Source organism: Acidovorax sp. (assembly GCF_046341535.1).
Lineage (GTDB): Bacteria > Pseudomonadota > Gammaproteobacteria > Burkholderiales > Burkholderiaceae_C > Acidovorax.
Window position 1 is genome coordinate 1 of the sequence record NZ_JBKDRI010000177.1, and the last position, 111,533, is coordinate 111,533.

99 protein-coding genes are annotated in these 111,533 nt (G+C 60.7%); 45 read left to right on the top strand and 54 right to left on the bottom strand.

Translation table 11 applies throughout. The features are described 5' to 3' along the window. Nucleotides 1–348 precede the first annotated feature (348 nt). The 4 genes from ACK543_RS13090 (at nucleotide 349) to ACK543_RS13105 (ending at nucleotide 6,773) form a co-directional block, all read left to right on the top strand. The gene (locus ACK543_RS13090; protein ID WP_409943281.1) at nucleotides 349–639 is read left to right on the top strand and encodes a co-chaperone GroES; all 291 of its coding nucleotides are present in this window, start codon (nucleotides 349–351) and stop codon (nucleotides 637–639) included. Between the two features lie 97 nt (nucleotides 640–736). Then, on the top strand, nucleotides 737–2,389 hold the full coding sequence (groL, locus tag ACK543_RS13095; protein ID WP_409943282.1) for a chaperonin GroEL: 1,653 nt from the start codon (nucleotides 737–739) through the stop codon (nucleotides 2,387–2,389). Between the two features lie 472 nt (nucleotides 2,390–2,861). Further along, nucleotides 2,862–4,898: a tetratricopeptide repeat protein gene (locus tag ACK543_RS13100; protein WP_409943283.1), complete on the top strand. Its 2,037-nt coding sequence runs from the start codon at nucleotides 2,862–2,864 to the stop codon at nucleotides 4,896–4,898. A gap of 15 nt (nucleotides 4,899–4,913) precedes the next feature. After that, nucleotides 4,914–6,773: a glycosyltransferase gene (locus ACK543_RS13105; RefSeq protein WP_409943374.1), complete on the top strand. Its 1,860-nt coding sequence runs from the start codon at nucleotides 4,914–4,916 to the stop codon at nucleotides 6,771–6,773. Nucleotides 6,774–6,855: 82 nt separating this feature from the next. Here ACK543_RS13105 and ACK543_RS13110 read toward each other — a convergent pair whose 3' ends face one another. From ACK543_RS13110 to edd, 22 genes are all read right to left on the bottom strand, one after another. Then, complete coding sequence (locus ACK543_RS13110; RefSeq protein ID WP_409943284.1) at nucleotides 6,856–7,947, bottom strand: glycosyltransferase; 1,092 nt, start codon at nucleotides 7,945–7,947, stop codon at nucleotides 6,856–6,858. Continuing rightward, nucleotides 7,944–9,086 carry a glycosyltransferase gene (locus ACK543_RS13115; RefSeq protein WP_409943285.1) on the bottom strand — a complete coding sequence of 381 codons (1,143 nt, stop codon included), beginning with the start codon at nucleotides 9,084–9,086 and terminating at the stop codon, nucleotides 7,944–7,946. Before ACK543_RS13115 ends, ACK543_RS13110 begins: the two co-directional genes overlap by 4 nt. Before the next feature lie 4 nt (nucleotides 9,087–9,090). Further along, on the bottom strand, nucleotides 9,091–10,227 hold the full coding sequence (locus ACK543_RS13120) for a hypothetical protein (RefSeq protein ID WP_409943286.1): 1,137 nt from the start codon (nucleotides 10,225–10,227) through the stop codon (nucleotides 9,091–9,093). A gap of 24 nt (nucleotides 10,228–10,251) precedes the next feature. Further along, a complete protein-coding gene (asnB, locus tag ACK543_RS13125) occupies nucleotides 10,252–12,138 on the bottom strand; it encodes an asparagine synthase (glutamine-hydrolyzing) (RefSeq protein ID WP_409943375.1) in 1,887 nt (628 codons plus the stop codon). Between the two features lie 5 nt (nucleotides 12,139–12,143). Further along, nucleotides 12,144–13,400 carry a hypothetical protein gene (locus tag ACK543_RS13130; protein WP_409943287.1) on the bottom strand — a complete coding sequence of 419 codons (1,257 nt, stop codon included), beginning with the start codon at nucleotides 13,398–13,400 and terminating at the stop codon, nucleotides 12,144–12,146. Further along, a complete protein-coding gene (gene asnB / locus ACK543_RS13135) occupies nucleotides 13,397–15,289 on the bottom strand; it encodes an asparagine synthase (glutamine-hydrolyzing) (protein ID WP_409943288.1) in 1,893 nt (630 codons plus the stop codon). The genes ACK543_RS13130 and asnB (ACK543_RS13135) overlap by 4 nt, the downstream gene beginning before the upstream one ends. A 1-nt stretch (nucleotide 15,290) precedes the next feature. Beyond that, nucleotides 15,291–16,568: a hypothetical protein gene (locus ACK543_RS13140; RefSeq protein WP_409943289.1), complete on the bottom strand. Its 1,278-nt coding sequence runs from the start codon at nucleotides 16,566–16,568 to the stop codon at nucleotides 15,291–15,293. 1,195 nt (nucleotides 16,569–17,763) lie between these two features. Beyond that, complete coding sequence (locus ACK543_RS13145) at nucleotides 17,764–18,822, bottom strand: NAD-dependent epimerase/dehydratase family protein (protein WP_409943290.1); 1,059 nt, start codon at nucleotides 18,820–18,822, stop codon at nucleotides 17,764–17,766. Between the two features lie 3 nt (nucleotides 18,823–18,825). Then, nucleotides 18,826–19,758 carry an NAD-dependent epimerase/dehydratase family protein gene (locus tag ACK543_RS13150; protein WP_409943291.1) on the bottom strand — a complete coding sequence of 311 codons (933 nt, stop codon included), beginning with the start codon at nucleotides 19,756–19,758 and terminating at the stop codon, nucleotides 18,826–18,828. An 11-nt stretch (nucleotides 19,759–19,769) separates the two neighbouring features. After that, nucleotides 19,770–20,708, bottom strand: coding sequence for an NAD-dependent epimerase/dehydratase family protein (locus ACK543_RS13155; RefSeq protein WP_409943292.1), 939 nt, complete (start codon nucleotides 20,706–20,708; stop codon nucleotides 19,770–19,772). A gap of 22 nt (nucleotides 20,709–20,730) precedes the next feature. Next, nucleotides 20,731–21,822: a non-hydrolyzing UDP-N-acetylglucosamine 2-epimerase gene (gene wecB, locus ACK543_RS13160; RefSeq protein ID WP_409943293.1), complete on the bottom strand. Its 1,092-nt coding sequence runs from the start codon at nucleotides 21,820–21,822 to the stop codon at nucleotides 20,731–20,733. Further along, complete coding sequence (locus tag ACK543_RS13165; RefSeq protein WP_409943294.1) at nucleotides 21,819–22,907, bottom strand: DegT/DnrJ/EryC1/StrS family aminotransferase; 1,089 nt, start codon at nucleotides 22,905–22,907, stop codon at nucleotides 21,819–21,821. The genes wecB and ACK543_RS13165 overlap by 4 nt, the downstream gene beginning before the upstream one ends. 24 nt (nucleotides 22,908–22,931) lie before the next feature. Next, nucleotides 22,932–23,516, bottom strand: a complete 585-nt coding sequence (locus ACK543_RS13170; protein WP_409943295.1) for an acyltransferase — start codon at nucleotides 23,514–23,516, stop codon at nucleotides 22,932–22,934. 18 nt (nucleotides 23,517–23,534) lie between these two features. After that, nucleotides 23,535–24,284, bottom strand: coding sequence for an ABC transporter ATP-binding protein (locus ACK543_RS13175; RefSeq protein WP_409943296.1), 750 nt, complete (start codon nucleotides 24,282–24,284; stop codon nucleotides 23,535–23,537). A 2-nt stretch (nucleotides 24,285–24,286) separates the two neighbouring features. Then, complete coding sequence (locus ACK543_RS13180) at nucleotides 24,287–25,102, bottom strand: ABC transporter permease (RefSeq protein ID WP_409943297.1); 816 nt, start codon at nucleotides 25,100–25,102, stop codon at nucleotides 24,287–24,289. 4 nt (nucleotides 25,103–25,106) lie between these two features. Next, nucleotides 25,107–26,057: a Gfo/Idh/MocA family protein gene (locus ACK543_RS13185; RefSeq protein ID WP_409943298.1), complete on the bottom strand. Its 951-nt coding sequence runs from the start codon at nucleotides 26,055–26,057 to the stop codon at nucleotides 25,107–25,109. Nucleotides 26,058–26,075: 18 nt separating this feature from the next. Beyond that, nucleotides 26,076–27,371, bottom strand: coding sequence for a nucleotide sugar dehydrogenase (locus tag ACK543_RS13190; protein WP_409943299.1), 1,296 nt, complete (start codon nucleotides 27,369–27,371; stop codon nucleotides 26,076–26,078). A gap of 124 nt (nucleotides 27,372–27,495) precedes the next feature. Next, the gene (locus tag ACK543_RS13195; protein ID WP_409943300.1) at nucleotides 27,496–29,079 is read right to left on the bottom strand and encodes a mannose-1-phosphate guanylyltransferase/mannose-6-phosphate isomerase; all 1,584 of its coding nucleotides are present in this window, start codon (nucleotides 29,077–29,079) and stop codon (nucleotides 27,496–27,498) included. Nucleotides 29,080–29,098: 19 nt separating this feature from the next. Continuing rightward, complete coding sequence (locus ACK543_RS13200; protein ID WP_409943376.1) at nucleotides 29,099–29,467, bottom strand: DUF2304 domain-containing protein; 369 nt, start codon at nucleotides 29,465–29,467, stop codon at nucleotides 29,099–29,101. Between the two features lie 630 nt (nucleotides 29,468–30,097). Beyond that, a complete protein-coding gene (locus tag ACK543_RS13205; RefSeq protein WP_409943301.1) occupies nucleotides 30,098–30,397 on the bottom strand; it encodes a DUF805 domain-containing protein in 300 nt (99 codons plus the stop codon). 225 nt (nucleotides 30,398–30,622) lie between these two features. After that, the gene (gene eda / locus ACK543_RS13210) at nucleotides 30,623–31,252 is read right to left on the bottom strand and encodes a bifunctional 4-hydroxy-2-oxoglutarate aldolase/2-dehydro-3-deoxy-phosphogluconate aldolase (protein ID WP_409943302.1); all 630 of its coding nucleotides are present in this window, start codon (nucleotides 31,250–31,252) and stop codon (nucleotides 30,623–30,625) included. 125 nt (nucleotides 31,253–31,377) lie between these two features. After that, nucleotides 31,378–33,147 carry a phosphogluconate dehydratase gene (gene edd, locus ACK543_RS13215; protein WP_409943303.1) on the bottom strand — a complete coding sequence of 590 codons (1,770 nt, stop codon included), beginning with the start codon at nucleotides 33,145–33,147 and terminating at the stop codon, nucleotides 31,378–31,380. Nucleotides 33,148–33,237: 90 nt separating this feature from the next. Here edd and ACK543_RS13220 point away from each other — a divergent pair, with 90 nt between their 5' ends. Continuing rightward, nucleotides 33,238–34,143, top strand: coding sequence for an SMP-30/gluconolactonase/LRE family protein (locus ACK543_RS13220; protein ID WP_409943304.1), 906 nt, complete (start codon nucleotides 33,238–33,240; stop codon nucleotides 34,141–34,143). Between the two features lie 253 nt (nucleotides 34,144–34,396). Here ACK543_RS13220 and ACK543_RS13225 read toward each other — a convergent pair whose 3' ends face one another. After that, a complete protein-coding gene (locus tag ACK543_RS13225) occupies nucleotides 34,397–34,570 on the bottom strand; it encodes a hypothetical protein (protein WP_409943305.1) in 174 nt (57 codons plus the stop codon). A gap of 116 nt (nucleotides 34,571–34,686) precedes the next feature. On the opposite strand from ACK543_RS13225, the gene ACK543_RS13230 reads away from it, so the two are divergent. The 18 genes from ACK543_RS13230 to ACK543_RS13315 all read left to right on the top strand — a co-directional run bounded on the left by ACK543_RS13230 (nucleotide 34,687) and on the right by ACK543_RS13315 (nucleotide 51,018). Then, entirely contained in the window at nucleotides 34,687–35,601 is a 915-nt protein-coding gene (locus tag ACK543_RS13230; protein WP_409943306.1) for a polyprenyl synthetase family protein, read from the top strand. Between the two features lie 32 nt (nucleotides 35,602–35,633). Next, the gene (locus ACK543_RS13235) at nucleotides 35,634–36,875 is read left to right on the top strand and encodes a methyltransferase (RefSeq protein WP_409943307.1); all 1,242 of its coding nucleotides are present in this window, start codon (nucleotides 35,634–35,636) and stop codon (nucleotides 36,873–36,875) included. Between the two features lie 61 nt (nucleotides 36,876–36,936). Further along, nucleotides 36,937–37,890 carry a chlorophyll synthesis pathway protein BchC gene (bchC, locus tag ACK543_RS13240; protein WP_409943308.1) on the top strand — a complete coding sequence of 318 codons (954 nt, stop codon included), beginning with the start codon at nucleotides 36,937–36,939 and terminating at the stop codon, nucleotides 37,888–37,890. After that, a complete protein-coding gene (locus ACK543_RS13245) occupies nucleotides 37,887–38,903 on the top strand; it encodes a chlorophyllide a reductase iron protein subunit X (protein ID WP_409943309.1) in 1,017 nt (338 codons plus the stop codon). The genes bchC and ACK543_RS13245 overlap by 4 nt, the downstream gene beginning before the upstream one ends. A 33-nt stretch (nucleotides 38,904–38,936) precedes the next feature. After that, a complete protein-coding gene (gene bchY, locus ACK543_RS13250) occupies nucleotides 38,937–40,490 on the top strand; it encodes a chlorophyllide a reductase subunit Y (protein ID WP_409943310.1) in 1,554 nt (517 codons plus the stop codon). Further along, nucleotides 40,487–42,013, top strand: coding sequence for a chlorophyllide a reductase subunit Z (bchZ, locus tag ACK543_RS13255; protein WP_409943311.1), 1,527 nt, complete (start codon nucleotides 40,487–40,489; stop codon nucleotides 42,011–42,013). The genes bchY and bchZ overlap by 4 nt, the downstream gene beginning before the upstream one ends. A 143-nt stretch (nucleotides 42,014–42,156) precedes the next feature. Then, on the top strand, nucleotides 42,157–42,300 hold the full coding sequence (pufB, locus tag ACK543_RS13260) for a light-harvesting antenna LH1, beta subunit (protein ID WP_081499349.1): 144 nt from the start codon (nucleotides 42,157–42,159) through the stop codon (nucleotides 42,298–42,300). Between the two features lie 44 nt (nucleotides 42,301–42,344). Further along, on the top strand, nucleotides 42,345–42,569 hold the full coding sequence (locus tag ACK543_RS13265; RefSeq protein ID WP_409943312.1) for a hypothetical protein: 225 nt from the start codon (nucleotides 42,345–42,347) through the stop codon (nucleotides 42,567–42,569). 9 nt (nucleotides 42,570–42,578) lie between these two features. Beyond that, entirely contained in the window at nucleotides 42,579–42,788 is a 210-nt protein-coding gene (pufA, locus tag ACK543_RS13270; RefSeq protein ID WP_409943313.1) for a light-harvesting antenna LH1, alpha subunit, read from the top strand. Nucleotides 42,789–42,872: 84 nt separating this feature from the next. Then, nucleotides 42,873–43,709 carry a photosynthetic reaction center subunit L gene (gene pufL / locus ACK543_RS13275; protein ID WP_409943314.1) on the top strand — a complete coding sequence of 279 codons (837 nt, stop codon included), beginning with the start codon at nucleotides 42,873–42,875 and terminating at the stop codon, nucleotides 43,707–43,709. A 48-nt stretch (nucleotides 43,710–43,757) separates the two neighbouring features. Beyond that, nucleotides 43,758–44,735 (top strand): photosynthetic reaction center subunit M, encoded by a 978-nt coding sequence (gene pufM, locus ACK543_RS13280; protein ID WP_409943315.1) that lies wholly within the window; start codon nucleotides 43,758–43,760, stop codon nucleotides 44,733–44,735. Beyond that, nucleotides 44,732–45,799 carry a photosynthetic reaction center cytochrome PufC gene (gene pufC / locus ACK543_RS13285; RefSeq protein ID WP_409943316.1) on the top strand — a complete coding sequence of 356 codons (1,068 nt, stop codon included), beginning with the start codon at nucleotides 44,732–44,734 and terminating at the stop codon, nucleotides 45,797–45,799. Before pufM ends, pufC begins: the two co-directional genes overlap by 4 nt. A gap of 35 nt (nucleotides 45,800–45,834) precedes the next feature. Further along, nucleotides 45,835–46,707 carry a hypothetical protein gene (locus tag ACK543_RS13290; RefSeq protein WP_409943317.1) on the top strand — a complete coding sequence of 291 codons (873 nt, stop codon included), beginning with the start codon at nucleotides 45,835–45,837 and terminating at the stop codon, nucleotides 46,705–46,707. After that, nucleotides 46,700–48,244, top strand: a complete 1,545-nt coding sequence (gene crtD, locus ACK543_RS13295; RefSeq protein WP_409943318.1) for a 1-hydroxycarotenoid 3,4-desaturase CrtD — start codon at nucleotides 46,700–46,702, stop codon at nucleotides 48,242–48,244. The genes ACK543_RS13290 and crtD overlap by 8 nt, the downstream gene beginning before the upstream one ends. After that, the gene (locus ACK543_RS13300) at nucleotides 48,241–49,104 is read left to right on the top strand and encodes a carotenoid 1,2-hydratase (RefSeq protein ID WP_409943319.1); all 864 of its coding nucleotides are present in this window, start codon (nucleotides 48,241–48,243) and stop codon (nucleotides 49,102–49,104) included. Before crtD ends, ACK543_RS13300 begins: the two co-directional genes overlap by 4 nt. Before the next feature lie 104 nt (nucleotides 49,105–49,208). Beyond that, entirely contained in the window at nucleotides 49,209–49,361 is a 153-nt protein-coding gene (pufB, locus tag ACK543_RS13305; protein WP_409943320.1) for a light-harvesting antenna LH1, beta subunit, read from the top strand. 12 nt (nucleotides 49,362–49,373) lie between these two features. Beyond that, the gene (locus ACK543_RS13310) at nucleotides 49,374–49,571 is read left to right on the top strand and encodes a light-harvesting protein (protein WP_409943321.1); all 198 of its coding nucleotides are present in this window, start codon (nucleotides 49,374–49,376) and stop codon (nucleotides 49,569–49,571) included. A gap of 49 nt (nucleotides 49,572–49,620) precedes the next feature. After that, nucleotides 49,621–51,018, top strand: a complete 1,398-nt coding sequence (locus tag ACK543_RS13315) for a PucC family protein (protein WP_409943322.1) — start codon at nucleotides 49,621–49,623, stop codon at nucleotides 51,016–51,018. Nucleotides 51,019–51,481: 463 nt separating this feature from the next. On the opposite strand, the gene ACK543_RS13320 is transcribed toward ACK543_RS13315, so the two are convergent. From ACK543_RS13320 to bchF, 15 genes are read right to left on the bottom strand one after another with little or no spacing between them, the layout of a single operon-like run. Next, nucleotides 51,482–51,925 carry a BLUF domain-containing protein gene (locus tag ACK543_RS13320; protein WP_409943323.1) on the bottom strand — a complete coding sequence of 148 codons (444 nt, stop codon included), beginning with the start codon at nucleotides 51,923–51,925 and terminating at the stop codon, nucleotides 51,482–51,484. Between the two features lie 57 nt (nucleotides 51,926–51,982). Further along, nucleotides 51,983–53,137: a phytoene/squalene synthase family protein gene (locus tag ACK543_RS13325; RefSeq protein WP_409943324.1), complete on the bottom strand. Its 1,155-nt coding sequence runs from the start codon at nucleotides 53,135–53,137 to the stop codon at nucleotides 51,983–51,985. Then, complete coding sequence (locus ACK543_RS13330; RefSeq protein ID WP_409943325.1) at nucleotides 53,124–54,695, bottom strand: phytoene desaturase; 1,572 nt, start codon at nucleotides 54,693–54,695, stop codon at nucleotides 53,124–53,126. Before ACK543_RS13330 ends, ACK543_RS13325 begins: the two co-directional genes overlap by 14 nt. Nucleotides 54,696–54,704: 9 nt before the next feature. Next, nucleotides 54,705–55,490 carry a putative photosynthetic complex assembly protein PuhE gene (gene puhE, locus ACK543_RS13335; RefSeq protein WP_409943326.1) on the bottom strand — a complete coding sequence of 262 codons (786 nt, stop codon included), beginning with the start codon at nucleotides 55,488–55,490 and terminating at the stop codon, nucleotides 54,705–54,707. After that, on the bottom strand, nucleotides 55,484–56,566 hold the full coding sequence (gene acsF / locus ACK543_RS13340; RefSeq protein ID WP_409943327.1) for a magnesium-protoporphyrin IX monomethyl ester (oxidative) cyclase: 1,083 nt from the start codon (nucleotides 56,564–56,566) through the stop codon (nucleotides 55,484–55,486). The genes puhE and acsF overlap by 7 nt, the downstream gene beginning before the upstream one ends. 29 nt (nucleotides 56,567–56,595) lie before the next feature. Then, nucleotides 56,596–57,096: a photosynthetic complex assembly protein PuhC gene (puhC, locus tag ACK543_RS13345; protein WP_409943328.1), complete on the bottom strand. Its 501-nt coding sequence runs from the start codon at nucleotides 57,094–57,096 to the stop codon at nucleotides 56,596–56,598. Then, entirely contained in the window at nucleotides 57,093–57,746 is a 654-nt protein-coding gene (puhB, locus tag ACK543_RS13350; protein WP_409943329.1) for a photosynthetic complex putative assembly protein PuhB, read from the bottom strand. Before puhB ends, puhC begins: the two co-directional genes overlap by 4 nt. Continuing rightward, the gene (gene puhA, locus ACK543_RS13355) at nucleotides 57,743–58,507 is read right to left on the bottom strand and encodes a photosynthetic reaction center subunit H (RefSeq protein WP_409943330.1); all 765 of its coding nucleotides are present in this window, start codon (nucleotides 58,505–58,507) and stop codon (nucleotides 57,743–57,745) included. Before puhA ends, puhB begins: the two co-directional genes overlap by 4 nt. A 26-nt stretch (nucleotides 58,508–58,533) precedes the next feature. Beyond that, nucleotides 58,534–59,985 carry a BCD family MFS transporter gene (locus ACK543_RS13360; protein WP_409943331.1) on the bottom strand — a complete coding sequence of 484 codons (1,452 nt, stop codon included), beginning with the start codon at nucleotides 59,983–59,985 and terminating at the stop codon, nucleotides 58,534–58,536. Beyond that, nucleotides 59,982–60,689, bottom strand: a complete 708-nt coding sequence (gene bchM, locus ACK543_RS13365) for a magnesium protoporphyrin IX methyltransferase (RefSeq protein ID WP_409943332.1) — start codon at nucleotides 60,687–60,689, stop codon at nucleotides 59,982–59,984. Before bchM ends, ACK543_RS13360 begins: the two co-directional genes overlap by 4 nt. Nucleotides 60,690–60,722: 33 nt before the next feature. After that, on the bottom strand, nucleotides 60,723–61,634 hold the full coding sequence (gene bchL, locus ACK543_RS13370; RefSeq protein WP_409943333.1) for a ferredoxin:protochlorophyllide reductase (ATP-dependent) iron-sulfur ATP-binding protein: 912 nt from the start codon (nucleotides 61,632–61,634) through the stop codon (nucleotides 60,723–60,725). Continuing rightward, nucleotides 61,631–65,473: a magnesium chelatase subunit H gene (locus tag ACK543_RS13375; protein ID WP_409943334.1), complete on the bottom strand. Its 3,843-nt coding sequence runs from the start codon at nucleotides 65,471–65,473 to the stop codon at nucleotides 61,631–61,633. The genes bchL and ACK543_RS13375 overlap by 4 nt, the downstream gene beginning before the upstream one ends. Then, a complete protein-coding gene (gene bchB / locus ACK543_RS13380; protein WP_409943335.1) occupies nucleotides 65,448–67,085 on the bottom strand; it encodes a ferredoxin:protochlorophyllide reductase (ATP-dependent) subunit B in 1,638 nt (545 codons plus the stop codon). Before bchB ends, ACK543_RS13375 begins: the two co-directional genes overlap by 26 nt. An 18-nt stretch (nucleotides 67,086–67,103) precedes the next feature. Beyond that, entirely contained in the window at nucleotides 67,104–68,387 is a 1,284-nt protein-coding gene (locus ACK543_RS13385; protein WP_409943336.1) for a ferredoxin:protochlorophyllide reductase (ATP-dependent) subunit N, read from the bottom strand. Further along, complete coding sequence (bchF, locus tag ACK543_RS13390; RefSeq protein ID WP_409943337.1) at nucleotides 68,384–68,893, bottom strand: 2-vinyl bacteriochlorophyllide hydratase; 510 nt, start codon at nucleotides 68,891–68,893, stop codon at nucleotides 68,384–68,386. The genes ACK543_RS13385 and bchF overlap by 4 nt, the downstream gene beginning before the upstream one ends. A gap of 245 nt (nucleotides 68,894–69,138) precedes the next feature. Between bchF and ACK543_RS13395 the strand changes: the two genes are divergently transcribed. The 7 genes from ACK543_RS13395 to ACK543_RS13425 all read left to right on the top strand — a co-directional run bounded on the left by ACK543_RS13395 (nucleotide 69,139) and on the right by ACK543_RS13425 (nucleotide 76,664). Then, nucleotides 69,139–69,945, top strand: coding sequence for a B12-binding domain-containing protein (locus ACK543_RS13395; RefSeq protein WP_409943338.1), 807 nt, complete (start codon nucleotides 69,139–69,141; stop codon nucleotides 69,943–69,945). Between the two features lie 131 nt (nucleotides 69,946–70,076). Then, nucleotides 70,077–71,462: a transcriptional regulator PpsR gene (gene ppsR, locus ACK543_RS13400; RefSeq protein WP_409943339.1), complete on the top strand. Its 1,386-nt coding sequence runs from the start codon at nucleotides 70,077–70,079 to the stop codon at nucleotides 71,460–71,462. Nucleotides 71,463–71,535: 73 nt separating this feature from the next. Beyond that, complete coding sequence (gene chlG, locus ACK543_RS13405; RefSeq protein WP_409943340.1) at nucleotides 71,536–72,489, top strand: chlorophyll synthase ChlG; 954 nt, start codon at nucleotides 71,536–71,538, stop codon at nucleotides 72,487–72,489. After that, nucleotides 72,486–73,853: a BCD family MFS transporter gene (locus tag ACK543_RS13410; protein ID WP_409943341.1), complete on the top strand. Its 1,368-nt coding sequence runs from the start codon at nucleotides 72,486–72,488 to the stop codon at nucleotides 73,851–73,853. Before chlG ends, ACK543_RS13410 begins: the two co-directional genes overlap by 4 nt. Next, nucleotides 73,826–75,058: a geranylgeranyl diphosphate reductase gene (locus tag ACK543_RS13415; RefSeq protein ID WP_409943342.1), complete on the top strand. Its 1,233-nt coding sequence runs from the start codon at nucleotides 73,826–73,828 to the stop codon at nucleotides 75,056–75,058. The genes ACK543_RS13410 and ACK543_RS13415 overlap by 28 nt, the downstream gene beginning before the upstream one ends. Before the next feature lie 85 nt (nucleotides 75,059–75,143). Continuing rightward, entirely contained in the window at nucleotides 75,144–75,635 is a 492-nt protein-coding gene (locus ACK543_RS13420; protein WP_409943343.1) for a TspO/MBR family protein, read from the top strand. A 186-nt stretch (nucleotides 75,636–75,821) separates the two neighbouring features. Further along, nucleotides 75,822–76,664, top strand: coding sequence for a B12-binding domain-containing protein (locus ACK543_RS13425; RefSeq protein WP_409943344.1), 843 nt, complete (start codon nucleotides 75,822–75,824; stop codon nucleotides 76,662–76,664). Nucleotides 76,665–76,685: 21 nt separating this feature from the next. Here ACK543_RS13425 and bchO read toward each other — a convergent pair whose 3' ends face one another. The 5 genes from bchO to ACK543_RS13450 all read right to left on the bottom strand — a co-directional run bounded on the left by bchO (nucleotide 76,686) and on the right by ACK543_RS13450 (nucleotide 82,577). Then, nucleotides 76,686–77,573, bottom strand: a complete 888-nt coding sequence (gene bchO / locus ACK543_RS13430; protein WP_409943345.1) for an alpha/beta fold hydrolase BchO — start codon at nucleotides 77,571–77,573, stop codon at nucleotides 76,686–76,688. Between the two features lie 12 nt (nucleotides 77,574–77,585). Then, nucleotides 77,586–79,511: a magnesium chelatase subunit D gene (locus ACK543_RS13435; protein WP_409943346.1), complete on the bottom strand. Its 1,926-nt coding sequence runs from the start codon at nucleotides 79,509–79,511 to the stop codon at nucleotides 77,586–77,588. A gap of 13 nt (nucleotides 79,512–79,524) precedes the next feature. Next, the gene (gene bchI, locus ACK543_RS13440; RefSeq protein ID WP_409943347.1) at nucleotides 79,525–80,550 is read right to left on the bottom strand and encodes a magnesium chelatase ATPase subunit I; all 1,026 of its coding nucleotides are present in this window, start codon (nucleotides 80,548–80,550) and stop codon (nucleotides 79,525–79,527) included. Between the two features lie 66 nt (nucleotides 80,551–80,616). Beyond that, nucleotides 80,617–81,960, bottom strand: coding sequence for a Coenzyme F420 hydrogenase/dehydrogenase, beta subunit C-terminal domain (locus ACK543_RS13445; protein WP_409943348.1), 1,344 nt, complete (start codon nucleotides 81,958–81,960; stop codon nucleotides 80,617–80,619). Between the two features lie 26 nt (nucleotides 81,961–81,986). Beyond that, on the bottom strand, nucleotides 81,987–82,577 hold the full coding sequence (locus tag ACK543_RS13450; protein ID WP_409943349.1) for an NnrU family protein: 591 nt from the start codon (nucleotides 82,575–82,577) through the stop codon (nucleotides 81,987–81,989). Between the two features lie 204 nt (nucleotides 82,578–82,781). On the opposite strand from ACK543_RS13450, the gene ACK543_RS13455 reads away from it, so the two are divergent. From ACK543_RS13455 to ccmI, 10 genes are all read left to right on the top strand, one after another. After that, the gene (locus tag ACK543_RS13455) at nucleotides 82,782–83,108 is read left to right on the top strand and encodes a high-potential iron-sulfur protein (protein WP_409943350.1); all 327 of its coding nucleotides are present in this window, start codon (nucleotides 82,782–82,784) and stop codon (nucleotides 83,106–83,108) included. A gap of 213 nt (nucleotides 83,109–83,321) precedes the next feature. Continuing rightward, on the top strand, nucleotides 83,322–83,966 hold the full coding sequence (ccmA, locus tag ACK543_RS13460; protein ID WP_409943351.1) for a cytochrome c biogenesis heme-transporting ATPase CcmA: 645 nt from the start codon (nucleotides 83,322–83,324) through the stop codon (nucleotides 83,964–83,966). 17 nt (nucleotides 83,967–83,983) lie between these two features. Beyond that, complete coding sequence (ccmB, locus tag ACK543_RS13465; protein WP_409943377.1) at nucleotides 83,984–84,682, top strand: heme exporter protein CcmB; 699 nt, start codon at nucleotides 83,984–83,986, stop codon at nucleotides 84,680–84,682. A gap of 10 nt (nucleotides 84,683–84,692) precedes the next feature. Next, entirely contained in the window at nucleotides 84,693–85,469 is a 777-nt protein-coding gene (gene ccmC / locus ACK543_RS13470; RefSeq protein WP_409943352.1) for a heme ABC transporter permease CcmC, read from the top strand. Then, entirely contained in the window at nucleotides 85,466–85,720 is a 255-nt protein-coding gene (gene ccmD / locus ACK543_RS13475) for a heme exporter protein CcmD (protein WP_409943353.1), read from the top strand. The genes ccmC and ccmD overlap by 4 nt, the downstream gene beginning before the upstream one ends. After that, nucleotides 85,717–86,163: a cytochrome c maturation protein CcmE gene (gene ccmE, locus ACK543_RS13480; RefSeq protein WP_409943354.1), complete on the top strand. Its 447-nt coding sequence runs from the start codon at nucleotides 85,717–85,719 to the stop codon at nucleotides 86,161–86,163. The genes ccmD and ccmE overlap by 4 nt, the downstream gene beginning before the upstream one ends. Nucleotides 86,164–86,385: 222 nt before the next feature. Beyond that, entirely contained in the window at nucleotides 86,386–88,404 is a 2,019-nt protein-coding gene (locus ACK543_RS13485) for a heme lyase CcmF/NrfE family subunit (protein ID WP_409943355.1), read from the top strand. Next, nucleotides 88,401–89,021: a DsbE family thiol:disulfide interchange protein gene (locus ACK543_RS13490; RefSeq protein ID WP_409943356.1), complete on the top strand. Its 621-nt coding sequence runs from the start codon at nucleotides 88,401–88,403 to the stop codon at nucleotides 89,019–89,021. The genes ACK543_RS13485 and ACK543_RS13490 overlap by 4 nt, the downstream gene beginning before the upstream one ends. Beyond that, nucleotides 89,018–89,581, top strand: coding sequence for a cytochrome c-type biogenesis protein CcmH (locus ACK543_RS13495; RefSeq protein ID WP_409943357.1), 564 nt, complete (start codon nucleotides 89,018–89,020; stop codon nucleotides 89,579–89,581). Before ACK543_RS13490 ends, ACK543_RS13495 begins: the two co-directional genes overlap by 4 nt. Next, nucleotides 89,581–90,876, top strand: coding sequence for a c-type cytochrome biogenesis protein CcmI (ccmI, locus tag ACK543_RS13500; RefSeq protein WP_409943358.1), 1,296 nt, complete (start codon nucleotides 89,581–89,583; stop codon nucleotides 90,874–90,876). Before ACK543_RS13495 ends, ccmI begins: the two co-directional genes overlap by 1 nt. A gap of 44 nt (nucleotides 90,877–90,920) precedes the next feature. Here the strand turns inward: ccmI and hemE are convergent, their stop codons facing one another. Next, entirely contained in the window at nucleotides 90,921–92,057 is a 1,137-nt protein-coding gene (gene hemE / locus ACK543_RS13505; RefSeq protein ID WP_409943359.1) for a uroporphyrinogen decarboxylase, read from the bottom strand. Nucleotides 92,058–92,160: 103 nt separating this feature from the next. On the opposite strand from hemE, the gene dxs reads away from it, so the two are divergent. Next, entirely contained in the window at nucleotides 92,161–94,038 is a 1,878-nt protein-coding gene (gene dxs / locus ACK543_RS13510) for a 1-deoxy-D-xylulose-5-phosphate synthase (RefSeq protein WP_409943378.1), read from the top strand. Continuing rightward, a complete protein-coding gene (hemA, locus tag ACK543_RS13515; RefSeq protein WP_409943360.1) occupies nucleotides 94,039–95,292 on the top strand; it encodes a glutamyl-tRNA reductase in 1,254 nt (417 codons plus the stop codon). A 167-nt stretch (nucleotides 95,293–95,459) separates the two neighbouring features. On the opposite strand, the gene ACK543_RS13520 is transcribed toward hemA, so the two are convergent. The 3 genes from ACK543_RS13520 to pgi all read right to left on the bottom strand — a co-directional run bounded on the left by ACK543_RS13520 (nucleotide 95,460) and on the right by pgi (nucleotide 98,363). Beyond that, the gene (locus ACK543_RS13520) at nucleotides 95,460–95,963 is read right to left on the bottom strand and encodes a GNAT family N-acetyltransferase (RefSeq protein WP_409943361.1); all 504 of its coding nucleotides are present in this window, start codon (nucleotides 95,961–95,963) and stop codon (nucleotides 95,460–95,462) included. Nucleotides 95,964–96,219: 256 nt separating this feature from the next. Further along, nucleotides 96,220–96,399: a hypothetical protein gene (locus tag ACK543_RS13525; protein ID WP_409943362.1), complete on the bottom strand. Its 180-nt coding sequence runs from the start codon at nucleotides 96,397–96,399 to the stop codon at nucleotides 96,220–96,222. Nucleotides 96,400–96,803: 404 nt separating this feature from the next. After that, nucleotides 96,804–98,363 (bottom strand): glucose-6-phosphate isomerase, encoded by a 1,560-nt coding sequence (gene pgi / locus ACK543_RS13530; RefSeq protein WP_409943363.1) that lies wholly within the window; start codon nucleotides 98,361–98,363, stop codon nucleotides 96,804–96,806. A gap of 177 nt (nucleotides 98,364–98,540) precedes the next feature. On the opposite strand from pgi, the gene zwf reads away from it, so the two are divergent. Both zwf and ACK543_RS13540 read left to right on the top strand, forming a co-directional pair. Next, nucleotides 98,541–99,995, top strand: a complete 1,455-nt coding sequence (gene zwf, locus ACK543_RS13535) for a glucose-6-phosphate dehydrogenase (protein WP_409943364.1) — start codon at nucleotides 98,541–98,543, stop codon at nucleotides 99,993–99,995. Between the two features lie 236 nt (nucleotides 99,996–100,231). Further along, nucleotides 100,232–102,796 (top strand): cation-translocating P-type ATPase, encoded by a 2,565-nt coding sequence (locus ACK543_RS13540; protein WP_409943365.1) that lies wholly within the window; start codon nucleotides 100,232–100,234, stop codon nucleotides 102,794–102,796. On the opposite strand, the gene ACK543_RS13545 is transcribed toward ACK543_RS13540, so the two are convergent. The 7 genes from ACK543_RS13545 to ACK543_RS13575 all read right to left on the bottom strand — a co-directional run bounded on the left by ACK543_RS13545 (nucleotide 102,766) and on the right by ACK543_RS13575 (nucleotide 109,588). Beyond that, entirely contained in the window at nucleotides 102,766–103,665 is a 900-nt protein-coding gene (locus ACK543_RS13545) for a carbohydrate kinase family protein (protein ID WP_409943366.1), read from the bottom strand. The two genes, ACK543_RS13540 and ACK543_RS13545, sit on opposite strands and share 31 nt — an antisense overlap. A gap of 38 nt (nucleotides 103,666–103,703) precedes the next feature. Further along, nucleotides 103,704–105,209, bottom strand: a complete 1,506-nt coding sequence (locus tag ACK543_RS13550; protein ID WP_409943367.1) for a DUF3426 domain-containing protein — start codon at nucleotides 105,207–105,209, stop codon at nucleotides 103,704–103,706. Nucleotides 105,210–105,263: 54 nt separating this feature from the next. Then, nucleotides 105,264–106,163: a 50S ribosomal protein L11 methyltransferase gene (gene prmA, locus ACK543_RS13555; RefSeq protein WP_409943368.1), complete on the bottom strand. Its 900-nt coding sequence runs from the start codon at nucleotides 106,161–106,163 to the stop codon at nucleotides 105,264–105,266. Between the two features lie 87 nt (nucleotides 106,164–106,250). Beyond that, entirely contained in the window at nucleotides 106,251–107,600 is a 1,350-nt protein-coding gene (gene accC, locus ACK543_RS13560; protein ID WP_409943369.1) for an acetyl-CoA carboxylase biotin carboxylase subunit, read from the bottom strand. Between the two features lie 225 nt (nucleotides 107,601–107,825). After that, complete coding sequence (accB, locus tag ACK543_RS13565; RefSeq protein ID WP_409943370.1) at nucleotides 107,826–108,278, bottom strand: acetyl-CoA carboxylase biotin carboxyl carrier protein; 453 nt, start codon at nucleotides 108,276–108,278, stop codon at nucleotides 107,826–107,828. A gap of 135 nt (nucleotides 108,279–108,413) precedes the next feature. Next, nucleotides 108,414–108,992, bottom strand: coding sequence for a TlpA family protein disulfide reductase (locus ACK543_RS13570; RefSeq protein WP_409943371.1), 579 nt, complete (start codon nucleotides 108,990–108,992; stop codon nucleotides 108,414–108,416). After that, nucleotides 108,989–109,588: a hypothetical protein gene (locus ACK543_RS13575; protein ID WP_409943372.1), complete on the bottom strand. Its 600-nt coding sequence runs from the start codon at nucleotides 109,586–109,588 to the stop codon at nucleotides 108,989–108,991. Before ACK543_RS13575 ends, ACK543_RS13570 begins: the two co-directional genes overlap by 4 nt. A gap of 269 nt (nucleotides 109,589–109,857) precedes the next feature. Between ACK543_RS13575 and mpl the strand changes: the two genes are divergently transcribed. After that, on the top strand, nucleotides 109,858–111,282 hold the full coding sequence (mpl, locus tag ACK543_RS13580) for a UDP-N-acetylmuramate:L-alanyl-gamma-D-glutamyl-meso-diaminopimelate ligase (protein WP_409943373.1): 1,425 nt from the start codon (nucleotides 109,858–109,860) through the stop codon (nucleotides 111,280–111,282). Nucleotides 111,283–111,533 lie beyond the last annotated feature (251 nt).

The window sequence follows — 111,533 nt, forward strand, 5'->3', positions numbered from 1 at the left end:
GAAAAATGGAGCCCAAAAGCGCCCTGGAAGGGCCAAGACTAGCGGGAAACGCCGCAGAGTTGCCCAAAAAATAGGCAGCCTGAAAATCCTGCTCTGTTGCGCTTCATCATGCGTGGAAATCAGGGGTTTTTAGAGGTTCCCGAAAGTAGAGTGGCGTTCCGCAGTGACCGAGCGCCCGGTCGAACAGCCTCGCATCCAAACAGGTCTTGAAACCGTCGCAAATGCCCGTATCATTAGCACTCGCCAAGGATGAGTGCTAACAACACCGTCCGACGGGAGTTTGGAGCGGCCGGGTGCACCGGACGCCAATCCAGTTTGTGTGTTTTTTACTGAATCAGGAGCAATGCAATGAACCTTCGCCCTCTGCACGATCGCGTGATCGTCAAGCGTATCGAAAGCGAAACCACGACGGCCTCCGGCATCGTGATCCCCGAAAACGCCGCTGAAAAGCCCGATCAAGGTGAAGTGCTGGCCGTGGGCCCAGGCAAGAAGAACGACAAGGGCGAAGTGATCGCCCTGAACGTGAAGGTCGGCGACCGCGTTTTGTTTGGCAAGTACTCGGGCCAGACCGTCAAGGTCAAGGGCGACGAGTTGCTCGTCATGAAAGAAGACGATTTGTTTGCAGTGGTCGAGAAGTAATTCTCGCCCCTCTGGTTTACTCATCTTTTCATAGCTGTTAACGCTTTCAGGACAAGCGTAACCGGCTGATTTGAATCAAATTTTCAGGAGCTCCATCATGGCAGCAAAAGACGTAGTTTTCGGCGGCGAAGCCCGCGCACGCATGGTTGAAGGCGTGAACATTCTGGCCAATGCGGTCAAGGTAACCCTGGGCCCCAAGGGTCGCAATGTGGTGCTGGAGCGCTCGTTTGGCGCCCCCACCGTGACCAAGGACGGTGTGTCCGTGGCCAAGGAAATCGAACTGAAGGACAAGCTGCAAAACATGGGCGCGCAGCTCGTGAAGGAAGTGGCGTCCAAGACCAGCGACAACGCTGGTGACGGCACCACCACCGCCACCGTGCTGGCCCAGGCCATCGTGCGCGAAGGCTCCAAGTACGTGGCCGCTGGCCTGAACCCCATGGATCTCAAGCGCGGTATCGACAAAGCCGTTCTGGCCCTGACCGAAGAGCTGAGGAAGGCCTCCAAGCCCACCACCACCTCCAAGGAAATCGCCCAGGTCGGTTCGATCTCCGCCAACTCTGACGAATCCATCGGCAAGATCATTGCTGACGCGATGGACAAGGTCGGCAAGGAAGGCGTGATCACCGTGGAAGACGGCAAGTCGCTGCAAAACGAGCTGGATGTCGTGGAAGGGATGCAGTTTGATCGCGGCTACCTGTCGCCCTACTTCATCAACAACCCCGAAAAGCAAGCGGCTTTGCTGGACAACCCCTTCGTGCTGCTGTTCGACAAGAAAATCAGCAACATCCGCGACCTGCTGCCCACGCTGGAGCAAGTGGCCAAGGCTGGCCGTCCCCTGCTGATCATTGCCGAAGAAGTCGAGGGCGAAGCCCTGGCTACGCTGGTGGTCAACACCATCCGCGGCATCCTGAAGGTGGTGGCGGTGAAGGCTCCTGGCTTTGGCGACCGCCGCAAGGCCATGCTGGAAGACATCGCCATCCTGACGGGCGGCAAGGTCATCGCTGAAGAAGTGGGTCTGTCCCTGGAGAAGGTCACCCTGGCCGACCTGGGCCAAGCCAAGCGCATCGAAGTGGGCAAGGAAAACACCATCATCATCGACGGTGCCGGTGCCGCTGCCGACATCGAAGCCCGCGTCAAGCAAATCCGCATCCAGATCGAAGAAGCGACCAGCGACTACGACCGTGAAAAGCTGCAAGAGCGCGTGGCCAAGCTGGCCGGCGGTGTGGCCGTGATCAAGGTCGGTGCTGCCACCGAAGTCGAAATGAAGGAAAAGAAGGCCCGCGTGGAAGACGCCCTGCACGCTACCCGCGCTGCCGTGGAAGAAGGCATCGTGGCCGGTGGTGGCGTGGCTCTGCTGCGCGCACGCCAGGCGGCTGGCGAGATCAAGGGTGACAACGCTGACCAGGACGCAGGCGTGAAGCTGATCCTCAAGGCCATCGAAGCCCCCCTGCGCGAGATCGTCTACAACGCTGGCGGCGAGCCATCGGTGGTGGTCAACGCTGTGCTCAACGGCAAGGGCAACTACGGCTTCAACGCTGCCAACGACACCTACGGCGATATGATCGAAATGGGCATCCTGGACCCCACGAAGGTCACCCGTACGGCCCTGCAAAACGCCGCTTCCGTGGCCTCGCTGCTCCTGACGACCGAAGCCATGGTCGCCGAGGCTCCGAAGGACGAGGCTGGCGCGGGCGGCGCGGGCATGCCTGACATGGGTGGCATGGGCGGTATGGGCGGCATGGGCATGTAATGCCTTGACGGGCCCGAGAGGGCTCGATGCAGATAAGCCAAGGGCCGCGTATGCGGCCCTTTTTCGTTTGGTTATTCGTTTGCATGATGCCCAAACTGATCGGATCAAGAAGCTCTGTTTGACAACCTGTAGTGCGAGTACGGCAGACGCATCAGGGACACATTATTGAGTCGGCATCAACCAACTTGAATGCGTTGATGCGGTTCGAAGCTCTGCGCAAGGCTTCGACAGGCTCAGCCCGAACGGCTGGTTCAAGTTCAAAGGTGCCGACTCAATAATCCCAATGGTGTGGCCACATCGAAGCCGGGTGGTCGTTGACATTGAAACGAATCCGCAGCAAGCCCAGGTCATCATCAGCTCTTGCGAATGCGGCAGGCGCAGTGACAGCAAGATGCTGCAGCAAGAGGGCTGCTAGACTTCCTGCTGCTCTTCCGCCAGCGTGCCCAGTGGCTCCTCCCTCCCAATGACGCCCATGCTCTCCGATAAAAAGCCTGACACCCGGGCGCTGTACGTCTTTATTGCGCTTTTGCTGGCGGCCGTGCTGACCGTTTACCTGCCAGGCCTGGGACACGATCTTCTCTTTGACGATCAACGGCTCACGGACGGTAGCATCTTCGGACAATATGGCAGTCTGCTAACCATCAAGCAGCGCATGATCTCGTATGGAAGCTTCGTCTGGATCGACCAGTTGCTGGGTGCTGGTTGGTGGAAGCAACGTCTGGTCAACATCGCGCTGCATCTAGGCGTGGTAGCCGCTGTCTATGGACTGCTGCGGGCGCTTCTAGCCCACACGCGGTTTCCTCAAGACATCGAGGAGCAGGAACACTTCGAAGCATCCCGACGTGCCGCCCTGCGCATCGGGGTGGCGCTGTTTGCGCTCAGCCCAGTGGCAGTGTACGCGGTGGGTTACCTGATCCAGCGCTCCATCGTGATGGCGACCCTGTTCGCGTTGCTAGCGTGTTGGGCGTTTGTGCGTGCGCTTGAAACTCGGCGCTGGGCGTGGTACCTCGCGGCACTCGCTTGCTACGTACTGGCAGTGCTTTCCAAAGAGCATGCCGTCATGACTGCAGCCCTTGCTTTGCCGCTGTATGTATTTGTGCGACGACCTGATTTCAAGCGCGTGGCAATCGCAGGGGTGGTGGTACTTTTGCTCCTGTCAGGAGCCACGGCGGTGCTCCTGCACTTTTATGGGAGCGTGGTCGGACAGGTATTTGACGAACAATCGCTTGCTTTCGTGCAACAGCTGGAGGCCGTCCAACCAGGAATCAGTGGGCGGATGCTTCCACTGAGCATCTTGAATCAGGCGGGGCTGTTCTTCGGCTACGGGCTGTTATGGCTTGTGCCTTACGTTGGCTGGATGTCTGTTGACCTGCGGCCTGCCTTCCCTCTGGGATTTTTTGTCTCGTGGCATGCGCTAGGGGCTGCGGGCTATGTGGCTCTGATCTTGGGTGCAAGCTGGCTGCTGCTGCGTCGCTCCGGCGTGCTGGCGCTGCTTGGCCTGTTACTGCTCATGCCCGCGCTGTGGTTTGCCACCGAGTTCTCCACCGTGTGGGTTCAGGATCCTATGGTGCTCTATCGCAGCTACCTTTGGGCGGTGACGCTGCCAGGCCTGCTGGCCATAGCGCTGACCGGGTTTACACCGCGCACCATTTACTCTGCTGGCATCGTACTGGGCTTGCTGTTTGCAGTGCTCGCCCTGGAGCGTCACTTTTCTTTGCGCGATGATCTGAGCGCGTGGACAGACGCCAGCGAAAAAATTGACCTCAAGGCGCCGCCGAACGCCGTGGGTCGCAGCCGGGCTTTTGTAAACCTGGGCGCGTATTACCAAAGCCGCGGACTCGCAGAGCAGGCCGAACGGCCGCTTGCCACTGCTGCCGCATTGGGTGACCGTGGCGCGATTGGATCGAGCGCGATGTTCAACAACGGACTGCTCTTACGGTCTCTCAACAAGCACACAGAAGCGCTGAAAGCGTTTGCAGCCGCCGAAACTCTAGGCTACTCGGATGCGCGGCTCTACATCCAGCGAGGCAGGTCGCTCACAGCGCTGGGACAGCACGAACAGGCGTTCAGGAGCTACAGCCTAGCTGCAATTCGCGCCAAGTCCAATCCGCGCGATCACAGCCTGATGCCCGCAATCCTTATCTCGCGCGTCGAATCAGCCATGGCGGGGCAACTCTACGGGGAGGCCATTGTGTGCTTCGAGGAGTTACTCCTGGAAAGCCCCAGGGATCCCCGACTGCGGCTCGGTATGGGCATGGCGCTTGTCGGCAAGGGTGAAGCAAAAAAGGCGCTTGAATGGTTCAACACGCTGATTGCCGAAAAGCCGAGTGCAATGGCTTATTACGGCCGCGGCCTGGCTTACCACCAAATGGGGCAGCACTCGGCCAGCCTGCGCGATCTTGACGAGGCCCTTGGCATTGACCCGCGCAACCCGCAGTACCAAGCCATGCGCTCCACAGTGGCCGAAGCTGCTGGCACGGGTGGCAAAACCTCCCGCCGTACCAAGTAGCGCAGGTTGCAAACTGTGGCCTTGCGCGTACTCCATATTGGTAAGTTCTATCCCCCCTTTCGGGGTGGGATGGAGGTGTTTCTGGCCGACTTGATCACCGCGCAGCGCGCGGCCGGGATTGATGCCGCAGCGCTGGTGCACGGAGCACCGCTGCCCGATGACCCACCCTGGCTGACTCGCGTGCCCGTGCAGTTCCAGCTCATCTACGCTCCGATCGCCATCGGTTTCAGAGCAGCACTGGCCCGAGCCATCGCGCGGCATCAGCCCGATGTCTTGCATCTGCATATGCCGAATAACTCAGCCTTGTGGGCGCTGACTCTTCCACAGGCTGTTGCTATCCCATGGGTGGTGCACTGGCACTCCGATGTGGTCTCCTCTCAGATCCGCTTAGCCGTGGCAGTGGCGTACCGGCTGTACCGCCCTTTCGAGCAGGCAGTGCTTGAGCGGGCCGAGCGCATCATCGCCACATCGCCGCCCTACCTGGAGGCCAGCGAAGCGTTGCAACCGTGGCGCGCCAAGTGCGCCGTCATACCGTTAGGCCTGGGCCCAATGCCGCCCGCCTCCCCCCAATCGCAAACAGCCGCGCCATGGAGCGCGGGCGCGAAGTTGCGTCTGCTGTCGATAGGCCGTCTCACGTACTACAAAGGGTTCGAAACGCTTATCGAAGCCGTGTCGCGCCTGCAGGATGTAGAACTACTGATCGTGGGTGACGGGGATCTGCGCGGCAAACTGCAAGCCCTTATTGATGCCCGCGCCGCCGACGGAGCCCCCCCTCTAATACGCCTGCTGGGCAACGTAACGGATGCCGAGAAAGCCGGCCTGCTTGCAAGCTGCGACGTGTTTTGCCTGGCATCGCGCGAGCGCACTGAAGCGTTTGGCATGGTGTTGTTGGAGGCAATGCACCATGCCCGGCCGTGCGTTGTGTCTGCGCTGCCCGGCTCGGGCATGCCCTGGGTGCTAGCAACGGCGAAAGCAGGCCTACAAGCTTCCCCGGAAGACCCCGCCGACTGGGCCGAAAAGATCTTGCAGATGCAGGCTGATCCCGGCCGCCGAGCCCAATGGGGCGCTGCTGGGAATCGTGCCTTGCCTCAATATTTCTCTATCACCACGTGCACGCGAGCCTTGTCCGCACAATATTTACTAGCAGCCCCCCACGCCGACCATGCAATCCGTCCAGTCAGGGATATGCTGATAGTGATCCCCGCCCGAAACGAGGCGGCTACCATTGGAAGCCTTCTACAGCGCCTGAGCTCCGCGGGGTGGAGCAACGTGCTTGTTATCGATGACCAAAGCACCGACAACACCGGCGCCATAGCCAGTGCTGCAGGCGCGCAGGTGCTCAGGCCCGTGCTGGCCATGGGCGCATGGGGTGGCATGCAAGCAGGCATATCCTATGCACTGCGCCACGGGTATCAGGCAGTGATCACCATGGATGCCGACGGTCAACACGAAGTGGACGAAATTCCGGTGCTGCTTCAGTCGCGCGAATTGGCCGACCTGGTTGTCGGAGCCTTCCCGGAACGTGCGAGCCGCTTGCGGCAACTTGCGTGGAACTGGTTCAGAAAGCTGGCCGGCTTTGATCTGCGCGACCTGACTTCGGGATTTCGGCTTTACAACCGCGATGTGATGGAGATACTAGCGACACCCGAGGCAACCCTGCTCGACTACCAGGATCTGGGTGCGCTACTGCTTGTTCGGCGGGCCGGGCTTGGGATACGGGAAGTGCCGGTCTCGATGAATCTGCGCGCCGTCGGCCAGTCCCGCATTTTCAATTCATGGTTGAGCGTAGCGAAGTACATGGCAGCAACTACACTGTTGTGCATGGCGCAGTGGAATGTAACAGCGGGCCGAAATGCTGTTGGGAAGAAACATTGACGCCTTAGTGCGCTAGACACCGTTGGCGACATTACACAAATTCGCCCCTAAAAAATTTATCAGCCAGACGCAATACGATGGTTTATTGAGCAAGATGACCCATATGCCTCTTCATTAACTTAATGAACCGATCTTGACTGAACAAAGCCGCTCGGCGGCGACATGATTCTGAGATGCCAGGTCCCACGAGAGTTTCTATTTTCTGGACTGCATTTACAACTTCTTGAATCGTTGGGGAGGGGCTTATTAAAACGCCAGTCTCTGTCGGAACAATGGTTTCTAGCAGCCCTCCGTCAGCCACCCCGATTACCGGTTTACCCGCCGCCATGGCCTCGACGGGTGACATGCCAAAGTCCTCATCTACCGGCAGATAGATCACGCATCGGGCATTACCGACCCAGCGTCGCAGCGCCTCGTCGGGCTGCCAGCCAATGAACCGGATGTTGAGTGCATCTCCCGCGATTAACTTTAACCGTTCCAGCTCAGGGCCGCCGGAAAGTACCACCAGCGACTGATTTGGCATTTGCAGGAACGCCCGCACGATCAATTCGACCCGCTTGTTGGGCACCAGCCGCGCGGTAGAGAGGTAATAGCCCTGGTCGCCCAAGCATTGAAAGTGCTGCGTAGCCACCGGGGGATAGACCACTTCGGCGTCCAACCCTGTGTATCGATGAAGCCGGGCCCGCACGTTCTCCGAGTTCACGAAAATCCGGTCCATCCGGCCAATGGCAGCTTCATACTGTTTGCGAAACCACTGCACGAAGATTGCGTACAACGGCCGGAGCCAGAACGGGAAACCCGCCAGCGTGCTGTCGTAAAGATCGTAGGCAAAGCGAGGAATCGTATGACAGTAATAAAGGCGCTGGCCAGATCGCTGCTGGTAAACCGCCAAGGGGGCATAGAAGCCGCTGTAGAGCACGGTGTGTGCCTCTTGTAACCGCTGGGCCCGGAACCGAAAGCACCACATGCTCTCCAGGATTCGGGGAAGGCACGTGGACCAGCCACCCCGCAGTTCCTGAACGTTGGCCGAGGAACCATCCAGCAATGGTTGGGCATCGGGATAGCAACGGCTGACCAAGGCCTGAAAGTCCGGAAAGGCCTCAGCCAGCGTGAGCGTGACACGCTCTGCGCCCCCTGCCACCTGCATGAAATCGTACAGTAGGTAGTTTTTCATACCAGCAGCATCTCCAGACGGGTCAACATGGTTTCTGCACGCGCATTCCAGTCATGGGCTTGCACGAAGTCCTCCGCGAAGCTTGCAGTGCGTAACTGCGCCTGCGCTCCAGCCTGTACGACGGCATCCGCGAATGTTCGGGCATCGTTGCCATAGCAGGCCAGGGCACCCATTCCATGGCGCAGTGCACCCAGATCGGTGCTGGCCACTCCCAATCCGGCGGCGATGTACTCATAAAACTTCAACGGGCGCTCGACATAGCGCATGCGTCCATCCGCCTCGCGAAAAGGGATCAGCCCCACCTCATGGCTTTGCAGGACCGCCGGCAACTCTGCACGGCCTACACTGCCGCGCCACTGCAGGTTCGAAGGCCATGCGCGCTGTGCAGGCGCGCCGGGGGCATACACCGCGAAGGTCCAATCGGGCAGCAAGCGCGCGGCCTGGGCGAGCAAGCCGGTGTCAAGCCAAGCCGTGAGCCCGCCAACATAGACTGCGCTGCGCGGCTGTCGCACTACCGGACTTTGCGCGGCAGGCATCAAAAGCCGGGCCTCTACCCCATTCGGAATGTGCACCACCTCACCCTGCGGGTGCAGCGCACGGGCATATTCCGCCAGAGGGCCAGAGACGGCCCATACTTCGTCGAAGTCGGGGCCGCCCACCATGGATTCGAGCCCGTTGATGAGCACCGGATGCAGATCGCGTGCAAACCCCTGAGGCCAGTCGTTCAGGCGGCATACCTTGGCACGGGCCTTGATCTGGTGCATCAGCAACATATTGGGGGCCACATCGGCAATGCACGCGTCGAAAGTCACATCGCGCAGGGGCGCCGGACACCATTGCCCGTACGCCGGCAACTGCCAAGACCAGCGCAAAAAAAACCGATGCGCAGGGAACGGCGACTGAAGGCTCCATTCGGTAAGCCCCTGCGAAATGCGCACCGAACGCCGCCGCAGCCCACCTCCCCATGCCCTGCACAGCCGAGCATGGCGCTCGCGGCCCACCACGTCGATGGGCGATGAGAGCGTGGGCACGTAGTCGACCGCCCAACCCGCCGCGGCTAACGCCTGCGCCAGATGCTGCGAACCCACCTTGGTTCCACCATCAATGAACGACTGGGTGCCTAAAACCAGCGCACGCATGGTATCAGTGGCCGGTTTTGACACGGCTGGCCAGCAAGCTGCCCACCTCGTCACGAAGCCATTGACGGGTAACCGCCGCATTAAAGCGCTGGCAGGCAGAGTCCGAAGCGCGCTTCATGGCATCGATGTCCTGAGCGGTGAGCCGCGAGAGATGGGCGGCCAGGTCTGCCGCATCGAAGCTGCTGCTGACCACGCCACAGCCAAGCTCCGTCACCAGGGCCTGCATTTCTGGCGAAGGGCCGATGGCAATGGCCAGGCGCGCCTGCATGAATTCGAAGAACTTGTTAGGCAAAGCGTGCAGGTAATTGAAATTGGTAGGAGGCAGCAGAAACAAGCCTACGTCATAGCCGTTGATGTGAGCCGCTATATCTTGCATGGGCACGGGTGGAATGAACCGGATGCGCGCATGCCGGGCTGCCCGTTGCTTCAAGGTGGCAAGATACACGGGGTCTTGCTCCATCAGCATCAGATCAAGGCTGAAGCGATCGTCCAGATGGTCCATCAGATCGATCATCACCTCGATCTTGCGCGAGGCGATGGCTGCGCCATGGTGGATCAGCCGAATGCGGTCGGCACGCGTCGGCCGCACGGGCAAAGCCTGGGGCTCAGGACAATTGGGCATGACGGACACCGGCACGCCGTAGCACCGCTCGTACTCGCGTGCGATGCCCGCGCACACGGTACTCATGCGCGCAACCTGTGGCAGCGCATCTCGGCAGGTGACATCGAAGAAAGGCCCCAGCAATAAGCGCCACGCCCAAAGGTCCTCGAATTCTCGCGGCGCATACTCGTGCGCGTCGAGCCAAACGGGCGCATTGCCCGCCAACCGCAGCGCCATGGGCAGGGCCATGACATCGTTGGCCAATACCAGGTCGAAACCCGCTGGCACCTGCGCTGCGGCCTTCTCCAGCGCGCGGATCTGAGGGTGTTGCCAGTAATAGGCGTCGTAGCACCGGAAGGCCAGACGCAGCGCATTGCGCAAAACCCCTTTACGATCCGCACGCGGCTGCTCGACGGAGGTGAAATGCAGCATCCCGGGTGGGCATTCTCCGAACCCCAACACATGGATTTCATGCTCGTCCTTCAGCGCTTCGTACTGACGCATCACGCGGGGATCGGACGCGATGGGCGAAAGCGACATCAACAGCAAACGAGCCACAGCAACTCAACCCGCGAAATGCTGTGCGTGCCAACGCGTGAAGTTGATCCAGCGCCACACCTGCCAGCTGAACGGGCGTCGCCCCGCAACGACCTGATCGAAAGCCTTGAGCACTTCGTCCTGACGGAAGAACGGCAACTTCAGCGGATAACGCAACCACTCGCGCACTTGCGGCGCCATCTGCAAAAGCCAAGCTTGCTCGGGCGTGGCAAAGCCGATCTTGTCCCGGCGATCCAGAATCTCATCCGGCACCAGCCCTCGCATGGCGCGGCGCAGCAGGTGCTTGGTTTCGCCTTGGGGCGACACCAAATATTCCTCCGGCAGCGTCAGTAAAAAGTCTGCCAGTTCCGTCGTCAAAAAGGGCACCCGGCTTTCTACCGAGAAACGCATCGAATTGCGGTCACCGTGGCGAAGCAGGCCTGGCAGTCCAACGCCGTGCAGCGAGCGGGCCAACTCTGCCACCATGCGGCGACCTGGGGCCGTCTGAAGTGGCAATTCGCGTGGGAAACGCAGCACCACGCCAGCGTCGCCCAACACGCGTCCGTCCAACCAAGGCGGGCAGGCATCGGCACCGTTCATGCGGCGCAGCGCTTGGTAGGCCGCATCACTGGTGTATTCAGCTACGGCAGCCTTGAAGCCCTCTAGGCCCGCCCTGCCCGGCCAGCGCCCCCACTGGCGCAAGAAAGCGGCAGCACTTGCCCACCGGCCTTCGTCCAGCAGGCTACGCACACGCGGCCCTGGGTAGCCCACATAACCGCCGCACAGCTCATCAGCACCTTGACCATCGAGCGTTACGGTCACACCATGCTCTCGTGCTAGCTTGAAAACCCGATACTGAGCATAAATGCTGGTGCTGCCGAAGGGCTCACCCTGGGTGGCAATCATGTCATCCAGGTCGGCAGCCAACTCGCTTGGCTGGATGAAAACTTTGTGGGCCGTGGCACCTGTTTCAGTGTTCACCTGATCCACCCATTGCTCTTCAGAGACCGCGCTGTTCGCAGCGATAAAACTGAACGTGTGGATGGGCGCATCAGGCTCCAGATGCCGTATGCAGCCGACGATGGCGGAAGAGTCCACGCCCCCAGATAGAGCGGCCCCCAGCGGCACATCGCTGCGCAGATGCAGCCGCACGCTCTCGAGAAGCAGGTTTCTTAGAGTTTCCGCTGCGTCATCGAATGACAAACGCGGCGCGACTGCGATGGTGGCTCGCCACCATGAGCGAAGAGTCATTTGTCGCGACTCAACCGAATAGCGAAAACATTGGCCCGGAGGCAATGCCAAAACGTCGCGGAAAAAAGTCCGCTCACCCGTTTCGTAACGGCCATGGACTAAGTAGTCGTATGAAGTCTGCCAATCGAGCTCAGCTGGATGGGGTTGCATGGCTCGCAAAGCGGGCACTTCCGAGGCAAACGCCAGTCCTTCACTGTCTGCGCGGTAATACAGCGGCTTGATTCCAAAAGCATCGCGTGCACCATGCAGATCGCCCGTCCGTCGATCCAGAAGTACGAAGGCAAACATGCCCACAAAGCGTGGCAATGCTGCCTCGCCCCATTCAATCCATGCCTGAAGCAACACCTCGGTGTCAGACGCTGAGCGGAACTGGCAACCCCGAGCTTCCAACGCTTGGCGCAGTTCTCGGTAGTTGTAGATTTCTCCGTTGAAGACCAACACAAATCGACCATCGGCGCTGGTCATGGGCTGGTGGGCCGCCTCCGTTAGATCAATGACACTCAGGCGAGTATGGCCCAACGCCACGCTGTGACCAGGGCCCTGCCAGATTTCAACGCCCTGATCATCGGGACCACGCCTGCGAAGGCAAGCCAAGGCTGGCGCCAAATGGCTCTCAAGCGCTGCCGAAGGCCTATGGGAAGTCAGTCCAGCAATACCGCACATACAGATTACTTTGAATGCAGCTTTGCCCAAAGCCGATTGACACCGTCATTGAAAGGGCGGCGCAAGACCCATGGAATCGAATGCCATAAGGCCAGCAATGGTCCCGGCGCCGGAGGCAGCCTGGATTTCCTCACGGGATGATCGGTGATTTCTGCGGGTAACCCTGAAGGCAAGCCGCTACGGTGAGCAGGCTTGCAGGACTCGATCAATGCATCGTACTCAGTGATGAACTTCTGATAGGAATACCGGCCGGACTGAACAACATCAAAATAGGCTTTGTCCGTTAATCGGTCCAACAAAGCGTCGTCGGACGCAGCAGCCATTACTTCGTCAACATTGGAAAAATCTTTGCGCAAAGGGATGTAGTGGACCCAAGGTTGCAAGATCCCGGAATACCTACCCTCAAAGAGAATCAACGCCGTGCGAAAAGCGATTGCTTCAAAAAAACGGGGAGAAATTTGATTCATGATGGGTTGTTCATCCTCCCAACCCATTCGCTGCTTGAATTCTGCGTAACTCAATTCCGGATTTTCAGTGAGTGCCTCGTTAGCTGCTTTACGCAGGCTGCCGTCAAAATCGAATCGATTGGAGCCGCTCTCAGTCCCCAGAGTGGCTTTGCAAGCCATCAGGAAACGAGGCCAATCGCTGCCATAGATACGCTTGTCTTCATCCCACTCGATGTCGCAAGAAATACCGCGCTGTTTGCAGGCAAGCTGCATACCCTTTGCAATTTCCAATTTCTCTTGACCAAGATCACCGTAAAAATATGGCAATGCCCGTCCTCGATATCCGATGACAATAGGCCGATTAGTTGCCAAGGGAGGCAAAGAGATCTCATAAATCTGCTCAGGACAATAACCAGTCAAAGTAGTGACAAAGCGAACATTAGGGAAGCGTGCAGATGGGTAGATCTTTTCTCTGTGCAGCGGAGGGACGCAAGTGAAAACTATTGAAACACCTAATTCACCAATAGTATCCCAAACATTAGATGTCAGATCATACTCATCTTGAACAAATAATATTTTTTGTCCTGAATGCTTCGAAATTTTTAACCTAAGCGCGGCTGAGATATGCCCAAAAGCCACCCTCGCGCTATAATGAATCAAAATTACATCGAAAAAAGTAAAATTAAATTTCACATCGGGCAACCCCGCGTGCATGTAAAAATGATTATTTGCCGAATATTTTTTAAAGGCGCACAGATGATCAAAAACCGTATTGGTGTAGGTTTCGAAATGATCGTAAAGAATCAGAACATTCATGCATCAATAAATTGATTTTGCCAAAGCTCCAAGCTTAGCAGAGCCCACAAGTTCCGACCATAAACGGATTGAGAATTAAGAACCTGATCAACGGTGAATCCTTCATTTAAATACGCACGTTGGCGCGCACGGGTGCTTCCCAACACATCACCGATGTACTCCCGTGCAGGTCCGCCTTTAGAAAGCCAAAGATTCAACGGCACCGGGAATCCCATCTTATCCTTCCGACTCGTAATGGACTCAGGAAGCACTCCTGAAAACACTGATTTTAACAAGCGTTTCAGCTCTCCATGGCGGAATTTAATATCGGCGGGAATTGTCGCAGCGAACTCCACCAAAGGGTGATCTAAAAATGGCACTCTTGCTTCAACACCATGAGCCATGCTCATTCGATCCTCAACCTGCAAAAGAGCAGGAAGTAGAGTTTTAAAATCGAAATGGGTCATAGCATCAAAATACGATCCGCCCCCAACATTCTCACCTTTAAAAATCGCTTGAAATTCATTATAAGTTGCGGCATGATCAATCACACCGGCAGCCAAGATCGAACCAAAAGTATTTGAACGATTAACCAGGCGCCAATAACGAGCATCCCTCTCGCCAAATACACCTTCAGACCAAAACTCTTGCATCATCGGCTGATACTGTCGCAACGTCTGAAGATTCGGAATAATTGATTCGTACGTGACAACAAAATTTCCATCATGAAGCGTGCCCTCTATAGCCCCTTTAATGCATTGCTCAAAGTAGGCGATTAAATATCGTGCATACCCACCAAAAATCTCGTCCCCACCCTGGCCTCCCAACACGACCTTGACATGCTGCCCAGCGATTTTTGACACCATATATTGAGGAAAGGCGCCCGGCCCAGCAACAGGCTGATCCAAATGCCAAATAACTTTGCCAACGTGACTAACAAAGTCTTCCTCATTAATGTCTGCAATATGAAGCCGCATTCCCTGCTCATCCGCTAACGCCTGGGCATAACTAGACTCGTCAAAACGAGAACCCTCTAAAAATCGGCCATTAAAGGCCTGGAAGCGGCTTTGAGAGCTAGTTTTTCTGGCGATTGACGCCAACAAGCTGGAATCAAGACCTCCACTCACATAACTACCAATTTCAACATCCGATCTTAAATGAATTGCAATAGAGTCTTGAACCAACTCCTTCAACCTAGCCTCAAACCATCTTTCCGTGTGATTATAATCAATATCATAATGCACCTCCCAATATTTTTTGAACACCGGCATCCTGCCAGGCAGCACTATAGCTGTGTGCGCGGCTGGCATCTGAGAAACACCAGAAAGTAGAGTTTTTTCACCCAAGCAAAACTGAAAAGTAAAATAATCGGAAAGAGCTCTTGAGCTTATCTCTTTAGCCTTGACAAACGGCAATAGCGCCTTCACCTCGGACGCGAAGAAAAAAATATTATCCTGCACCATCCAATACAGAGGCTTTATGCCAAAGCGATCGCGCGCAAGAAATAATTCTTGCTTCTTGGCATCCCAGATCGCTAACGCGAACATTCCGCGCAAGCGAGCCACACACTGAGCGCCCCACAGCTGATATGCACGGAGAATAACCTCAGTATCCGATTGAGTAGAAAAGTCCCCTCCAATTTCCCGCTGTAGCTCTATGTAATTATATATTTCGCCATTATAAACTATCGTATATCTATCATCTCCGCTATGCATGGGTTGAGCGCCGGCGTCCAGATCGATAATTGCAAGGCGAACGTGTCCAAGTCCTACAGCGCCATTATTTGCGACCCAACACTTTGACCCATCTGGGCCACGATGCCTTATCGGATCAAGCCCTAGGGTTACTTGATTATGCAAGACATCGATCTCCCGCGGCTGCGGTGGCATTACCCCAAAAATACCACACATATCATTTCACCCTCAAGATTGTCTTTAACACCGGAGTCAGTGGCTTTCTTATCCGAGACGGGACCTTCAGCCATACCGGTACTAGCCGATCCAACGCAATTCTAGAAAAATTTGCACTAGAGAAAGGTAAAATCACAGGCGGCGTGGCCGTAGCGGGAATAGCTCTCAGCGGCACAGTAGTCAGCTGAGAAGGCTGAGCAGGAGCGAATGAAGTTACCGCCCCACCCAGGCCCACAATTTCATGCGTTGGCATCAAGTCTGAAATAATCAAATCGGTCTTTCTCACAAATTTCAAATAACTGTACCTTCCCTCAGCGATTATTTCTCTGTAAGCCTTATCTACCATTGAGTCAATCAACTCAGAATTATTAAGTGCCGCAATGATCTCTGGAATATTCGACCCATCTTTGCGGAGAGAAAGATAATGAACTCCCGGCTTCAATATGTTCGAGTATTGGCCCTCAAAGAGAACGAGGGCTGTTTTCGCAGCAATTGCTTCAAAAATGCGAGGCGATATCTGATTCATCAAACCAGGCTCCTCATGGGCAGCAATCACACAATTATAAATCTCTCGATCATCACACTCAGGATATTTGTCCTTATATTCCAATATTTTTTGCTGCAGGTCACCATCCCAGTCAAATACGTTACTACCACTTTCAGAACCTAACATTGCACGTGATGATTTTATGAAAGCATACCAAGAAGGGCCATAAATACGAGCCTCTTCAGTCCACTCAATGTCGCATGGAATGCCATTGTTCAGACAATAAGCCTTTACCATCTTACCAATCTGAACCTTCTCCTCACCCAACTGACCATATCTTAAAGGCAAGGGCCGGCCTCTGTAGGCAATTGCAATGGGCCTTTTTGAGGGGGGCACATCACTAAGCAACTCGGAAAGATCATGAGGGACGTATCCAGTCAAAACCGAAGTGAATTTCACACCTTGAAATTTTTCAGGAGGATAAATTTTATTGATGCCATCCTCAGGCACAACCGTAAATACCAAATTTATTTTTAATCTTTTAATCCACGCCCAAGCTTTCCGAGTGTGATCATATTCATCCTGAATATATAAAATCTTCAATCCGCGAAAATTCTCAAAAAGGCTGCAGGTGGATTCAGAAATTTGATCGTATGGCAGCCTTATCGAATAATGCAAGGCGATGGCATCAAACCTGCGGTGGTCGACATTTGTTAAGCTCGAATCGTCCTGATGCAGATAAAAATATCTATTATTGGAATAGATCCCAAAACTTGCCACATGCTCATGCACAGTGTTGGTATACGTTTGACTAGCATTGTATAAGAATAAAATGTTATACACAATAACTACCTAACGAGCAGTGTTTACACAGAGACTCAGGGTGAAAATTCAGGTTAATTTACCTCAAGCAAACCCACAACTTATCAACTTTAAAAGAGTTAGTCTTCAATATTTTCGGGGCTCGCTTGGCAACATTCGGATGTATCGCAAAAATACAAAAATGATTCCATTGCGCTTATTAATATGGAAGATATTTTTATCTTTTATATTAATATCACGAGTAAATTTACTCAAGCATCTGCTTTTCTCAAGTATGCCATGACCGCGCCAATTACGACTTACCAAATGACCAAAAAATAATACGATATTTTCCGATGACCATATCAGCGCATATAAGATTCCACAAATATGATTAAGATAAGTTGCTTCCCTGCGGCGCTCAGGATTTTTAAATTTTCACCCTTGGAATTTTCAATGTTTATAATTTATTAGCTTACGCTTATTGATCTTGAAAAACATATTTTTAACTGCTCTTGCTTTTATTCTGAAGCTAAAGGAAATCAATGTTTGCTGGATCGCACTACGTTAATAAAAAGCCAGCGGAATAGATTCATCACAAACTAACTTCGCGGCGCAGTATTAGCGTAATTGCACCATGACCTTCACCCGATGATCAAGAAAAGCAACCTTGCATTACAAGCAAAAAACTAGTCGAAGCGCTCCACTAGAAATATGAACCCAGACAACGACCATCAGACCACCGAAAATGACTTCAAACGCACAACGTGGATAACTATCTCAGCAGAGTATTTGTAAGTTCGACAACTGAAACTCTTGATCGGTACCGTAGGGTGTCGCGTTTTAGTTGCCCACGAGGAAAAAGCTCCTTCAATCGGCAACTATTTCACTACAAAGGTCTATTAACAGACTGCTTAATTTAACAGGCTGCTGACATACCCCCCAAAAACTCTAAAAACTGCATTCTCGACGGCCTCTTACCCCTTGAGAGGCTCAAAAAAAGCTTGTGGCTCGTTTTATGAGGTCTAGCTTTTGCGATTGACATCAGCAATCCAGTACTTCAGAAGCTTGCTAAGTTCTGGCGACCGCAAACCTTGCGCTAAGCAAACGCTCTACCCGACGAGAAACCATATACTCTGGGTGACGAATCGCTAGGCAGGAGGATCCTCGTATCCGCAGTGATTTTTCAGTGTTGGCTCATCATCTTTTGATGCTTCGCCATGCAACGTTCGATCATTTCAGCATTGTTTCGTGTCCATTCGACAGTAAGGCGAAGACCTTCTCGTATGTTCATTTGGGCTTCAAACCCTAATTTTTCGCGTGCCTTGTCCGTGGAAGCAAAACGTTTACCGGATCGATCCCAGTCTCTGGCGGGACGCAGATCAAGAGGTGTTTTGTTGCCAGTGAATTCGTTAATCAACGTAGCCAACTCGAGAATGGTAGTTTCACGTCCAGTAGCCAAGTTATAGACTTCGCCCTTCTGTCCGCACAGCGCGCATGCCATCAATCCGCGCGCCATGTCTTCTACGAAGATAAAGTCACGGCTGGCGTTTCCACCATTGTCTAAGGGTAGCGCCTCTTGCTGTAACGACCGCCATACGAAAGTCGGTATTACGTTGCGCCATACAGTGTGGGCAGTGCCACGCCATTGACCAGCGCCCAAGATTTCTCTTGGCCCATACACATTGGAAAATCGAGCTTTCACGAATGGCAAGTTTGCTCTTTGAAAAAAATAGTTTCCATACAACTCACCAATGATCTTTGAAATCGAATAGGGGCTATCATGGTATAGCGTGACAGGTTGATCTTCTGTCGTGGCAGAAGCTACGTTGTAAGTCTTTTCTGCGACCGCGCAAGCTGCGGCTGCGTAAACCACTTTCTTCAGCGTTTTGATGTCAGACAATCGCTGAAATAGTTTCAAACTAGTCAGCGTGTTGTTTTCGTGGTCTGCCAACGGATTGGCGATGGAAGACTGGTTCCCGTGATAGCAAGCCAAGTGAAACGCGTAATCAAGATCCTCAGGTAACGATGAAAGGATCTGATCGTCATTAATCGACCCAAAAACAAAGCGCACGCGAGCATCGCCTGGGATATTAGTTGCCTCGGATGATAGTAGGTTGTCCACGACAATGATTTCGCGTGGATTTTGCTGCAGGATCGCGTAAGTCAGATTACTTCCAACGAAGCCTGCGCCTCCAACGATCAACACGCGTTGGTTAGAAAACGTGGCGGAGTTCGCATTCATGATTTATGCAGCGGTTGGCGGCTTGAGATGGCTAAAGACGTCGTTGACCCCGTGCTGGTCATACCACTGCAGTTGCCGCTGAATAGTTTGCTCAAAGCCAAGCTGGCACGTCCAACCAAAGTCCGCCTCTGTCTTGCTCGCGTCAAGGCAAACCACAGGAACATCGTCTGCCAACGGTGCCACCACAGGCACTTCTGTCGGATCAAGTCCCAAATAGCGCTCTACTGCGCGGAAGATCTCCAAGATCGTGTGCGCCTCGCCGCTCGACACGTTGTAGACACCGACCGGGGCATCTTGCTGAATGGCCAAGTCCATGAATCGCAGGAAATCCTGCATGTCCAGAAAGTCCCTGGCGGTATCTGAGCAAAAGCACTTCTGCCCAGCCTTGAGCCTCTTGTAAAAGGTAGGAATGGGACCGATCGCGAGGCGTGGGCCAGTCACATTCGCAATGCGAAGAGACAGCGAAGGCACCTTGCTCATCAGCATGAACTGCTCGCCGGCCGTTTTACTGATGCCATAGCTGGTAAAGGGCGCGCAACGCTCCTGCGTCGAGATGGGCAACGATGTAGGGCGGCCGTAGCAAAGCGCAGTCTGAAAATTCACTAGCCGTTTGACTTGATGACGCTCACTGGCGCGGGCCACGGCAATGCTGCCAGTGACGTTGGTATTCGCGTCCTCTCGCCAGTCCTCAGGATCTTTGTACGCAGCAGCGGCGTGAATGACGATCTCTGGTGCAAACGCGTCGAATATCTTGTCCACCCAGGCCGCATCGGCGATATGGCCTTCATGCACTTGAAGACCTTCGACCGATGGCACAACTTCCCGCTTACCTGTGGCGAAATTGTCCAACACAGCGATTTGGTGCCCCTTCGGCAACCAATGTTCAATAAGGTTGGAGCCTAAACAGCCGGCTCCTCCAGTGATCAGAATCCGCATCGGTATCTGCCTTACTGCTTGTTTTCAAGACGCAGATGGGTGTACTCACCGAGCGTGCCATGCTGTTTGTAATAAGCGATAGCCGTATCCACCGTGTGCTGAAGCGGTGTGAAAGTCAATTGACCAAAATCTTCAAACGTTCTGGAAGGATCCAGCAGGATCGAGGCGACGTCGTCCGGGCCCAGTTCTTTGACCTCGGCTTCTGGCTTTTCGGTGAAGCCCATTGCGGTGACCACAGCGTTGTAGAGCTCTTCAATCGCGATATCCGTGCCGGATGAAAAATGGTATGACCCATGTCCGACGCCATCGCATGCCTTGAGGACGACCCGTGCCAGATCTTCGACAAAGACGAAGTCGCGCCGTGCCTTGGTGACAAAGCAACGCTTCCCATCCTTGAGTCGCTGATAAAAAATTGGCAGCGGACCCGCCACGTTCCGGGGGCCAACCACGTTCGCCAAGCGGAACGTTACGAAGTCAAGCCCGGACAGCTCAAGGTACAACTCGTTTGCAGTTTTGCTGATGGCATAACTGCTTCCACCCGGCGAGCGCGGATGGTCCAGGCGGATGGGATGCTGTTGCGGGCGCAGGCCGTAGCAAAGAGCGGTTTGAAAATAAACAAACCGCTTCACTCCGTTGCGCTTCGCTGCGTCGATGACATTGGCACCTCCAACGCAGTTCGTCAGCGTGTCGTTGTACCAGTCATCGGGGTCCTTGTACGAGGCTGCGGTGTGGACGACCGCGTCCGGCCGAAACTCACCCAGCAGTTGGTCCACCAAAGGCTTGTCTGCGATAGAGCCGATCACGACCTTCAGTCGAGGATGCTCATCCAAATGCTCACGCCTGCCAGTGGCAAGGTTATCGATCGCAAGCACTTCGTCGCCGCGAGCAAGCAGCATTTCAACGACGTGAGAACCAATTTGGCCGAGGCCACCAGTGACAAAAACTTTCATGTGATTTTCCAGTGAAGCGTTATCAAGTAAGGAGTTGCAGTAAGCGCGCAGATGCATCGCCATTTCCATAGGGGTTGTCGTTACCGGACGCTGGAGGGGCAGACGCTACGACATCCCGATAAGCCAGAAGAATGCGATCTTTCGTTGCCCCTGTTAGGCGGTTCCAACCCAGCGTGACAGTTTCAACCCACTCAGTCTCATCGCGGAGGGTGATGCAGGGCACTCTATAGAAATAGGCTTCTTTTTGCACGCCACCAGAGTCCGTCATGATGACTGCTGCGGCTTGCTCCAGCGCCACCATATCGAGATATGAGAGAGGTTCAACCACGCGCAATTTGCACAAGTTGGATTGCAAGCCCGTTACCTCGACAAGGCGTCTTGTGCGCGGATGCAAGGGTAGAACAACGGGCATGTCCTGCGCGACTTCCACCAACGCTTCAACGATCTGCGTGAGACGTGAGGGGTCATCTGTATTTTCGGCGCGGTGGCAAGTTGCTAGCACATAGCGGCGCTGAGTCAACTGAAGCTGTGCAAGGATTGAACTGCGCTGCAGGGCACGACTGCCATAGAACAGCGATGCGTCGTACATGACGTCTCCCACCAAGTGAACCCCGCGAGAAAGACCCTCGTGAGCAAGATGCCCAACGGCAGTAGAAGTGGGACACAACAGCAATGTAGAAACGCGATCCGTCAAAATCCGGTTAACTTCTTCAGGCATGCGCATGTTGAATGATCGCAAGCCTGCTTCCACATGGGCCACGGGGATGTTCAACTTGGCAGCCGCCAAGGCGCCGGCCAATGTCGAATTGGTATCACCGTAGACCAGCACCCAATCTGGCCGCTCCCTCAGTAGTACCGCCTCGATTGCCTCCAGCATGCGGCCGGTCATCGCACCATGGTTGCCTCCGGATATCGCCAAGTGCACATGGGGTGTGGGAATTTCCAACTCGTCGAAAAACACCTTCGACATGTTGTCGTCAAAGTGCTGGCCCGTATGAACGATCAGTTCTTCCAATCGATCAGCAAAACCAGACTGGATGGTCCGCGACACAGCTGCTGCTTTGATGAACTGGGGCCGGGCACCCACGATCGTGAGAATCTTACGTCTGGTCATGCCATGGCCTTCGTCAATGCACTGACTACCCGGTCCTGGTCGGAAAAGGTCAGGAATGGACCCATGGGTAAACTCAGCACCTCTTGGGCCAAACGATCACCCACGGGTAACCGCACATCCGGGTCAGCCACAGCAGGCTGTTGATTCAATGGAAGTGGGTAATGAATGGCGGTAGGCACCCCTGCCTCGCTGAGCACGGCTTGGACACGATCACGCCCTTGCGCACGAATTGTGTACTGTGCCCAAACACTATGCTGATTGGCTGCGATGCGCGGTATGGTGGAAATACCAGCTGACTCCAACAATTGGTTATAACGGGCCGCCACTTGCTGACGCAACTTTATTTCATCGTCAAAGCTGCTCAGCTTGGCCAGAAGCACCGCAGCTTGCAAGGTGTCCAGACGGCTGTTGACTCCAACCCGAATGTGGTGATATCGCCGATCTTGCCCATGGCGAGCAATCTGACGCATCTCTCGCGCAAGCTCGTCATCGTTGGTAAAAATAGCTCCGCCGTCCCCGTAACAACCCAACGGCTTACTGGGGAAAAAGCTGGCGCAAGCCAAAGTAGTGAGGTTGCAACTCTTGCGCCCTTTATAGGTAGCACCAAAACTCTGCGCCGCATCCTCAATGACAGGAATTCGATATTTGGCGGCTATTTCATTGATCACATCAAAATCCGCGCATTGCCCATACAGGCTGACCGGAATGATGGCCTTCGTACGAGGCGTGATTGCGGCCTCGAGTAACGATGGATCGAGGTTGTATGTATGTGGCGACACATCTACATACACGGGCTTGGCACCCAGTAGAGCGACGGTCTCAGCCGTGGCGATATATGTGAATCCGGGGGTGATTACTTCGTCCCCAGGCCCAATGCCCAGCGCCATCTGCGCAATTTGAAGCGCATCGGTGCCATTGGCCACCGTAATGCAATATTTGGCCCCGGTGTAGCTTGCCAGGCGCTCTTCCAGTTCATGGACTTCCGGACCCAGGATGTACTGCCCATGATTCAATACTTTCTGAATGCGCGCGTCGATGTCAGTCTTGAGCTGAAGGTATTGCGCTCTTAGATCGGTGAATTCCATTACAACTCCATGCGATGGCGGGTATCAAGCTCGCTGTAACTCACCATCAATCAAACGATATAAATGACCAGTTTTTGGACAATGCGCTTGGGCATCTCCGGTCAAGGGAAGATCGAGACGCTCCCCGTGTTCGCTCATCCATCCGATTTGCCGAGCAGGTACGCCTGCAACTAATGCATAAGCCTTAACGTCACGCGTGATCACCGCCCCAGCAGCGACGAACGCATAGGCACCAATGGTTGTGCCGCACACCACGGTTGAATTGGCGCCGAGCGTGGCCCCCTTGCAAACCTGAGTTCGCCTGTACTCGTTTTTCCGCACGACGGTGCTGCGAGGGTTATACACATTGGTGAAAACAACGCTGGGCCCGCAAAAAACATCGTCTTCCAGCGTAACAGCATCGTAGACGCTCACATTATTCTGAACCTTGACATTATTGCCGATCACCACGTCATTGCCGACATAGACGTTTTGCCCGAAAGAGCAAGAAAGGCCGATCCGCGCTCCTGCTGAGATATGCACCCAGTGCCAAATGCGGGTGCCCGCGCCGATTTTCGCCCCTGCATCGACGATCGACGTCGGGTGTGCGCTATAGGATATCTCGCTCATGCTGCCCAAATAATGAAACTAGTTGCCGTGATAGGCAGCCAGACAGTTTTCGATACTTCCCTGCATGAGGATCTGGCCCTCGTTAAGCCATATCCCTGTATTGCAGAACGTTTTCAAGATCGAGTCGTTGTGCGAAGCAAGTACTAGGATCTTGACCTTGCTCATCATATTTTCCAGCCGAATGCGCGCCTTGTCGATGAATTGTGCGTCGCCCACGCCAATCATCTCGTCCATCAGCAAGATATCCGGGGCCACGGCCGTCGACACTGCGAAGGCAAGGCGAAGCATCATGCCAGACGAGTAGGTGCGCACAGGCAGATGCAGGTAGTCACCCAGCTCAGTGAAATCCTCTATATCGGTCACGAGGCCCTTGGCGTCTTTGCTGCTAATTCCCATCACGATGCAACGTGTCGCAATAAACTCGTAGCCACTGGCATCGGGATCCATGCCCAACATCAGGTCAATCAGGGAAGAGATGTGGCCATCAGACCTCATTACGCCAGAGGTGGGTTCATACACGCTGGAAAGCACCCGCAGCATGGTGGACTTGCCAGCCCCATTGCGGCCAATCAGGCCCATCCGATCTCCGTCCTTGAGAGACAGCGTGACGTCTCGCAGCGCACGTACTGCGATCGCGCCATGCCCGATGTCTTCGATCCGTCCCCGGTGTCCTTGGGCCTTTCCGAGCAACGTGTTTAGCAATCCGCGTGAGCGCGATGAAAACAGTGGGAAGTCGACATTGACCCGCTCCAATTCGATGCTTGCCATGATCAGAGCCAGTACACGAGCCTGCGACGGCTCTGCAAGAATACGGTGAAAAAAGCTAATAGCAATGCGAGAAAAGTAGCGCCGGCCATCAAATAGCTGTAAGGATGGACGGATTCGCCTAATACGGGAGCCCTGACTAAATCAAGAAATGCTGCTAAAGGATTCACGTGCACGATTAATTGTGCCCGCTCACTGAGCTGCGACGCGTTCCACATGACAGGCGTGAGAAACATCGCAATCTGCATCAAGCTAGTAACAATCATCGGTATGTCGCGAAAACGCGCACACAAAGCACCCAAAATGCAAGATACGAGTGCCGCACACACCACTGTAAACGCGAGTCCAAACAAAAATGGGATTGGCCTCACATCATCCAGACGCCCAAAAGCTAGAAGAACAATCAAGGCAATCGGAATGTTGTGGCCCATCATCAACAGATTTCGCCAGATGACCCTCAATCCGAAGGCAGTCTTAGGATAAGGCGTTTGCTTCAAGAACGCACTGGAGCCGATAAACGTCTGGCAACTGTCGGAAATGCATTGCGATATGAACAGAAACAGCACATGGCTGACACAAAAGAACGGCAAGTACGTCTGGATATCTATCTTGAAAACCTGTGACCCAATCAAACCAAACGCACCGATAAAAATGGACGTGTTGATCGATATCCACACGGGTCCCAAAAAGGAGCGACGGTACTGCTTGAGAATATCTTCAAGCCCCAAGTGCAACCAGAAACGCCAAAGCTTCAACGCGCCCCGCACGTCGGACATTAGCAACTGGAGTTGGGAAAGCGACTTCAGGCCGGAAGCTTCCATGCTTTCAAAACCCTATCCGACGCACAAAGGGATGCACACGCTCATCCGTATCGCTCGCAATCGAAGCGCTGCGGATCACATCCACCGTTTCGATGCAATGCCTTGCATCCGCCAATCCATACCCCCGCCCCGCCAGGATCTCGCGGTAGCTGGTCGTATGCAGATCGGTAAAACCTTCAGAGAATTCGAGTCGCTCTCCGCTGACATCGATATTGCGGTACGTAGGTTTCTTGCCTTTGACACCCTCCGGCAAGTCATTGGCATCGATGGACAAAAACCATTGCACCCGGGCGCGTTCGTATTCCAGATAGCCAGCTGCCTTGGTTTCTTCGCTCAAGTGAATGCGATTGTCCTGAAGCCTGCCGAAGATGAAGTGCAGCATGTCGAAGAAATGCACACCGATGTTGGTGGCTACGCCAAACGACTTGCGTGGGTCGCCCTTCCAGCTTTCCAGGTACCACTTGCCCCGCGAGGTGATGTAGGTCAGTTCGACATCGAACTTGGTGTCTTTCGGTGCCGCGGCCACCTTTTCCCGCAGCTTCAAGATGGCGTCGTGGTGGCGTAGTTGCAGGATATTGAAAACTCGTTTGCCCGTCTCCTGCTCAACCCGCGCCAGTTCATCCATCAACTGGGGCGTCGGGACCAGCGGCTTTTCGCAGATGACATCGCAGCCCAAGCGCAGGCCTGCCGCAATGTGAGCATGGTGCAGATAGTTCGGCGAGCAGATGGACACGTAGTCCAGGGCAGTCCCCGCATTGCGCTTGAGCTGGTGCACATGTTCCGCAAAACGCTCGAACTCGGTGAAGAAATCGCTCTGCGGAGAAATGCTATCGATGATGCCCACCGAATCGTTGATGTCATACGCCACAGACAAATGATTGCCGGTGTCTTGTATGGCACGCATGTGGCGCGGCGCTATATAGCCGGCGGCGCCAATGAGGGCAAATTTTTTCATATCGGGCACGAAGAAGAATTACAGGCGAAAAACGGTAAAACCAGCCTCTGAGGCTTGCTGACGGTCGTAAAGGCTTTTCACGTCAGTCAGCACTGGCTGCACACCACGGCAGTACGTCCGCAGTTCCGCTGGCGTAGCCTGACGGTATTCGTTGTGGCCCACCGCGACCACCAAAGCGTCCACGGGGTGGTCCGCATCGACGCGCCCTAACGCCAGGCTGTACTCATGGTCTACCTCGTCGGCTCTGGCCCAAGGGTCGGCAACGACTACGGCGGCGCCCCAGGCGAGGAACTCCCTCACCATGTCGACGACTTTGCTGTTACGAATATCGGGGCAGTTTTCTTTGAAGGTGATGCCAAGGATACCGATGCGGCAGCGCGGCACGTCCATGCCATTCCTCAGCATAAGACGGATGGTGTTGCGGGCCACGTAACGCGCCATGTTGTCGTTAATTCGGCGCCCGGCCAGGATGACCTGCGGGTGATAGCCCACTTCCTCAGCCTTGTGGGTCAGATAATAGGGATCCACGCCGATGCAGTGGCCGCCCACCAACCCCGGCCGGAAGGGCAGGAAGTTCCACTTGCTGCCCGCGGCCTCAAGCACGTCGAGCGTATCTATGCCAAGCCGCTCGAAAATGACCGACAACTCATTCACCAGAGCAATATTCAGGTCGCGCTGAGTGTTTTCGATAACCTTGGCGGCTTCGGCCACCTTCAGGCTACTGGCCTTGTGGGTCCCGGCGGTAATGATGCTGCCGTACAGGGCATCCACGGCATCGGCCACTTCGGGGGTGCTGCCGCTGGTGATCTTCTTGATCTTGGTCAGCGTGTTGACTCGGTCGCCGGGGTTGATGCGCTCGGGGCTGTATCCGCAGAAAAAGCCCGTATTGAATGTCTTGCCGCTGAACCGCTCGAGCACCGGTACGCATACTTCTTCAGTCGCGCCGGGATACACGGTGGATTCAAAGATAACCACAGCACCGTCGGGCATAACCCGGCCCACCATTTCGCTCGCCTTGATCAGGGGCGTCATGTCGGGACGGTTGGCTTTGTCCACCGGAGTGGGCACCGTCACGATGAAGACCTTGCAATCGCGCAATTCCTCTCCGTTAGCGCTATATTGCAAGTGGATGGCCGCTTGCAGGTTCTCCGGGGTCACCTCCAGCGTACCGTCCCGGCCCGATTGCAGTTCGGAGATACGTGCGGCATTGATGTCATAGCCAATGACCGGACGCTGACGGCCGAACTCCACCGCCAGAGGGAGGCCCACATACCCGAGCCCGATCACGGCAATCCTTGCTTTTTCGAGATTCATATTTGCGTGTGAGAAGAATAGGTATGTTGAGGCCAGGGGCGGGAAGCGCCCTGCCTACAAGGCCAGGAATGGGGTTATGCAGGCTCGGCGACCGCCACCCCGTCCGCGAAGGCGACCCAGTCCGTCATGGAACGTCGTCGGCACCCGAGGTGCGCCCATAGATGTCGTCGAACCGAACGATGTCATCGTCACCCAAATAGTCGCCGGACTGAACCTCAATGATTTCGAGATGAGTCTTGCCCGGATTGGCCAGCCGATGACGGCGACCGACTGGAATGAACGTCGACTCATTCTGTGCCAGCAGAAAGGTATCTTCGCCATTGGTGATTTCGGCGGTACCTCGCACCACCACCCAGTGTTCCGCACGGTGATAGTGCATTTGCATGCTCAAGCGAGCGCCAGGGTTCACCACGATTCGCTTGACCTGAAAGCGATCGCCGCTGTCGATGCTGTCGTACCAGCCCCAGGGTCGATGAACTTTACGGTGAGTTTGGGTCAGCGTGTGACCTGCGTCTTTGAGCTTGTTGACGATTTGTTTGACGTCTTGGGTTTGATTTTTGTCGACCACCAGAATGGCGTCGGGGGTCTCTATGACCGCAATATTGTCCAGCCCCACCCCGGCTACCAGGCGGCTGCTCGACAGCAGCAGCGAATTGGTGCAACCGTGTTGAATCGTATCGCCCACATGTGCATTGCCTTGCGTGTCGTGCTGGCGCACCTGCCACAGGGCGTCCCAGGCACCCAGATCTGACCAGCCGGCCTGGAGCGGCACCACGCAAGCCGGTATTTGGAGGTCTGGGCGAGCAGGCAGCCTTTCCATCACGGCGTAGTCGATGGAGTCGGATGGGCAGGCACTAAAAGCGGGGGTATTTGGGCGAACAAAGTCTGCATCGATCTGGGCGTTGGCCATGGCAGCGGCGCAGGCCTGGTAGATGTCAGGGCGGCATTGCTGTATGGCTTTGATCCATACGCTGGCGCGCACCATGAACAAGCCACTGTTCCACAAATAGTTGCCAGCGTTCAGGTAGGCCCGGGCGCGGGCGAGGTCGGGTTTTTCGGCAAAGCTGGCGATTTGATGGCCACCGGCGTGCCATGGCTGCCCGCATTCGATATAGCCGTAGCCCGTCTCGGGTTTGTCGGCCACGATGCCAAACGTCACCATGGCGCCGCCCAGCGCAATCGGGTACGCCTGCTGTATGGCAGCATGAAAAGCCTGTAGGTCGGCCATGACATGGTCGGCGGGCATGGCCAGCAAGATGGGGTCGCTTGCGTTATCGCCGCCAGGGCCGGGTTGGCCCGGTAGCAAGGTGTGGGTGAGCCTATCTGGCTGGGGGAGCCCCCACGCAGGCGGCTGCGCGGGTGATTGCTCTGGGACCTGGACCTGGGCCTGCAAGGCGGCCAAGGTTAGCGCCGGGGCAGTACTGCGGCCTGCTGGCTCCAACACAATTTGTGCGCGGCTGACACCAGCCTCTTGCATTTGGCTGGCGGCCAAAAAACGATGTTCTGCATTGCACACCAGAATCGGGGCCGAAGCGACGGGCAAGTGGCCCAGGCCACGCAGACGCAGAGCCGTCTCTTGCAGCATGGTTCGCGAACCCGTCAGGGACAAAAACTGCTTGGGGTAGCTTTCCCGCGATAGCGGCCACAGGCGGGAGCCAGAGCCCCCGCACAGAACCACGGGGAGCAAAGGGTTCTTCGATTCGGTCATAGATCGGTGCAGCAAATTTTTATGGCTGGACCCTGTGAGTGTCAGCAAGGGCTGTTTTTTGCAGGTCGGCTTCCAGCAGGGCAATTCGCTGGTTCAACCGGCGCACATCACGCTCGATGCGGGTATTCACCATATCGCTGTGCAGCGCCTTGATCAAAAGCACCATCGACACCAGAAGCAAAAGCAGCGCAGGGGGGTAGTTCACGCCCAACACCATGGCTAACCGGTCAATCAGGCCTGGCCAAGCACCCAGCAGAGCAGCCGCACCCGCTACCAAAACCCAAAATAGCCCGTGCATGACGTACAGGTGGTCCCTTCTGATCAGGTACAGGATGAGCACTGCCAGACCGATGCCCATGAGTGCAGTGGTAACGAGTAAAGAGGCCATCGAATGTATGAACCGTGAACAAGCGAGTTGCGCAGAATATGCGCGGGCGGTGAAGCTGATGATCAGCGTTTGCGTTCGGTATTTGGCTCCGATGGTTGAATGCTGGCATCGGGGCAAGTTGGGTTTGCTGAGCCGTGGCCCGATGTCAGGCAATGCGCTGGAGCCGCGGCCACGGATTGTAGGTGCAGCATTGTCACCGCCTGCCGCAATAACCTCCAGCGGCCCGCGAACACGTCAGCAGATACCACTGCAGCCCGCCAATCAGCCCAAGCCTCATCAGGCATAAGCCCATGATTTATTTGACTTTTTCACAAACTCCGCCACTGAAATTAAGGCTGGTGCGTGACTCCACATTCGACGGTGCGGTTTGCGCTTTTCGCTAGTTTAGTGAGTGTTTAGGTCACGTGTCCAAGCTTTTTGCCAGAGCTTGCGAGGTGGACCCTTCGCGAACCGAGTGCCCCACCGAACTCACCGGGTACCAAGACCAAGGCTGGCACTACCAAATGGTCGATGTCTATGAGCCTGTCGGACATGCCAAGCAAAGCACAGACCATCAATCAACTGCCAGCAAACAAAAGGCAAGGCCGCCGAGGCTCCGAAGGACGCGGCCGGCCCGCTGAACACAGACCCTCAGTCCTCGCTGGGCTGCACAAACCAATACAGCAGCAGCAACACGCCAATTCCAGTCAGGTAGAGCAACTGCCACCAGCCAGACCGGCCGATGTCATGCAGCCGCCGGGCTCCCACTGCCAGCCCTGGCAACAACAGTCCCAGCGAAACCAGGGCGTTCAGGGTATCGCTGACGGCCGCCGCGGCCAGCAGGACGAGCACCTGAAACAGAAAGAACCACCAGAACTCCGAGCGCGGCGCACGGCCCGAAAAACCCGCGTACTGCGCGAAGCAGCTTTTGACAGCAGAAACAAAATCCATAGCGCACTCCCTCTCTTGGTTGAAAAAGCAAACCAGCGACATAAGGGACCAAGCCCACGCGCCATGATAGAGGGGCTCTGCGTCAGACCCAGATGGACAACATCCGGGCGCCGCCGCGCGGTGTGAGCAGCACGCAGCACACCGGCAGCCGTTTACTATGTTTTTTATAGCTACAAAGGCAATACCATCAGGCGGACACGGCCATTTTTACTTGTTTTTTCTGTATCAAACCACCGTGCGCAGGGCCTGCGTAGCACGGGCCAGCTCGGTGATGCGCGCCCAGTCGCCCGACTTCACCGCATCGGCGGGCGTGAGCCACGACCCCCCCACGCAGCGAACGTTGGGTAGCCCCAGGTAATTGGGCGCGGTGGCCAGCGTGATGCCGCCCGTGGGGCAAAAGATGACCTGGCTAAACGGGCTGGCCCATGACTTGAGCAGCGGGATGCCGCCCACAGCCTCGGCTGGGAAGAGCTTGAGGAAGGTGAACCCATCGGCCAACGCCGCCATGATTTCACTGGACGTAGCCACGCCCGGCAGCAACGGCAGGCCCAGCCCCTTGCAGGTGCTGCCTACCGCCGCGGTGTAGCCCGGGCTCACCGCAAAGCGGGCACCGGCCTCGCTGGCGCGGCGGGCGTCGTCGGCATTGAGCACGGTACCCACGCCAACGATGGCTTCGGGCAGGCTGCGGGCGATGGCCTCGATGGACGGGAGGGCCGCCGGGGTGCGCAGGGTGACTTCAAGCACCTTGACGCCGCCGGCCAGCAGAGCCTCGGCCAGGGGCAGCGCGTCTTCCACGCGGTCGATCACGATGACGGGGATGACCGGGCCATGGGTGGCAATTTCAATCGGATTCATGGGATTCTTTCAAGTGAAGACAGGTGCGGCAAAAGTACCTGCCGCGATGCGATACCGGTGCCACCGTGGAACTGGCTTTGCCAGACCGACGATGTCGCCCCCTCGGGGAGATGGCGGGTGACCCCTTACAACCATGTGCAGGCGCCCTGTTCCGCGCCGCCCGCATGGCGGCGGAAGTTCGTGAAAAGCTCACGGCCAAATCCGGTGGCGGCCGCAGCCGTGTAGGGAGCCACCGGCCGGGCCGCCCAGGTGGCCTCATCCACCAGCACATCCAGCGTACCGGCCACGGCATCCACACGCACGACATCGCCGTCGAGCACTTTGGCCAACGGGCCACCCGCCATCGCCTCAGGCGTGACGTGGATGGCTGCTGGCACCTTGCCGGAGGCTCCACTCATGCGACCGTCGGTCACCAAAGCCACCTTAAAACCCTGGTTCTGCAGCACCGCCAGCGGGGGCGTGAGCTTGTGCAGCTCGGGCATGCCGTTGGCCTGCGGGCCCTGAAAACGCACCACCGCCACCATGTCCTGCTGCACCTCGCCTGCGGCAAAGGCTTCGAGCAGCGCTTCTTGCGAATCGAACACGCGCGCGGGGGCCTCGATGATGTGGCGGTCTTCCGGCACGGCCGATACCTTGATCACCGCCCGACCCAGGCGGCCCTGCAGCAGGCGCAGGCCGCCCGTGGGCGAGAACGGGCGGTCCACCGGGCGCAGCACGGTTTCGTCACCCGACACCTCGGGGGCGCCCTGCCCGCCCGCGGCAATGCCGCCTTCGTTGATGCTCAGCACATCGGGGTGCATGAAGCCCCCTTTGAGCAATTCGCGCAGGATCCAGCGCGGGCCACCTGCGGCCTCGAACTGGTTCACGTCCGCATCGCCGTTGGGGTACACCCGGGCCAGCAGAGGCACCACCGACGAGAGCTCATCAAAATCGGTCCAGTCGATCAAGATGCCGGCGCTGCGCGCCACGGCCACCCAGTGGATCAGGTGGTTGGTAGAGCCGCCCGTGGCCAGCAGTGCCGCCATGGCGTTGACGATGCAGCGCTCGTCCACCAACTTGCCGATGGGCGTGAAGCGCTGGCTGCGCTGGCCGATGTCGAGCACCGTGCGCGCAGCCTGGCGCGTGAAGGCCTCGCGCTCCTGCGTGGCCGGTGGCGCAAAGGCCGCGCCGGGCACATGCAGGCCCATGGCCTCCAGCAGCATCTGGTTGCTGTTGGCGGTACCGTAGAAGGTGCAGGTGCCGGGGCTGTGGTACGCGGCCGACTCGGCCTTGAGCAGCTCGTCACGGCCGACCAGCCCTTGGGCGTATTGCTCACGCACCTTGGATTTGTCTTTGTTCGACAGGCCGGTACCCATGGGGCCAGCCGGCACAAACACACAGGGCAAATGCCCATAGTGCAGCGCGCCAATGAGCAGGCCGGGCACGATCTTGTCGCACACGCCCAGCAGCAAAGCGCCATCAAACACATCATGGGACAGCGCTACCGCCGTCGCCATGGCAATGGCATCGCGGGAAAACAGCGACAGCTCCATGCCAGGCGTACCCTGGGTTACGCCATCGCACATAGCGGGCACGCCGCCCGCCACCTGCACGGTGGCGCCATGGCGCGCGGCCTCGTCACGCAGCACCGCCGGAAACGCGTGGTAGGGCTGGTGGGCCGACAGCATGTCGTTGTAGGCCGTCACCACGCCAATGTTGGGGGCCTTCTCGACCGTAACCTTGAATTTTTCAGACCCTGGCAGCGCCGCGTACGCGTGGGCCAGGTTGGCGCAACCCATGCGGTCTTGCGGAGGCTTGCGGGCGACCATGGCGTCCACCACCGCCAGGTAGGCCGCGCGCGTTTGCGCGCTGCGTGAAATGATGCGGGCCGTCACGCGCGCTACGGTTGAATGCATGCGATGCTCCATCGAAGGATTTGGCAACCCGTGCGGGCGCCCGTTTTGTGAGGGCTAGAATGTAACTCGATAACCGATTGATATCAAGTCATGACGCTGCAAATCCTGCCTATCGAGCCCTCCGAGCTGGGCGAATCGCCCTGGTGGCACCCCGTCGAGAAGCGCCTGTACTGGTGTGACATAGAGGGCTTTTCCCTGCGGGCGTGGGATCCGGCCAGCGGACAACACTGGACCTGGAAGACCCCCAGCGAGCCCGCCTGCTGCGCGCCCGCCACCGATGGAAAAATAGTAATCGGGTTACGTGATGGGTTTTATCGACTCGACCCCGCTACTGGCCACTTCGACCGCCTTGCCCGCCTGCCCAACCCGCCGCATGACCCCACCCGCCTTCGGTTGAACGACGGGCGCTGCGACACGGCAGGCCGATTCTGGGCGGGCTCCATGGTCACGCCGCGCACTGCGCCCGACGCGGCCCTGTGGCGCCTGCAGGCGAGCGATCATGGCCACGTTCTGGACCAGATGGCAGGCGAGAACTTCACCGCCAACGGCCTGGCGTTCAGCCCCGATAACCGCACCATGTACTGGTCGAACACGCCGGAGCATCGCATCGACCGCTTCGACTTTGACGTGGCCACCGGCACCATCACCAACCGCCGCCCCTGGGTGCAGTTTGACCGCAAGGTGGACGGCCAGCCCTACGGCGGGCGGCCCGATGGCGCAGCGGTGGATGTGGACGGGAACTACTGGGTAGCAATGTATGAGGGGGCTTGTGTACTGCAGTTATCGCCTGCGGGCACGGTGCTGCAGCGCATTGCGCTGCCGGTGCAGTGCCCGACGATGGTGTGTTTTGGGGAAGAGGACTTGCAGACGCTGTACATCACATCGGCGCGCAAGGGCAGGCCAGTGGGGGAGCAGGAGGCTGCGGTTCCGGCAGGGTCGCTGCTCAAGGTGCATGTGGAGTGTCAGGGGCTGTCAGTGAACTTCTTTAAGTGCTAACCGAACGCTACGTTTTCAGGAGCGCCACCGCCCGCGCAGAGAGGACTTTTGGTTGGTTAGCCCTCCTTTGAAATCGAAGGCTCATACCACGCATGGGAGTCCGTCCGTTCTCAACCCTGTGCTCCCGTCGATCACCGCGTGAGGTGACGTGGGGTTTGCCACCTCAATACCTTCGCGCACAGGGCGCGCCCCTTCGCGGCAGTCGCCTGTCTTTGAGCCCGTAGACCCTGCCGAGTGCAGGGGGGGGGGCGGCTCACGTCGGCTCGTCGCCGGCTTTTTCGCTCGCCTGATCGGCGGCTTCTTTTGCTGCTTTCTCTCGCGCCCGCTGCTGGCGTGTTTGTTCTTGGGCCTTGCGGACGTCGTGCATCTGCCAGAAGGCGAACACAAACACCAGGCCAAAAATACCCAGTTCCAACCAGATTCCCATGGCTTGACCTTCCGAGTATCGAGGTGTCACTAAACATTGACAGTTGTGATTATCAGTTTATATTGACGATCACGCCTGTCAGCTTGGGTTGACGGGCCTTCCCTTTCGGAGGTCCCATGAGCCTGTTGAAACGCGCCGAGCACGCACTGAGCACCCATTTTGAGCAAGCCGCAGGCACGGGTGCGCCACCCAGGCTGGTCGCCGCCATGCGGCACGCGGTCTTTTCGGGCGGAGCCCGCATCCGCCCGCAGCTGTGCATGGCCGTGGCCACCGCCTGTGGCGACGATACGCCCGAGCTGACCAATGCCGCCGCCGTGGCACTCGAGTTGATGCACTGCGCCTCTTTGGTGCACGACGACATGCCCGCCTTTGACAACGCCGACACCCGGCGCGGCCTGCCCACGGTGCACAAAGCCTTCAGCGAGCCGTTGGCGCTGCTGGCCGGGGACGGCCTGATCGTCATGGCCTACCGGGTTTTGTTGCAAGCGGGGGCACAGCGGCCCGAGCGATTGATTCGGGTGATGGACAACATGACCCAAGGCGTGGGCCTGCCGTACGGCATCGTGGCCGGGCAAGCCTGGGAGTGCGAGGCCAGCGCGGACCTGGGCCAATACCAACGTGCCAAGACCGGAGCATTGTTTGTTTCGGCCACTTGCGCGGGCGCGCTCAGCAGCGGTGCTGCTGCCGAGCCTTGGTCGTTTTTGGGCCAATACTTGGGCGAGGCCTACCAAGTGGCCGACGACATCCGCGACGTGATCGCCGATGCCGCCACCTTGGGCAAACCTGCGGGACAGGACGCCCTGCATGCCCGCCCCAGCTCTGCCCAGGCGCTGGGTTTGACTGGGGCCATTGCCTACTTTGAGCAACTGATCGACCAGGCCGCAGCCTCCATCCCGGCCTGTTCGTGCCGCGACATGTTGCGCCAGTTGGTCCTGGTCGAGGCCGAGCGCCTGGTGCCCAAGGCCCTGTGCGAAGGCTATTTTAGGAGCCACCCGGAAGTGGTTCCCACCCGTGTCAGCGCGCCTCACTGATCGCCCAGACCGACTCACGCGAAGGAAAGACCATGTCCCAACCTCTGGATCTGGCCGCCGCGCGGGCCCACACCTCCGCCACTTCTTTCAAGGATGCATGGCAAGCCCGCTTGGAGCGCTGGTACGCCCATCCGGGTCTGTACCGCTGGTCGCTCAGTAACCCGTTCACGCGCTGGCTCACCCGTCGCCGCACCCGCAAACTGTTTGATTTGATGGCTGGGTTTGTGCACAGCCAGGTGCTGCTCGGCTGTGTGCGGCTGGACTTATTCAAAGCCCTGCACCTGGCCCCAGCCAACCTGATCGATTTATCGAGTCGCACTGGCTTGGCCCCGGCATTGCTGCAGCGTTTGCTGCTGTCTGCCGTGGCGCTGGGTCTGCTGGAGCACCGTAGCCACGGCCGGTTTGGTCTGGGCCCGCTGGGTGTGCCATTGGCGCAGCACGAGGGCATCGCCCAAATGATCGAGCACAACCACCTGCTCTACCAGGACATGCAAGACCCCGTGCAATTCCTGAACAACGCTTGGAGCGGGGGGATGGCCGAGTACTGGCCATATGCCCACAAGCAGTCAGCGCCTGCGGCCTCCGAGCCGAATGAGGCTCGGGCCGGGGTCCGGGCAGTCACCCAAGCACCTTGCGAGGCTGAAGTCGACAAGTTCACCCGTTACTCGCAACTCATGGCCGCCTCGCAAGGCTTTGTGGTGCAAGAGATTTTGACGTCCTACTTTTTTGACGAGCACCGCTGCGTCCTCGATGTAGGCGCGGGTAAAGGCCGTTTTGTGAGCGAGCTGGCCGTGCACGCGCCTCACTTGCAGTTCAAGATGTTCGACCTGCCTCCGGTCCTCGAACTCGCCCGCGAAGGCCTGCAGGCCAAAGGGTTGACGCAGCGCGTGAGCCTGCACCCTGGCAGCTTTTTGGATGACCCACTGCCCAAAGGGGCTGACCTGATCACGTTGGTGCGTGTGGCCCATGACCATCCGGACGCCGTGGTGCGGCAGATTTTGCAAAAGGCCCATGCCGCCTTGCCGGTAGGCGGCGCTTTGTTGCTGGCCGAGCCCATGGCCCAGCCCGAATCAGAGGCCGGTCAGCCCGAAGCCTCGGTCGATGCCTACTTCCACTTTTACCTCCTGGCCATGGGGGCCGGGCGTCTGCGCACCCCGCAAGAGCTCCAGACCATGATGCAAGAGGCCGGATTTACGCATGTTGAGCAGGTACCCAACGCCATGCCCATCCATGCGCGCATCCTTTTGGGTCGCAAATCTCAGTGTTTACCCTAGGTTTCGCGGAATAGTGTCACTTTATTTTGACATCTTTAAATGTAAGGCAAAGAATGCGATCATGAGATCCCAAGCCGTCGTCTTCAACAGCCCTAAGCAACTGAGCTTGCAGGCACTGGACTTGCCCGAATTGCAGGCTGGTCAGCTGGACGTGGCTGTCGAATACAGCGGCATCAGCACCGGCACCGAGCGCATGCTCTGGGACGGCAGCATGCCGCCGTTTCCGGGCATGGGCTACCCGCTGGTGCCGGGCTACGAAACCGTGGGCCGCGTGCTGCGCGCGGCGGATGACACGGGCATGCAAGCCGGTCAACGCGTGTTTGTGCCGGGGGCCAATTGCTTTGCGGGGGTCAAAAGCCTGTTTGGCGGTGCAGCTTCGCGCCTGGTGGTGACCGCGCAAAAAGTGGTGCCCGTTGCCGAACATCTGGGCGCGCAATCGTTGCTGCTCGCGCTGGCCGCCACGGCCTACCACGCGGTCTCGGGCGGCGGTCAGCAAGACCCGTTTGCCCCACCCGAACTCATCATTGGTCACGGCGTCATGGGGCGCTTGTTGGCGCGCCTGACGGTGGCTGCAGGTATGCCAGCCCCAACCGTGTGGGAAACCCAGCTTGAGCGCTCTGGCGGGGCCGAGGGCTACACCGTGCTGAAGCCACAAGACGACCCGCGCCGCGACTACCAAACCATTTACGACGTGAGCGGCGACGGCAGCCTGCTCAACAGCATGATCCAACGCCTGCGCCCCGGCGGCGAGCTGGTGCTGGCGGGTTTTTACAACCAAGACCTGTCTTTTGCCTACGCCCCGGCCTTCATGCGCGAAGTCCGCATGCGCATCGCCGCCGAGTGGAAGCGCCCCGATCTGTTGGCCGTCAACGAGCTGGTGAATACCGGCCGCCTGTCGCTCGACGGGTTGATCACCCACACCCAGCCATCGACCCAAGCTGGTTCTGCTTACGAGACCGCCTTCGGTGATGTGAGCTGTCTCAAGATGATCCTGGATTGGAGTGCCTCCGCATGAACACCCACACTGACACCGCTACAAAGACACAGCCAATCAAATTCGTAGAGGTCTTGCGCCGCGAAGCCGACGTCGAACCCGAGGCCGTGAGCACCTCCGAAGTGACCAAAGAGACGCAAATCATTGCCATTTATGGCAAGGGTGGGATTGGCAAAAGCTTCACGCTGGCCAACCTGTCTTACATGATGGCGCAGCAGGGCAAAAAAGTGCTGCTGATCGGCTGCGACCCCAAGAGCGACACCACCAGCTTGCTGTTTGGTGGCAAGGCTTGCCCCACGATCATCGAGACCTCCTCGCGCCTCAAACTCTCTGGCCAGGCCGTGAGCATTGGCGATGTGTGCTTCAAGCGCGACGGCGTGTTCGCCATGGAGTTGGGTGGCCCTGAAGTCGGTCGCGGTTGCGGTGGCCGCGGCATCATCCACGGCTTTGAAACGCTCGAAAAGCTCGGCTTTCACGACTGGGGTTTTGACTACGTGCTGCTCGACTTTCTGGGTGACGTGGTCTGCGGTGGCTTTGGCTTGCCGATTGCCCGCGACATGTGCCAGAAGGTCATTGTCGTCGCCAGCAACGACTTGCAGTCGCTGTATGTGGCCAACAACGTGTGCTCGGCGGTGGAGTATTTCCGCAAGCTCGGCGGGAACGTGGGCGTGGCTGGAATGGTCATCAACAAAGACGACGGCACGGGCGAAGCACAAACCTTTGCCGCCAACGCAGGCATTCCGGTGCTGGCCGCCATTCCTGCCAACGAAGACATCCGTCGCAAGAGCGCCAGCTATGAAATCATTGGCCGTCCCGACGGCGAGTGGGGTCCGCTGTTTGCCGAACTGGCCAAAAACGTGGCCGAAGCCCCGCCCATGCGCCCCAAGCCACAAACGCAAGACCAGTTGCTGGGCCTGTTCAGCGCCGACGTGGTCGGCCGCAACGTGGTGCTCGAGCCCGCCACCGTGTTCGACATGGTCGGCAAGCATGAGGACATCAAGCCCTCGCTGGAAGTCGTCTACGACGCCGCTTGATCGCCGTTACAGACACACCCACGGGACACAGCCATGACACGCATCATCCCGATTCACCCAAGCACCGACGCCGCCAACCCCGCAGGTTTGCAAGGTGACGGCATGGGTTGCCACGCCGGTACCGAGGCGATGGTGGCTGCTGCCAAAGAGGCAGGCAAGTCCGAGGTGCTTGAGCAATATGCCCGCGACTACCCGCGCCAACCCGATGCCGGTCCGCACGACCAGCCACAAAGCATGTGCCCGGCCTTTGGCTCGCTGCGTGTGGGCCTGCGCATGAAGCGCACCGCCACCATCCTGTCGGGCTCGGCCTGCTGCGTGTATGGCCTGACCTTCACCTCGCATTTCTACGGCGCACGCCGCAGCGTGGGCTACGTGCCCTTCAACTCCGAATCGCTGGTCACGGGCAAGCTGTTCGAAGACATCCGCGAAGCGGTGCACGCCGAAGCCGACCCCGACAAGGCCGATACCGTCATCATCATCAACCTGTGCGTGCCCACCGCCAGCGGCGTGCCCCTGCAGTTGTTGCCCAAAGAGATCAATGGCGTGCGCATCATCGGCATCGACGTGCCCGGTTTTGGCGTGCCCACCCATGCCGAGGCCAAAGACGTGCTGGCCGGGGCAATGCTGAAATACGCCCGCGAAGAAATCATGAGCGGCCCGGTCGCCGCGCCCCGCGCCGGTCGTGGTGACAAGCCCACCGTGGCTTTGCTGGGCGAAATGTTCCCGGCCGATCCGGTCATCATCGGCCAGATGCTCGCGCCCATGGGCCTGGCCGCAGGCCCGGTGGTTCCCACCCGAGAGTGGCGCGAGCTGTACGCTGCACTCGACTGCTCGGTGGCCGCCGCCATTCACCCGTTTTACACCGCCAGCGTGCGCGAGTTTCAGGCCGCTGGCCGCCCCGTGGTCGGCTCGGCCCCAGTGGGCCTCGAAGGCACGCAAGACTGGTTGCAAAACATCGGCCAGGCTGCAGGAATTGCGCAAGCGCAGATCGATGTGGCGCGCAACCAGGCGCTCACCCAAATGCGTGGCCTATTGATGAAAAAGCCGATTTCAGGCCGCATCACCCTGAGCGGCTATGAAGGCTCCGAATTGCTGGTGGGTCGCTTGCTCATCGAGTGCGGTGCCGATTTGCGTTACGTGGGCTCGGCTTGCCCTGCCACCGCCTGGAACGCGCAAGACATCGCCTGGCTGCAAGCCAAGGGCGTGCAGGTGCAAATGCGCGCGTCGCTCGAACAAGACCTGAATGCCATGTACGAATACCGGCCGCAGCTGGCCATTGGCACCACCCCCGTGGTGCAGATCGCCAAACAAAACAGCGTGCCTTCGCTCTACTTCACCAACCTGATTTCGGCCCGGCCTCTGATGGGTGTAGCCGGCGCCGGATCGCTGGTGCAGGTGGTGCAAGCCGCCATGGGCAACCAGGCCCGTTTTGATGCCATGAAAAATTTCTTTGGCGATGTGGGCGCAGGCCACGCCGCAGGCGTGTGGGAGTCGGTGCCCAGAGACCGGCCCGAGTTCAAGGCCGAAACCCGACGCCAGATTGAAAAGCTGTTGAAAAAACGCAAAGCTGAGGAGATGGGTTCATGAAGCAAATCCCACCCCCTCCCAGCAACGTGGCCAAACCCAGGTCGCCACTCATCCTCGACCACGACCGAGCAGGCGGTTACTGGGGAGCGGTCTATGTGTTCACCGCCATCAAGGGTTTGCAGGTTGTGATTGACGGCCCTGTGGGCTGCGAAAACCTGCCCGTGACTTCGGTGCTGCATTACACCGACGCTCTGCCACCACACGAGTTGCCGATTGTGGTGACAGGCCTGGCCGAAGAGCAGCTCGGCCGCGAAGGCACCGAAGGGGCGATGAAGCGCGCACACGCCACACTCGACCCCGAACTGCCTGCCGTGGTGGTGACTGGTTCGATTGCCGAAATGATTGGTGGCGGCGTGACGCCTGAGGGCACCAACATTGCCCGCTTTTTGCCGCGCACCATCGACGAAGACCAATGGCAGTGCGCCAACCGTGCCATGTATTGGCTCTGGAGCGAATACGGCCTGCGCAAAGTGCCGACCCGCAAACCGTTTGAAGACCGTCCGGTTGGAGAAAAGCCCCGGGTCAACATCATTGGCCCTTGCTACGGCACCTTCAACAGCGCCAGTGACCTTGCCGAAATCCGGCGATTGGTGCAAGGCATTGGGGCCGAGGTCAACATGGTCTTCCCGCTGGGCAGCCACCTGGCCGATATGTCGCGCCTGGTCGAGGCCGATGTGAACATTTGCATGTACCGCGAGTTTGGCCGCATGCTCTGCGAAGCGCTGGAGCGCCCTTATCTGCAAGCACCCATTGGCCTGCACAGCACCACCAACTTTTTGCGCAAGCTCGGCGAGCTGCTCCACCTGGACCCCGAGCCTTTCATTGAGCGCGAAAAGCACACCACCTTGAAGCCCATGTGGGACCTGTGGCGCTCGGTCACGCAAGACTTTTTTGCCACTGCCAGCTTTGCCGTGGTGGCAGGCGAAACCTATTCTCGCGGCCTGAAACATTTTCTCGAAAACGAAATGGGCTTGCCCTGCCGTTTCAGCGTGTCGCGTACGGCCGGCAACAAGACCGACAACGCCACGGTGCGCGAACTGGTCAAGACCCAGACACCGCTGATCATGTTTGGCAGTTACAACGAGCGCATGTACCTCAGCGAGATCTCGGGCGGCAGCCCGATGCGCGCGGCTTTCATTCCCGCGTCCTTTCCGGGCGCCATCATCCGCCGCCACACAGGCACGCCCTTCATGGGCTACAGCGGGGCAAGCTATGTGATTCAGGAAGTGTGCAACGCGCTGTTTGATGCGCTGTTCCACATCCTGCCCCTGGCCACCGAGATGGACAAAGTGGAAGCCACCCATGCGCGTGGCATGACGCCGCCCAACGCCAGCTGGCAAGACCAGGCTCAGCAACGCCTGCGCGATGTGGTGCAAAGCCAGCCGGTGCTGGTGCAGATTTCTGCGGCCAAGCGCTTGCGCGACCAAGCCGAACAACTCTCGCAGGCCCAGGGCCACGACGAGGTGACCGAAGCCCATGTGAACGCAGCCAGCCGCGAACTGGGCCTTGGAGTGGCGGCATGAACGCACACGCCGCTTTTCAAAAACGCACAGGCAACGACGTGGTCGATGCCTTGCACAGGATGTCGTGGCCTTTGGCTGCGGATGCCCATCTGCGCGGGCTGTGCGCACCCCGGGTCGCAAGGCCTCGTTAACAGGAGAAAAAAATGTCCACAAAGACATCCATTTCCGGACTCACCGATGAGGAAGCCCAGGAATTTCACCATTACTGGATGCAAGGCGCCGTGGGTTTTACAGCAGTTGCTGTATTGGCCCACATCCTGGTCTGGGCGTGGCGTCCCTGGTTCTGATTCAGAGCCTGCTTTTTCAACCATCGATTGACGGAGTCACTGTCATGCAAAACACAAGCCACTTGAATGGAGACCATTCGCGTGCGGATGAATCTCCTGCTTACTGGTCCATCTTCTTCATCGGTTTCGGATGCCTGTTCGTGCTCGTCTTACTGGCCAAGCTGGTGGGCGTTCATTGGCGTGATCTGTTGCCTGGTGCAGAAGACGCCAAGAGCATGAGTCGGGGCGTGGAAACTGCTGTGTACACCTTCATGTCCCACATCATTTAGGAGATTCTTATGTGGAGAATTTGGCGTCTTTTCGATCCGCTGCGTGCCATGGTGCTGCAGGGTATTTTCTTGTTTGGCCTGGCCGCGATGATTCACCTTATCTTGCTCAGCACCAACAAATTCAACTGGCTCGACGGAGCGAAAAAACCTGTCGCGGCATCGGCGCAAAACTCGCCTTTGCCCACTGCAGTGGCTTCGCCAACTGCCAGCAAGTCCTGATTCAGGACTTGCCACTCAGATGCTGTCATCGAACCCCGGTTGGATGCAGCATCTGTTCACCCTTTGAGGCAGGAGGACCAAGTCATGGCCATGCTAAGTTTTGAGAAAAAGTACCGTGTCCGCGGTGGTACCCTGCTGGGCGGCGACTTGTTCGATTTTTGGGTCGGTCCCTTCTACGTCGGCTTCTTCGGCGTGACAACCCTCTTCTTTTCGTTCCTGGGTACAGCCCTCATCTTGTGGGGCGCCTCGCAAGGGCCCACCTGGAACATTTGGCAGATCAGCATCGCACCGCCTGATCTGTCTTACGGCCTGCGCTTTGCACCTCTGATGGAAGGCGGCATTTGGCAGCTCATCACAGTGTGTGCCATCGGCGCGTTTGGCTCGTGGATGATGCGCGAGGTCGAAATCTGCCGCAAGCTGGGCATGGGCTACCACGTGCCCGTGGCGTTCGGTGTAGCCATCTCGGCCTATGTCACTTTGGTGGTGGTGCGTCCGGTACTCATGGGCGCTTGGGGCCATGGCTTTCCCTACGGCATCTACAGCCACCTTGACTGGGTGTCCAACGTGGGCTACCAGTACCTGCACTTTCACTACAACCCGGCGCACATGATCGCCGTGAGTTTCTTCTTTGCCAGTGTGTTTGCCTTGTCGCTTCACGGCGGCCTGATTCTCTCGTCCACCAACCCCACACCGGGCACCGCGGTCAAGACCCCCGAACACGAAGACACGTTCTTCCGCGACATCATCGGCTACTCGATCGGCACATTGGGCATCCACCGCCTGGGACTTTTCCTGGCGCTGGCGGCGGTGTTGTTCAGCGCCCTGTGCATCGTGCTCAGCGGCCCCTTCTGGAGCCGTGGCTGGCCCGAGTGGTGGAGCTGGTGGCTGAACATGCCGATCTGGTCTCAGTGGCCCGTTTGAGTCGGACTGTCCACACTGTCCGAATCGGAAGAATTGAGGAGTACCACAATGGCCGACTATCAAAACCTGTTCACCACGGTTCAAGTCGTGGGACCAGTGCACCACGGGGTGGAGCTCGCACACGGCAACAGCCCACGCACCGGGCAGCCACTGATCAACTACTGGGTGGGCAAGCTGGGCAATGCGCAGCTGGGCCCGATCTACTTGGGTGGCCTCGGTCTGGCTTCGCTGATTTGCGGTTTGATCGCTTTCACTTTGATTGGGATGAACATGCTGGCCTCGGTCAATTACGACCCGATCCAGTTTGTGCGTCAGTTGTTTTGGCTCTCACTGGAGCCGCCACCGCCAAGTTACGGACTGAGCATTCCGCCGCTCAACCAGGGGGGCTGGTTCCTCATCGTGGGCTTTTTCCTCACTGCATCGGTGATGTTCTGGTGGGCCCGCACCTACCGCCGTGCAGTGGCCTTGGGTATGGGCACGCACATCGCGTGGGCCTTCGCTGCGGCCATCTGGTTGTTCTTGGTGCTGGGCTTGTTCCGCCCCATCTTGATGGGATCTTGGGGCGAGGCTGTGCCTTACGGCATCTTCCCGCACCTGGACTGGACGGCGGCCTTTTCGCTGCGCTACGGCAACCTGTTCTACAACCCCTTCCATGCGCTGTCGATCGTCTTCCTCTATGGCTCGGCCCTGCTGTTTGCCATGCACGGCGCGACCATTTTGGCGGTGACCCGCTTTGGTGGTGAGCGTGAGATCGAGCAAATCACCGACCGGGGCACGGCCTCGGAACGTGCGGCCTTGTTTTGGCGCTGGACTATGGGCTTTAACGCCACCATGGAATCGATTCACCGCTGGGCCTGGTGGTTCGCGGTGCTGTGCCCTATCACGGGTGGCATTGGCATCTTGCTGACTGGCACCGTGGTGGACAACTGGTACCTCTGGGCCATCAAGCATGGCGTGGCACCGCCCTACCCTGAAATTTTCCCGGCCATGACGGATCCCGCACTGAGCATTGGAGCGAAACCATGAGCACGCAGATCCTCAACACATCGGCATGGAGCAGCTTGGCGAGGAGTTTCGGCTTAGCTTGCATTGGCCTGCTGGGTTTGGTGCTGACGGGCTGTGAGCGTCCCAGCCCCGAATCGGTGCAAAGCGGCTACCGGGGCACGGGCATGGTTCAGGTTTACAACGCCCGTTTGCTCGAAGTCAAAACCGAGAAGAACCAACCACCTGTGGTCATTCCTTCGCCGGGCGCTGATGGCCCCAAGGCCGCGCAGGTCTATAAGAATGTCAAGGTGCTGGGCCACCTGAGCGTGGGCGAGTTCAACCGCCTAATGGTCTCGATGGCTAGCTGGGTGGCGCCGCAAGAAGGCTGCGTCTATTGCCATGCCTTGCCCAATTTTGCAGACGACAGCAAGTACACCAAGGTGGTGGCACGGCGCATGGTCGAGATGACGCAGCACATCAATTCGGACTGGCAGCCCCACGTGGCCCAGACGGGCGTGACCTGCTACACCTGCCACCGAGGCGAGCCTGTGCCCAATGCGATTTGGTTCAAGTCCAACCCGCAACCCTATGGCTCGAACTTCATGGGTGACAAGGCCGGGCAAAACGAACCCGCCCCTGTCGTCAACTTGTCTTCGCTGCCCAACGACCCATTCACCCCGTTCTTGCTGGGGGACCAGAAGATCCGTGTGAACGGCCCTACGGCCTTGCCTTCCGGCAACAAGCAGTCCATCAAGCAGGCCGAGTGGACCTATGGGCTAATGACCCACATGTCCAATTCGCTGGGCGTGAATTGCACCTACTGCCACAACACCCAGTCCTTCCAGAACTGGGAAAACAGCCCGCCGCAACGCACGACCGCCTGGCACGGCATCCGCATGGCGCGCGACCTGAACCTGACCTACATGGAGTCTTTGACCGAAGTCTTCCCGGCACACCGCAAGGGCCGCACGGGTGATGTGGCCAAGCTCAACTGCGCCACCTGCCACCAGGGTGCTTACAAGCCTTTGAATGGCGCTCCCATGGCCAAGGACTTCCCCGAATTGCTCAAACCCGCTTCGGCTGCAGCCAAATTGGCGGCCAAGTAGTTTGCAGGCCTTCGCACCTTGGCCGGACGCCCGTCATGGAAGCTATCACTCCAGTTCATGACCCGTTGTCTGGCGTAGTCGTGGTGCTGTTAGCCGACTTCTTGCGCCAGCACCAAGGCTGGGGTTGGCTGCGTCTGGTGGCTGGGGCCGCGCCTTACAAAGATGTGCCCGGCCTGACCCTGGTCAAAGTCATGGGCAGTGGTCACGGCGGGGGCTTCAGCCTGCGCCCCAGCGCCACGCATCAGGGCCTGATTTGCACCTTCACCCACCTCGATCTCGCGCTCAGATTTCTGGACAGCTCGGCCGTGCAGGCCTACCGCAGCCGTGCCCGTGAATGCTGGACGGGTGTGATGGCGGTGCAGTCGGCGCGCGGCCACTGGGACCGGCAAGCGTGGCACGCCAGCAGCGTGCAAGCTCTGGGTCGGCCTCAGTGCGAACCATGGGTTGAGGGTGAGTCAGGCCCTGCAAGGGTGCAGGGTGAGGGGCCTGTGGCCGTGCTCACACGCGCCAGCATTGTGCCCACCAAGGCCATGGCGTTTTGGCGTTATGCCCCAGCAGCCCAAGCCGACCTGAACCAATCCTCCGGGTGTCTGTTGGCCATGGGCCTGGGTGAGGCCCCGCTGGTGCGCCAATGCACTTTCAGTTTGTGGCAAGACACGGCATCCATGCTTCAGTACGCCCACCAGGGTGCACACCAGGTGGCCAGTGCCGCCGCCTACAAACACCAGTTTTTTTCAGAGTCACTATTTGTACGCTTGCAGGTGCTGCAGATGGCGGGGGTCTGGAAAGCGCAGCGTTTTCAGTTTCAAAGCCCCTCGCTGCAAAGCGCTCAGGCGGCGGTGGACAACACACCGGCTGCTGTCGATCCGCCCAATCAATTGGCCAGCCCGGAGCTCAGCCATGCCTGAGCAGCGCGTGGTCATCGTCGGCGCGGGCATGGGTGGCCTGTGCAGCGCCATCACGCTCGCGCACCAAGGGCTCGATGTCACCGTGGTCGAGACCTCGGACGCGCCAGGTGGCAAGGTGCACAGCCGCAAAGTCAACGGCGCACACATCGACAGCGGACCCACCGTGTTCACCATGCGGTGGGTGTTTGACGCCTTGCTAGAAGCCGTGGGTACCAGCGTCGAGGCTGAGATGCGGATCACCCCGTTGCAGGTGCTGGCCCGCCACTTTTGGCCCGACGGCAGCCAGCTCGATTTGTCGGCCGACGCCCGCGAGAGCGAAGCCGCCATTGCCGCTTGGTCTAGTGGTGAAGAAGCCCGTCGCTTTAAAGAATTTTGCAAAACCATACGCCAGCTTTACGCCACGCTCGAGGGTCCGATGATCCGCGCACAGCGCCCCAGCATGGGCGGCTTCGTCGGCGACCTGGGCTTCAAAGGCTTGGGCGTGCTGGCTCAGCTGGGCCCCATGCGCAGCCTGTGGCAGCAGCTGGGTCAACAGTTTTCTGATCCGCGTCTGCGCCAGCTGTTTGCGCGCTACGCCACGTATTGCGGCTCATCACCTTGGCAGTCGCCTGCGACGCTCATGCTGATCGCCCAAGTCGAAATGGACGGAGTCTGGTCGGTCGAAGGCGGCATGGTGGGCATGGCCCAGGCGCTGGCCCGTGTGGCCCGTCGCCGTGGTGCGGTGTTCCGCTACCACAGCACCTGCCAGCGCATCGAGCAGCGCCAAGGTCGCGTGTGCGGAGTGCATTTGCAGTCGGGCGAGTACTTACCCGCTGACCGTGTCATTTTCAATGGCGACGCCGCCGCCTTGCGACAAGGCTTGCTGGGCGATGACGTGCGCCGTGCCGTGCCACAGGAAGCGCCGCCGCGCTCTTTGTCGGCCCTGACTTGGTCTATGTACACCCCCACAAACGGTTCCGCTCAAGGCGTGACACTCGACCGGCACAACGTATTTTTTCAAAGAACCTACGCCAGCGAATTTGAAGACATCTTCGATCGCCAGCGTTTGCCCGAAAACCCCACGGTCTATGTCTGCGCACAAGACCGACCCGCCGATTTACCTGCGGGTCAGGCCGAGCGCCTGTTTTGTTTGGTCAACGCCCCTGCCAACGGTGATGGCAACGCACTCACCGAGGAGGCTTTAGAACAATGCCAAACCCGCACCTTTCATCACCTGCGTCAGCTGGGCCTGAACCTGCAACCCACAGTGGGCAACAGCCTGCGCACGACGCCTCAGGAATTTCACAAGCGCTTTCCGGCCAGCGGCGGAGCACTGTACGGGCAGGCGACGCACGGCTGGACCAGCATCTTCAAAAGACCTGGCTCCACCACACCCCTGCAGGGCCTGTATCTGACGGGGGGCAGCGTGCACCCGGGGCCGGGCGTGCCGATGGCGGCGCTGTCCGGGCAGCGGGCGGCCGAGGCGCTGATGGCGAGCCTCGCTTCGACCAGCCGGTTCCCGATGGGGGCTACCTTTGGTGGTATATCGACGCCATGAGCGACGACGGCCAACACGGCATCACCCTCATTGCGTTTGTGGGCAGCGTGTTCTCGCCTTATTACGCCTGGGCGCGTGGGCGCAGCCGGGCCAACCCCGACAACCATTGCGCCCTGAACGTGGCCATTTACAGCGAAGGCCAGGGCCGCTGGGCCATGACCGAGCGCGGGCAGCGCCACTGCGCCCGCAGCGCCAGCCAGTTCACCATCGGCCCGAGCCAGCTCGATTGGGACGGTGATTGTTTGACGATTGACATCAACGAACTGTGTGCACCCATTCCGCGCCGTGTGCGCGGCCGCATCAAGCTGTGGCCGCAACGTCTGTTTGGGTATTCCACGCCGCTTGATGTGAATGCACGTCACCGCTGGGGACCCTTGGCGCCAGCCTCGCGCATCGAGGTGGACCTGAGCGCACCCGATTTGAAATGGCAAGGTCACGCGTATCTGGATTCCAACGAGGGCGACGAGACGGTAGACCAAGGCTTTCACACCTGGGACTGGTCACGCGCCCGCATGCGCGACGGCAGCACCGTGGTGTTTTATGACATTCAAGCGCCTGGCACCGACGACCGCGTGCTGTCGCTGCGCTTCACACCGCAAGGCGAGGTGGAGACTATCGCCACACCCCCAGTGCAGCACCTGCCCAAGACGGGCTGGCGCATCAATCGCCGCATGCGCAGCGCGCAGGCCGTGCGGGTACACGAACAACTCGAAGACACGCCGTTTTACCAGCGTGCGTTACTGCAATTTGATTACGCGGGTGAGCCATTGCTCGCCTTCCATGAAACCCTGTCGGTGCCCCGTTTGGTGTCACCGGTGGTTCAAGCCATGCTGCCCTGGCGCATGCCCAGGCGGGCTTGAGATGAACACCCTTGAAAGCACCTTCAAGGCAACCTCATTCTTGGCCATGGTGGCCCTGAATAGCCCTCGTGCGGGCCGTGCACGCCTTCTGCAAGGAGAAAACTATGTCTAAATCAGACAAAGTCTGGCCAACGGGACTGACCGAGGCCGAATCGGAAGAGATTCACCGCAATCTCATCCAGGGAACGCAGATTTTCGGCATGATTGCCGCATTTGCCCATCTGCTGGCCTACATCTATTCGCCCTGGCTCAAGTAAGGGAGACGCATCATGATCTATTCGAAAATGTGGTGTGTGGTGAAGCCTTCGGTCGGTATCCCGATATTCATTGCGGCTGTGGCGATTTCGTCTTTCAGCGTGCACTTGGCGCTGACGATGAACACAACCTGGGTGAAAGACTTCCTCAACGGCGGTGCCAAAGTAGTGGCGGTTGCGCCTGCTGCGGTGGATGCCACGGTGAAGAAGTAGGGGGTGAATGCCCGAACGGCCAGACGCGCAAGCGTCTGGTCTTTCTCTTATGACCAAAGGTAAATCTCGATCTTCTGTGGCGCAAGTGTTGGCCAGCCTAGGCCCGCGCTTTTTGCCCTTTGCCGACGCCGCCAGCGATGACTTACCGCTGTCCCGCTTGCTGCGCTTGTCGCTCTTTCAAATTTCTGTTGGCATGGCGATGGTCATGCTGGTAGGCACCCTCAACCGCGTGATGATCGTGGAGCTGCAAGTGCCCGCCACGCTGGTGTCTCTGATGGTGGCCCTGCCTTTGCTTGTTGCGCCGTTGCGGGCGCTGATCGGTTATCGCTCAGACAACCACCGCTCGCAACTGGGCTGGCGGCGTGTGCCCTACATTTGGATGGGCAGCTTGCTGCAGTTCGGTGGTTTTTCCATCATGCCTTTTGCGCTCTTGGTGCTGGCGGGAGCCGGTCAGTCTAGCCAAGCCCCCAGCTGGGTGGGACTGCTGGGGGCCGCAGGGGCATTCGTGCTGGTGGGCATGGGTATGCACACTGTACAAACCGCAGGCCTAGCCTTGGCCACCGACCTCGCGCCTCCTGAGCGCCAGCCCCAAGTGGTGGGCCTCATGTATGTGATGCAGCTAGTCGGCATGATCGGCAGCGCCTTGATGCTTGGCCATTTGCTGCGCGACTACAGCCCTGGTCAGTTGATCCGCGTGGTGCAAGCTGTGGCCGTTATGACGCTGGTACTCAACGTGATCGCCTTGTGGAAACAAGAGCCCCGTAGCCGCCTGCGCAAACCCGGAACGCCTGTTGAGCACAGCTTTAGCCAGGCCTGGCAGCTCTTTTGCCAAGGCCCCTACACCGTGCGCCGTTTGCTGGCGGTGGGAATGGGCACCATGGCCTTCACCATGGAAGATGTATTGCTGGAGCCTTATGGTGGCGAGATACTCGGTCTGAGCGTCTCCACCACCACCCTACTTACAGCCACGCTGGCTTTCGGTGGCCTGATCGGTTTTGCTTGGGCGTCGCGTGTGCTCAGCCGGGGCGCAGACGCTTACCGCATGGCCAGTTGGGGAGCATGGGTGGGCGTGCCTGCTTTTGCCGCCGTGATCGGCTCGGCCCCATTGGATTCCCCCGTTTTGTTTGCCTTGGGCATTTTCTTGATTGGCTTGGGGGGCGGTTTGTTTGCCCATGGCACCTTGACGGCCGCCATGCAAATGGCTCCGCCCGAGCACGTGGGTTTGGCCATGGGCGCTTGGGGCGCCGTGCAGGCCACAGCCGCTGGGGTGGGCATGGCTACGGGCGGTTTGGTGCGTGACGGCGTGGCTTGGGTCAGCAGTTCCGTGGTGGCTTACTCGGCCGTCTACTTCGTCGAAATTGTTTTGTTGGTGCTCACCCTGTGGGCCGTAGCCCCGTTGATACGGCCATGGCGTTCGCTGGCCTCGCCACCTGTTTCGTGCCCATAATGCACAGCCACCCGACGGTCATTTTCCGAAGCCTATTCACTTTCATTCACTCGAGGAAGAGCCATGGAAATCAAACACATCCTCATCATCATGTTTGTGGTTTTCTGCGTGTTCATGTTGGCCAACTGGTTGAACCGACCCACACCCCAATTTCATAAAGAACCTGAGAAGCCAGTGGAATAAGGCACCCGATCATTTCGGGATGAACCGTTCTGCGTTCAAAGCTGTGTGTGCCGCGGCGCAGGCCACTGCTCTTTAACTGAATCTCGTATCATGCAAAAACTACCCATGTCTCAAATCCGGCGGAAATCGGGCCTTTATTACGCCGTGGGCATCGCGGTTTTTTCGTCGTTCTTTGTGGTGGTGGTCGTGATCGCCAAGATCGTCGCCAGCAACAGCTGACGCGCCACCACCGGCCACGGCGCACATGTGTATGGCCGTGTGGTGAATGCAACCCACCCGCTCAAGGGGTGGTGATGCTAATTTCTTGGCCCGCTGCCAGCAAATCCCGCACCTGTTGCATCACCTGCGCGCCAGAGGCCGAATAGGGGTCAAAGTCGGGGTGTTGCATTTTGACCTTCGGGTCGTCTACAGACAGATGTACCAGCGCCATGGACCACTGTCCAAATTGGCGCTTCGTGATTTCTTCGTAATGCAGCAAAACCACGTCCTGGTGTCGCTTGTCGGCACAAATGCGTCGGTACAAGGTGTTAACGCGGCCGCGTTCACCCTCCAGCACCTGAAAAAAGAACCCCTGGCCTTGGCACAGCACACCCGTGATGCCTTGGCTCGGGTTATGCGCTTGCGCCTGCAACAAGATGCTGGTGGTCATGGTGGTGGTTTGCGGTCCGACGGCATGGCTGACATACAGCAAACGCACCTGGATACTGCGGTGATTAGCGTTCATCAGGCGGACCGGTGGGGTTGGCGTTCCGTGTACATGGCTGGCGTGCAAGTCCAGAACTCAAGGCGTTTGTGACGGGTGGTTGAGGCCCAGGCGATCGGCTTCACGGCGCTCCAACAGATCGAACATCCAGGCCACACGCTGAGGCATGGCCCGGTTGGGGAAATAGGATTTGTGGCCTGCAACGGGGGTCGCATTGCGGCAGCCTTGCACCAGGCCCACGATGGCGGCCAGCGGCTCGGGGCTGTGTTCGCTCAGGCGGATCCAGTGCACTTGGGTCCAGGCGCTGGCCAGCAGCATGAGCTTGCGCGTAGTGCTGACCACCGTGCGTTTGCTGACCGAGTCCAGGCCCTCGCGGCGCAGTTGGTGGCCGATTTCGGCGTAGATCATGCTGGCTGCGCAGATAGCCGCGCGGCAGTCAGGCGGCAGGGCCGCGATGCCCGAGTGGGCTTGTTTGTATAGGCGGTCTGCTTCGTCGAGCAATCGCGTGATCACCTGCGCGATGGCGGGGATGAACCTGGGCTGGGCCAGCCAGGTCTCGGGGTCGATACCGGCCTCGATGAGCCAGCGGCGCGGCAGGTACAGTCGGCCAATGCTGGCGTCATGCCCCGCGTCGCGGGCGATGTTGGTCAGTTGCATGGCCACGCCCAGTTCGCAAGCGCGGGCCAAGGTGTCCATGCTTTGCGGGCCCATGATCCAGCACATCATCGCGCCCACACTGCCCGCCACTCGGGCACCGTAGGCATGCAGGTCTTCGATGCTGTCGTAAGTGCGCCCAGCCGCGTCCCAAGCAAAGCCCTCAATCAGCGCGTCGAGCAAATGGCGCGGCAATTTGTATTGCTGAACCAACAGGCTCAGGGCGTGGTCTTCGACGTGGTCGTCCGGAGTGCCCGCATAAATGGCGTCTAGTCGCGATCGCAACACCTCCAATGGCGTATCGCCGGGGTCAGCTTCGTCCACCAGGTCATCGGCCACGCGGCAAAAGGCATACAGCGCAATGGAAGCGGCGCGCACGCGTGGCGGCAACAAGCGGCTGGCTGCGAAAAAGGTTTTGGAACCCCCTTGCATCATGGCCACGCAGGCTTGCAGGTCGAGCGAGTCGAAATCAAGTTCTTTCAAGGTCACCGGCGCTGCCTGCGGGGTGATTGCCTCTGTGGTCACTGCGCTCACGTGGCGGGCTGCACCGTCGCTGGGCATGCGTTCAGGCCTGGACATGGGGCACCACCGTTTCCAGAGCTTTGGCCGACATCAGCACACCGGGCACGCCCGCGCCCGGGTGCGTGCTGGCGCCCACAACAAACAGGCCCGGCACGTCTTCGCTGCGGTTGTGCGGGCGAAACCAAGCGCTTTGCAGTAGCAGCGGCTCCAGTCCAAAGCCTGCGCCTTTAAAGGACCACAAGTTGTCCTGAAAATCTTGCGGCGTGCTGACTTTGCTGGTTACGATGTGCTCGCACAAACCCGGTAGCACGCTGGCTTGCAAGCTCTCGGCAATGGTGGCACGGTAGGTCTCAGCAAAGGCAGGCCAGTCGGTTCCGCTGTCCAGGTGCGGCACGGGCGAAAGTACATAAAAAGTGTCGCAACCTTCGGGGGCCAGCGATGGATCGGTAGCAGTGGGGCGGTGCAAATACAGGCTGAAGTCGTCCGCCAGTTTGTGTTTCTTGAAGATGTCTTGCAGCAGACCCTGGTAGCGCGGGCCTAACACCATCATGTGGTGCGGTACATCTTTGTATTGTTTGGAGGTTCCGAAGTACCAGACAAACAGACCCATGGAGTATTTACCCCGGGCAATCTTGCGGTCGGTCCACACTCGGCGGTACTGCGGGGCCACGAGGTTTTTATAAGTCCAGGCGGTATCGCCATTGCTCACCACGATGTCGGCGGGAACGAATTCGCCGCTTTGCAGTTCCACGCCGCAGGCGCGGCCGCTTTCAATGCGGATTTGGGTGACGGGCGCGTTGTAGCGCAGCGGCACACCGCGCTCTTTCAGCAGGCCGACCAGGCCTTTCACAATCGCCCCGGTGCCGCCCATGGCCGAGTGCACGCCCCAGGTTCGCTCCAGCGAGTTAATGAGCGCATAAGCGCAGGTCACGGCAAGCGGGTTGCCGCCGATCAGCAGCGGGTGAAAGCTCATCACAATGCGCAGCTTGTCGTTGCGCATGTGTTTGGCCACCAGGCTGTAGAGGCTGCGCCACGCGCCCATACGCAAGAAGTCGGGGATGGCGGCCATCAGGTCGCTCAGCTTGTCAAAAGCCATGTCGCCCATGCCCTCAAACCCCAGGGTTTTGCAGCGCTCGGCTTCTTCCAAGAAGCGTTCGTAGCCAGGAAGGTCTGAGGAGTCAAAGCGGGCTACTTCGGCACGCATGTGCTCGGCGTCGCCGTTGTAGTCGAACCAGCTGCCGTCTGCAAACCGCACGCGGTAAAACGGGTCCATCGCAACCAGCTTCACGTCATCGGCAAACCGTTTGCCGCACAACGCCCACAGCTCTTCGAGCAAAAAGGGGGCGGTAATGATGGTCGGGCCGGCATCGAACGTGAAGCCATCTTGGCGGTGCACATAGGCGCGACCCCCAGGCTCATCGAGCTTTTCAAAGACCTTGACCTCGTAGCCCTTGACGCTCAGGCGAATGGCGGCGGCCAGCCCGCCAAAACCGCTGCCAATGACCACCGCCACCGGGCGCTGGCGCTGCGCCGAAGGGGTGCTCAGCTCAGCGCCGGTTGGTGTGACGGGGATGCCGAACCCCTCAGATCGGTAGGCGTGTGTGAGCGTGTTCATGTCGTGCCTTCAAGGGGACGAGGTCAATGCCGGTTTGCGGGTTCGGCCCATGGCCCAACCCCACAGCCGCTCCAGTGGCCAGGGAAAAATCATGATGATGTGTTCAACAATCGCCAGCCCCAGCAGCGTGGCCAGCATGACCCAGCCGGTGGTGATGGCCACGGCGCCTTGCCCTGCCAGCCAGACCAGCCAGAACCAGGTGCCCATGGCCATGCCCATCGACAGCACAAACCATAGCGACACGCCTTGCGTGGTGCGGAAATAGCTGGCCAGGTACTTGAGGTGCGCTGGCAGGTACTGCGCGCCGTTTTGTGGCACGCCAAAAAACAAATTCAGTTTGGCCGACAGGCGCATGCACCACAGCAGCGCATAGGTGCAAATGGCCACGTGGTTGTGTTGACCTTCCTGCATCCACCACAGTACGGAAAAGTTAACCAGCAAAGCCAGCTCGTGGTGAAGCATGACTTGTACCGATTGCACAAAACGGGGCCAGCCGGTGGCCCCGCCGCTCAATGGAGTTTTGCGTGGACCGGTGATCCAGCCCGTCAGAAACGCGAGCTCGTGCCAGCCCCACATCACGATCACACTGCCAAAGGCGAGGTAAGCGTTGAACACGCTGACCTCTTGCATGCTGCGCGCCACGCCCCAGAAACTCAAAGCCAAGAGCACCGTCCAGCCCGCCAGGCTGAAGCGGAAGCTACGCGCAGGCAGCCGGTCGAGCCACAGGATCACGCCCGTGCCGAGCCACCAGCACAGGGCCGTGAACACGCAGGCCCAGACGACTTCATTCACCATGCGGGTTCCATACGTACCTGGGGCGACAGGTCTTGTTGAATTACCGGCATGAAGTACAGGCGGGCAAAGGTGGCCGCCGCTTTGATCGCGCACACGCCTTGCTGCAGCTTGCCCAACACGCCACCACGGGCTTTGGCTTTTTCCATGGCTTGTGACAGGGCAAACAGGCGCTCAAGGCCCCGGCGGAAGTCGGGGTGGTCGGTGTCGAGCGCGAGCGGGAAGACCTGCTGCGTGATGGCGGTGGTGATGCGGAACACCTGATAGTCGTATTCGCTTGAATCAAGGCCCATGGCTTCATGCAGCATGGGCCGGGTGTGGTCCCGCACGTACATGGTGGCGTACACGGCCAACAAGAAAAACCGGATCCACAGCTTGTTGACGCCGCTCAGCAAACTGGGGTTGGCGCGCATGATCAGCGCAAACGATTCACCGTGGCGGAACTCGTCGTTGCACCACAGCTCGAACCAGCGAAAGATGGGGTGAAAGCGTTTTTCAGGGTTCTTTTCGAGCTGGCGGAAGATGGTGATGTAGCGCGCATAGCCGATCTTCTCGGACAGGTAGGTCGCGTAGTAAATGTATTTGGGCTTGAAGAAGGTGACCTTCTTGGTGCGCTTTAGGTTACCCAGATCGATACCCAGATTGAAATCGCGCAACGACAGGTTGATGAAGCTGGCGTGGCGCGATTCGTCACGCGCCAGATACGTCATAAGCTGCTTGATGTCGGGGTTTGTGACGTTCTTGCGGATCTCGTTGTAGAGCACGCAGCCGGAAAATTCCGAGGTCAGCGAGCTGACCAGGAAGTCCATGAATTCCTGGCGCATCTCGGGCGAGAGGGTGGCCATGCCTGCAGCCACTTCGCCTGCGAAGGCTTCGTCGCGCTGGAAGTGGTCGTGGTTGTTGTCGCCCTCGTACTCGTCCATCATTTTGTCCCACTCGGCGCGCACCGGCTCGATGCTGAGGCGGTCCATGGCCGCGAAGTCCGTGGTGTAGAAACGCGGGCTGATCATGTCGCTGTGCACCGCCCTTTTGTTGGCGTCTTCAGCGGTTTCGATGGTGTGGACAGTCGTGGCGTTCATGGGGTTCTCCGGTGCGGGTTCACTCGTCTTCAGCGAGGGATGTTCGGTAGCGTCATGTCTTGTCCTGCCAGTCTGAGGCCTGCAAACACGGCCGCGTTGCTGGGGCCAAATGACTCCAGGTCAATGCGCTGGCGGGTGCTGGGGTCTTGCAGGGTCAGGCGGCCATCGGTGCGGCCAATCAGCACAAAGGGGGCGTCGCCCGCCAGCTTTTCGCGGTGACGTTCTCGCGCCAGCGCTCGCAAGGTGCTGCGCAAAAAGCCTTGCTCACCTGAAAATTGGGCCACTTGCAGGCCGCTGCGGTGGTCGAGCACGGCGATGTCGCCGTTGGTCAGATCGCGAAACTGCAGGTCGCGCTGCCACTGCACGGCGGCGTCGGGCGTGCGCGGGTCCAAGCCCGACCAACGCGCCAGGCCCACGGCCACCAGCATGGCCAGCAGCATCACGCCAATCCAGGCTATAGGCCCATTCAGGCCCTGGGCCTGAGGGGTTTGGCGCGAGGGCTGCCAGTTGGGCTTGGGCAGGGTATTCATGCCAGCATGCCTGGGGCGGGTATGGCTTGGGTTGCCGCAGGGGCATCGCCCAGTTGCAGCGATTGGCCCGCACGTTCGGCTTGCCACAGGTTCAGGAGCACTCCGCCCACGTGCTGGCTGTCTGGTACGCAGCGCATGGTGGGCTGAGGTTGGGTCACATGCCAAGCTCGCTGGTGCGGCCAAAGGTGGGCCCAACCAATGCGGTCTTCGGGGTTCAAGGCCAGGGCGATGTCGCCCGTGCCTGCGCCCTGGGTTTTCAAAGAGGCACCGACGATGCGCTTAAAGGGCAGGTTGAAGGTCAGCGTGAGTACGATTCCGATGCGCATGACCACGCGTTTGTTAGTGAGGGTGTAGAGCGTGCTGCGCGCCGACATCCAGGCGGTAGCCGAGAGCAGGGCCAGGGCCAAGGCATAGAGGCTGGCGGCCACCACCAGGGGTTTCCAGTCGACCGGGCCTTCAGGCGCGGTGAGGTTGATGGCCTGCACCGCGAGCATCAGCGCGAAGTACAGCGCGACCTTGCGCACATGGAAAGCGTGGATGGCCAAGCGTTTCCAGTCGGGTGCGCCCTGCCAGACCACGCGCTCACCCGGAGGCAGGGCGCTGGGCAGGCCCGGCGAGGCTTCCCATTCGTGTTCGTGGGTGGCTTTCATATGAGGGGTTCCTGACGCTCAGGGGTGGCATACAAGGTGCCCGCACCGTAATAGGCGGTGATCTTTTCTTCTTCAAGCAAGGTGACCTGCTCGTTCGATTTGGTCTGCGGCACGTTCACGAATTGGTGGCCCAGAAGGGCCTGCACATGGGTGCCATCCTTCTTGATGCGTGCAAAGGTCATGGGCAGCAACACGCGTTTGTCAGACCCTGCCAATTGCACTTCAGCGTAGCGAAACAGCATTTCCATGCGGTCCACCCAGAGCTCGACCACGGTGCCCGCGACCACTTTGTCAGCGCCCCAGACCGGCAGACCACGCGGGTCCACGTCTTGTTTGGCGACTGAGTGGTCGTTGGCGATGCGCAACGGCACGATTTTGGGGTGACCGTGCGGATCCGCGTCAGGAATGTCGGCGCGCATGGCCCAGGCACCAGGCCCCACGCCCGCCAACAGCGGGTCACCCACGGGCTCGAGCGGTGCGCCGTTCGAGCCGTGGGAGGGTTGGGCGCTGTACTGGCCATCAGGGCGGGCCAAGTCGGGCGATAAGTAGGTGTGTCCGTCTTGCGTTTTGAAGGTCTTGGGGGTGGGCACGGGTGGCCAGCCTTCGATCCTGGGGCCGCTTTCGCGGCCTGAGTCCATGGGGTAACCCTCGCGGTGGTTTTCGCGCAAGAGGTAATAAATCAGCCCCGCGAAGAATACCCAGAAGATGTACAACACGATTTGGGCTACATCGATGTACTGTGTGATCGCGCCTGTTTCCATGGCTGCCTCCTTCAAAAATCGTTGCATCAGTTTGGCAGTTGCTCAAGGCCAAAGGGTTGTGTGGGTTGTGTGCTGGCGCTGCGTGCGGCCAGGCGGCTTGCGCGCAACATGGGCCCTAAGGCCACGAGCACGACAAGCAGCAAATACATTTCGAGGTGGTAAACAAAGCTGTAGGCTGTGATGGGGGTGACCAGCACCTCGCCCAATTGGCCCGACATGGCCAGCACCGAGACACCGTCGCGCACCGCACCGCCCAGCGCCACGGCTGCGCCCGCGCTGGTGGCCTGCACCGCGCCCCAGGTGCCCATGACCAGGCCGCCCAGGTGGCCCAATGGGCTGCCGCCTTGCGCCATGCCCATGCCCGTGACCAGCATGCCCACCGAAAACAGACCGCCGCTGAAACCGATCAGGCCCACGCCGATGCGGAACATCCAGGCCGCTTCGAGCGGCCCGGAAAAAATCACCAGGGCAAACGCAGGCAAACCCAGTAGCAGACCCAGACTGGCCAGGCGGTAAGCGCTCAGGCCGCCCGACAACCAGCGTGCCGACAACAAAAAGGCCGCCAAGGCCCCGCCCGCGCTCAAGGCGGTGAGGGCGCTGGTGGCGCCCACGTCGAGCTTCAAAACGTCGGCCGCATAGGGCTCGAGCACGATGTCTTGCATGTTGAAGGCGAAGGTGCCCAGCGCCAGGGTCCACAAGAAGCGGCGCATCTGCGGCTGGGCGATCAGCTCGCGCCAGCTGCTGGCAAAGCCGCCGGCTTCGCGGCGTCCGCGCTTGGCCCCGCGCGCCTCTTGTTTCCAGAGCGAGGCCAGGATCATCACCGCCACCATGACCGCGCAGCCTTGCAGCAGCTGGATAAGCTTTTGCGGGCTAAAGTCGGTCAGCACCAGACCGAAGACCGCGCTGCTGACGATCATGCCCACCAGCAGCATGCTGTAAAGCAGAGCCACCACGCGGGGGCGTTTGTCGTTGCTGGCCAAATCGTGTGCCAGTGCCATGCCCGCGGTTTGCGTTATCTGGATGCCCGCGCCCACGAGCACAAAGGCCAGGCACGCACCGATTTGACCGACCCACAGGTTGGCGGCCTCGGGCTCAGACAAAAGCAGTAAGGCAAAGGGCATGATGGACAAGCCGCCAAACAGCAGCAAGGTTCCGGTCCACATGTAAGGAATGCGGCGCAGCCCCAGCGCCGAGGGGTACGTGTCGCTGCGGTAACCAATCAGCGTGCGCAGCGGGGCAAACACCATGGGGATGGCGACAGCCAGTGCCACCCACCAGGCTGGCACTTGGAGCTCGACGATCATGACCCGGTTGAGCGTGCCCACCAGGAGCGCTGTGACCATGCCGATCACCACCTGGAACAGAGACAGGCGCAGCAGGCGCGCCATCGGCAGTTCGGGCGAGGCTGCATCGGCAAACGGCATGAAACGCGTGCCTGCAGCCGTCAACCAACGTGGGACCGGGATGCGCAGCTTCATGAGCGGGTCCACTCCCAAGCTTGAGATGTGTAGAAACCGCTGGCCACGCGCCGCATGCGTGCGCCTTGCCAGCCCTGCAAATCGGTATGGCCTTGCAAGCGCTGCAGCAAGTCGGCGTGGGCCACGGGTGACAAAGACGGTGAGCGATCGCTGCGCGGAAACAAACGGCCCGCGCTGTGCATCAGCGCCAAGAGTGGTGTGCGCGGCGCAAAAGTAAAGGCCATGGAGCCTCGTGTACGCTGCGCCAGGCCCGCCAGGGCGTCCGCGATCTGTTCGCTGTCGTAGTGGATAAGCGAGTCCATGCACACCACATGGTCAAAGTGGCCCAGGTCGGGGCTGAGCATGTCGCCCGCCAAAAACTGCACCGAGCCGGGCAGCCTGGGGTGCTCAGCGGCCATGCGTTCGGCGGCCAGCTTGACCAAGGTGGGCGATAGGTCGATGGCCACGACATCGGCCCCGCGCAGGGCCACTTGCAAGGCCAGCGCACCCGTGCCGCAACCGGCATCCAGCACGCGCAGGCCGCGCAGGTCTTGTGGCAACCACGACAGCAGAGTCTCACGCATGGTGTCGCGTCCGGCGCGCACGGTGGCGCGGATGCGGCCCACCGGCTCGTTGGAGGTCAGGCGCGCCCAGGCATCGGCCGCGGTGCGGTCAAAATAGTGCTCGATTTGACTGCGGCGTTGTTCGTAGGCGGTTGTGTTCATGACGTTCTTTCGGTCCGAGTTTTGGCGTTCACATCAGTCGAAACCCAGCAGGTCAAAAATGTCGCGGTCTTTCATAGGGATGGACGGCAGGGGGTCGGCCCCCAGCCACAGGGCTGCGGCCAGGCGCATGTACTCGTCTTGCACAGCCTTGACGGCGGGTGTGGGTTCCAGCTCGAACAGAGTGCACTTTTGCAAGCGGCTCTTTCGGATCTCGTCGAGCATCGGAAAGTGCGCCATGGTTTTGAGGCCTGTGACCGCGTTGTACTTGTCGATCTGGTCGGTCGCGTCGCTGCGGTTGGCGATCACGCCGCCCAAGCGGACGTTGTAGTTTTTGGCCTTGGCCCCAATGGCTTGCACGATGCGGTTCATCGCGAAGATGGAGTCAAAATCGTTGGCGGTGACGATGAGTGCGCGATCCGCGTGTTGGAGTGGCGCAGCAAAACCTCCGCAAACTACGTCGCCCAACACGTCAAAAATCACCACGTCGGTGTCTTCGAGCAGGTGGTGCTCTTTGAGCAGCTTCACGGTCTGGCCGACCACGTAGCCGCCGCAGCCAGTGCCAGCGGGCGGGCCACCGGCTTCCACGCACATCACGCCGTTGTAGCCTTTGAAGACAAAGTCATCGAGGCGCAGCTCTTCGGCATGGAAGTCCACCGTCTCGAGCGCGTCGATCACGGTGGGCATGAGTTTTTTGGTCAGGGTAAAGGTGGAATCGTGCTTGGGGTCGCAGCCGATTTGCAGCACGCGCTTTCCCAGCTTGCTGAAGGCCACCGACAGGTTCGATGACGTGGTGCTTTTCCCAATGCCGCCCTTACCGTAGACGGCAAACACTTTGGCGGTGCCAATCTTGACGGTGGGGTCCATCTGGAACTGCACACTGCCTTCGCCATCGGCCCCCCGTTGCCTCTGGATGCGGTTGACCGGGATGCTGGTGGTTTCGATCATGCGGGCAGTCCTTCTTGTATGCCTTCGAGGCGGTCTTCAAGTTCTTCACCGGCACGCAGCAGCGCTGTCATGGTTTCGGCGTCGGGTTGCCAGTACTGGCGGCGCGTGGCCTCCAGCAGGCGGTTGGCCACTTTGGCCGATGCCGAGGGGTTGAGCTGGGCCATACGCTCACGCATGGCAGGATCCAGCACAAAGGTCTGGGCCAGCTGCTGGTAGACCCAGGGCTGCACCTGCCCCGTGGTGGCCGACCAGCCCATGGTGTTGGTCAGGTGCGCCTCAATCTGGCGCACGCCTTCGTAGCCATGTTGCAACATGCTTTCGTGCCACTTGGGGTTCAGCATGCGGCTGCGGGTCTCCAGCGCCACTTGTTCGGTCAGGCTGCGCACCACGCCGTCGCCTTGGGTCTGGTCGCCAATGAAGACGGGCGGGGCTTCGGCGGCGCTGCCGTCGCGCTGGTGCTTGACCTGGAGCACGGCGCGGCTGATGCCGCCCAGGGTGTCAAAGTAGGTGTCGATGCTGGTCACGCCCAACTCGACCGAGTCCAGGTTTTGGTAGGTGAGAGAGACGCTGGCCAGTACGCTTTGCAGCACCATGTTGTTGCGCACCGGGCGGCCTTCGCGGCCGTAAGCAAAGCCCTTGCGCTGGGTGAAGGCGTCGCCCAGTTCGTTCTCATTTTCCCAGCAGCTGCTGTCCACCAGGTGGTTCACATTCGCGCCATACGCGCCCTCGGTGTTGCCAAACACGCGCAGAGCGGCGCATTCCATGGTGCTGCCTTCGTGCTCGGCCAAATAGGTCAAAACATGCTGGCGCACAAAGTTTTGTTCGGGCGGTTCGTCGGCATTGGCCGCTAAAAACGCGGCTTCGGCCAGCAAACGGATTTGCATGGGCAGCAGGTCGCGGAAGATGCCCGACAAGGTGATGACCACGTCGATGCGAGGGCGGCCCAGTTCGGCCAAGGGAATGAGCTGCGCGCCAGCCAGGCGACCGTAGCTGTCAAAGCGGGGTGCTGCGCCCATCAAGGCCAGGGCTTGCGCCATCGGGCCGCCTTCGGTCTTGAGGTTGTCGGTACCCCACAGCACCATGGCCACGGTTTCGGGCAGGGCGTTGTGGTCTTGCTGGTAACGGGCTAAGAGCTTGTCGGCCTGACGCATGCCATCGCGCACGGCAAAGGCAGACGGCATGCGGAAGGGGTCGAGGCCGTGCAGGTTGCGCCCGGTGGGCAGCACGTTAGCGTTGCGGATCAGGTCGCCGCCGGGGGCCGGTTGCAGGTAGCGGCCGTCGAGGGCGCGGATCAGGCCTTGCATTTCGTGGTCTTCGCCCAGCAGTTGGTTGCTGCGCACCAGCTGGCGCAGGCTTTCGGTCTGGTCCTGCGCCTGGGCTTTGTTGCTGGCGTTCAGCTCGATGCTGAACTTCGCATTCAATTGCGCTTCGCTGGCCCCGTCGACCAAGGCTTCCATCAGGGAAGCGTTATTGGCAGCGCTCAAGCCCATGGCGTCGGCCATGACCTTTAGTGTGCCCAGGCGCTGCTCGCGGGTGGGGGCTTGGCCCATGACATGCAAGCCTTCGGGGATGAGGGCGTATTCGAGTTCGAGCAACTGGTTTTGCAGCTGCTCAATCCAAACGGTGTGGTCGCCTGCCAACGAGGCAGGTACGGCAAGGTCAATGCTCTGCGCTTGCTCGTGGATCAGCGCGGACAGGCTCTCGCGGTCCTGGGCTTGGTCCGGGCTCATTTGCTGCCAGCGCTCGATCGATTGCTGCAGGCTGACCAGTTCCTTGTAAAGGCCTGAGTGCGTGAGCGAGGGCGTGAGGTAGCTCACCAGCGTGGCCGCGCCCCGGCGCTTGGCCAATGCTCCTTCAGACGGGTTGTTGGCGGCATAAAGGTAGACATTGGGCAGCGCGCCAATCAGGCGGTCGGGCCAGCACTGGCCCGACAGGCCGGTTTGCTTGCCGGGCATGAATTCGAGCGCGCCGTGCGTGCCGAAGTGCAGCACCGCATCGGCGGCGTAGTCTTCGCGCAGGTAGCGGTAAAAAGCACTGAAGGCATGGGTGGGGGCGCAGCCGGTTTCAAACAGCAGGCGCATCGGGTCGCCCTCGTAGCCGAAGCCCGGTTGCACGGTGACCACCACTTGGCCAAAGTCTGCGCCCAGCACAAAGATCGATTGGCCATTAGTCAGGTGCTTGCCGGGGGCGGGGCCCCACTGTGCTTCGATCTCGTTGAGCCAACGCTCGTGTTGAACATGGCGGCCCGTGTCGATGGCATGCAGCACATTGGCCTGCGTACCGTACTGGCTGGCGTTGCCCTGCAGCAGGCGGTTACGCAGGTCGTCCACGCTGTCTGGCAGCGTGACCTGGTAGCCCTCGAGCGACAGGCGCTGCAAGGTGTTGAAGAGCGACTGAAACACCGACAAATAGGCGGCCGTGCCCACGCTGCCCGCGTTGGGCGGAAAGTTGAACAGCACGATAGCCAGCTTGCGCTCGGCGCGGGGCTTGTACCGCAGGCGCACCAGGCGCTCCACGCGAGCGGTGAGCATTTCAGTGCGCTCGCTGCAGGTGAACATGTCCTGACTGCGCGGGCCGCTGGGGAAGGAGCAATGCTTATCGCAGCCATGGCAAGTTTGGCCAGCGGGTCCGGGACGGCCGCCGTAGACCATGGGCAAGATCGAGCCGTCGAGTTCGGGAATGGCCACCATGATGGTGTTCTCGACCGGCAGCAGGCCGCGTGTGGAGTCGCCCCATTGCTCAATCGACTGGAACTCTAGCGGGTGCGCGGCGATGTAGGGCACATCGAGTTCGCTCAGGGCCACTTCGGCGGCGCTGGCGTCGTTGTAAGCCGGGCCGCCAACCAGCGAGAAGCCAGTAAGCGAGACCAGCGACTGGATAGGGCAGCCCACGCCGGGCTTGAAAAAGCGGTCCATGGCCGGGCGTGCGTCGAGACCGCTGGCAAAGGCTGGAATCACGCGCAGACCGCGCGCTTGCAGCGATTCGATGACCGCGTCGTAATGTGCGGTGTTGCCCGCCAACAAATACGAGCGCAGCAGCAGCAAGCCCACGGCGGGCTGGTCTTTGCGGCCGTGGCCGGGCAGGTCGCTCAGCTGTTCGCTAATGCGGCCTTTCATGCTGGGGTGGTACAGGCCCACCTCGGGGTATTCGATCGGGTCTTCGGGCTGGGCCAGGGCGCGCAACGGCTCGCGTGGGCCTTGGGCGTAGCGGTGCACCAGGGTTTTGACCAAATGCTCGATGTTGTGCTCCGAGCCCGCCAGCCAGTAGCGCATGGTCAAAAAGAACAGGCGCAGGTCTTGCGCCGTGCCGGGGATGAAGCGCAGCAGTTTGGGCAGGCGGCGCAGCATCGCCATTTGCTTGGCACCTGCGCTCGACGGTGCGCCCGTCTCAGAGCCGGTTTCTTTGTTCTTGGCGCTGGGGCGCAGCTTTTTCAGCAAGGCCATCAGCCCACCCGATTCGCGCCCCATGACCAGTTTGCCCATGCGGGTGAGCTGGGTGACTTGCGGGGCCGACATGATGCAGACCATCGCGTCGCATTGTTCGCGGCGCGCCTGCAGCGCGTCGAGTACTGGCAGGAAATGGTCTTCCATGAAGAGCATGGTGACGATGACCAGGTCTGCTTGCGCCACGGCGGCCAGAGCAGCGGCCAGAGCAGTTTCGCTATCGCGCCAGGCCGAGGCGCTGTGGGTTTGCAGGTGCAGGCCGGGCAGGTCGCGGGCCAGGCGCTCGGCGGCATTGCTGGCAGCGCTTGCCAAGTGGCTGTCCATGGTCAGCAGCACCACGCTCATGCGCGGTGCGCTTGCGGGGTCCTGTTTACCGGCTAAAGTGGGCTTTGGCATCGTAGAGCGTCTCCACGGTGATGGTGGCCACGCCCAGGTCTTGGGCAAATCGTTCAGTGTTGCGGCGCGCTTTGCCCCGCACAAAGAACGGAATCTTGCCCAGCTCCTTCTCGGCTTCGGGGCTCCAGGTGGCCTGGTTCGAAGCGGCTTGCGCGGGGGCGGCGACCTTTTGAAGACTGTCGGTGGTCAGTGTTTCGGTGTGAGCAGGTGCCGTTGCCGAAACAACTGCTGCAACGGGTGAAGCAACAGGTGCGACCACTGTAGGTGCCACTTTCTCGCCAGCAGGCCGCGTGCTGCCCAGGTGCGAAGGCGCAGCCCCGGCATGGAACTCGAAGTCTTCGCGGAACATGCCGATCAAGTGTTCTTCGAGACCCATCATCAGCGGGTGGACCCAGGTGTCGAACAATACGTTGGCCCCTTCAAAACCCATTTGCGGCGCATAGCGGGCTGGGAAGTCCTGCACATGCACCGGGGCCGAAATGACCGCGCACGGGATGCCGTGGCGCTTGGCAATGTGGCGTTCCATTTGCGTACCCAAAATCAGCTCGGGCTGCAGCGCGTTGATCTGGGTTTCGACTTCCAGGTAGTCGTCGGTGATCAGGGCTTCGACGCCGTACAGCTTGGCGCAATCGCGCACTTCGCGGGAAAACTCGCGGCTGTAGGTGCCCAGGCCCACCACATCAAAACCCATCTCCTGGCTGGCGATGCGGGCGGCGGCCACCACGTGCGTGGCGTCGCCAAAAATATAGACGCGCTTGCCGGTCAGATAGGTAGAGTCAACCGACTTGGCGTACCAGTCGGCGTGGGCGTTGAGCGGGTCTTGCGCGGGCTGGGGCAGGCCCGTCAGGGCGCAGACTTCGGCGATGAAGTCGCGTGTAGCGTTGCTACCCAGGGGGACGGTTTTGGTGTAAGGCTGGTCAAACTGACGCTGCAACCACTGCGCAGCGGTCAGGCCAATCTCGGGGTAGAGCACCACGTTGAAGTCGGCCTCGGCCAGTTTGTTCATGTCGGCCACGCTGGCGCCGAGAGGCGCGACCACGGCGACATCCACACCAAGCTGGTTCAGCAGTTGGGTGATTTCTTTCACGTCGTCGCGGTGGCGAAAACCCAGGGCGCTGGGGCCGAGGATGTTGCAAGTGGGCCTGGCCTTGGCAGGTTTTTCACTGGCAGGCTTGTGCACCAGGTGGCGGCACAGTTGGTAAAAGGTTTCGCTCGCGCCCCAGTTTTCTTTTCGCTGGTACGAAGGCAGCTCCAAAGCCACCACAGGAATCGGCAGCTGCAGGGCCTGGGCCAAGCCGCCCGGGTCGTCCTGGATCAGCTCGGCCGTACACGACGAGCCCACCAACATGGCTGCAGGGTTGAAGCGCGCCATGGCCTGACGGGCGGCGTCCTTGAAAAGCTCGGCCGTGTCGCCACCCAAATCACGCGCCTGGAAGGTGGTGTAGGTGACGGGCGGTCGGCGCGGCATGCGCTCGATCATGGTAAACAGCAGGTCGGCATAGGTGTCGCCTTGCGGGGCATGCAACACGTAGTGCACATCCGTCATGGCGGTGGCAACCCGCATCGCGCCCACATGGGGCGGTCCTTCGTAAGTCCAAAGCGTCAGTTGCATGGTGTGTTCCTGCGCGGATCAGGCCGCAAGCTTCAGGCGGCGCTTGAGCGGGCGGCTGAACAGGCCTGCGAGGTCCGCCGCCTGTTCGTAGCCCTGGATGGGGGTGAAGACCAATTCGATGGCCCACTTGGTGGTGAGACCTTGGGCCTCCAAGGGGTTGGCCAAGCCAAGGCCGCAGACCACGAGGTCGGGTGCGTCGGCGCTGCAGCGGTCGAGCTGCAGGTCCACATCTTGACCTTCACTGATGCGGGTGCCTGAGGGCAAGAGCGCGAGTTCTGCAGCCATGTGCTGGCGGTGCAAATAGGGCGTGCCCACTTCCACCAAGTCCATGCCCAGTTCGCGGTGCACAAAGCGCGCCAGCGGGATTTCAAGCTGCGAGTCGGGGAAGAAGAAGATGCGCTTGTTTTGCAACATCTGGCGCTGCACCGCCAGGGCTTTCTCAGCGCGCTGGCGTGGTGCGGCAGTGGCTTGTTCAAACACTTCAGGGGCCACGCCAAAGGCCGTGGCGGCCTCTTGCAACCAGGCGGTTGTGCCGCCCACACCCAGCGGAAAGGGTGCAGGCAAATGCAGTGCGCCGCGCGATTGCAGGGCTCGGGCGGTGTCGGCCAAGAAAGGTTGGGCCAACAAAAAACGGGTGTTCGGTCCGACCACCGGCATGGCCTGGCTGTTGCGCGGCGGGAAGAAGCTGACCTGCAAACCCATGCGCTCAAAGAGGCTTCGCATCTGGTCTTCGACCACATCGGCCAGGGTGCCGACGACCATCAACGCGGGAGCGGCTTCGGGTGCGCTGGCGGGGAGCGTGGGGACCAGTGCTGCCAGGCATGCGTCTTCGCCTTGCGTGAAGGTGGTTTCAATGCCACTGCCCGAGTAGTTGAGCACGCGCACGGCGGGGTGGTGAATCTTGTTTTGGCGCTCGGCGGCGCGCGATAAATCGAGCTTGATGACCTCAGACGGGCAAGAGCCAACCAAAAACAGCAAGCGGATATCGGGGCGGCGCGCCAGCAACTGGCCGACCGCGCGGTCGAGCTCTTCGTGCACATCGGCCAAGCCTGCCAGGTCGCGTTCGTCGATGATGGCGGTGCCAAAACGGGGCTCGGCAAAGATCATCACGCCCGCGGCCGACTGGATCAGGTGGGCGCAGGTGCGTGAGCCAACCACCAGAAAGAAGGCGTCCTGGATCTTGCGGTGCAACCAGATGATGCCGGTGAGACCGCAAAACACCTCGCGTTGTCCGCGCTCGATCAAGGGCACAACATCGGCACAACCAGAGTTTTCTGTGCGAATCGGGATGAAGGTGCTCATGTGCTGGCTTGTGCACCCGTGTCGTGCAAAGATGTGGTGGAGGGTTGTTTTTGCAGCCGCGCCATGCGCAGTTTGCGGATGTATTGCGCGGCGTTGATGGCGTAGCTGCCATACGCAGCCAGGGCCAGCAGCAGCAAGTCGTTGGTGCTCCATGTGCCTTGCCACCAAGCCCAGACATATGCGGTGTGCAGGACCATCACAAACATGCTGACCACGTCTTCCCAATAGAAGGCCGGAGCAAACAGGTAGCGGCCAAAGACCACTTTTTCCCAGATGGCACCGGTGATCATGATGGCGTAGAGCACCACAGTTTTGAGCACCACCGAGGTCAAGGCCCAGTCGGTGTGTTCGCCAGTCTGCAAGCTGCGCACCACCAGATAAAGGCTGATGCCGAAAATCAAAAACTGAACTGGGGCCAGCACGCCTTGCACCTGCGTCCAGGCGGTCGCGTCACGCCTGGCGCGTTGCGCTGGCGTGTACAACACCTGAAGGGACGAAGCGGACATGGTGGACCTGTTGCGGTGGGCGGGCTTGGGATGAATGTAAGCCTGCTCACACGATGTGTCAATGTCAATTGACAGTTACGCGAGTTCATGGGGTTTACACTAACTACAAAGATTTGCAAGCCAATCACACTCAGGGCTGTGTTTTGCTGTGGTTCTCATACCCCGCTCAATGCATTTCTTGCGACGAGCACTCCGACACCCTGGAGCCTGCCGCTGGTGTATCCCTCTGATGATCGGTGCTTGTCATGGCGCAATTCAACCTTGAAAACTCCCATCCTCCGCAGCAGGCTTCGGGGGCGAATCTGCTGTTGCCTGAAGCCCTGCGCCAAGGCAGCCCAGTTGGTCCCCGGCTGGTGGGGGGCACCACGTTCGTCGGCAAGTCGGCCATCGATTTGGCGCAGATCCAGATCTTGGCGCAGGCTTGCTTGCAGGGGCTGGATGCGGCACGGCAAGTGGTGTTTGGCTGGCAGCGCCAAGGACAGTCGCTCGAAAACATCTACCTGCAAGGCATCACCCCTTGCGCTCGAATGCTGGGCGACTGGTGGTGCGCTGATCGGCTGGATTTCGCCATGACCACCATTGCATCGGCGCGCTTACAGCAGCTTTTGCACGATTTCAGCAGCGAGTTTTTGCAGGAAGTGCCCCAGCAGCCCAATGGCTGGAGCCTGCTTTTGCTCACCGAGCCGGGGGCCCAGCACAGCATGGGTCAGTTCATGCTCAGTGAATTTTTTAAGCGTGCGGGTTGGACGGTGGCCTTGGGCGTGCCGCAAGACGTCGCCGAATTCAAACGCTTGTTCCAGTCAGACTGGTTTGACGCAGTGGGGGTCTCGGTGAGCACGGACCGGCATCTGAACACCTTGAGCAGCTTGCTGCCGCAGTTGCGCGAAGGCTCGGACAACCAAGTGCTGCGCGTGTTTGTGGGCGGCCCTATGGCCTTTGTCGCTCCCGATCGCCTGCAGTGTCTGGCTGCCGAGGTGCTTGCCCAAGACGCGCCCGCCACGGTGGCTTACATGGCGCGTTGCATGGCGTCCTCGATTTGCCAGGCTTCTTGACCTGCCCGGTTTGTATGCGTCAACTCACAATCAAAGCCCAAGGACAAGAGGGTGTATGACAACTAAGGCCTATACTCAAACAATAAATCAAGTGTCAGCTTCATGACACTCAAACGCAGTTGGTTTTCAGCATGAAGCTTCCGTCTCTGGACCCGTCCACCTTTTCCCGGTTGCTGGGGGTGGTGTCGGACGTCACCTTGGTCATGGACCTGCAAGGGGTGATCGAGGATGTCTCGACCGGGCGCGACACCATGGCCGCCTTGGGTTGCCAGGCTTGGGTCGGACGCAGATGGATCGACACCGTCACCACGGAAAGCCGCATCAAAATCCAGGAAATGTTGCAGTCCAAAGGCACACCTGACCTCATGCTTTGGCGGCATGTGAACCATGTGTCCCCCTTGGGCAACGAGGTGGCTTTGCAATACGTGTTATTGCCTTTGGACGGCGGCAAATTTCTGGCCTTGGGCCGTGATTTGGAAAGTCTGGCTGAGTTGCAGCGACGCCTGGTCGAAACCCAGCAGTCGATGGAGAGGGACTATTTGCGGCTGCGCCACATCGAGGCGCGTTACCGCGTGCTGTTTGACACCTCGTCCGAGGCGGTGTTGATGGTCGATGCCAGCAGCCAGCGTGTATTAGAGGCCAATGTGGGCGCGCAGTCCTTGTTGAAGGAAACAGGCAAACGCTTGGTAGGCCGCGATATACGCGAATGCTTTGAAGGCGACAGCCAAGGCGAAGTGCAGTCCTTGCTGCGCACGGCGCTGGCCACTGGCCGCATCGAAATCTGTTCGGCCCGCGTGGCGGGCTTGCCTTCGGCTTGGACCGTGTCGGCCACCGTGTTCCGCCAAGAGGGTGGGGCGCAGTTTTTGGTGCGCCTAGTCACGCGAGACGCCGTGACGCAAAGCCCGGACGCAGGTGCCTCTGAGACGTTGAGCGAGGCCATGGAACGGTTCCCCGGTGGCTGGTTGCTGACCGACACCTCGGGCGTGATCAAAAGCGTCAACGAGGAAAGCATGGCCTTGCTCGGTCTGACGGCGTCTTCGCAGGTGGTGGGCCAAAATCTGGAGCGCTGGCTTTTGCGCGGCTCGGTGGACTGGGGCGTGTTCAACACCAGCTTGCGCCAGCAGTTGCCGGTGCGCAATTTTGCCACCGGGGTGCGTACCCTGTCGGGCATGACCTTGCCGGTCGAGGTGTCGGCCGTGTACCTGGCTCGGCCCGAGCCGACGTACGCCTTTTTTGTGCGCGACATGGATCGCAGGCTGCAAGGGGGTGTCTTGACAGCGCCAAGCCGAGCCACCCCGTTTGCCGACTTGACCCAGCTGGTGGGGCGTCGCCCGATCAAGGACATCGTGGGCGAGACGGTGGACACCATCGAGCGCATGTGCATTGAAGCGGCCTTGGAGCTGACCCACAACAACCGTGCCTCGGCGGCTGAAATGCTGGGTTTGTCGCGCCAAAGTCTGTACGTGAAGCTGCGCCGGTTTGGCATGGTGGCCGAGGCCGAAGCTGATGCCTCCTGAAGACTGTCAGTTATCGATGACATTAAGTGTCAACCATCGTTGACATTTTAAAAACTCTCTTCACAATCGGGGTATGGACACCCCGCCACTGGCCCACACGCCGCCCCTTCAGGCTTTGACGTCGCCGCTGGGTCGGCCCGCCTTGCGCACGGTGGCCGAACTCCTCAAACCCATCACCTGGTTCCCGCCCATGTGGGCTTTTGCCTGTGGTGTCGTGGCCTCGGGCCAGGACATCGGCGCGAACTGGGCCTTGCTGCTGTTGGGCCTGGTGCTGACTGGCCCCTTGGTGTGCGCCAGCAGTCAGGCAGTGAACGACTGGTTTGACCGGCATGTGGACGCCATCAACGAACCGCGCCGCCCGATCCCTTCGGGCCGCATGCCCGGGCGCTGGGGTCTGGGCATCGCCATCGCCTGGACCACGCTGTCGCTGGTCTGGGCCACTCTCATGGGACCTTGGGGTTTCACAGCCTGCGGCCTGGCTATTGCCTTGTCATGGGCCTACAGCGCACCGCCCGTGCGCCTCAAAAACAATGGTTGGTGGGGCAATGCCGCTTGCGCCCTGAGTTACGAAGGCCTAGCCTGGCTGACCGGCACGGCGGTGATGCTGGGCGGTGCCTGGCCCGGCCCGCACGCGGTGTCGCTGGCGCTGCTCTACAGCGTCGGGGCGCACGGCATCATGACACTCAACGATTTCAAGGCCATCGAAGGCGACCGGCGCATGGGCGTGGCTTCGCTGCCGGTGCAGCTGGGAGCCTTTGGCGCAGCGCGCACCGCCTGCCTGTTCATGCTGCTGCCGCAGGCGGTGGTGGCGGCTTTGCTGCAGCACTGGCAGTTGCCTTGGCATGCCGCCGCGGTCTTGGCTTTGGCGCTGTTGCAAGGGCCTTTGATGCTCAAGTTTTTGCGCCAGCCGATTGAGCGGGCTTTGCAAGTTTCGGCCTATGGCGTGCCGCTGTTTGTCAGCGGCATGATGGTCAGCGCCTGGGGTTTGCGCCATCTGCATTCGCTCAACCCACAGGGGCTCGCGTGAACACGCCGATTTTTGGCTGGTTGCAGATCATTCGCCTGGGCTTGATCCAGGCCTGCCTGGGCGCGGTGGTTGTGGTGACTACGTCCACGCTCAACCGCATCATGGTGGTCGAGCTGGCGCTGCCGGCTTTGCTGCCTGGTTTGCTGGTGGCTTGGCATTACGCGGTACAAATGGTGCGCCCGCGCATGGGTTTTGGCGCAGACAAAGGCCGGCGCAGCACGCCCTGGATGATGGGCGGCATGTTGGTGCTGGGCTTGGGTGGCGTGATGGCCGCGTGGGCCACGGCGTGGATGGCCTCGCAGCCTTTGTATGGCGCGTTGCTGGCCTGGTTGTCTTTCAGCCTGATCGGACTTGGCGTGAGCGCCTGCGGCACATCTTTGCTGGCGCTGATGGCCAAGCGCGTGCCCGACGAGCGCCGTGCGCCAGCGGCCACCACCGTGTGGCTAATGATGATTGTGGGCTTTGCCGTCACGGCGGGCGTGGTGGGCAAACTGATTGACCCCTACAGCCCGCAGGTGCTGTTACAGGTGTCTGCGGGACTGAGCCTGATCACCGCGTGTATCACGGCGCTGTGTTTGTGGGGTCTAGAAAAAGACGGAGACCCTTCGCAGACACAGCCAGATGCACAGGCACCTAGCGTGAGCACCGAACGCCTGCAAAAACAGAAGTTCAAAGAGGCTTTTCAGGAAGTCTGGGCCGAACCGGCGGCGCGCACTTTCACCGTGTTTGTGTTCATGTCCATGCTGGCTTACAGCGCTCAAGACTTGATTCTGGAGCCATTTGCGGGCGCTGTGCACGGCTTTACGCCGGGGCAGACCACGCAGCTGTCGGGCTGGCACCATATGGGGGTGTTGATCGGCATGCTGGCGGTCGCGGGTGCCGGTTCGCGCTGGGCGGTCGGACGCCTGGGCTCGGTGCAGGCCTGGATGGTGGGCGGCTGCCTGGTGTCGGCGCTGGCCACGGTTGGCCTGGTCAGCTCGGCGCTGTCGGTCAATTGGCCCCTGAAGGCGAATGTGGTGTGTCTGGGTGTGGCAAACGGCGCTTTTTCGATTGCCGCGATTGCCACGATGATGCGCCTGGCGGGTGAAGGTGGCCCGGGCCGCGAAGGCACCCGCATGGGTTTGTGGGGCGCGGCGCAAGCGGCGGCCTTTGGCTTAGGGGGATTGCTCGGCACTGCGGCCAGCGACCTTGCCCATGCCTTGTTGGGTGAACAACGCACGGCTTATGCGGCCGTATTTGGCATGCAGGCGATCATGTTTGCGGTCTCAGCAGCGGTGGCATCACGCCTGCGCGCCGGGCCTGCGCAGCGCCAAAGCGTGCGTTTGGATGGTCTCGTATGGCTGAAAGGTGGGTCAAGCTCATGAACCAGACCGATTTCGACTTTGTGGTGGTGGGCGGTGGGCCTTCGGGCGCGACCGCTGCACACGATTTGGTACGCCAAGGCTGGCGCGTCTTGTTGCTCGACCGCCAAGGCCGCACCAAGCCTTGCGGCGGGGCGATCCCACCGCGCCTGATCCAGGACTTCGACATCCCTGACCACCTGCTGGTGGCTAAAGTGCGTTGTGCACGCATGATCTCGCCTGCTGCCAACAAAGTGGACATCCCCATCGACAACGGCTTTGTCGGCATGGTCGACCGCGACGAGTTCGACGAGTATTTACGCGAGCGCGCCGCCCAATCGGGTGCCGTGCGCTGCCAGGCCATTTTTGACAAGATCGAGCACGACGAGAGCGGTCAGCTGTGGGTGCACTACACCCCGGTCACACCCAAAGAACACGCGGCCAGCGAACATGCGCGGCCCATCAAAGTCAGCACCCGCATCGTGGTGGGGGCCGACGGCGCGCGCTCCGAAGTGGCGCGCCAGGCCATTCCCAATGCGCACAAAACCAAATATGTGTTCGCCTACCACGAGATCATCGAGGCCCCTGTGGGCCAGCCCGGCTACGACGCAGCGCGCTGCGACGTGTACTACCAGGGCGAGGTCTCGCCCGACTTTTACGGCTGGGTCTTCCCGCACGGCAAGACCATGAGCGTGGGCATGGGCAGTGCCGACAAGGGTTTTTCGCTGCGCAGCGCCACGGCACGCCTGCGCGCCATCGCGGGCCTGGCTGATGCACCCACCTTGCGCCGTGAAGGTGCGCCCATTCCGCTCAAACCGCTACCGCAGTGGGACAACGGCCGCGATGTGATCGTGGCTGGCGATGCGGCGGGCGTGGTGGCCCCGTCGTCGGGCGAAGGCATTTATTACGCGATGGACTGTGCCCGGCGCGTGGCACAGGCGGCGCACGAAGCGCTTAAAACCGGCAACAGCGCCTGCCTGAAAAACGGCCGCAAAAGCTTCATGAAGCAGCACGGCCGCGTGTTCTGGATTCTGGGCGTGATGCAGTACTTCTGGTACAAAAATGACCGTCGCCGTGAGAAGTTTGTCAAGATTTGCGAAGACCGCGATGTGCAGCGCCTGACGTTTGAGTCTTACATGAACAAAGAACTGGCGCGCAAGGATCCGATGGCCCATGTGCGCATCTTCTGCAAGGACATGGCGCACCTGCTGGGCTTGGCGCGAACGTGAGGAGAGCATTGAGCACGAAGCGCGGGAGCATAGGCCTGTGCCCGCCCGCACAGCCCCAGTGGCTCCGCTGAGGACAATGCGCGCCATGAACCGACAAGCTGTCATCCGATTGGCCTGGGCCTTTGCCCTGAGCTATGCAACCGCGGGCATTGGCGCGGCCCTGACCGATCTGGGTCCCTGGTACTTCGCGCTGAAACACCCGGCTTGGAAACCACCCGACGCCGCCTTTGGCGTGATCTGGACCACGATCTTCACCCTGTGTGCCATCAGCGGCTGGCTGGCGTGGCAGGCTGCCAATACCGCGGCGCTGCGCCGCCGTGTGGCGTTTTTGTTTGGTGCCAACGCGCTGCTCAACATCTTGTGGAGCGCGCTCTACTTCAAGCTGCAGCGTCCTGATTGGGCACTGTTGGAGGTGGTGTTCTTGTGGCTGTCCATCGTGGCGCTGATCGTCGGCTTGTGGCGCTTGTCACGCTGGGCTAGCCTGTTGCTGCTCAGCTACGCGGTTTGGGTCAGTGCGGCAGCGGTGCTCAACTGGCAAACCGTGCAACTGAACGGACCGTTTGCAGGCTTGCCCTGAAGGCATAGCGTCTGAAAAAGACCTCAAAAACCCGATTGACCTAGGGTTTTTCATGCTTGTTGAGCTTCATTGAAGATTCTATAAACGCCTGAGCAGCATCGCACCGGTACGCCATCTTGCTGGCGAATTGACGCCCCGGTTTTTACCTTCACCCAAGGTGACACGCTTGTGTTGCAAGGAACGTGTATGTCTGAGTTCAATGGCTTGGGTGAGCAACCGAAAGTATCGAAGCAGACGCCCAACTTGCCAGAGGATTGCAAGGAATCCCTGAATGCGGTGATTGAGCAGCAAATCATTCCCCGATTGCTCAACGTTCAGCAGTTTTTTTCCGGCAAGGTCCTGCTGGCAGCGCAGGCGCCGGAACACGAGGCACTAGAGGCCCAGCCTGAATTCCAGTCATTCACACAGTTCTGCCTGAACGCAGACGCCTTGAAGGCCAATCAGATCGTGGACGCCTTGACGGCCAGAGGCTTGACGAACGACCGCATTTTTCTAGAGCTGATCACGCCGGCCGCCCGCCACCTGGGGGTTTTGTGGGAGCAGGATTTGTGCGATTTCACCCAAGTCACCTGTGGCTTGGCCATGATGCACCAGATGATTTATCGCCTGGGCTACGAGTCGCCTGCCGGGCAGCGCGAAGAGGGAGAGAGCGAACGGGTCATGCTGGCCTGTGCACCAGGGTCGCAGCATTTTTTGGGCTTGACTATCGTGGCCGATTTTTTTCGCCAGACTGGTTCAGAAGTGGTACTGGAAATCTCGTCCTCCGAGTCCGAGTTGCTGCGGGCTGTGGCCAATGAATGGTTTGACGTGGTGGGTATTTCGGTGGCCATCGAGGCGCAGTTAAGCACCCTGCCCGACTTGATTACCCATTTACGGGCCAGCTCGGGCAACCCCAAAGTGCGGGTGGTTTTGGGCGGGCCGATCTTCCTCATACACGATGTCAGCCCCGCTGAGCTCGGTGCGGATGCCATCTTCACCGATGCCCGCGAGGCGGTGGGCGCGGTCAAACGCTTGGTGCGGGCGAGCTGAGCGCAGCCCCGTTCGGTCCGCTCAGCGGGCAGCGCACCACTTCAAAATCTGTTGTGCCGTGCCTGCCGGATCTTGCTCATGCGCCAGATGGCCCAGCCCGGCCTGCACCTGTTGCCGCGCTTGAGGCAGTCGAGCGCAAGCGGCATCGGCCAGCGCGGGCGGCACGGTCTGGTCTTGCGCGCCGATGTGCATGAACACCGGGTTGCTGATCTCATGCAATCTTGCGGCCAGGGGCTTGAGCCGCCAAGCCGCCATCATGGACAGCACTCCGTGCACATGGCCCGAGTCGCTGAGCACCCGGGTGTAGAGGTTCACCCCTTGCTCGTCGAGCGTGGAGCCGGTGCGAGCAATCCACTCGGCCACGGCCCCCGGTTTGGCCGCCATTTTGGCGGTAACCCAGGCAGAAAGCGGGTTCAGGGCTGCCAGCTTGGCCGCCGGGCCAAACAACCAAGAGGCTACGCCTGGCAGTGGCAGCCAGGCCGGGTTCAGGCCGATCAGGGTGCTGCGCGACGCTCTGTCAAAGTGCAACGCCATGTGCGCGGCAATCGCGGCCCCCGCCGAATGACCCACGATGACTTGCGGCGTGAGCTGCAATTGCAGCATCAGCGCGCGCAGGCCTTCGGCCATGCCGGGCAGCGTCAGCGCGCCCTCTGGTCCCCGGCTGGTGAAGGCGTGTCCGGGTAGGTCGGGCGCGACCACGGTGAAGTGCTGCGCCAAGGAGGGCAACAAACCCCGCCAGCTGAAATTACCCGAGCCCGCGCCGTGCAAGAGCAGCATGCACGGGCCTTGGCCCAGCTGCTGCACATGCCACTGGATGCCGCCCGCCTGCACAAAGCGGCTGTGCTGTGCGTGCGGCCAGGTGTTGCGGTGATCCGCCCAAGACATGCCGGGGTAGAACCTATCAAACATGGTGCTTTCGGCCTATGGCTTTCGCGCGCGCTCGATGGCGTGCGCTATGCGCTGCGACTGCACCTGCGGCATGGGCAGATAGCTCGCGCCCATGGTGGCGGCCAGTTGCTGCGCTTGCGCGTCCGGCTGCATCGAGGTGTCAATCCACAAGGCGCGGTGGCCGCTGGCGCGCCATTGCTGGCCCCAGCGTTGTGCATCCGTTTGCGCCTGGGCGCGGCCGCCCAGGCCTTGCAGCGTGACGTTGGCACGCCCGTCGCTCAGCACCACCAGGATGGGCGTGACGCCTTGGCGTTGCAGCAGCGTGGCTTGTTCGTGTGCCATTTTGAGGGCCAGGGCCAAAGGCGTGCCGCCGCCACCGGGCAGCCCGGTCATGGCGCGTTTGGCACGCACCAGCGATCGTGTGGCGGGCAGCAGCAGTTGCGCTTGCGCACCCCGGAAGGCCACGATGCATACGCTGTCGCGCCGGGCGTACGACTGTTGCAGCAGCAACTCGACCGCTCCTTTGGCCTCAGCCAGGCGCTGCAGCGCGGCCGAGCCCGAGGCGTCAAGCGCCAGTATCAGGCAGCTGGAGGCGCGTTGCTGGTACCGCTGGATGTGGAAGTCTTCAACGCGGATGGCGATGCGTCCGCTGCTGTGCGCCTGCCGCAAGCGCTGCTTGGGCGCGGCGGCGCGCAAGGTAGCCAGCACATGCAGGCGCGCGGCACCGTTGGGGCGGCCCGGGCGTGGTGGCAGTGGGCGGCCCCGTTGTGAGCCTGCGCGGGTCTGGCCGCTGCGGCCTGAGCTTTGGTGCCTGGCTGTGCCTTGGCGCGTCATCAGCGCGTCGAGCATGTGCGGCGGCAAGCTGGCCAGGGCGGCGGCAACCATCATCTCTTGCAGGGCTTCGGCGCTGGGTTCGGCTTGGGCTTCGGGCGGTGGCGCTTTGTCTGGCGCGTTGTCGGTGTTTTGTTCAGATTGAGGCTTGGGCGTTTCGCCGGGTTCCGAAGGGGGCTCTGGCGGCGGCGCGCTGTGGTCTTCGGCAAACGCGGTTTCGGCTTCCTGATCTGTCGGCTCGGCAGGCCATTGCGTGGCGCGCGGTGCGAGCACGCAACGAGCGGCAAAACCCAGGTCGTCGGCGTCCAGTGTGCTGCGCCCGTTCAGCGCTGCATGGCCGCAGGCCACGCGCAGCGCCAGGCTGGGCACGCGCAAGGAGCCGATACCCAGGCCCAGGGCGGCGGCGCACAGCGCCTGCATCTGTTCGTCGCTGGCTTGCACTTTCGACAGGTGAGCGCGAGCACGGGCTAAAGCACCCTGGCTCAGACGCATGTTCAGGCCATCAACGTCGGGCAAATCGTTCAGTGCGTCGTTGGTAGCGTTGGTCGATGCGTCGGTCGCCAAACAGGCATCGGCCCAGCCGTCATGGATGTCGCTGGGCGAGAGTTCATGCAAGTCCAACCACACGCCCAGTCGCTCGCTCAGGGCCGCGCCCATGCCGGGCTCGTCGGGCAAAGATTCGTCGAGCGCCACCACGCCAAAGCGGGTGGTGCTGGGTGCTACGCTGTGGCGGGTGGGAGGCACTTGGCCTTGCTCGAGTGCTTGCACCAAGGGCGCGAGCAAGGCGGGCGACAGGCGCTCGGCCATGGGCAGGCAGACCAAGCTTTGGTCGGCTTGTTGCAGCAAGCCCGCTTGCAGGTGCAGCTGGCCAGTTTGCAGGGTGTGGGCCAGGTCGATGCCCCCCAGCAGCCGCTCGCTGTCTACCGATCCGGGCACCTTCACCAAACTCAGGCCCAGGGTGGCCAACGCTTGCAGCCAGCGATCGCGCACCGGGCCGTGTGGCGCACGCAGGCACACGCCACCAAAACCGTGCGGGTCGATCTGCAGCAACTGCAGCGCGGTGAGCGCGTCGTTCCAGCGCTCCAGCAGGTCAAAAGATGCCTTGGACGGCGTGTTGTCGCGGGTCATGCGCGCTGCCGTGTCAGGCGGCCAGCACTTCTTGCAAGCTGCGCTGCACGCGCGCGCCCGAGTCGGTGTCATCCAGCGGGTTACGGCGCAGGCGGTGACGCAGGGCCAGCGGGGCCATGCTTTGCAAGTGCTCGGCCTTCACCGCTTTGTGACCTTGCAGCGCAGCGTGCGCCCGGGTTGCGCGCAGCAGCGTGAGTTCGGCGCGCAGGCCATCGGTGCCCAGTTGTTGGCACAGGCGGGCGCAGAGCATCAGCATGTCGTCACTCACCGTGACCCGGTCAAGCAGTTCGCGCGCCTTGAGGATGCGTTTTTGCAGCTTCTGGTTGTCCTTGTGCCAAAGCGCCTTGAAGGCGGCGGGGTCTCTATCGAAGGCGTCGCGGCGTTTGATGATGTCCACGCGCAGTTTCAAATCTTGCGGCGTGCGCACCTGCACCGACAGGCCAAAGCGGTCTAGCAGTTGCGGGCGCAGTTCGCCCTCTTCAGGGTTGCCGCTGCCCACCAGCACAAAGCGGGCGGGGTGGCGCACGCTCAGCCCTTCGCGTTCGACCAGGTTCTCGCCCGAGGCGGCCACGTCAATCAAGAGGTCCACCAGGTGGTCGTCCAGAAGGTTCACCTCGTCGATGTACAAAAAGCCCCGGTGCGCCTGGGCCAGCAGGCCGGGCGCGAATTCTTTGACGCCTTGCGACAGGGCTTTCTCCAGGTCGAGCGCGCCGACCACTCGGTCTTCGGTGGCCCCCAAAGGCAGGTCAACCACGGCCACGCTCTGGCGTTCGGTGGTGATTTTGCATTTCGGGTCGCGAGCTTGGCAGACCGGGCAGGCGCCTGCTGGCTTGGCCGGGTCGCAGCGGTAAGGGCAGCCTTTGACCACTTGGATGGGTGGCAACAGGTCGGCCAGAGCGCGCACGGCCGTCGATTTGCCGGTGCCCCGGTCGCCCAACACCAGTACGCCACCGATCGAGGGGTCGACCGCCACCACCTGGATGGCGAGGGTCATTTCATCTTGACCAACGATGGCCGCGAAAGGGAAAGTCAATGCCATGGGGCTTTTCCGCAAAAGTATTCTCGATCCATCATCCAAAAGACGTGGCAAAGTGTCAATTTAAATTTACGGTCTCACCTTGGATGTGTCTACTGGGTCGGAATCACCGTGGGTCGCAGGCGGGGTCGCTGGTTTCAGCCCATAACGAGCCGCCAAATCCCAAACGTGCTGCGGCAGCATGTTTTTGAGGCGCGCTGGCGCTTCGCGGCGCAGGTGCAAGATGGACTCGATGGCCTTCATTTCGACCCGGGCGCGGGCAAACTCCAGACCGCGAGGCCCCACCCGGGGCATGAGCCAGTTGACCAGGGGCTTGATCCAGGCGGGAATGCGCCGCAGAGGCAGCCCCCCGGCGGCGCGCTCGGTGTTGGCCATGAAGCCCCGCACCGGGCCCTCTCGCTTGCCCTTGCTGATGGGGGCGCTGGTGACCAATTGGCCCTGAATACCGTCCAGCACCGCTTGCCCGCGTGCGTTGCGCACCAGCAACCACTGCTGGCCGTGTCCGCCCATGTAACCCACGGTGATGTCGGCCAGCACATTGGTGTAGTCCACGCAGGTGCGGCAAGTCAGCGGGAAAAAGTCGGGTGGCAAGGTGGACAGCGGTAGGTTCAAAAACGGGATCAGGCGTTGGTCACCTTGGTCGGTGCGCACTTCCACCTTGTAATCGGCGCGGAACTCGACGTAGCTGATGTCTTGCGGCCGGTCAGAAATGAGGCCCAAAAACTGGTGAAAGTTTTCTGTTGTGGTGTTGTCCGAGCAGGGCGTGCCAATCACATAAAGTTGCTCCAGCCCCTGCTCGCGTTCAAGCTGCGGCTGGATGGCGCGCAGGGCGTAAATCTGACACGGGATGCCGATCACGGCCAGGCGCTTGTGGCCTTGCGCCAGCGCGGGCTCCACCAGGCTCAGCAGCGGCGCATAGCCCATACGCATGCCTCGGCACTGCGCCATGTCTTGCGCGCGTTTTACCAGTACAGGGCGCGGGCGCCAGCGGTCGTGGGGGTCGGCGGCCATGGCGATCACGGCGTCGACCAGGCCTTGTTCGAGCAGCATTTCGGCCAGGCGGGTGGTGATGCCGGTCCACTGCGCGCCTTGCGCAGGCGGGTCCAGGCGGGCGCTCAGGATCTGTTGGTAAGGCCCGAAAAACAGCTCGTCGGGCTGGGCCTGGTGCGCGGCATTGCTCCGTTGGCGCACGCGGCCATGCACGCGGCGCTCCAGGCACGGGTAATCGGGCTGGATGAACTGGCAAGCCTGGCCGCAGCGCTTGGGGTCATCCGTGCGAGAGAGGCCGCAGTCGGTGCACAGCCTGCGGGCCGGGGCCGCAACGCTTGGCTTGGCCACCGTCGTGCCTCCCTCAACGCCCCACGTTGTGTCGCTCTGGGAGCTCGCGGCTTGCGTGTCCGGCGATGGGCTCAAGGAGAGCGTCTCAGGCTGCGGGGCCATCAGCCTGCAAGCGTGAACGTCATCACGGCGATCAGCCACAAGTGCAAGCCTCCCATCAGAAAGGCCGCCCGCACACCTGTGCCCACCACGACGGCGGGCAACGTGTCCAGCAGCGTGCCGTCTTGCGCGTAATCCATGCTCATGCGGTCATGCTGGCGGGCTGCGCGGAATACCAGCACCAACCACAGCACAAAGCCACCGAAGAAGAGCAAATCGGCCAGGTTGCCGTTCGACAGCAAATGCCCGAGCGCCCAGACCTTGACCGCCAAAGTCATGGGGTGGCGCAGTTTGGCCTTGATATGGTTGCCCGGCAAATAGGTGGCCACCAGCAAGACCATGGCCAGCCACATCAGCAAGATCGTGGCGTGCTGCATGCCGCGTGGCGGTGTCCAGAGCACCACCGGGTCCAGCCGCGCCAGGCCGTCACCTTGCACCAATAGGCAAAAGCCCAGCAGCGACACCGCCGCGTAAACGCCTTTGAACCCCAGCGCGCCCCAGCGGTCGATGACGTTTTGGCGCACTTGGGGGGCTTGGCTTTGCAGGGCATGGACACCCAGAAGCAGTGACAGACCGATGATCAGTTGCAGCATGTCCGAAACTTAGTGCAGCATGAGTAAGGGAGGATTCCAATTTCAGAGTCATTCTGACACGGGAGTGTCCAGCGCGGTTGACATTTGCGACGGGAGAAGTTCCCGTGTGATTTGCTCGGATATCTGGGATTCAAGACAAAATGACTGATCTCGCGCAAAGTAGTTAGTCCGGTATTCTTTGACCATTCTCCTCAGGAAAAATCTATGTCCAATTTTTCAGCCTTTCCCTCGAATCGTCGCGCGTTCATGATGCAGGCCGTGACCGCTGCCTCAGCCGTGATGGTCGTGAGCGAAGCCTCTGCTCAAGCCATGGTGGACGAGAAAGATGCTCAGGCAGCAGGTTTGGGTTACAAAGTTGATGCCACCAAGGTTGACAAAGCCAAGTACCCCACGTTCGCTGCGGGTGCCAACTGCAGCAATTGCGCCTTGTACCAAGGCAAGGCCGGTGCAGCTTCCGGCGGATGCCCCTTGTTTGCCGGCAAGCAAGTGTCGGCCAAGGCTTGGTGCTCGGCTTACGCCAAGAAGGCTTGATGCATGGCTGCTTCCTGAGCAGGGCCTCCCTGTTCAGCGCCCAACCGCCTTCGGGCGGTTTTTTTTGGTCAATCCAGCCCCGTCACCTTTTGCGACCTGACCGGCGTCTGGTAGTTACCCTTGTTTTCAATGGGTTTTCGAATCGTGGAATACACAAAGTGTCAATCTTTCATTACACTTTGGTTTGTCTTCAACCGACCGGAAAGCCTTTCAATGGCGTCTTGGGTACTCACAGCGCTGGACCTAGCCTGCCACAAGGCCCAGCGGACCCTGTTCGAAGGTGTCAGCTTTTCCGTACCCGCAGGCAGCTGGTTGCACATCGAAGGCGGCAACGGCTGCGGCAAGACGAGTTTGTTGCGCATTCTGTGCGGTCTGTCCCGGGCGGCCCGTGGTCAGGTGATCTGGCCTTCTTCCTCTTCACATGACGGCCTATTGTGCCCCGACCGTTCGGTGTTGCATTACATCGGCCATGCCTTGGGCCTCAAACCCGACTTGAGCGCTTGCGACAACCTGTGCCTGGATGCGCAGGTGAGCGGTTTGTCGCTCAGCCCTCAACAGGCTTTGCAGGCGCTGGCGGCGCAGGGCCTGCAAAGCCGGGCGCATTTGCCGGTGCGGGTGCTGTCGCAAGGGCAGCGCCAAGGAGTCGCGCTGGCACGCTTGCGCGCCAGTCCGGCGCGGCTGTGGGTGCTGGACGAACCCCTGGTCGGCCTGGACGCCCAGGCGACCGACACGGCATGCGCCTTGCTCCAGTCGCATGTGGACAAGGGCGGCGCGCTGGTCATGACCAGCCACCACGATGTGCAGTTGCAAGGGCCGGGTGCGCGCTTGCAACTGAGCCGTGGAGGGCGCGCGCCATGAACACCCAAGCCCTGCGGATGTCCGCAAGGACGCCCGCGCTGCCCAGCCCCTGGCTGGCGCTGCGCGGTGTGTTGTGGCGCGATCTGCGGCTGGCGTTGCTGCGCAAATCCGAGTGGTTGGGCGCGGTGTTTTTCTTTGTGCTGGTGGCCGCTTTGTTTCCACTGGCCATTGGCCCCGAGCCCGCCACGCTGCGCCTGATCGGCCCCGGTGTGTTGTGGGTGGCGGCCTTGCTGGCCAGCATGCTGAGTCTGGGCCGCCTGTTTGAGGCCGATCACCAAGATGGCAGCCTGGAGCAGCTGGCCTTGTCGGCCGCGCCCCTTTCTTGGCTGGTGGCGGCCAAATTGTTGGCGCATTGGCTGATCGCGGGCTTGCCTTTGGTGATTTTGTCGCCGCTTTTGGCGCTGCAGTTTGGTCTGGGGCCTGAGGCTTTGGGCATGCTGGCGCTGACACTCTTGATCGGCACGCCCGTGCTGTCCTTGTTGGGTGCGATCGGTGCGGCACTCACGCTGGGTGTGCGCGGCGGCGGTGTGCTGCAGTCGCTTTTGCTCTTGCCCTTGTATGTACCGGTGCTGGTGTTCGGCACGGGTGCGGTCGATGCGCATATGCGTGGTCTGGGCGCGGGCGCGCATGTCTCGGTCTTGCTGGCGCTATTGCTCGGGGCGGCAGCGTTCAGCCCCTGGGCCTGTGCGACGGCTTTGCGCATGGCGCTGGAATGAGGGATTGACCATGAAGCTCTTTCACTACGCTGCACCGCAACACTTTTACCCCCTGGCCTGTCGTCTGTGGCCTTGGCTGGCGCTGCTGGCCTCGGCGCTGGCGTTGGCGGGCTTGTGGCTGGGCTTCATGGTGGCGCCGTCTGACGCGCAGCAGGGCCAGGCCTACCGCATCATTTACATCCATGTGCCCGCATCTTGGGTGGCCATGGTGATTTACCTGGCCATGGCGTTTTGGAGTGTGTTGGGCCTGGTGTTCAACACGCGGTTGTCGGGTCTGATGACTCGGGCACTCGCGCCCACCGGGGCTTTGCTGACCTTTTTGTCGCTCTGGACCGGGGCCTTGTGGGGAAAGCCGATGTGGGGCACCTATTGGGTGTGGGACGCCCGCCTGACCTCGATGCTGATTTTGCTGTTTTTGTATCTGGGCTATATCGCGCTGACCTCGGCGATTGAAGAGCCACGCCGCTCGGACCGAGCCGGGGCCCTGCTGGCGCTGGTGGGTGCGGTGAACGTGCCCATCATCTATTTTTCGGTCGAGTGGTGGAACACCTTGCACCAGGGTGCATCGGTCTCGCTCACGCAATCGCCGCGCATGGCCAGCATCATGCTGAGCGGCATGCTGCTCATGAGCCTGGCCGTCTGGCTATATGCGGCGGCCATCGCCTTGTGGCGTGTACGCAGTTTGATCTTGGTTCGCGACAGCCGTGCCAGGTGGGTGCAGCAACTGCCTGAAGTGTTGGCACATCGCACAAGCCGTGCACATCGTACTTTGCGAGGTGCCGCATGATCTGGCAAAGCGCTTCAGAGTTTTGGGCCATGGGCGGCTACGGCGTTTATGTGTGGGGCAGCATGGGCGTGAGTGCGGCCTTGCTGGCCTTGGAGGTGTGGCTCGCGCGAATCGGCAGACAGCAGGCGCTGGACGAAGTGTGTGAGGCCATGGACGCGGAGGCTCTCGATGCCCAGCCTGCAAGCGCTTTGGAGCCCTCTGTCGTCAGGGCCTCGCGTCCCATTGATTGGAATGCGGGAGCCGCCTCATGAAAAGCCGCCACCAACGCGCTTTGGGCATCGGCTTGGGCTTGCTGCTGCTGTGCGGCGCGGCGTATTTCGTGCTCAACGCCTTTCAGAGCAACCTGGTGTTCTTCTTCACGCCCACGCAGGTGGCGGCGGGTGAAGCGCCTAACGACGGGCATTTTCGCGTGGGCGGTCTGGTCAAGGCGGGCAGCGTCAAACGCCAGGACATGGCGGTTGAATTTGTGGTGACCGACACCCAACGCGAGGTGCCTGTGCGCTACGTGGGCCTGTTGCCCGATTTATTCCAGGAGGGCAAGGGCGTGGTGGCGCAAGGCCGCTTGGACGCAGGCAGCCTGTTTGTGGCCAGCGAGGTGCTGGCCAAGCACGACGAAAACTACATGCCGCCCGAAGCCCAGCACGCGCTGGACGAGGCGGCCAAGGCCCGCGTGGACGCAGGGGCGGTGCGATGACGTGCACCGGGGCAGCCAGGTCCTGTCCCAAGAAAGTCTTGAGCGCCAGGCGCAGAGCGCTTCTCCATGTAGGGACCCACCCTTGTGGGCGATTGGGCGTGGAACACGCCCTGCAAACCATCGCCTACGGCGTAGGCTCCTACAAGGAGCAGCGGCGTGGCGTGCCTGAGGTGCAAACGACAAATGGGCGCGTTCGCGAGACCAACTGGATGGGAGCTATTCATGTGGCCTGAAGTCGGTCACCTGGCCTTGATCATGGCCGCCTGGGTTGCCCTGGCGCAGGCGGTGCTTCCGCTGTGGGGCAGCTTGTCGGCGCGGCGTGCCGCTTGGCAGGCGCTGGCACGGCCTTTGGCGGTCTTGCAACTGGCGCTGATCGTGCTGGCCTTTGGCGCTTTGTGGCACGCGTTTTATGGGCACGATTTCAGCGTCAAGTACGTGGCCCAGCATTCCAACACCTTGCTGCCCACGCCGTATCGCCTGTCGGCCATTTGGGCTGGGCACGAAGGTTCGTTGCTGCTGTGGGCCTTGATGCTGGCGCTGTGGTCGATGGCAGTGGCCACATTTTCCAAGCGCTTGCCGCAGTCGCTGGTGGCGCAGGTGCTGGGCGTGATGGGCTCGGTGTCGGTGGGTTTTCTCGCCTTCATCCTCGCGCTGTCCAACCCATTTGCGCGGCAGTTTCCTGCCCCCGCCGAAGGGCGCGATTTGACGCCGCTGCTGCAAGACCCGGGTCTGGTCATTCATCCGCCCATGCTTTACATGGGTTATGTGGGCATGTCGGTGGCGTTTGCCTTTGCCATGGCGGCGCTGCTGTCGGGTCGGCTCGACGCCGCCTGGGCACGTTGGGCGCGGCCCTGGACGCTTGCGGCCTGGGGCTTTTTGACTCTGGGCATCGCGCTGGGTTCGTGGTGGGCCTATGACGAGCTGGGCTGGGGCGGCTGGTGGTTTTGGGACCCGGTGGAAAACGCCTCGCTCATGCCCTGGCTGGTGGCCACGGCACTCATCCATTCGCTCATGGTCACCGATAAGCGCGGGCAGTTCAAGGCCTGGACGGTGCTCTTGGCCATTGGCGCGTTTTCGCTCAGTTTGCTCGGCACCTTTCTTGTGCGCTCGGGTGTGCTGACCTCGGTACACGCCTTTGCCAGCGACCCGGACCGGGGCGTGTTCATTTTGCTATTTTTGGCCGTGGTGGTGGGCGTGTCGCTGAGCTTGTTTGCCTGGCGCGCACCACAGTGGGCCAATGCCTCGCAACCAGCAGCCGGTTCGCGTGAATCGTTTTTGTTGCTCAACAGCGTGCTGCTGGTGGTGGCCATGGCGGCGGTGCTGCTGGGCACTTTGTACCCACTGATCATCGACGCGCTGAACCTGGGCAAGCTGTCGGTGGGGCCACCGTATTTTGACCGTGTGTTTGTGCCGCTGATGGTGCCGCTGCTGCTGGCCATGGTGCCGGGCACGGTGGTGCCTTGGCATGTGGCGCGCTGGGCGGCGGTGCGCTCGGTTGTGGTGCCAGGGGCCTCGGCACTGTTGCTGGCCAGCGCCTGGGCCACCTGGGGCGGCGCACCAATGGCCGAGGGCGCAACCACATCGGGCAGCTGGCTCACGGTGATGGGCGGCACTCTGGGTGGCTGGATCGCGCTGTCGGGCGCCTGGCAAATCGCGCAGCGCCTGCGCCAACCCGGTGCACCGGGCCGGGCTTGGTGGGGCATGCATGCGGCGCACTGGGGTGTGGCGGTACTGGTGCTGGGCATCACCGGCGTCAAGTCGTTTCAGGTCGAGCGCGATGTGCGGCTGGGCCTGGGCGACTCGGTCACCGTGGCGGGTGTGCGCTACCAACTGATCAGCGTGGACAACCATTTGGGGCCGAACTACCTGGCCTTACGCGCGCAACTCAAGATGTTCGAGGGCGCACCAGGTGACGAGCGCGAGGTGGGCACCCTGCAGCCCGAAAAACGCCGCTATGTGTCCAGCGCCATGCCCACGACCGAGGCCGCAATTGACCGCAACTTGTGGCGAGACCGCTATGTGTCTTTGGGCGAACCCTTGGCGGGCGAGCCGCCGCAATGGCGTTTTCGGGTCGCCCACAAGCCCTTGGTATCTTGGATTTGGCTGGGGGCAATGTTCATGGGCTTGGGTGGAGCGCTGGCCGCTTGGGATCGGCGTTACCGCCAGGGGGCAGTGCAGCGCACGGCCAATGGCGTGACCTTGGGCCGGGCCAGCGTTGCCGGGCAGGTGCAACGGCCATGAGCGGGCTGCGCTCTCAGGGTCAAGCGCCGCGCATGCCGCGCTGGGTGTTCGTGCCGCTGGCGCTGTTCGTGGGCCTGCTTATTTTTTTGGCCGTGAGTCTTAACCGCAGCCCGCATGAAATCCCCTCACCGCTCATCGGGCGGCCCGCACCGGCTTTTCAGTTACCGGTGGTGGGGCGGACTGATGTTTTCAGCGCTGCACAATTCAAAGGCCAAGTCACGTTGGTGAATTTTTGGGCCACCTGGTGCGCGGGTTGCAAAGAGGAGCACCCCATGCTGATGGCGCTCTCGCGCCAGCCGGGCTTGCAGATGGTGGGCTTCAATTACAAGGAGCTGCAGGCCTCGGAACTGTCGGGGCAAGACCCCAAAAATAACGTGCAAGCGCTGCAAAAAGCCACCGCCCGACAGCAGGCATGGCTGCAAAAACACGGTCAGCCCTTTGCTGTGAACCTGCTCGACATGGATGGCCGGGTGGGCATGGACTTTGGTGTCTACGGCTTGCCCGAAACCTATTTGGTCGACCGCGAGGGAGTGGTCCGCTTTAAGCACGCCGGGGCTCTGACGCCCGAGGTGCTGCAGCACAAGTTGCTGCCCCTGATGCGGCGTTTGCAACCATGAGGGCCGCACGCACGTTCTTTTTGGGGGTGGCGTTGGCCTGGCTGCAGACCCAGGCCTTCTGTGCGTCAGAGGGTCAGTCCCTGCAAACCGCCCGCGAAGTGCGCCCGGTGGCCGCGCCTGAGTTACCTGCTGTGTTGCCTGTGGTGGTGTCTGCTGGGGTGGCGGGCCATTCAGCTCGGAGTGAATCGCCCATGGCCCCCGAGGTTCAGACGCGTTGGGAACACATCGCGGCCGAATTGCGCTGCCTGGTATGCCAGAACGAATCGTTGGCCTCGTCGACAGCCGAGCTGGCTGTGGACCTGCGGCACGAAGTGCGGCACCTGATCGAGCAGGGCCAAAGCGACGCCGACATCCGCACCTTCCTGGTCAGCCGCTATGGAGATTTTGTGTTGTACAAGCCCGAGGTCAAGCCTGCGACCTGGTTGCTGTGGTTCGGCCCCTTTGCCTTGCTATTGCTGGCGCTGTGGGTGGCGTTGCGCTCGGTGCGCCGCACACCCCCCTTGCCTGCCCCCTTGACCGACCTCGAACGCGAACGCGTTCGCCAACTGCTGGAGCCCTGATGTCGTTTTTGCCGCCCTGGGTCGGTTTGTTGTTGGCGCTGCTGCTCTTGGGGGCGCTGGCCACCTGGGTGTTGCGGCGCGGCCAGCACCGGCAGGGGGCAGACCTGGTGCAGAACGATGCGGGTAAGGATGTACAGGCCCGGGCCCATCGACGCATTCAGCAGCAGCACTTGGCCGATCTGGACAGCGCTTTGGCCGAAGGCCGCCTGAACGCCAGCCAGCATGCGGCGGCCCGCGACGAGCTGATGCGCCAGGTGCTGGCCGATCAGGCTAAAGGGGGTGCAGCGGTGTCGCCTGGTGGGGATCGGGCAACGGGCCCTGTGCGCTGGGACTGGCTGGTGCTATTGCTCGGTGCGCTCAGTGGCGTGACTTATCTGCAACTGGGTGCTCCGCAGACCTGGTGGCCCGTGCCCTTGAGCCAGCAGGTGCAGATCAGCGCCACCACGCCAGAGCAATTGTCCGATCAAACCCGCGTGTGGCAGCAGGCCACGCAAAAGCGGCCCGATGATGCCCAGGCCTGGCTCACGCTGGCGCGCTTGCAGGCCGCCCAGAACGCGCACGCCCTGGCCGAGCAAGCGTTGGCCCGTGTGCTGGCTCTGTCGCCCGAGCCTGACCTGTGGATCGAGCGTGCGCAGATGAAAGCGCTGAGCGTTGGCGGTGTTTACGCCGGTGAGCCCTGGCAGTGGATTCACAACGTGTTGCGCGAGGAGCCTAGGCACCTGAATGCACTGGTGCTGGCGGGCAGCGCGGCCTGGTCTGAAAAACGGCAAGCGGCCGCGCAAACCTATTGGCAACGCGCCCTGAGCTTGGTACCTGCCGACAGTGAAGCCGCCCAGGATCTGCAACAAGCGCTGGCGCAGGCGCAGGCCGCGTCGCAAGATACCGAGCTGGAGCAGCCGATGGCGTCAGTACCACAAACTGCGTCGGCACCGAGCACCGCTTTGGCGGGCGGCGCCCGGCCCGTCATTCAGGGAGAGGTCCATCTCTCGCCCGAGTTACAAAAACAGATCGCGACAGGCTCGACCTTGTTTGTTTACGCCATGGCCGAAGAAGGCTCGCGCCGTCCGGTGGCCATCTGGCGCGGCACGCCTACGTCCTGGCCCGTTGTGTTTGCCTTGAGCGACAGCATGGGCATGGGTGCGCCCCCGGTCTTGTCATCGCTGGCGCAAGTGCGTTTGGTAGCCCGCATTTCCAAAACCGGATTGGCCCAAAAGCAGGCAGACGATTTTCAGGTCGAATTGCCGGGCGTCAAGACCGGTGTGCAAGGCGTGGTGCTCGACATCACCAGGCGCTGAGCCCTTAGTCAGGCGATAAGCACAGGCACCTGCAGGTGCCTGGGTCAGCCCTGGCGCAGTTTGCGCGAGTGGCTGTGCACCGCCTCCACCAGGGCTGACACATTTTCCGGCGAGGTGAACTGGCTGATGCCGTGACCCAGATTGAAGATGTGCGTGGGGCCGGTGGTCGTGCAGTCGGTGTGTGGGCGGCCAAAGCTGTCGAGCACGCGACGCGCCTCTTTGGCGATCTGCTCGGGTGGGGCGAACAGCACGTTCGGGTCGATGTTGCCTTGGAGGGCTTTGCCGGGACCGCCCACTTGGCCGCCCACCAAGGCGCGGGCACGGCCCAGGTTCATGGCCCAGTCCAGGCCCAGCACATCGCAGTTCAGGCCGGCCATTTCAGGCAGCCACAGGCCGCCGCCTTTGGTGAACACAATGCTGGGAATGCGTTGGCCGTTGTGCTCGGTCTTGAGCTGGCCTAGCACGCGGGCCGTGTAGGCCAAGCTGAATTCCTGGAAAGCGCCATCGGCCAACACACCGCCCCAGCTGTCGAAGATCATGACCGCTTGCGCGCCCGCTTCGATTTGGGTGTTCAGGTACAGGGCCACGGCATCGGCGTTGATTTCCAGAATGCGGTGCATCAGGTCGGGGCGGCTGTACATCAGGGTCTTAACATGGCGGTAGTCGTCCGAGCCCTTGCCCTCGACCATGTAGCAGGCCAGCGTCCAGGGGCTGCCCGAGAAACCGATCAGCGGCACGCGGCCATTGAGCGCCTTGCCGATCGAGGTTACCGCGTCGAACACATAGCGCAGCTTGTTCATGTCGGGCACGGCCAGGTCGCTGACTGCGGCTTCGTCGCGCACGTTTTTGGCAAAGCGCGGGCCTTCACTTTGTGCAAACGACAGGCCCAGGCCCATGGCGTCCGGCACGGTCAAGATGTCGCTGAACAGGATGGCTGCGTCAAAAGCGTAGCGCTCCAGCGGCTGCAAAGTCACCTCGGTGGCGTGGTCGACGCTGGTGGCCAGGCCCATGAAGCTGCCCGCCTTGGCCCGGGTGGCGCAGTACTCAGGCAGATAGCGGCCCGCTTGGCGCATCAGCCAGATGGGGGTGTGGTCGGTGGCTTGGCGCAGGCAGGCACGCAGGAAGCTGTCGTTTTCGAGGGTCATGGAGAGGGCTTTTTCCAGCATCAGCTGGGGTTGCATTGATTGTGTCCACTTTTTTATCTACTTAAAGTGTCAATCCAACTTGACATTTTGTCAAATGCCTGTAGATTCAAGTGCAGATAAGCAAAAAATAAGGCTGGCCATGGACGCCTTGCGGGAATGGATTCAATCTCCGGCTCAACTCAGAGCGCTCCCGCTTGAGCGCTTGCCCGCCTTGGCGAACGAATTGCGACAGCGTCTGATCCAGTCGGTGTCGCAAACCGGCGGTCATTTCAGCTCCAATTTGGGCACCGTGGAATTGACCATTGCCTTGCACTATGTGTACGACACGCCGCAAGACCGTTTGGTGTGGGATGTGGGCCACCAAACCTACGCCCACAAAATGCTGACGGGCCGCATGGACCGGATGCCAACACTGCGTCAACGGGGCGGCTTGAGCGGGTTTCCGCACCGCCAAGAAAGCGTGTACGACGCCTTCGGCACGGCGCATTCCTCCACCAGCATCTCTGCTGCCTTGGGTATGGCCAAGGCCGCCAAGCTCACCGGCAGTCCACGAAAATCGGTGGCCATCATCGGTGACGGCGCCCTGACGGCTGGCATGGCTTATGAGGCCATGAACAATGCAGGCACGAGCGACTGCGACCTGCTGGTGGTGCTCAATGACAACGCCATGTCCATCAGCCCGCCGGTAGGGGCCTTAAACCGCTACCTTGGCGAACTGATGTCTGGCCGTTTTTATGCGCAGGCCAAAAAACTGAGCCAGCAACTCTTGCGCAATGCGCCGCCCTTGTTTGCTTTGGCCAAGCATCTGGAGCAGCAAACGCAACAATTCATTCAACCCGCAACGATTTTCGAAAAACTGGGGCTCACTTACACAGGCCCTGTTGACGGGCACGATGTCTTGAGCCTGGTGCAATCCCTGCAGAAAATTTCAAAAGAAAAAGGACCGCAGTTTTTGCATGTGGTCACCCGCAAAGGCCAGGGATATGCCCGGGCCCAGGCGGATCCTGTGAGTTATCACGGACCGGGTCAATTTGATCCTGCCGTTGGCTTGCAGTCGACGTCATCCGGCAAGCTGACTTTCACGCAGGTTTTTGGTCAATGGCTTTGCGATATGGCCACCCATGATGCGCGCCTGGTCGGCATCACCCCGGCGATGCGCGAAGGCTCGGGCATGGTGGCTTTCAGTCAACGCTTTCCTGAGCGGTACCACGATGTGGGCATCGCCGAACAACACGCGGTGACTTTTGCTGCAGGCTTGGCCTGTGAGGGCCTCAAGCCGGTGGTGGCAATCTACTCGACCTTTTTGCAACGGGCCTACGATCAATTGATCCATGACGTGGCTTTGCAGAAGTTGCCCGTGGTCTTCGCCCTGGACCGTGCTGGACTGGTCGGCTCCGATGGCCCGACACACGCTGGCATGTTTGACATCGCTTTCACCCGCTGCATTCCGAACATGAGTGTGGCTTGTCCGGCCGACGAAAACGAATGTCGTCAATTGCTGAGCACGGCTTATGCGCAGGATCATCCGGTCACAGTGCGCTACCCCAGGGGCGCCGGCATCGGTGCAAAGGTGCAAGGAGATTTGCAAGCATTGCCTTTTGGGCGGGCTGAAATTTGTCGGCAGGGTCGGGGCGTTGCCATCCTCGCCTTCGGCCCCTTGCTCTATGAAGCCCTCAAAGCGGCCGAGAGTTTGGACGCGACGGTCGTCAACATGCGTTGGGCGAAACCACTGGACCTGGTCATGCTCCAGCAGGTGGCACAGCAGCATGAGCGCTTCATCACGCTGGAAGACGGAGCGCGCATGGGCGGTGCCGGCGCCGCTGTGCTAGAAGCCTTGCAGGACCTGGGAATCCATAAACCCGTGTTGGTCATGGGTTTTGAAGACGCCTTCACGGAACATGGCGATCCGAAAGAGTTGATGGCGTACTACGGGCTCACAGCTGCAGGCATTCACCAGCGCATGGCCCAGGTTTGGCCCGAGCTCTACGTCACACCCATGCTCAGAAACGTAGTTTGAATGGCTGTCTGGACACTGGGCCTGAATCACCGCACCGCGCCCATTGATCTGCGCGAGCGTTTTGCCTTTGCCTCCGACCAACTGGTGTTGTCACTGCAAGGCTTGCGTCGCAGTCTGGATACACACAAAGAAGTGGCCATTTTGTCTACCTGCAACCGCACTGAAATTTACTGTGCGGGAGAACAAGTGCAGTGGCGGCAAACGCTTAAATGGTTAGCTGACACGGGCAAGGCACAGGTCGACAGCTTGCAGTCCCACATTTATCGACTGGAAGGCGATGCCTCGGCAAGGCACGCCTTCAGAGTGGCTAGCGGGCTGGATTCCATGGTTTTGGGGGAGTCGCAAATACTGGGTCAATTCAAGGATGCGGTTCGCTTGGCGGCTGACTCAGGTGCCCTGGGCACCACCTTGAATCAGTTGTTCCAGCGTTCCTTTGCGGTGGCCAAAGAAGTGCGCACCGCTACGGACATCGGCGCCCACTCCATCAGCATGGCTGCAGCGAGTGTTCGCCTGGCGAGTCAGATTTTTGAGAGCATCAAGGATGCCCATGTCCTGTTCGTTGGGGCCGGTGAAATGATCGAACTGTGCGTGGCGCACTTTGCGGCCAAATCGCCCCGATCGATCACGATCGCCAACCGCTCATCAGACAGAGCGGACCTGTTGGCGGCCGTGCACGGTGGACGCAGCATCGCCTTGGCCGACTTGCCAGCGCGGTTGCCGGAATTTGATGTGGTCATCAGTTGTACCGCCAGCACCTTGCCCCTCATCGGTCTGGGCGCTGTGCAGCGGGCACTGCGTGCCCGCAAAAACCGGCCCATTTTCATGGTGGATCTGGCGGTGCCGCGCGACATTGAGCCGGAAGTCAAAAACTTGTCAGGGGTGTACCTGTACACGGTTGACGACCTCAAGCAGGTCATTCAGAGCGGCCAATCCTACCGCCAAGAGGCGGTGGCTGAAGCGGAAATCATCATTGACCAAGGGGTCCATAAATTCATGGCCTGGTTGGAGCAGCGCAGCCATGTTCCCTTGATTCAGGAATTGAATCTCCAGGCGGACGCTTGGCGCCAAACCGAGCTGAGTCGTGCGCGCAAACGCTTGGAAAAGGGCGATTCAGTGGACAGCGTGCTGGAGTCATTGTCCATGGGGTTGGTGAAAAAAATGCTCAACGGACCCTTGCGCGAATTGAATCACCCCAGCAGTGACCAGCGAGAAAAATCGCTTGTGGCGGTCAAGCAATTCTTTTTAAACGACTGAACGGCGAAAAGCCGCAGTCCGCGAAGACGCCGTCCCCTCAGTTCGGGCACCTATGGTGCTGCTCAGGATGCATGTGGAGTGCCAGGGACGGCCAGTCAACTTTAAGAGCTACCAAAAGCTACGTTTTCAGAAGCGAAACCGCCCACGCAGAGGGGACTTGTAGTGAGTTAGCGCTCCGTTGAAATCGGAAGTTCATACCGCGCATAGGATGACCGCCCAATCTCGACGACGCTGTGGAGAGTGAAACCAAACTCCTCATACAGATTTCGCAGACCTTGACGATCAGCGACACAGTCCAGGCGCAGATAGGCTCTTCCAAAATGCCGGGCTAGATCCACCGCATACGAAAGCAGCTGTTTCGATACGCCTCGTTTTGCCCAAGCTCGACGGACGGCAAGCTTGTGAACATAAGCCGAGGTAGTGGGCTGAACTTCAGGCCAAAAATGAAAGTCTTCCAGCTCGAACTTCATGACTCCCGCAGCTCGCACCCCATCGTAGGCAATATAAAAAAGGCCGTTGCTCGTATCCCGCAGAATGCGCATTTCACTGATTTCCGCGTCGGACCACAGAGGGCGGCCGCCGACAGAAAGCCACTGGGCGGCCTCTTTCAGAACCGAGGCAATTAGAGGCGCATCACAGGACTGAGCGATTTGTATATTCAGCTTAGCCATTCTTTAGAGTCAGAGCTTCTTGCCACTACTCCCGGCACGCATGGTGCTGGCCATGCCAACCACCACCGTCTGCAACGCTACCTCAATAACGCATAGTGCTAACGCATAGTGCTAACGCATAGTGCAGGCGGAAGAGGTCGCGAGACCAAATGCTCTATCCAGCAGCTCCGGAGGCTCATCGACTGTTCGGCTGTCGTCAGCGAGGCACCCACGATGATTCCTAACGCGCAGACTGTGAAGCCTGTTTTCATGGCGGCTATTTGTCGATGAGTGCAAGCACCGCCGGGCCCAGAAAAAGGGCCGCCAATACCAGCACAATAGGCAGACCAACAACCAGCCAAATCATCAATTGCCCCTCTCTCTTGAAATGGTGATTGATGCCCTGTGACTCAGCCGTAGCGGCTGACTCTTCATGCGAATCGCTGGAGTGGCTCACAAAACTCCTTCCTTGGAAGTCATCTGATCGATATCGACGAATGCTGAACGACGGCTCTGGCAGGTTGGCTTGATTTTTCTCCCTAATACCTACTAGCCCAAAAGTGGCCCCCCACCGAGGGTCAGCCTACCACGGCCGCAGGGCTCTTGTTGCGAACGGTGTCGCCGAGTCCACGATGTTTGGCCACCTACCGGCCCGGATGCGGTGATAGCACGGCCGATAGCGCTCATCGCCTATGCGTTGGGACAGCACAGCAGTCACCGCCAGGGACTCGGCCCGCGCCCACCGTTCATGCCAACCTCGCCGAGGCTCCCACCACGCACCTTACCACTCCAGGCGCAGCGCGGAGCTTCGACAAACTCGGTCCGAACGGCGGGTGGCCCAGCCTGACCGTCATCAGTGCGTCAGCCCCGCACGCGCTCCAGCAGCCCGGCGGTGGAAGCATCCAGCCCCGTGGCATCTCCGCTCGCCAGCCGCGCCTCAATGTCTTTGGCCAACACCTTGCCCAGTTCCACACCCCACTGGTCAAAACTGTTGATGCCCCACAGGCAGCCGCTGACAAACACGCGGTGTTCCTGAAGCGCAATCAATGCTCCCAGCGATGCGGGACTGAGTTCATCCAGCAGCAAAAAGGTGCTGGGCCGGTTGCCGGGGAAGTGGCGGTGCCCATCGGCATCGTTGACCCTGCCCACCATCAGTGCCTGAGCCTGGGCCAGGGCGTTGGCCAGCAGCTTGCCCTGGTGGCCGGGCAGTGGGTGCGTGGGCTGGCGAACGGCGATGAACTCCAGCGGCACCACGTCGGTTCCCTGGTGCAGCATCTGGAAGAACGCGTGCTGGCCGTTGGTGCCGGGCTCGCCCCACAGCACGGGCGATGTGGCATACGGCAGCGTACGGCCCTGCTGGTCCACGCGCTTGCCGTTGCTTTCCATCTCCAGCTGTTGCAGGTAGGCTGGCAGGCGCCGCAGGGCAGCGTGGTAAGGGGCAATGCAGCGGCTGGCAAAGCCGTGGAAGTTGCGGTACCAAACATCCAGCAGACCCATGCGCACGGGCAGGTTTTGCACCAGCGGCGCGTTGCGAAAGTGCTCGTCCATGGCATGCGCACCCGCTAGAAACTCGCGGAACCGCTTGGTGCCAATGGAAATCGCCAGCGGCAGGCCGATGGCCGACCACAGCGAGTAGCGCCCCCCCACCCAGTCCCAAAAGCCGAAGGTGGTGTTGATACCCGTCTCGCGCGCCGCGTCTACGTTGGTCGTGAGCGCCGCAAAGTGGCGGGCCACGTCGGTGCCACCATGCGCGTCAAACCATGCGCGTGCCGAAGCGGCATTGGTCATGGTCTCGGCGGTGCTGAAGGTCTTTGACGCGATGAGAAACAGCGTGCTGTGCGGCCGCAGGCCCCGCACAACGCTGTGCAGCTCGTGCCCGTCCACGTTGGACACAAAGTGCAGCCGCTTGGTCGGAGCGCGGAACTCCTCCAGCGCCAGCACGGCCATGTGCGGGCCCAGGTCTGATCCACCGATGCCGATGTTCACGATGTCGGTGATAGCGTCATCGCCGCGCACGGCTTCGGCATAGGCCAGCATGGCATCGAGCGTGCCGTGCACCTGGGCAAGCTTTGCGGCGACTTCGGGTCCATCGCCCGGCAACGCCAGCCCGGCCGGGCGGCGCAGCAGCGTGTGCAGCACGGCGCGCCCCTCGGTATGGTTGATGGGCTGGCCGCTGAGCATGGCATCGCGATGCTGCGCCAGGCCGCAGGCCGGCGCCATTTCAAGCAACAGGGCCTCGGTGGTGCTGTCCCACAGATTCTTCGACAAGTCTGCAAACACATGGGGCGACTGCTGGCTGAAATCCGCGAACCGCCCCGCTTGGGTAGCAAAGGCATCGCGCAGATCGAAATGGCGTGCGCGGCGGGCAAAGTCGGCCTGCAGTTCGGGCCACTGGGGGGTCTGGTCGCAACGGAGGTGCATGGCGAATACGGATTCTTCAGGACGGGCGCATAGTAACTCGATTACATGTTTTGGCAAAGTTTTCTTGCGAGAATGGCATCGATAATCACTTCCCCTGCGAAGAGCTACACAATTTTATGTAACATGATTACAATTAAAAGCCGCAATCCTCACCATGACACTGGAGTTGGAGACCCCATGAGTTTTGACCTTGTCCTGTTTGGCGGAACCGGCGACCTGGCCTGGCGCAAGCTGATGCCAGCGCTTTTCCAGGCCTTCCGCCACGGGACGCTGCCTGCGGGGGGCCGCATCATTGCCGTGGCCCGCGACGACCTGAGCGACGAACAATACCGCAACCTGATCCGTTCGCGGTTTGATCGCGTGGAACTGGCCAAGCGCCCGGCCCCCGAAGAGTTCGAGCAGTTTGCCGCGTTGCTGCACTATCTGCGCATGGACCTGTCACAAACGCAGGATTACGAACGCCTGGCCGCCATGCTCAAAGAGCGTGCGGCCGCATCGGTGGTGATGTATGTGGCCACGGCGCCCAGCCTTTTCACCAACGTGTGCGAGCAGATCGCCGCTGTGGGCTTGAACGGCCCCACCACGCGCGTGGTGCTGGAAAAACCGCTGGGGCACGACTTGCGCTCCAACCAGTCCATCAACGAGACGCTGCGCCGGGTGCTCAAGGAGGAACAAGTATTCCGCATTGACCACTACCTGGGCAAGCCCTCGGTGCAAAACTTGTTTGCCATGCGATTTGGAAACGCGCTGTTCGAGCCACTGTGGAGGCGCGAACACATTGCCAACATCCAGATCACCATCGCCGAGGAACTGGGCGTGGAGTCGCGTGGCGCTTTCTATGACCAGACCGGTGCCCTTCGTGACATGGTGCAAAACCATGCGCTGCAGCTGCTGTGCGCCATTGGCATGGAACCCCCTATCAACTCGGGCGCCAACGCCATCCGTGATGAAAAGCTCAAGGTACTGCAGTCGCTCAAGCCCTGGAGCATGGAAAACATCGGCCAGCATGTGATCCGCGGGCAGTACGCTGCGGGCAATGCGCATGGTCTGCAGGTGCCTGGCTACCAGCAAGAAAAGGGGGTGGCTGAAGGCAGTACGACGGAAACATTTGTCGCCCTGCGGACCGAGATTTCGAACTGGCGCTGGGCGGGTGTGCCGTTTTATATCCGCACCGGCAAGCGGCTGGCGGGGCGCGATGCGCACATCGTCGTCAACTTCAAGCCCGTGCCGCACCCGATCTTCAAGACGGCTGCGGGCGCGGCCAACCGACTGGTGATCAACCTGCAGCCCAAGGACGGGCTGGAGTTGCACCTGATGGCCCAGGGCGCGGCGCAGCACCAGACCGAGCCAGCGCTTTCGCAGGTGCACCTGAACCTGGACTTTGACCAGCGCTTTGGCACGGAGCGCGTGGGTGCCTATGAGCGGCTGCTGCTCGACGTGATTGCCGGCCGCCTGAACCTGTTCGTACGCAGCGACGAACAGGAAGAAGCCTGGCGCTGGGTGGAGCCCGTGCTGCAGTACTGGAAGAACGACCCGGCAGGCCCGCGGCCGTATGCGCCGGGCACCTGGGGCCCAAGCGCCGCCAGCGCCATGATCGCGCGCGACGGCCACTGCTGGAGCGAGGAGATGTGAGCTGCCTGCAGGCCTGCCCCGCAAATGCGGTCCGGCCTGCGCAGCCCATGGCCTGGCGGGATCCCGGCCGCACTCATCTTGGCGGCTTCGCGTGAACAGTCCTCAGCGCTGCTGTGGATGAAGCGCGTGCAAGGCAAACTTCGCGACGGATGCCCTGTGAGCGCGTGCATGTTGGTCCGCCGAGCGGGCGATTCGCAAGCATGCTCGTGGATCACGATATAAACGCAGGTGATCCGATGACCACCGTTGATTGCCTGCCCCCCTCCTCCATGACCGAACCCGTTTCTCCAGGCGGCCTTGACCCGGCTGTGGCGGCACAGCGCCTGCATGAAGAAGGTCCCAACGAACTCGGTGTCAGCGGGCGCCGCGCGCTGCGCGAATTGGCCCTGGACGTTGTCACCGAGCCCATGTTCCTATTGCTGCTGGGCGCAGGCGCCATCTACCTGGCCATGGGCGATCCGCATGAGGCGATGATCCTGTTGGGGTTTGTCGTGATCATCATGGCGATCACGGTGCTGCAGCAGCGGCGAACGGACAACGCGCTGAACGCGCTGCGCGACCTCTCCAGCCCTCGTGCTCTGGCGTTGCGCGGCGGCAGCATGGTGCGAATCGCTGGCCGCGAGGTGGTGCGCGAGGATGTCCTGATGCTGGTCGAGGGTGATCGCATCCCGGCAGACGGTTCGCTGCTGCAAGCGCACGAGCTGGCCACCAATGAGTCCATGCTCACGGGGGAGTCCGAGCCGGTGGCCAAGCACCATGCCGATCAGGTGTTTGCGGGCACGCTGGTCGTCAGCGGCCAGGGCCTGATGCAAGTGACCGCCGTGGGCCGCCACACTGAGTTGGGCCGCATTGGCCAGTCCCTGGACACCATCGCGCTGCAGGCCTCTCCGCTGCGCGAAGAAATGGCTCGGCTCACCCGCAAGCTGGTGCTGATCGGCTTGACCCTGTGCGCGCTGCTGGTCGTCCTGTTTGGGACCCTGCGGGGCGAATGGCTGCAAGCGGTGCTGGCAGGCATCACACTGGCGATGGGTTTGCTACCGCAAGAGCTGCCCGTCATCATGATCATCTTCCTGGCGCTGGCGGCCAGGCGTCTGGCGGTGCAGCAAGTGCTGACCCGTCGACTCAATGCCATCGAGACGCTTGGTCAAACCACCGTGCTGTGCGTGGACAAGACCGGCACGCTGACCCAGAACCGCATGGCCGTGGCGGCGCTGTGCATTCCAGGTGAGGAACTGGATGTGCACAACCTGCCCGCAGCGAATGGCGGCACGTCCCTTCCAGAAGCCTTCCATGAGTTGCTCGAATACGCAGTGCTGGCCAGCGAAATCGAGCCACATGATCCCATGGAGCAGGCATTTCACCGCATGGCGGCGGACCACCTGGCCGGTACCGATCGCCTGCATCCCGAATGGTTGCTCGCGCGCGAATACGAACTCTCGCCCCAGTTGCTGGCGATGAGTCACCTCTGGCAGGATGGCGTCTCGACCGAAGACACCGTCGCCAGCAAAGGCGCGCCCGAGGCCGTGGCCAACCTGTGCCACCTGAGCGACGCCGAACGCGCCCTGGTAACCGCCCAGGCTGGCCGTTTGGCCGACCGGGGGCTACGGGTGCTGGGGGTGGCCAAGGCTCGTCACCGCACGGGAGACGAATGGCCGGCGGTTCAGCACGACTTTGGATTTGAATGGCTGGGCCTGGTGGCCTTGGCCGACCCACTGCGCCCCGAGGTGCCCCAGGCCGTTGCGAAATGTCGCAAAGCAGGCATCCGCGTCGTGATGATTACCGGCGACCACCCCCGTACCGCCCGCGCCATCGCAGCCCAAGCGGGCATAGCGCACGACAGCCTGGTCACCGGCGACGACATGACCCTGATACCCAAACAGGTGCTGGCCGAAAAGGTCAGGGAGGTCAGCGTGTTTGCCCGCATAAAGCCACACCAAAAACTGGAGCTGGTCGAAGCCCTCAAATCGCAAGGCGAGGTGGTGGCCATGACAGGTGATGGCGTGAACGACGCGCCTGCACTCAAGGCTGCGCACATCGGCATCGCCATGGGCCAGCGCGGCACTGACGTGGCGCGCGAGGCCGCCGCTTTGGTGCTGCTCAACGACGATTTTGCGGCCATTGTTCAGGCCATTCACCGGGGACGACAGACCTTCGCCAATCTGCGCCAGGCCATGATCTACACGCTCGCAGTGCATGTGCCCATCATCGGACTGACGCTTCTGCCGGTACTGTTTGGGCTTCCTGTGGTGCTGGCGCCGCTGCACATTGCGTGTCTGGAACTGATCATCGACCCGGCTTGCTCCATCGTGTTTGAGGCCGAGGCATCCGCCGATGACCTCATGCAACAACCGCCGCGCGTGGCGGACGAACCCCTGCTGACGCCACGCCACATCGTCTTGAGCCTGCTGCAGGGCAGCGTGGTGACGGCCGCAGTGGTCGGCCTGTATGCATGGCTGATCGGCCATGGGGCACATGCCGATAACGCCGGCACGGTCGCTTTTGTGCTGCTGGTGGCCGCGAACGCGGCGCTCATCCTTCCCAGCCGCAGCAGCCAGACCCGATGGCGCGGCGTGTGGACAAGCCTGACCCCGGTCAGCCTCTGGGTGCTCAGTGGCACGGCCGTGGCGTTGGCAGCGATCACGACCATCCCATGGCTGACGAAGGCGTTTAGCTTTCAGGCGCTTTCGATGGTTCAGTGGTTCGCGATACTGGGCGCTGGCTTGGCGTTGGTGCTGGTGTTTGAGGCCATCAAGTGGAGCGTTTTGCGCAATCAATCCATCGGATCGAAGTCGAGGGCGTAATTTTGCGGACCGCGATGCGCGATCTTGAGCGCGCCCACACGGTTTCCCAGCTCGGCACAACGCTCCAGCGACCAGCCTTTTTCCAGGCCAAAAAGCAAAGCTCCCCGCCAGGCATCACCGCAGCCGGTGGGGTCCACCAACTGGGCGGGCCGCACGGATGGGACATGCGTACGCGCGCCTTGGACCCAGACTTCACAGCCCTCGGCACCCAGCGTCACGACCAGGCCTTCTACCTTGCGCGAGATGTCTGCCAGCGACCAGCCGGTGCGATCGCAAAGCATCTTGCCCTCATAGTCGTTCACGGTGACCCAGGACGCCTGCTCCACCAATCGACCCAGTTCCTGGCCGTTAAACATGGGCAGGCCCTGACCTGGATCGAACACGAAGGGGATACCGGCCGCTACGAATTGCTCCGCATGCTCCAGCATCGCTTGGCGACCATCGGGCGAGATGATGCCGATATGCACCTCAGGGTCACGCTCGATGCGGTTGATGTGCGCCTGCATCATGGCTCCGGGATGGAACGCCGTGATCTGGTTGTTGTCACGGTCGGTCATGATCATGGCCTGCGCGGTGTAGGTATCTGACACCTGACCCACATGGCGCGTGCTGATGCCCAGCGCCTGGAGACGCGCAAGGTACTCCCCCCCATCGCTGCCCAGCATGGCCATGGGCAACGGCCTGCCACCCAGAAGGTTCAGGCTGTATGCAATGTTGCCAGCGCACCCGCCAAAGTCACGCCGCAGGGACGGCACCAGAAACGACACATTCAGGATGTGGATCTGATCGGGCAGGATCTGCTCCCCAAACCGCCCCTCAAAAGTCATGATCGTATCGAACGCAAGAGAACCGCAGATGAGGGCTGCCATAGTTATGGGGGTGCAGTCAGGTTGAAAAATCGAGAGGGTCAGGGATAGAACGTCAGCAGCCGGTAGCCCGCAATGCGACCGCCACCCGTGGTCACAACGACCGATACGGATGCGCTCCATTCGCCTCGCGCCGGCATTTCCTGCAGGGCACCGAGATCGGTGGGCAGCAAAACGCGCCGCAAGACGGGCTGGTCCTGGGCATCGGTCAGGGTGAGCTCGATCGCGGGCATCGCCAAGGGGATCGACGCCTGGTTCCTGAGCGTCATGTTGAGCAGATAGCTGTCGCCCCGCGCCTTGTTGAAGGATGAGCTGTCGATCACCAGATCCGCGATCTGGCGGGGCGGAGCAAGCTCGCACCCCACCGGCTCGCACAGCATCATCAGCCAGGGGCGCAGGCGGGACTCGGTGGCAGCAATGCGATCGCGCTCCTGGACCGCAATCTGCGCTGCAAGCCCGCCCAGCAGCGCCAGCAGCAGCAACGCCAAAAACGTGCGGACCAGGGGGCGGCGCCAAAACGCCTTGCGCCGCGCGGCGATGACAAAGCTCACTTCCGGCTGAGGCTCGGCAAGCGCCTCCTCATCGCCCCGGTCGCGCTTGGATCGCTTGGATCGCTTTGGAACTTTCGCGGGCGGGCCTTCGGCCGCCTGCGCCTCAGCGGCAGGTTCACGCACCGGAGCATCGGCGCGTGCGCCGGGCTGCGAATCTGTCGCCCTGTCAGAGTCAGCTTTTGGCAGCGCGGCCTCAGCGCGCCGCTCGCCATGGGGGATCTGCAGCGCCGGCGGAGGATCGGTAGGCTGGCCCGCCTTCGCATCCAGGGCCCGACGCTTTTTCGTGCGGTCCAGGGCGGGCAGTCTCTCGGCCTGCCCTGGCACCACAGGTGCCGCAGGCGCGCCAGGTTTCGCGCTGGGGCCCGCAAGCGGGCTGGGGAGATTGGGGCCGGGCGCCACGGGGCCAGCCGCCCGCCCGTCGGCGCTCCAGCGAAACGGCGTGATCGGTTCGAGCGTCAGGCCCGCACCGTCGAGTGCAGAGTCAGCCGATAAAAATGCCGGAACCGTGGCCTCCGGAACCTCCATCATCGGGGCGGCTGCGTCGGCGGCGATCGGCGGAGCGGGCGCGCGCGGCACGTCGATGCCCGCACGATTGCGGCCCGCCACGGGCAAGGCCTGGCCAGCCGGCTGAGCAACGCCCTTGATCGATTTGTCTGCCGCCGATGCCGGTGCCGTGCTCCTCCCGTCTTGCGGCAGCGATGACGCGGCGTTGCTCACAGCGACACGCGCCTGCACACCGGAGGCGGCCGACGGCGCGGCCCCTGCCGCCCAGGTCCGTTCCACGGGCTTGCGCACGACCGGCGCCGGTGGCGGGCGCACGTCGGTCAAGGAGACGTCTGGCAACAGCGCAGACGCGGCCGGCGCCACCAAATGAGCGGATGCGTCAAAGACTTCACTGCAATGGCCGCAGCGCACCCAGCCCTGCGAAATGCGGAGTTGATCCGCCACCACTTTAAAGGAGGTGGCACAGGCCGGGCAGCGGGTGATCTGGCTCATCAGCGACGGATTGTAGGTTGACGGCCCACCGGCCAGCGGCTGGATTGCGCAGGCTCACCGCCGCGCGGTCATCAGGATCCACCCATCCTCGGTATCGGCGACTTCCAGGGCCAGCCATGGAGCATAGGCCTCCTTCAACTCGTGGGCCTGCCGCTCCAGGATCCCGGCCAGTACGAGCGACCCGCCGGGTGCGACATGGTTGCACAGCAGGGGAGCGAGCACACGCAGCGGGGTCGCCAGAATGTTGGCCAGCACGGTCTGGTACTGCCCAGACGCCTGGTCGGGCAAACCGGTACGCAATTGCACCGCGTTGGCAGCGGCGTTTTGAGCGGTTGACTCGACCGCAGCGGGATCAATGTCCACCGCATCGACGTCAATAGCGCCAAACTTTGCAGCGCCGATCGCCAAAATACCCGAGCCGCAGCCGTAGTCCAGCACCCGCCCCAGCGCGTTGCCCGCTGGGGCCAAGGCGCCCTGCCGCGCAATCCAGCGCAGGCACATGCGGGTGGTGGGATGGGTGCCCGTGCCGAACGCAAGGCCCGGATCCAGCCGGATACTGCGAACCGCCTGCGCGGGCAGTTCATGCCAGGTGGGAACGATCCAGAAATCAGGGGTGATCTCCACCGGCGCGAACTGCGACTGGGTGAGACGCACCCAGTCCTGGTCGGGCACGGCGGCGATACCCAGCACATGGCAACCGTCAAAAAAGTCTTGCACCGTGAGCAGAGCGCGCGCCTCGGTGGCGGCGGCTTCGGACGCGAACAGCGCCACAACCCGGCTACGCTGCCAACCGTCTTTGGGCGGCGGCATGCCAGGTTCGCCAAACAGCGCCTTCTCGGCGTCCGTCTGCGCGTCTGCGTCCTCGACCGAGACACTGAGCGCATCCAGCGCATCCAGCGCTTCGCTGATCTCTTCGATCCGGCCCTCGGGGCACATCAGGCTCAGCTCAAACATCGCGGCAACTCCTGGAAAAAAATCAATGCTGGCATCCGTTGCCAGATGCCAGCATGAAAGGGACAGACAAGGGCGCTAGCCCCGAGCTCAGCGCTTGTGTTGCGACAGCCACTCTTCCAGGTAGTGGATGTTGGTGCCGCCCGCCATGAACTTGGCGTCCACCATCAGCTCGCGGTGCAGCGGCACGTTGGTGTTGATGCCCTCGATGACCGTTTCGGACAGCGCCGTGCGCATGCGGGCCAGGGCCTGCTCGCGCGTGTCGCCATGCACGATGATCTTGCCGATCATGGAGTCGTAGTTGGGCGGCACAAAGTAGTTGGTGTAGGCATGCGAATCCACACGCACGCCAGGTCCCCCCGGGGGATGCCAGGTGGTGATGCGCCCGGGCGACGGGATGAACTTGTACGGGTCTTCCGCGTTGATACGGCACTCGATGGCGTGACCGCGGATCTCGATCTGGCGCTGCGTGAACGGCAGCTTTTCGCCCGCCGCCACCATGATCTGCGTCTTCACGATGTCCACGCCGGTGATCCACTCGGTCACGGGGTGCTCCACCTGCACGCGGGTGTTCATCTCAATGAAATAGAACTCGCCGCTCTCGTACAGAAACTCAAACGTGCCCGCTCCGCGGTAGCCGATCTTCTTGCAAGCGGCCACGCAGCGCTCACCGATCTTTTCGATCAGCTTGCGGGGGATGCCTGGGGCTGGAGCCTCTTCGATCACCTTCTGGTGGCGGCGCTGCATGGAGCAGTCGCGCTCGCCCAGGTACACCGCGTTGCGGTGCTTGTCGGCCAGGATCTGGATCTCGATGTGACGCGGGTTCTGAAGGAACTTTTCCATGTACACCGAAGGATTGCCAAACGCAGCCCCTGCCTCGGCCTTGGTCATCTGCACGGCGTTGACCAGCGCGGCCTCGGTGTGCACCACGCGCATGCCTCGCCCGCCGCCACCGCCTGCGGCCTTGATGATGACCGGGTAGCCCACCGCCTTGGCAATGCGGCGGATCTGCGCAGAGTCGTCGGGCAAAGCGCCTTCGGAGCCCGGAACGCAGGGAACGCCCGCGCGGATCATGGCCTGCTTGGCAGACACCTTGTCGCCCATGATGCGGATCGACTCGGGGGTGGGGCCAATGAACTGGAAGCCGCTTTTTTCGACGCGCTCGGCAAAATCCGCGTTCTCCGACAGGAAGCCGTAGCCAGGGTGGATGGCTTCAGCGTCCGTCACCTCGGCTGCAGAGATGATCGCGGGCATGTTGAGGTAGCTCAGAGGCGATGGCGCAGGCCCGATGCACACCGCTTCTTCCGCCAGCTTGACATATTTCGCGTCGCGGTCGGCTTCGGAATAGACCATCACAGCCTTGACTCCGAGTTCCCGACACGCTCGCTGGATTCGGAGGGCGATTTCGCCGCGATTGGCGACAAGGATCTTTTTAAACATAAGCTGCCTCGCGGCTCATCGCCCGCACGCTGGCGCGTGCCCGCGCAATTTGCTGCGCCTTGCCTTTGGCAAGACCGCCGCGATTGGCGACAAGGATCTTTTTAAACATAAGCTGCCTCGCGGCTCATCGCCCGCACGCTGGCGCGTGCCAGCGCAATTTGCTGCGCCTTGCATTTGGCAAGACCGCCGCGATGGGCGACATCGATCTTTTTGGACATGGACACCCTATTCGATGACGAACAGAGGTTGTCCGTATTCCACGGCTTGGCCGTTCTCGCCCAGGATTCGGGTCACGGTGCCCGACTTGTCGGCCTCGATCTCGTTAAGGATCTTCATGGCCTCGATGATGCAAATCGTCTCGCCTTCTTTGACCTGGCTGCCCACCTCCACAAACGCTTTGGCGCCAGGGCTGGACGAACGGTAGAACGTGCCCACCATGGGCGACTTGACGATGTGTCCGGCCGGGGCGGCAGCGGCTGCCGGGGCTGGCAGTTCAGCCACCGGCGCTGCCGCCGGAGCAGCCGCGGGTGCCTGGGCCGGGGCGGGCATGTATTGCTGCACCACCGCGCCGCCGCTCTTGACGATGCGGACCTTGCCTTCGGCCTCCGTGATTTCGAGTTCGGAAACGTTCGATTCGGAAACGAGATCGATCAGGGTTTTGAGTTTTCGCAGATCCATGAAAGCTCCAGCGGCTATAAAACTAAACAGGGCGCGAATTTACTCTAATTTCGCCCTATCCAACCTAAACCGCGGCAATTTTCATGAACTCCATCGAAAAAACCTTCGGCCCAAGCCCCTTGACCCGCCAACAGATCAACCCAGCTTGGACCAATTTTGCAGGTCATCCACGGTAACTTGCCCCATTTTACGATGCAGTACACGGCCGTTCGCGCCGAACACCACCGTAAAGGGCAGGCCGCCGGTCAGATTGCCGAGCGACCGGCTCAGGTCTGTGCCCCCCAGGCCCGCCATGCCCGTGGGAAAGGCCACAGGGACCTGTGAAAGAAACTTCCGCACGGCCGAGGGTTGGTCGATGGCCAGGCCCACCACCTGCCAACCCCTGGGATGGTGCTCTCGAAAGAACGCGTCGATCATGGGCAACTCTTCCACACAGGGCGGGCACCAGGTGGCCCAGAAATTCAGAAGCAGCGGCTTGCCGGCCAGGGTTTGCATGGCCAGCGCGCCGCCCTCGGGGCGCTCAAACTCCATCGTCCACAGCGCCTGCTCGGCCCCCGCCTCCATCGCATGCGGCTGGAACTTCCACCAGGCGTAGCCTGCCCCGCCCAGCGCCGCGGCTCCCGCCACCCCGGCATACAGCAGACGCCGGCGGTGGGCAGAAGGTGGCGCATCGCCCTGGGCACCCGGCGCCCGTTCGCATTCGGAAGAACTCATGAATCAATGCTTTCCTGAAGTAGCAGCCGCACTGCGGTGATGTCGCCCCGCGGCGTGCGGCCCCTGGAATCGGCACGCAGGGCACCGCGCAGGTCATCAAGGTCGTACACCATGAGGTGAACGCCAATGATCTCGTTGAGCTCTGGCGACTTGCTCCCCAGGCTCAAGGCCTCGACCGACTCTCCGTGGAAACCCGTGACCGTGCGCGGCTCGTAATCCACCTTGTGGTCAATCAGCGCAATCTCGGCCGACTTGGAATCATCGCAGAACAGTTGGATGTAGATATCCGAAAGGCGCGTTGCAGTGCCATGCCAGACGGCACCCGCCAGATGCGGACGAAAGGCCGCCATGCGATCCATCCAGACCAGCGCCAGCTGGCGCAGGGCGCGAAGCTCCTGCGGCTGGGTGTCGGCACAAAACAGTGCGATGTACTCGCGCACTGCATCTTCCACCAGGTCGTTGTCAGGCAGCGGCGTGCGGGCGGGCAGGCCCATCTGACGAACCGCCCGGCGTTTGGCAGGCCCCCATTCGAGCCCCTCATCCACCACCAGCCGGGCTGTGGTTTGGGCGATTTCTTGGCTCAGGGGGGTGTGCATGGAAGCGACGGTGGACGATGGCGTGGCGAGGCAGACCTCCATTGTGGCCTTTGGCGCGGTGCGCGATGGCGGCTTGACCCCATGCCACCCCCGGGCACCAGGCCACAGCCACGCCCAGGGCGGGCAAAGGCCGGGGCATCCGGCAAGCGCCCCAGGGTGGAGCAAGCCAACGCCGCCATTCGATGTGTTTACTACTATTTTTATAGCTTATAGCGCTGGATGGACGTGCGCTCCAGGCTCATTCGGTCAAAAACGTAAAATCGTCACCCATGCACATACACATCCTGGGCATCTGCGGCACCTTCATGGGCGGGCTGGCCGCGCTGGCGCGCGAGGCGGGCCATACCGTGACGGGCTGCGATGCGGGCGTTTACCCCCCCATGAGCGACCAGTTGCGGTCGCTTGGCATTGATCTGATCGAGGGTTTTGGGTCTGAGCAGCTGGTGCTCAAGCCGGACATGTTTGTGGTCGGTAACGTGGTCAGCCGCACGCGACTGCCCAGCGGGGCCCCCAAGTTTCCGCTGATGGAAGCGATTCTGGACGCCGGGCTGCCCTACACCAGCGGCCCTCAGTGGCTGGCCGAGCATGTGCTGCAGGGACGGCATGTGCTGGCCGTGGCGGGCACGCACGGCAAGACGACGACCACCTCTATGCTGGCGTGGGTGCTGGAAAGCGCGGGGCTGCGGCCTGGTTTTCTGATTGGTGGGGTGCCCCTGAACTTCGGCATCTCGGCACGGCTGGGCGCGCCGCAGCGGCCCCAGCCCGGGAGCGCCCCCCTGGGCTCGGCACCGCTGTTCGTCATCGAAGCCGACGAGTACGACACCGCCTTTTTTGACAAGCGCAGCAAGTTCGTTCACTACCGCCCACGCACCGCTGTGCTCAACAACCTGGAGTTCGACCACGCCGATATCTTTGACGACCTGGCGGCCATCGAGCGGCAGTTTCACCACCTGGTGCGCACGGTGGCGCCCTCGGGGCGCGTGGTGGTCAACGGGCTGGAGGAAAGTCTCGCCCGCGTGCTCCACATGGGCTGCTGGAGCGACACCACAAGTTTTGGCGCGGCCGTAAGCGACTTTGTGGCAGAAGGCCCACCCCATGCATTTGATGTGCTGTATCGAGGCCAGCCGGTGGCGCGCGTGGAATGGAGCCTGACCGGGGTGCACAACCAGCTCAATGCCCTGGCGGCCATCGCCGCGGCGCAGCATGTGGGGGTGGCACCCGCGCAGGCCGCTGCCGCACTGGGGGCATTTCAAAACGTCAAGCGGCGGATGGAACTCAGAGGCACTGTGCGCGGCATTTCGGTGTATGACGACTTTGCACACCACCCCACTGCCCTGCGCACGACGCTCGACGGTCTGCGCCGCAGCCTGGGCAGCGGCGCGCGCATCCTGGCGGTGTTCGAGCCGCGCAGCAACACCATGAAGCTGGGCGCGATGAAATCACAGCTCCCCTGGGCGCTGGAGCCTGCCGATCTGGCTTTTTGCCACACCGCCGGTCTGGACTGGGATGCAGAGCAGGCGCTGGCCCCGCTGGGCGTTGGGCAGGGCCTGCGCGCGCGCACCGCGCCCGACATTGACACCCTGGTCAACCAGGTCACGCAGGCGGCCCGCCCCGGAGACCACATCGTGTGCATGAGCAATGGCGGGTTTGGCGGCATCCACGACAAGCTCCTGCAATCACTATCGAATAGATAGCAAAAAACCCATGACAACCGGGCGTAACTGGCTATTTTGATATCCATTCCGGCCTGACTATCGTTTTGCGCAGCTGACGACGCAGACGCGGAGGCGGCGCATGGATCGCAGCTTTCCACCAGGCCACGGGCGCGCACGGGCGCTCCCGTGGTGACCGGCGCTCAAGACACCGGGCAGGCCGACCAGGCTGAGCCTAAAAACAGCAGTTGGATGCATTTGCCAGCGCTGCTGTTGGGGTGCCAGGCAAGGCG

Bases quoted from the DNA above. Each gene is read 5' to 3' on its own strand.
- ACK543_RS13090 (WP_409943281.1), top strand. From the start codon at position 349: ATGAACCTTCGCCCTCTGCACGATCGCGTGATCGTCAAGCGTATCGAA.
- groL (WP_409943282.1), top strand. From the start codon at position 737: ATGGCAGCAAAAGACGTAGTTTTCGGCGGCGAAGCCCGCGCACGCATG.
- ACK543_RS13100 (WP_409943283.1), top strand. From the start codon at position 2,862: ATGCTCTCCGATAAAAAGCCTGACACCCGGGCGCTGTACGTCTTTATT.
- ACK543_RS13110 (WP_409943284.1), bottom strand. From the start codon at position 7,947: ATGAAAAACTACCTACTGTACGATTTCATGCAGGTGGCAGGGGGCGCA.
- ACK543_RS13115 (WP_409943285.1), bottom strand. From the start codon at position 9,086: ATGCGTGCGCTGGTTTTAGGCACCCAGTCGTTCATTGATGGTGGAACC.
- ACK543_RS13120 (WP_409943286.1), bottom strand. From the start codon at position 10,227: ATGTCGCTTTCGCCCATCGCGTCCGATCCCCGCGTGATGCGTCAGTAC.
- asnB (WP_409943375.1), bottom strand. From the start codon at position 12,138: ATGTGCGGTATTGCTGGACTGACTTCCCATAGGCCTTCGGCAGCGCTT.
- ACK543_RS13130 (WP_409943287.1), bottom strand. From the start codon at position 13,400: ATGAATGTTCTGATTCTTTACGATCATTTCGAAACCTACACCAATACG.
- asnB (WP_409943288.1), bottom strand. From the start codon at position 15,289: ATGTGTGGTATTTTTGGGGTAATGCCACCGCAGCCGCGGGAGATCGAT.
- ACK543_RS13145 (WP_409943290.1), bottom strand. From the start codon at position 18,822: ATGAATGCGAACTCCGCCACGTTTTCTAACCAACGCGTGTTGATCGTT.
- ACK543_RS13150 (WP_409943291.1), bottom strand. From the start codon at position 19,758: ATGCGGATTCTGATCACTGGAGGAGCCGGCTGTTTAGGCTCCAACCTT.
- ACK543_RS13155 (WP_409943292.1), bottom strand. From the start codon at position 20,708: ATGAAAGTTTTTGTCACTGGTGGCCTCGGCCAAATTGGTTCTCACGTC.
- wecB (WP_409943293.1), bottom strand. From the start codon at position 21,822: ATGACCAGACGTAAGATTCTCACGATCGTGGGTGCCCGGCCCCAGTTC.
- ACK543_RS13165 (WP_409943294.1), bottom strand. From the start codon at position 22,907: ATGGAATTCACCGATCTAAGAGCGCAATACCTTCAGCTCAAGACTGAC.
- ACK543_RS13170 (WP_409943295.1), bottom strand. From the start codon at position 23,516: ATGAGCGAGATATCCTATAGCGCACACCCGACGTCGATCGTCGATGCA.
- ACK543_RS13175 (WP_409943296.1), bottom strand. From the start codon at position 24,284: ATGGCAAGCATCGAATTGGAGCGGGTCAATGTCGACTTCCCACTGTTT.
- ACK543_RS13180 (WP_409943297.1), bottom strand. From the start codon at position 25,102: ATGGAAGCTTCCGGCCTGAAGTCGCTTTCCCAACTCCAGTTGCTAATG.
- ACK543_RS13185 (WP_409943298.1), bottom strand. From the start codon at position 26,057: ATGAAAAAATTTGCCCTCATTGGCGCCGCCGGCTATATAGCGCCGCGC.
- ACK543_RS13190 (WP_409943299.1), bottom strand. From the start codon at position 27,371: ATGAATCTCGAAAAAGCAAGGATTGCCGTGATCGGGCTCGGGTATGTG.
- ACK543_RS13195 (WP_409943300.1), bottom strand. From the start codon at position 29,079: ATGACCGAATCGAAGAACCCTTTGCTCCCCGTGGTTCTGTGCGGGGGC.
- ACK543_RS13200 (WP_409943376.1), bottom strand. From the start codon at position 29,467: ATGGCCTCTTTACTCGTTACCACTGCACTCATGGGCATCGGTCTGGCA.
- ACK543_RS13205 (WP_409943301.1), bottom strand. From the start codon at position 30,397: ATGGATTTTGTTTCTGCTGTCAAAAGCTGCTTCGCGCAGTACGCGGGT.
- eda (WP_409943302.1), bottom strand. From the start codon at position 31,252: ATGAATCCGATTGAAATTGCCACCCATGGCCCGGTCATCCCCGTCATC.
- edd (WP_409943303.1), bottom strand. From the start codon at position 33,147: ATGCATTCAACCGTAGCGCGCGTGACGGCCCGCATCATTTCACGCAGC.
- ACK543_RS13220 (WP_409943304.1), top strand. From the start codon at position 33,238: ATGACGCTGCAAATCCTGCCTATCGAGCCCTCCGAGCTGGGCGAATCG.
- ACK543_RS13225 (WP_409943305.1), bottom strand. From the start codon at position 34,570: ATGGGAATCTGGTTGGAACTGGGTATTTTTGGCCTGGTGTTTGTGTTC.
- ACK543_RS13230 (WP_409943306.1), top strand. From the start codon at position 34,687: ATGAGCCTGTTGAAACGCGCCGAGCACGCACTGAGCACCCATTTTGAG.
- ACK543_RS13235 (WP_409943307.1), top strand. From the start codon at position 35,634: ATGTCCCAACCTCTGGATCTGGCCGCCGCGCGGGCCCACACCTCCGCC.
- bchC (WP_409943308.1), top strand. From the start codon at position 36,937: ATGAGATCCCAAGCCGTCGTCTTCAACAGCCCTAAGCAACTGAGCTTG.
- ACK543_RS13245 (WP_409943309.1), top strand. From the start codon at position 37,887: ATGAACACCCACACTGACACCGCTACAAAGACACAGCCAATCAAATTC.
- bchY (WP_409943310.1), top strand. From the start codon at position 38,937: ATGACACGCATCATCCCGATTCACCCAAGCACCGACGCCGCCAACCCC.
- bchZ (WP_409943311.1), top strand. From the start codon at position 40,487: ATGAAGCAAATCCCACCCCCTCCCAGCAACGTGGCCAAACCCAGGTCG.
- pufB (WP_081499349.1), top strand. From the start codon at position 42,157: ATGTCCACAAAGACATCCATTTCCGGACTCACCGATGAGGAAGCCCAG.
- ACK543_RS13265 (WP_409943312.1), top strand. From the start codon at position 42,345: ATGCAAAACACAAGCCACTTGAATGGAGACCATTCGCGTGCGGATGAA.
- pufA (WP_409943313.1), top strand. From the start codon at position 42,579: ATGTGGAGAATTTGGCGTCTTTTCGATCCGCTGCGTGCCATGGTGCTG.
- pufL (WP_409943314.1), top strand. From the start codon at position 42,873: ATGGCCATGCTAAGTTTTGAGAAAAAGTACCGTGTCCGCGGTGGTACC.
- pufM (WP_409943315.1), top strand. From the start codon at position 43,758: ATGGCCGACTATCAAAACCTGTTCACCACGGTTCAAGTCGTGGGACCA.
- pufC (WP_409943316.1), top strand. From the start codon at position 44,732: ATGAGCACGCAGATCCTCAACACATCGGCATGGAGCAGCTTGGCGAGG.
- ACK543_RS13290 (WP_409943317.1), top strand. From the start codon at position 45,835: ATGGAAGCTATCACTCCAGTTCATGACCCGTTGTCTGGCGTAGTCGTG.
- crtD (WP_409943318.1), top strand. From the start codon at position 46,700: ATGCCTGAGCAGCGCGTGGTCATCGTCGGCGCGGGCATGGGTGGCCTG.
- ACK543_RS13300 (WP_409943319.1), top strand. From the start codon at position 48,241: ATGAGCGACGACGGCCAACACGGCATCACCCTCATTGCGTTTGTGGGC.
- pufB (WP_409943320.1), top strand. From the start codon at position 49,209: ATGTCTAAATCAGACAAAGTCTGGCCAACGGGACTGACCGAGGCCGAA.
- ACK543_RS13310 (WP_409943321.1), top strand. From the start codon at position 49,374: ATGATCTATTCGAAAATGTGGTGTGTGGTGAAGCCTTCGGTCGGTATC.
- ACK543_RS13315 (WP_409943322.1), top strand. From the start codon at position 49,621: ATGACCAAAGGTAAATCTCGATCTTCTGTGGCGCAAGTGTTGGCCAGC.
- ACK543_RS13320 (WP_409943323.1), bottom strand. From the start codon at position 51,925: ATGAACGCTAATCACCGCAGTATCCAGGTGCGTTTGCTGTATGTCAGC.
- ACK543_RS13325 (WP_409943324.1), bottom strand. From the start codon at position 53,137: ATGTCCAGGCCTGAACGCATGCCCAGCGACGGTGCAGCCCGCCACGTG.
- ACK543_RS13330 (WP_409943325.1), bottom strand. From the start codon at position 54,695: ATGAACACGCTCACACACGCCTACCGATCTGAGGGGTTCGGCATCCCC.
- puhE (WP_409943326.1), bottom strand. From the start codon at position 55,490: ATGGTGAATGAAGTCGTCTGGGCCTGCGTGTTCACGGCCCTGTGCTGG.
- acsF (WP_409943327.1), bottom strand. From the start codon at position 56,566: ATGAACGCCACGACTGTCCACACCATCGAAACCGCTGAAGACGCCAAC.
- puhC (WP_409943328.1), bottom strand. From the start codon at position 57,096: ATGAATACCCTGCCCAAGCCCAACTGGCAGCCCTCGCGCCAAACCCCT.
- puhB (WP_409943329.1), bottom strand. From the start codon at position 57,746: ATGAAAGCCACCCACGAACACGAATGGGAAGCCTCGCCGGGCCTGCCC.
- puhA (WP_409943330.1), bottom strand. From the start codon at position 58,507: ATGGAAACAGGCGCGATCACACAGTACATCGATGTAGCCCAAATCGTG.
- ACK543_RS13360 (WP_409943331.1), bottom strand. From the start codon at position 59,985: ATGAAGCTGCGCATCCCGGTCCCACGTTGGTTGACGGCTGCAGGCACG.
- bchM (WP_409943332.1), bottom strand. From the start codon at position 60,689: ATGAACACAACCGCCTACGAACAACGCCGCAGTCAAATCGAGCACTAT.
- bchL (WP_409943333.1), bottom strand. From the start codon at position 61,634: ATGATCGAAACCACCAGCATCCCGGTCAACCGCATCCAGAGGCAACGG.
- ACK543_RS13375 (WP_409943334.1), bottom strand. From the start codon at position 65,473: ATGCCAAAGCCCACTTTAGCCGGTAAACAGGACCCCGCAAGCGCACCG.
- bchB (WP_409943335.1), bottom strand. From the start codon at position 67,085: ATGCAACTGACGCTTTGGACTTACGAAGGACCGCCCCATGTGGGCGCG.
- ACK543_RS13385 (WP_409943336.1), bottom strand. From the start codon at position 68,387: ATGAGCACCTTCATCCCGATTCGCACAGAAAACTCTGGTTGTGCCGAT.
- bchF (WP_409943337.1), bottom strand. From the start codon at position 68,893: ATGTCCGCTTCGTCCCTTCAGGTGTTGTACACGCCAGCGCAACGCGCC.
- ACK543_RS13395 (WP_409943338.1), top strand. From the start codon at position 69,139: ATGGCGCAATTCAACCTTGAAAACTCCCATCCTCCGCAGCAGGCTTCG.
- ppsR (WP_409943339.1), top strand. From the start codon at position 70,077: ATGAAGCTTCCGTCTCTGGACCCGTCCACCTTTTCCCGGTTGCTGGGG.
- chlG (WP_409943340.1), top strand. From the start codon at position 71,536: ATGGACACCCCGCCACTGGCCCACACGCCGCCCCTTCAGGCTTTGACG.
- ACK543_RS13415 (WP_409943342.1), top strand. From the start codon at position 73,826: ATGGCTGAAAGGTGGGTCAAGCTCATGAACCAGACCGATTTCGACTTT.
- ACK543_RS13420 (WP_409943343.1), top strand. From the start codon at position 75,144: ATGAACCGACAAGCTGTCATCCGATTGGCCTGGGCCTTTGCCCTGAGC.
- ACK543_RS13425 (WP_409943344.1), top strand. From the start codon at position 75,822: ATGTCTGAGTTCAATGGCTTGGGTGAGCAACCGAAAGTATCGAAGCAG.
- bchO (WP_409943345.1), bottom strand. From the start codon at position 77,573: ATGTTTGATAGGTTCTACCCCGGCATGTCTTGGGCGGATCACCGCAAC.
- ACK543_RS13435 (WP_409943346.1), bottom strand. From the start codon at position 79,511: ATGACCCGCGACAACACGCCGTCCAAGGCATCTTTTGACCTGCTGGAG.
- bchI (WP_409943347.1), bottom strand. From the start codon at position 80,550: ATGGCATTGACTTTCCCTTTCGCGGCCATCGTTGGTCAAGATGAAATG.
- ACK543_RS13450 (WP_409943349.1), bottom strand. From the start codon at position 82,577: ATGCTGCAACTGATCATCGGTCTGTCACTGCTTCTGGGTGTCCATGCC.
- ACK543_RS13455 (WP_409943350.1), top strand. From the start codon at position 82,782: ATGTCCAATTTTTCAGCCTTTCCCTCGAATCGTCGCGCGTTCATGATG.
- ccmA (WP_409943351.1), top strand. From the start codon at position 83,322: ATGGCGTCTTGGGTACTCACAGCGCTGGACCTAGCCTGCCACAAGGCC.
- ccmB (WP_409943377.1), top strand. From the start codon at position 83,984: ATGTCCGCAAGGACGCCCGCGCTGCCCAGCCCCTGGCTGGCGCTGCGC.
- ccmC (WP_409943352.1), top strand. From the start codon at position 84,693: ATGAAGCTCTTTCACTACGCTGCACCGCAACACTTTTACCCCCTGGCC.
- ccmD (WP_409943353.1), top strand. From the start codon at position 85,466: ATGATCTGGCAAAGCGCTTCAGAGTTTTGGGCCATGGGCGGCTACGGC.
- ccmE (WP_409943354.1), top strand. From the start codon at position 85,717: ATGAAAAGCCGCCACCAACGCGCTTTGGGCATCGGCTTGGGCTTGCTG.
- ACK543_RS13485 (WP_409943355.1), top strand. From the start codon at position 86,386: ATGTGGCCTGAAGTCGGTCACCTGGCCTTGATCATGGCCGCCTGGGTT.
- ACK543_RS13490 (WP_409943356.1), top strand. From the start codon at position 88,401: ATGAGCGGGCTGCGCTCTCAGGGTCAAGCGCCGCGCATGCCGCGCTGG.
- ACK543_RS13495 (WP_409943357.1), top strand. From the start codon at position 89,018: ATGAGGGCCGCACGCACGTTCTTTTTGGGGGTGGCGTTGGCCTGGCTG.
- ccmI (WP_409943358.1), top strand. From the start codon at position 89,581: ATGTCGTTTTTGCCGCCCTGGGTCGGTTTGTTGTTGGCGCTGCTGCTC.
- hemE (WP_409943359.1), bottom strand. From the start codon at position 92,057: ATGCAACCCCAGCTGATGCTGGAAAAAGCCCTCTCCATGACCCTCGAA.
- dxs (WP_409943378.1), top strand. From the start codon at position 92,161: ATGGACGCCTTGCGGGAATGGATTCAATCTCCGGCTCAACTCAGAGCG.
- hemA (WP_409943360.1), top strand. From the start codon at position 94,039: ATGGCTGTCTGGACACTGGGCCTGAATCACCGCACCGCGCCCATTGAT.
- ACK543_RS13520 (WP_409943361.1), bottom strand. From the start codon at position 95,963: ATGGCTAAGCTGAATATACAAATCGCTCAGTCCTGTGATGCGCCTCTA.
- pgi (WP_409943363.1), bottom strand. From the start codon at position 98,363: ATGCACCTCCGTTGCGACCAGACCCCCCAGTGGCCCGAACTGCAGGCC.
- zwf (WP_409943364.1), top strand. From the start codon at position 98,541: ATGAGTTTTGACCTTGTCCTGTTTGGCGGAACCGGCGACCTGGCCTGG.
- ACK543_RS13540 (WP_409943365.1), top strand. From the start codon at position 100,232: ATGACCACCGTTGATTGCCTGCCCCCCTCCTCCATGACCGAACCCGTT.
- ACK543_RS13545 (WP_409943366.1), bottom strand. From the start codon at position 103,665: ATGGCAGCCCTCATCTGCGGTTCTCTTGCGTTCGATACGATCATGACT.
- ACK543_RS13550 (WP_409943367.1), bottom strand. From the start codon at position 105,209: ATGAGCCAGATCACCCGCTGCCCGGCCTGTGCCACCTCCTTTAAAGTG.
- prmA (WP_409943368.1), bottom strand. From the start codon at position 106,163: ATGTTTGAGCTGAGCCTGATGTGCCCCGAGGGCCGGATCGAAGAGATC.
- accC (WP_409943369.1), bottom strand. From the start codon at position 107,600: ATGTTTAAAAAGATCCTTGTCGCCAATCGCGGCGAAATCGCCCTCCGA.
- accB (WP_409943370.1), bottom strand. From the start codon at position 108,278: ATGGATCTGCGAAAACTCAAAACCCTGATCGATCTCGTTTCCGAATCG.
- ACK543_RS13570 (WP_409943371.1), bottom strand. From the start codon at position 108,992: ATGAGTTCTTCCGAATGCGAACGGGCGCCGGGTGCCCAGGGCGATGCG.
- ACK543_RS13575 (WP_409943372.1), bottom strand. From the start codon at position 109,588: ATGCACACCCCCCTGAGCCAAGAAATCGCCCAAACCACAGCCCGGCTG.
- mpl (WP_409943373.1), top strand. From the start codon at position 109,858: ATGCACATACACATCCTGGGCATCTGCGGCACCTTCATGGGCGGGCTG.